Annotated in this window: 116 protein-coding genes and 2 pseudogenes (2 of these 118 cut by a window edge); 53 read left to right on the top strand and 65 right to left on the bottom strand. The window is 66.9% G+C overall.

The features are described 5' to 3' along the window. The 16 genes from ACFXKN_RS06425 to ACFXKN_RS06350 all read right to left on the bottom strand — a co-directional run. Positions 1-374 carry the 5' portion of an anti-sigma factor domain-containing protein gene (locus tag ACFXKN_RS06425; RefSeq protein ID WP_379432557.1) on the bottom strand. 361 nt of this gene lie to the left of the window's left edge, so only the first 374 of its 735 coding nucleotides appear in the window; its start codon is at positions 372-374; its stop codon lies beyond the left edge, outside the window. After that, positions 371-1,018: an ECF RNA polymerase sigma factor SigK gene (gene sigK, locus ACFXKN_RS06420; RefSeq protein WP_378950508.1), complete on the bottom strand. Its 648-nt coding sequence runs from the start codon at positions 1,016-1,018 to the stop codon at positions 371-373. Before sigK ends, ACFXKN_RS06425 begins: the two co-directional genes overlap by 4 nt. A gap of 122 nt (positions 1,019-1,140) precedes the next feature. Then, entirely contained in the window at positions 1,141-1,788 is a 648-nt protein-coding gene (locus tag ACFXKN_RS06415) for a fasciclin domain-containing protein (RefSeq protein ID WP_378950505.1), read from the bottom strand. 132 nt (positions 1,789-1,920) lie between these two features. Next, entirely contained in the window at positions 1,921-2,622 is a 702-nt protein-coding gene (locus tag ACFXKN_RS06410; protein WP_378950502.1) for a class I SAM-dependent methyltransferase, read from the bottom strand. Between the two features lie 127 nt (positions 2,623-2,749). After that, positions 2,750-4,006: a TetR/AcrR family transcriptional regulator gene (locus ACFXKN_RS06405; RefSeq protein ID WP_378950499.1), complete on the bottom strand. Its 1,257-nt coding sequence runs from the start codon at positions 4,004-4,006 to the stop codon at positions 2,750-2,752. A gap of 40 nt (positions 4,007-4,046) precedes the next feature. Then, positions 4,047-4,700, bottom strand: a complete 654-nt coding sequence (locus ACFXKN_RS06400) for a hypothetical protein (RefSeq protein WP_378950496.1) — start codon at positions 4,698-4,700, stop codon at positions 4,047-4,049. Positions 4,701-4,711: 11 nt separating this feature from the next. Beyond that, complete coding sequence (locus ACFXKN_RS06395; RefSeq protein WP_379432556.1) at positions 4,712-5,896, bottom strand: MCE family protein; 1,185 nt, start codon at positions 5,894-5,896, stop codon at positions 4,712-4,714. Beyond that, a complete protein-coding gene (locus ACFXKN_RS06390; RefSeq protein WP_378950490.1) occupies positions 5,893-7,005 on the bottom strand; it encodes an MCE family protein in 1,113 nt (370 codons plus the stop codon). The genes ACFXKN_RS06395 and ACFXKN_RS06390 overlap by 4 nt, the downstream gene beginning before the upstream one ends. Further along, positions 7,002-8,096 (bottom strand): MCE family protein, encoded by a 1,095-nt coding sequence (locus ACFXKN_RS06385; RefSeq protein WP_378950487.1) that lies wholly within the window; start codon positions 8,094-8,096, stop codon positions 7,002-7,004. The genes ACFXKN_RS06390 and ACFXKN_RS06385 overlap by 4 nt, the downstream gene beginning before the upstream one ends. Next, positions 8,096-9,103: an MCE family protein gene (locus ACFXKN_RS06380; protein ID WP_378950484.1), complete on the bottom strand. Its 1,008-nt coding sequence runs from the start codon at positions 9,101-9,103 to the stop codon at positions 8,096-8,098. Before ACFXKN_RS06380 ends, ACFXKN_RS06385 begins: the two co-directional genes overlap by 1 nt. Further along, on the bottom strand, positions 9,100-10,122 hold the full coding sequence (locus tag ACFXKN_RS06375) for an MlaD family protein (RefSeq protein WP_378950481.1): 1,023 nt from the start codon (positions 10,120-10,122) through the stop codon (positions 9,100-9,102). The genes ACFXKN_RS06380 and ACFXKN_RS06375 overlap by 4 nt, the downstream gene beginning before the upstream one ends. Continuing rightward, positions 10,119-11,549 carry an MCE family protein gene (locus tag ACFXKN_RS06370; RefSeq protein ID WP_378950478.1) on the bottom strand — a complete coding sequence of 477 codons (1,431 nt, stop codon included), beginning with the start codon at positions 11,547-11,549 and terminating at the stop codon, positions 10,119-10,121. Before ACFXKN_RS06370 ends, ACFXKN_RS06375 begins: the two co-directional genes overlap by 4 nt. Before the next feature lie 9 nt (positions 11,550-11,558). Then, the gene (locus ACFXKN_RS06365; RefSeq protein ID WP_378950475.1) at positions 11,559-12,422 is read right to left on the bottom strand and encodes an ABC transporter permease; all 864 of its coding nucleotides are present in this window, start codon (positions 12,420-12,422) and stop codon (positions 11,559-11,561) included. Position 12,423: 1 nt separating this feature from the next. Beyond that, complete coding sequence (locus ACFXKN_RS06360; protein WP_378950472.1) at positions 12,424-13,272, bottom strand: MlaE family ABC transporter permease; 849 nt, start codon at positions 13,270-13,272, stop codon at positions 12,424-12,426. Then, positions 13,269-13,451, bottom strand: a complete 183-nt coding sequence (locus ACFXKN_RS06355) for a hypothetical protein (protein WP_378950469.1) — start codon at positions 13,449-13,451, stop codon at positions 13,269-13,271. Before ACFXKN_RS06355 ends, ACFXKN_RS06360 begins: the two co-directional genes overlap by 4 nt. Next, entirely contained in the window at positions 13,451-13,675 is a 225-nt protein-coding gene (locus ACFXKN_RS06350) for a hypothetical protein (RefSeq protein ID WP_378950937.1), read from the bottom strand. The genes ACFXKN_RS06355 and ACFXKN_RS06350 overlap by 1 nt, the downstream gene beginning before the upstream one ends. A 275-nt stretch (positions 13,676-13,950) precedes the next feature. Here ACFXKN_RS06350 and ACFXKN_RS06345 point away from each other — a divergent pair, with 275 nt between their 5' ends. Together ACFXKN_RS06345 and ACFXKN_RS06340 are read left to right on the top strand one after the other, a co-directional pair. After that, positions 13,951-15,117: a thiolase family protein gene (locus tag ACFXKN_RS06345; RefSeq protein WP_378950466.1), complete on the top strand. Its 1,167-nt coding sequence runs from the start codon at positions 13,951-13,953 to the stop codon at positions 15,115-15,117. 5 nt (positions 15,118-15,122) lie between these two features. Continuing rightward, positions 15,123-16,019: an oxygenase MpaB family protein gene (locus ACFXKN_RS06340; RefSeq protein WP_378950463.1), complete on the top strand. Its 897-nt coding sequence runs from the start codon at positions 15,123-15,125 to the stop codon at positions 16,017-16,019. Here the strand turns inward: ACFXKN_RS06340 and ACFXKN_RS06335 are convergent. Beyond that, entirely contained in the window at positions 16,012-17,295 is a 1,284-nt protein-coding gene (locus ACFXKN_RS06335; protein WP_378950460.1) for an MFS transporter, read from the bottom strand. The genes ACFXKN_RS06340 and ACFXKN_RS06335 overlap by 8 nt on opposite strands. A gap of 112 nt (positions 17,296-17,407) precedes the next feature. Between ACFXKN_RS06335 and ACFXKN_RS06330 the strand changes: the two genes are divergently transcribed. Then, a complete protein-coding gene (locus ACFXKN_RS06330) occupies positions 17,408-17,818 on the top strand; it encodes a winged helix-turn-helix transcriptional regulator (RefSeq protein WP_378950456.1) in 411 nt (136 codons plus the stop codon). 168 nt (positions 17,819-17,986) lie between these two features. On the opposite strand, the gene rox is transcribed toward ACFXKN_RS06330, so the two are convergent. Continuing rightward, a complete protein-coding gene (gene rox / locus ACFXKN_RS06325) occupies positions 17,987-19,411 on the bottom strand; it encodes a rifampin monooxygenase (protein ID WP_378950453.1) in 1,425 nt (474 codons plus the stop codon). A gap of 323 nt (positions 19,412-19,734) precedes the next feature. On the opposite strand from rox, the gene ACFXKN_RS06320 reads away from it, so the two are divergent. Continuing rightward, on the top strand, positions 19,735-20,211 hold the full coding sequence (locus tag ACFXKN_RS06320; RefSeq protein ID WP_378950450.1) for a DUF1772 domain-containing protein: 477 nt from the start codon (positions 19,735-19,737) through the stop codon (positions 20,209-20,211). An 82-nt stretch (positions 20,212-20,293) separates the two neighbouring features. On the opposite strand, the gene ACFXKN_RS06315 is transcribed toward ACFXKN_RS06320, so the two are convergent. Further along, positions 20,294-20,734, bottom strand: coding sequence for an SMI1/KNR4 family protein (locus ACFXKN_RS06315; RefSeq protein WP_378950447.1), 441 nt, complete (start codon positions 20,732-20,734; stop codon positions 20,294-20,296). A gap of 200 nt (positions 20,735-20,934) precedes the next feature. Between ACFXKN_RS06315 and ACFXKN_RS06310 the strand changes: the two genes are divergently transcribed. Continuing rightward, on the top strand, positions 20,935-21,948 hold the full coding sequence (locus ACFXKN_RS06310; RefSeq protein WP_379432555.1) for an NADP-dependent oxidoreductase: 1,014 nt from the start codon (positions 20,935-20,937) through the stop codon (positions 21,946-21,948). Positions 21,949-22,015: 67 nt separating this feature from the next. Beyond that, entirely contained in the window at positions 22,016-22,711 is a 696-nt protein-coding gene (locus ACFXKN_RS06305; RefSeq protein WP_378950441.1) for a class I SAM-dependent methyltransferase, read from the top strand. A gap of 98 nt (positions 22,712-22,809) precedes the next feature. Here ACFXKN_RS06305 and ACFXKN_RS06300 read toward each other — a convergent pair whose 3' ends face one another. Continuing rightward, positions 22,810-23,439 (bottom strand): winged helix-turn-helix transcriptional regulator, encoded by a 630-nt coding sequence (locus ACFXKN_RS06300; protein ID WP_378950438.1) that lies wholly within the window; start codon positions 23,437-23,439, stop codon positions 22,810-22,812. 59 nt (positions 23,440-23,498) lie between these two features. Here ACFXKN_RS06300 and ACFXKN_RS06295 point away from each other — a divergent pair, with 59 nt between their 5' ends. After that, positions 23,499-24,443, top strand: a complete 945-nt coding sequence (locus tag ACFXKN_RS06295) for an alpha/beta fold hydrolase (RefSeq protein ID WP_379432554.1) — start codon at positions 23,499-23,501, stop codon at positions 24,441-24,443. Here the strand turns inward: ACFXKN_RS06295 and ACFXKN_RS06290 are convergent. Continuing rightward, complete coding sequence (locus ACFXKN_RS06290; protein WP_379432553.1) at positions 24,438-24,908, bottom strand: polyketide cyclase; 471 nt, start codon at positions 24,906-24,908, stop codon at positions 24,438-24,440. The two genes, ACFXKN_RS06295 and ACFXKN_RS06290, sit on opposite strands and share 6 nt — an antisense overlap. A 330-nt stretch (positions 24,909-25,238) precedes the next feature. Between ACFXKN_RS06290 and ACFXKN_RS06285 the strand changes: the two genes are divergently transcribed. The 3 genes from ACFXKN_RS06285 to ACFXKN_RS06275 all read left to right on the top strand — a co-directional run bounded on the left by ACFXKN_RS06285 (position 25,239) and on the right by ACFXKN_RS06275 (position 26,832). Continuing rightward, positions 25,239-25,436 carry a hypothetical protein gene (locus tag ACFXKN_RS06285; RefSeq protein WP_378950429.1) on the top strand — a complete coding sequence of 66 codons (198 nt, stop codon included), beginning with the start codon at positions 25,239-25,241 and terminating at the stop codon, positions 25,434-25,436. 170 nt (positions 25,437-25,606) lie between these two features. Then, positions 25,607-25,957 (top strand): HNH endonuclease, encoded by a 351-nt coding sequence (locus ACFXKN_RS06280; protein ID WP_378950426.1) that lies wholly within the window; start codon positions 25,607-25,609, stop codon positions 25,955-25,957. Between the two features lie 332 nt (positions 25,958-26,289). Then, positions 26,290-26,832: a nitroreductase family deazaflavin-dependent oxidoreductase gene (locus ACFXKN_RS06275; RefSeq protein WP_379432552.1), complete on the top strand. Its 543-nt coding sequence runs from the start codon at positions 26,290-26,292 to the stop codon at positions 26,830-26,832. 164 nt (positions 26,833-26,996) lie between these two features. Here ACFXKN_RS06275 and ACFXKN_RS06270 read toward each other — a convergent pair whose 3' ends face one another. Continuing rightward, complete coding sequence (locus ACFXKN_RS06270) at positions 26,997-27,479, bottom strand: NUDIX domain-containing protein (protein WP_379432551.1); 483 nt, start codon at positions 27,477-27,479, stop codon at positions 26,997-26,999. Between the two features lie 167 nt (positions 27,480-27,646). On the opposite strand from ACFXKN_RS06270, the gene ACFXKN_RS06265 reads away from it, so the two are divergent. The 3 genes from ACFXKN_RS06265 (at position 27,647) to ACFXKN_RS06255 (ending at position 29,764) form a co-directional block, all read left to right on the top strand. After that, positions 27,647-27,934 carry a hypothetical protein gene (locus tag ACFXKN_RS06265; protein ID WP_379432550.1) on the top strand — a complete coding sequence of 96 codons (288 nt, stop codon included), beginning with the start codon at positions 27,647-27,649 and terminating at the stop codon, positions 27,932-27,934. 355 nt (positions 27,935-28,289) lie between these two features. Next, entirely contained in the window at positions 28,290-29,057 is a 768-nt protein-coding gene (locus tag ACFXKN_RS06260; RefSeq protein WP_379432549.1) for a MerR family transcriptional regulator, read from the top strand. Positions 29,058-29,344: 287 nt separating this feature from the next. Continuing rightward, positions 29,345-29,764: a VOC family protein gene (locus tag ACFXKN_RS06255; RefSeq protein ID WP_378950410.1), complete on the top strand. Its 420-nt coding sequence runs from the start codon at positions 29,345-29,347 to the stop codon at positions 29,762-29,764. A gap of 176 nt (positions 29,765-29,940) precedes the next feature. Here ACFXKN_RS06255 and ACFXKN_RS06250 read toward each other — a convergent pair whose 3' ends face one another. The 3 genes from ACFXKN_RS06250 to ACFXKN_RS06240 all read right to left on the bottom strand — a co-directional run bounded on the left by ACFXKN_RS06250 (position 29,941) and on the right by ACFXKN_RS06240 (position 32,181). Then, a complete protein-coding gene (locus ACFXKN_RS06250; RefSeq protein ID WP_378950407.1) occupies positions 29,941-30,396 on the bottom strand; it encodes an ASCH domain-containing protein in 456 nt (151 codons plus the stop codon). A gap of 121 nt (positions 30,397-30,517) precedes the next feature. Further along, positions 30,518-31,570, bottom strand: coding sequence for a hypothetical protein (locus tag ACFXKN_RS06245; protein WP_379432548.1), 1,053 nt, complete (start codon positions 31,568-31,570; stop codon positions 30,518-30,520). 170 nt (positions 31,571-31,740) lie between these two features. Then, positions 31,741-32,181: a pyridoxamine 5'-phosphate oxidase family protein gene (locus tag ACFXKN_RS06240; RefSeq protein ID WP_379432547.1), complete on the bottom strand. Its 441-nt coding sequence runs from the start codon at positions 32,179-32,181 to the stop codon at positions 31,741-31,743. 199 nt (positions 32,182-32,380) lie between these two features. On the opposite strand from ACFXKN_RS06240, the gene ACFXKN_RS06235 reads away from it, so the two are divergent. Beyond that, on the top strand, positions 32,381-32,701 hold the full coding sequence (locus tag ACFXKN_RS06235) for a hypothetical protein (protein ID WP_378950396.1): 321 nt from the start codon (positions 32,381-32,383) through the stop codon (positions 32,699-32,701). A 113-nt stretch (positions 32,702-32,814) separates the two neighbouring features. On the opposite strand, the gene ACFXKN_RS06230 is transcribed toward ACFXKN_RS06235, so the two are convergent. Continuing rightward, a complete protein-coding gene (locus ACFXKN_RS06230) occupies positions 32,815-33,471 on the bottom strand; it encodes a TetR/AcrR family transcriptional regulator (RefSeq protein ID WP_379432546.1) in 657 nt (218 codons plus the stop codon). A 45-nt stretch (positions 33,472-33,516) separates the two neighbouring features. Between ACFXKN_RS06230 and ACFXKN_RS06225 the strand changes: the two genes are divergently transcribed. Continuing rightward, positions 33,517-34,326 carry a thioesterase family protein gene (locus ACFXKN_RS06225; RefSeq protein ID WP_379432545.1) on the top strand — a complete coding sequence of 270 codons (810 nt, stop codon included), beginning with the start codon at positions 33,517-33,519 and terminating at the stop codon, positions 34,324-34,326. A gap of 219 nt (positions 34,327-34,545) precedes the next feature. After that, a complete protein-coding gene (arfB, locus tag ACFXKN_RS06220) occupies positions 34,546-34,974 on the top strand; it encodes an alternative ribosome rescue aminoacyl-tRNA hydrolase ArfB (RefSeq protein WP_379432544.1) in 429 nt (142 codons plus the stop codon). 19 nt (positions 34,975-34,993) lie between these two features. Here the strand turns inward: arfB and ACFXKN_RS06215 are convergent, their stop codons facing one another. From ACFXKN_RS06215 to ACFXKN_RS06205, 3 genes are read right to left on the bottom strand one after another with little or no spacing between them, the layout of a single operon-like run. After that, entirely contained in the window at positions 34,994-36,022 is a 1,029-nt protein-coding gene (locus tag ACFXKN_RS06215) for an alpha/beta fold hydrolase (RefSeq protein WP_379432543.1), read from the bottom strand. 19 nt (positions 36,023-36,041) lie between these two features. Beyond that, positions 36,042-36,527, bottom strand: coding sequence for a DinB family protein (locus ACFXKN_RS06210; protein ID WP_379432542.1), 486 nt, complete (start codon positions 36,525-36,527; stop codon positions 36,042-36,044). 25 nt (positions 36,528-36,552) lie between these two features. Beyond that, entirely contained in the window at positions 36,553-37,179 is a 627-nt protein-coding gene (locus tag ACFXKN_RS06205) for a class I SAM-dependent methyltransferase (RefSeq protein ID WP_379432541.1), read from the bottom strand. Positions 37,180-37,266: 87 nt separating this feature from the next. Between ACFXKN_RS06205 and ACFXKN_RS06200 the strand changes: the two genes are divergently transcribed. Then, entirely contained in the window at positions 37,267-37,863 is a 597-nt protein-coding gene (locus tag ACFXKN_RS06200; protein WP_378950370.1) for a helix-turn-helix domain-containing protein, read from the top strand. A gap of 96 nt (positions 37,864-37,959) precedes the next feature. Here ACFXKN_RS06200 and ACFXKN_RS06195 read toward each other — a convergent pair whose 3' ends face one another. Together ACFXKN_RS06195 and ACFXKN_RS06190 are read right to left on the bottom strand one after the other, a co-directional pair. After that, positions 37,960-38,781: a CPBP family intramembrane glutamic endopeptidase gene (locus ACFXKN_RS06195; protein ID WP_379432540.1), complete on the bottom strand. Its 822-nt coding sequence runs from the start codon at positions 38,779-38,781 to the stop codon at positions 37,960-37,962. A gap of 214 nt (positions 38,782-38,995) precedes the next feature. After that, on the bottom strand, positions 38,996-40,021 hold the full coding sequence (locus ACFXKN_RS06190) for a helix-turn-helix transcriptional regulator (protein ID WP_379432539.1): 1,026 nt from the start codon (positions 40,019-40,021) through the stop codon (positions 38,996-38,998). Positions 40,022-40,125: 104 nt separating this feature from the next. Here ACFXKN_RS06190 and ACFXKN_RS06185 point away from each other — a divergent pair, with 104 nt between their 5' ends. After that, complete coding sequence (locus ACFXKN_RS06185; protein WP_378950359.1) at positions 40,126-40,500, top strand: VOC family protein; 375 nt, start codon at positions 40,126-40,128, stop codon at positions 40,498-40,500. Between the two features lie 232 nt (positions 40,501-40,732). Here the strand turns inward: ACFXKN_RS06185 and ACFXKN_RS06180 are convergent, their stop codons facing one another. Together ACFXKN_RS06180 and ACFXKN_RS06175 are read right to left on the bottom strand one after the other, a co-directional pair. Further along, positions 40,733-41,884 carry a hypothetical protein gene (locus ACFXKN_RS06180; RefSeq protein ID WP_379432538.1) on the bottom strand — a complete coding sequence of 384 codons (1,152 nt, stop codon included), beginning with the start codon at positions 41,882-41,884 and terminating at the stop codon, positions 40,733-40,735. 12 nt (positions 41,885-41,896) lie between these two features. Further along, positions 41,897-42,823 carry a metal-dependent hydrolase gene (locus ACFXKN_RS06175; RefSeq protein ID WP_378950353.1) on the bottom strand — a complete coding sequence of 309 codons (927 nt, stop codon included), beginning with the start codon at positions 42,821-42,823 and terminating at the stop codon, positions 41,897-41,899. A 120-nt stretch (positions 42,824-42,943) separates the two neighbouring features. On the opposite strand from ACFXKN_RS06175, the gene ACFXKN_RS06170 reads away from it, so the two are divergent. Then, a complete protein-coding gene (locus tag ACFXKN_RS06170; RefSeq protein ID WP_378950346.1) occupies positions 42,944-43,552 on the top strand; it encodes a TetR/AcrR family transcriptional regulator in 609 nt (202 codons plus the stop codon). Positions 43,553-43,706: 154 nt separating this feature from the next. Here the strand turns inward: ACFXKN_RS06170 and ACFXKN_RS06165 are convergent, their stop codons facing one another. Beyond that, positions 43,707-44,522 (bottom strand): SDR family oxidoreductase, encoded by an 816-nt coding sequence (locus ACFXKN_RS06165; protein WP_378950343.1) that lies wholly within the window; start codon positions 44,520-44,522, stop codon positions 43,707-43,709. 4 nt (positions 44,523-44,526) lie between these two features. Then, positions 44,527-45,306: a crotonase/enoyl-CoA hydratase family protein gene (locus tag ACFXKN_RS06160; protein WP_378950340.1), complete on the bottom strand. Its 780-nt coding sequence runs from the start codon at positions 45,304-45,306 to the stop codon at positions 44,527-44,529. 250 nt (positions 45,307-45,556) lie between these two features. On the opposite strand from ACFXKN_RS06160, the gene ACFXKN_RS06155 reads away from it, so the two are divergent. From ACFXKN_RS06155 to ACFXKN_RS06145, 3 genes are all read left to right on the top strand, one after another. Next, positions 45,557-45,976, top strand: coding sequence for a YciI family protein (locus tag ACFXKN_RS06155; RefSeq protein WP_378914396.1), 420 nt, complete (start codon positions 45,557-45,559; stop codon positions 45,974-45,976). Between the two features lie 6 nt (positions 45,977-45,982). Then, positions 45,983-47,260, top strand: a complete 1,278-nt coding sequence (locus ACFXKN_RS06150; RefSeq protein ID WP_378950337.1) for an RNA polymerase sigma factor — start codon at positions 45,983-45,985, stop codon at positions 47,258-47,260. Between the two features lie 251 nt (positions 47,261-47,511). Further along, positions 47,512-48,879, top strand: a complete 1,368-nt coding sequence (locus ACFXKN_RS06145; protein ID WP_378950334.1) for an MFS transporter — start codon at positions 47,512-47,514, stop codon at positions 48,877-48,879. 56 nt (positions 48,880-48,935) lie between these two features. On the opposite strand, the gene ACFXKN_RS06140 is transcribed toward ACFXKN_RS06145, so the two are convergent. The 6 genes from ACFXKN_RS06140 to ACFXKN_RS06115 all read right to left on the bottom strand — a co-directional run bounded on the left by ACFXKN_RS06140 (position 48,936) and on the right by ACFXKN_RS06115 (position 55,073). Beyond that, entirely contained in the window at positions 48,936-49,412 is a 477-nt protein-coding gene (locus tag ACFXKN_RS06140) for a nucleoside deaminase (protein ID WP_378950330.1), read from the bottom strand. Beyond that, positions 49,409-50,389 carry an ornithine cyclodeaminase family protein gene (locus tag ACFXKN_RS06135; protein WP_378950327.1) on the bottom strand — a complete coding sequence of 327 codons (981 nt, stop codon included), beginning with the start codon at positions 50,387-50,389 and terminating at the stop codon, positions 49,409-49,411. The genes ACFXKN_RS06140 and ACFXKN_RS06135 overlap by 4 nt, the downstream gene beginning before the upstream one ends. Positions 50,390-50,417: 28 nt before the next feature. Then, the gene (locus tag ACFXKN_RS06130) at positions 50,418-51,344 is read right to left on the bottom strand and encodes an ABC transporter permease (protein WP_378950324.1); all 927 of its coding nucleotides are present in this window, start codon (positions 51,342-51,344) and stop codon (positions 50,418-50,420) included. Continuing rightward, positions 51,341-52,402, bottom strand: coding sequence for an ABC transporter permease (locus ACFXKN_RS06125; RefSeq protein WP_378950934.1), 1,062 nt, complete (start codon positions 52,400-52,402; stop codon positions 51,341-51,343). The genes ACFXKN_RS06130 and ACFXKN_RS06125 overlap by 4 nt, the downstream gene beginning before the upstream one ends. A gap of 110 nt (positions 52,403-52,512) precedes the next feature. Beyond that, positions 52,513-54,075: an ABC transporter ATP-binding protein gene (locus tag ACFXKN_RS06120; protein ID WP_379432537.1), complete on the bottom strand. Its 1,563-nt coding sequence runs from the start codon at positions 54,073-54,075 to the stop codon at positions 52,513-52,515. A gap of 5 nt (positions 54,076-54,080) precedes the next feature. Then, positions 54,081-55,073, bottom strand: a complete 993-nt coding sequence (locus ACFXKN_RS06115) for a BMP family protein (RefSeq protein ID WP_378950318.1) — start codon at positions 55,071-55,073, stop codon at positions 54,081-54,083. A 135-nt stretch (positions 55,074-55,208) separates the two neighbouring features. Between ACFXKN_RS06115 and ACFXKN_RS06110 the strand changes: the two genes are divergently transcribed. After that, the gene (locus ACFXKN_RS06110; RefSeq protein WP_378950315.1) at positions 55,209-55,943 is read left to right on the top strand and encodes a GntR family transcriptional regulator; all 735 of its coding nucleotides are present in this window, start codon (positions 55,209-55,211) and stop codon (positions 55,941-55,943) included. A gap of 13 nt (positions 55,944-55,956) precedes the next feature. Here ACFXKN_RS06110 and ACFXKN_RS06105 read toward each other — a convergent pair whose 3' ends face one another. Beyond that, complete coding sequence (locus ACFXKN_RS06105; protein ID WP_379432536.1) at positions 55,957-57,102, bottom strand: LLM class flavin-dependent oxidoreductase; 1,146 nt, start codon at positions 57,100-57,102, stop codon at positions 55,957-55,959. 76 nt (positions 57,103-57,178) lie between these two features. Then, positions 57,179-58,051 (bottom strand): LysR family transcriptional regulator, encoded by an 873-nt coding sequence (locus ACFXKN_RS06100; protein ID WP_379432535.1) that lies wholly within the window; start codon positions 58,049-58,051, stop codon positions 57,179-57,181. 71 nt (positions 58,052-58,122) lie between these two features. Here ACFXKN_RS06100 and dapA point away from each other — a divergent pair, with 71 nt between their 5' ends. Together dapA and ACFXKN_RS06090 are read left to right on the top strand one after the other, a co-directional pair. Further along, a complete protein-coding gene (gene dapA, locus ACFXKN_RS06095; protein WP_379432534.1) occupies positions 58,123-59,013 on the top strand; it encodes a 4-hydroxy-tetrahydrodipicolinate synthase in 891 nt (296 codons plus the stop codon). An 86-nt stretch (positions 59,014-59,099) separates the two neighbouring features. Then, the gene (locus ACFXKN_RS06090) at positions 59,100-60,632 is read left to right on the top strand and encodes a DHA2 family efflux MFS transporter permease subunit (protein ID WP_378950307.1); all 1,533 of its coding nucleotides are present in this window, start codon (positions 59,100-59,102) and stop codon (positions 60,630-60,632) included. 65 nt (positions 60,633-60,697) lie between these two features. On the opposite strand, the gene ACFXKN_RS06085 is transcribed toward ACFXKN_RS06090, so the two are convergent. After that, entirely contained in the window at positions 60,698-61,129 is a 432-nt protein-coding gene (locus ACFXKN_RS06085) for an SRPBCC family protein (RefSeq protein WP_379432533.1), read from the bottom strand. Positions 61,130-61,426: 297 nt separating this feature from the next. On the opposite strand from ACFXKN_RS06085, the gene ACFXKN_RS06080 reads away from it, so the two are divergent. From ACFXKN_RS06080 to ACFXKN_RS06060, 5 genes are read left to right on the top strand one after another with little or no spacing between them, the layout of a single operon-like run. Further along, entirely contained in the window at positions 61,427-62,806 is a 1,380-nt protein-coding gene (locus ACFXKN_RS06080; protein WP_379432532.1) for a sensor histidine kinase, read from the top strand. Continuing rightward, on the top strand, positions 62,784-63,197 hold the full coding sequence (locus ACFXKN_RS06075) for a roadblock/LC7 domain-containing protein (RefSeq protein WP_378950301.1): 414 nt from the start codon (positions 62,784-62,786) through the stop codon (positions 63,195-63,197). Before ACFXKN_RS06080 ends, ACFXKN_RS06075 begins: the two co-directional genes overlap by 23 nt. Beyond that, entirely contained in the window at positions 63,194-63,544 is a 351-nt protein-coding gene (locus ACFXKN_RS06070; protein WP_194827562.1) for a DUF742 domain-containing protein, read from the top strand. Before ACFXKN_RS06075 ends, ACFXKN_RS06070 begins: the two co-directional genes overlap by 4 nt. Beyond that, on the top strand, positions 63,519-64,121 hold the full coding sequence (locus ACFXKN_RS06065; RefSeq protein WP_378950299.1) for an ATP/GTP-binding protein: 603 nt from the start codon (positions 63,519-63,521) through the stop codon (positions 64,119-64,121). The genes ACFXKN_RS06070 and ACFXKN_RS06065 overlap by 26 nt, the downstream gene beginning before the upstream one ends. Beyond that, the gene (locus ACFXKN_RS06060) at positions 64,118-65,323 is read left to right on the top strand and encodes a cytochrome P450 (RefSeq protein ID WP_378950297.1); all 1,206 of its coding nucleotides are present in this window, start codon (positions 64,118-64,120) and stop codon (positions 65,321-65,323) included. Before ACFXKN_RS06065 ends, ACFXKN_RS06060 begins: the two co-directional genes overlap by 4 nt. A 21-nt stretch (positions 65,324-65,344) precedes the next feature. On the opposite strand, the gene ACFXKN_RS06055 is transcribed toward ACFXKN_RS06060, so the two are convergent. After that, positions 65,345-65,740, bottom strand: coding sequence for a nuclear transport factor 2 family protein (locus ACFXKN_RS06055; protein ID WP_378950295.1), 396 nt, complete (start codon positions 65,738-65,740; stop codon positions 65,345-65,347). A 99-nt stretch (positions 65,741-65,839) separates the two neighbouring features. Here ACFXKN_RS06055 and ACFXKN_RS06050 point away from each other — a divergent pair, with 99 nt between their 5' ends. From ACFXKN_RS06050 to ACFXKN_RS06040, 3 genes are all read left to right on the top strand, one after another. Next, positions 65,840-66,718 carry a siderophore-interacting protein gene (locus tag ACFXKN_RS06050; protein WP_378950293.1) on the top strand — a complete coding sequence of 293 codons (879 nt, stop codon included), beginning with the start codon at positions 65,840-65,842 and terminating at the stop codon, positions 66,716-66,718. 97 nt (positions 66,719-66,815) lie between these two features. Further along, a complete protein-coding gene (locus ACFXKN_RS06045; protein ID WP_378950291.1) occupies positions 66,816-67,274 on the top strand; it encodes a MarR family winged helix-turn-helix transcriptional regulator in 459 nt (152 codons plus the stop codon). Beyond that, complete coding sequence (locus ACFXKN_RS06040) at positions 67,274-67,651, top strand: DUF5313 family protein (RefSeq protein WP_378950289.1); 378 nt, start codon at positions 67,274-67,276, stop codon at positions 67,649-67,651. The genes ACFXKN_RS06045 and ACFXKN_RS06040 overlap by 1 nt, the downstream gene beginning before the upstream one ends. A 36-nt stretch (positions 67,652-67,687) precedes the next feature. Here the strand turns inward: ACFXKN_RS06040 and ACFXKN_RS06035 are convergent, their stop codons facing one another. Continuing rightward, a complete protein-coding gene (locus tag ACFXKN_RS06035) occupies positions 67,688-68,242 on the bottom strand; it encodes a TetR/AcrR family transcriptional regulator (RefSeq protein ID WP_379432531.1) in 555 nt (184 codons plus the stop codon). 209 nt (positions 68,243-68,451) lie between these two features. On the opposite strand from ACFXKN_RS06035, the gene ACFXKN_RS06030 reads away from it, so the two are divergent. From ACFXKN_RS06030 to ACFXKN_RS06010, 5 genes are all read left to right on the top strand, one after another. Then, on the top strand, positions 68,452-69,690 hold the full coding sequence (locus tag ACFXKN_RS06030; protein ID WP_379432530.1) for a cytochrome P450: 1,239 nt from the start codon (positions 68,452-68,454) through the stop codon (positions 69,688-69,690). Positions 69,691-69,843: 153 nt separating this feature from the next. Then, on the top strand, positions 69,844-70,635 hold the full coding sequence (locus tag ACFXKN_RS06025; protein WP_379432529.1) for an N-acetylmuramoyl-L-alanine amidase: 792 nt from the start codon (positions 69,844-69,846) through the stop codon (positions 70,633-70,635). Between the two features lie 420 nt (positions 70,636-71,055). After that, the gene (locus ACFXKN_RS06020) at positions 71,056-71,883 is read left to right on the top strand and encodes a carbohydrate-binding protein (RefSeq protein ID WP_379432528.1); all 828 of its coding nucleotides are present in this window, start codon (positions 71,056-71,058) and stop codon (positions 71,881-71,883) included. Positions 71,884-72,008: 125 nt separating this feature from the next. Beyond that, on the top strand, positions 72,009-72,401 hold the full coding sequence (locus ACFXKN_RS06015; protein ID WP_378950278.1) for a hypothetical protein: 393 nt from the start codon (positions 72,009-72,011) through the stop codon (positions 72,399-72,401). Positions 72,402-72,658: 257 nt separating this feature from the next. Further along, positions 72,659-74,722 carry an AMP-binding protein gene (locus tag ACFXKN_RS06010; RefSeq protein WP_378950276.1) on the top strand — a complete coding sequence of 688 codons (2,064 nt, stop codon included), beginning with the start codon at positions 72,659-72,661 and terminating at the stop codon, positions 74,720-74,722. Here the strand turns inward: ACFXKN_RS06010 and ACFXKN_RS06005 are convergent. The 4 genes from ACFXKN_RS06005 to pruA all read right to left on the bottom strand — a co-directional run bounded on the left by ACFXKN_RS06005 (position 74,705) and on the right by pruA (position 79,526). Beyond that, positions 74,705-75,328: a TetR/AcrR family transcriptional regulator gene (locus ACFXKN_RS06005; protein WP_378950274.1), complete on the bottom strand. Its 624-nt coding sequence runs from the start codon at positions 75,326-75,328 to the stop codon at positions 74,705-74,707. The two genes, ACFXKN_RS06010 and ACFXKN_RS06005, sit on opposite strands and share 18 nt — an antisense overlap. 30 nt (positions 75,329-75,358) lie before the next feature. Continuing rightward, positions 75,359-76,786, bottom strand: a complete 1,428-nt coding sequence (locus tag ACFXKN_RS06000) for an amino acid permease (protein WP_378950272.1) — start codon at positions 76,784-76,786, stop codon at positions 75,359-75,361. Positions 76,787-76,914: 128 nt separating this feature from the next. After that, on the bottom strand, positions 76,915-77,880 hold the full coding sequence (locus tag ACFXKN_RS05995) for a proline dehydrogenase family protein (protein WP_379432527.1): 966 nt from the start codon (positions 77,878-77,880) through the stop codon (positions 76,915-76,917). Then, complete coding sequence (pruA, locus tag ACFXKN_RS05990; RefSeq protein ID WP_379432526.1) at positions 77,880-79,526, bottom strand: L-glutamate gamma-semialdehyde dehydrogenase; 1,647 nt, start codon at positions 79,524-79,526, stop codon at positions 77,880-77,882. The genes ACFXKN_RS05995 and pruA overlap by 1 nt, the downstream gene beginning before the upstream one ends. 132 nt (positions 79,527-79,658) lie before the next feature. Here pruA and ACFXKN_RS05985 point away from each other — a divergent pair, with 132 nt between their 5' ends. Together ACFXKN_RS05985 and ACFXKN_RS05980 are read left to right on the top strand one after the other, a co-directional pair. Next, positions 79,659-81,296: a PucR family transcriptional regulator gene (locus tag ACFXKN_RS05985; RefSeq protein ID WP_379432525.1), complete on the top strand. Its 1,638-nt coding sequence runs from the start codon at positions 79,659-79,661 to the stop codon at positions 81,294-81,296. A gap of 111 nt (positions 81,297-81,407) precedes the next feature. Continuing rightward, positions 81,408-83,402, top strand: coding sequence for an alkyl/aryl-sulfatase (locus tag ACFXKN_RS05980; protein WP_379432646.1), 1,995 nt, complete (start codon positions 81,408-81,410; stop codon positions 83,400-83,402). Positions 83,403-83,407: 5 nt separating this feature from the next. Here ACFXKN_RS05980 and ACFXKN_RS05975 read toward each other — a convergent pair whose 3' ends face one another. Beyond that, positions 83,408-84,211 carry a VOC family protein gene (locus ACFXKN_RS05975; protein ID WP_378950264.1) on the bottom strand — a complete coding sequence of 268 codons (804 nt, stop codon included), beginning with the start codon at positions 84,209-84,211 and terminating at the stop codon, positions 83,408-83,410. Between the two features lie 283 nt (positions 84,212-84,494). Here ACFXKN_RS05975 and ACFXKN_RS05970 point away from each other — a divergent pair, with 283 nt between their 5' ends. Then, the gene (locus ACFXKN_RS05970; protein WP_379432645.1) at positions 84,495-86,498 is read left to right on the top strand and encodes a CocE/NonD family hydrolase; all 2,004 of its coding nucleotides are present in this window, start codon (positions 84,495-84,497) and stop codon (positions 86,496-86,498) included. Between the two features lie 53 nt (positions 86,499-86,551). After that, positions 86,552-87,094 (top strand): gluconokinase, encoded by a 543-nt coding sequence (locus ACFXKN_RS05965; RefSeq protein ID WP_379432524.1) that lies wholly within the window; start codon positions 86,552-86,554, stop codon positions 87,092-87,094. On the opposite strand, the gene ACFXKN_RS05960 is transcribed toward ACFXKN_RS05965, so the two are convergent. Further along, positions 87,085-87,831: a M50 family metallopeptidase gene (locus ACFXKN_RS05960; RefSeq protein WP_378950260.1), complete on the bottom strand. Its 747-nt coding sequence runs from the start codon at positions 87,829-87,831 to the stop codon at positions 87,085-87,087. The genes ACFXKN_RS05965 and ACFXKN_RS05960 overlap by 10 nt on opposite strands. Positions 87,832-87,902: 71 nt before the next feature. Beyond that, positions 87,903-89,309, bottom strand: a pseudogene (locus ACFXKN_RS05955) (RNA-guided endonuclease InsQ/TnpB family protein); the annotation flags it as partial. Positions 89,310-89,606: 297 nt separating this feature from the next. On the opposite strand from ACFXKN_RS05955, the gene ACFXKN_RS05950 reads away from it, so the two are divergent. Continuing rightward, on the top strand, positions 89,607-90,605 hold the full coding sequence (locus tag ACFXKN_RS05950; protein ID WP_378950258.1) for an SMP-30/gluconolactonase/LRE family protein: 999 nt from the start codon (positions 89,607-89,609) through the stop codon (positions 90,603-90,605). A 2-nt stretch (positions 90,606-90,607) separates the two neighbouring features. On the opposite strand, the gene ACFXKN_RS05945 is transcribed toward ACFXKN_RS05950, so the two are convergent. After that, positions 90,608-91,186, bottom strand: a complete 579-nt coding sequence (locus ACFXKN_RS05945) for a pyridoxamine 5'-phosphate oxidase family protein (RefSeq protein ID WP_378950256.1) — start codon at positions 91,184-91,186, stop codon at positions 90,608-90,610. Positions 91,187-91,320: 134 nt separating this feature from the next. Between ACFXKN_RS05945 and ACFXKN_RS05940 the strand changes: the two genes are divergently transcribed. Then, a complete protein-coding gene (locus ACFXKN_RS05940; RefSeq protein ID WP_378950253.1) occupies positions 91,321-92,148 on the top strand; it encodes an NADPH-dependent oxidoreductase in 828 nt (275 codons plus the stop codon). Positions 92,149-92,162: 14 nt separating this feature from the next. Here the strand turns inward: ACFXKN_RS05940 and ACFXKN_RS05935 are convergent, their stop codons facing one another. Beyond that, positions 92,163-93,155 carry an LLM class flavin-dependent oxidoreductase gene (locus ACFXKN_RS05935; protein WP_378950251.1) on the bottom strand — a complete coding sequence of 331 codons (993 nt, stop codon included), beginning with the start codon at positions 93,153-93,155 and terminating at the stop codon, positions 92,163-92,165. 145 nt (positions 93,156-93,300) lie between these two features. Between ACFXKN_RS05935 and ACFXKN_RS05930 the strand changes: the two genes are divergently transcribed. Both ACFXKN_RS05930 and ACFXKN_RS05925 read left to right on the top strand, forming a co-directional pair. Beyond that, complete coding sequence (locus ACFXKN_RS05930; RefSeq protein ID WP_378950249.1) at positions 93,301-94,716, top strand: amino acid permease; 1,416 nt, start codon at positions 93,301-93,303, stop codon at positions 94,714-94,716. Between the two features lie 127 nt (positions 94,717-94,843). Continuing rightward, complete coding sequence (locus ACFXKN_RS05925; RefSeq protein WP_378950247.1) at positions 94,844-95,839, top strand: hypothetical protein; 996 nt, start codon at positions 94,844-94,846, stop codon at positions 95,837-95,839. A gap of 65 nt (positions 95,840-95,904) precedes the next feature. On the opposite strand, the gene ACFXKN_RS05920 is transcribed toward ACFXKN_RS05925, so the two are convergent. After that, complete coding sequence (locus ACFXKN_RS05920) at positions 95,905-96,255, bottom strand: hypothetical protein (protein WP_378950245.1); 351 nt, start codon at positions 96,253-96,255, stop codon at positions 95,905-95,907. A 100-nt stretch (positions 96,256-96,355) separates the two neighbouring features. Here ACFXKN_RS05920 and ACFXKN_RS05915 point away from each other — a divergent pair, with 100 nt between their 5' ends. Genes ACFXKN_RS05915 through ACFXKN_RS05905 form a run of 3 tightly spaced genes read left to right on the top strand, consistent with a single transcriptional unit; the run spans position 96,356 to position 98,963 of the window. Then, positions 96,356-97,414, top strand: a complete 1,059-nt coding sequence (locus tag ACFXKN_RS05915; RefSeq protein ID WP_378950243.1) for a TetR family transcriptional regulator — start codon at positions 96,356-96,358, stop codon at positions 97,412-97,414. A 12-nt stretch (positions 97,415-97,426) separates the two neighbouring features. Then, positions 97,427-98,284, top strand: coding sequence for a metal-dependent hydrolase (locus tag ACFXKN_RS05910; RefSeq protein WP_378950241.1), 858 nt, complete (start codon positions 97,427-97,429; stop codon positions 98,282-98,284). A gap of 55 nt (positions 98,285-98,339) precedes the next feature. Next, positions 98,340-98,963 carry a hypothetical protein gene (locus tag ACFXKN_RS05905; protein WP_378950239.1) on the top strand — a complete coding sequence of 208 codons (624 nt, stop codon included), beginning with the start codon at positions 98,340-98,342 and terminating at the stop codon, positions 98,961-98,963. A gap of 9 nt (positions 98,964-98,972) precedes the next feature. On the opposite strand, the gene ACFXKN_RS05900 is transcribed toward ACFXKN_RS05905, so the two are convergent. Continuing rightward, positions 98,973-100,397: an MDR family MFS transporter gene (locus ACFXKN_RS05900; RefSeq protein ID WP_378950237.1), complete on the bottom strand. Its 1,425-nt coding sequence runs from the start codon at positions 100,395-100,397 to the stop codon at positions 98,973-98,975. 209 nt (positions 100,398-100,606) lie between these two features. Beyond that, positions 100,607-101,155 (bottom strand): hypothetical protein, encoded by a 549-nt coding sequence (locus ACFXKN_RS05895; RefSeq protein WP_378950234.1) that lies wholly within the window; start codon positions 101,153-101,155, stop codon positions 100,607-100,609. 108 nt (positions 101,156-101,263) lie between these two features. On the opposite strand from ACFXKN_RS05895, the gene ACFXKN_RS05890 reads away from it, so the two are divergent. Continuing rightward, complete coding sequence (locus tag ACFXKN_RS05890) at positions 101,264-102,412, top strand: sensor histidine kinase (protein WP_378950232.1); 1,149 nt, start codon at positions 101,264-101,266, stop codon at positions 102,410-102,412. After that, a complete protein-coding gene (locus ACFXKN_RS05885; protein ID WP_378950230.1) occupies positions 102,409-103,053 on the top strand; it encodes a response regulator in 645 nt (214 codons plus the stop codon). The genes ACFXKN_RS05890 and ACFXKN_RS05885 overlap by 4 nt, the downstream gene beginning before the upstream one ends. Positions 103,054-103,125: 72 nt before the next feature. On the opposite strand, the gene ACFXKN_RS05880 is transcribed toward ACFXKN_RS05885, so the two are convergent. Continuing rightward, positions 103,126-103,272: a hypothetical protein gene (locus ACFXKN_RS05880; RefSeq protein WP_378950228.1), complete on the bottom strand. Its 147-nt coding sequence runs from the start codon at positions 103,270-103,272 to the stop codon at positions 103,126-103,128. Between the two features lie 280 nt (positions 103,273-103,552). Here ACFXKN_RS05880 and ACFXKN_RS05875 point away from each other — a divergent pair, with 280 nt between their 5' ends. Next, positions 103,553-103,843: a hypothetical protein gene (locus tag ACFXKN_RS05875; protein ID WP_174555379.1), complete on the top strand. Its 291-nt coding sequence runs from the start codon at positions 103,553-103,555 to the stop codon at positions 103,841-103,843. Further along, a pseudogene (locus ACFXKN_RS05870) lies at positions 103,735-104,028 on the top strand (hypothetical protein); the annotation flags it as partial. The gene ACFXKN_RS05875 and the pseudogene ACFXKN_RS05870, both read left to right, overlap by 109 nt. A gap of 101 nt (positions 104,029-104,129) precedes the next feature. Here the strand turns inward: ACFXKN_RS05870 and ACFXKN_RS05865 are convergent. The 6 genes in view from ACFXKN_RS05865 to ACFXKN_RS05840 are tightly spaced (at most 47 nt apart) and all read right to left on the bottom strand, a layout consistent with a single transcriptional unit that may run on beyond the window. Further along, positions 104,130-105,380, bottom strand: coding sequence for a serine hydrolase (locus tag ACFXKN_RS05865; protein WP_378950226.1), 1,251 nt, complete (start codon positions 105,378-105,380; stop codon positions 104,130-104,132). A 47-nt stretch (positions 105,381-105,427) separates the two neighbouring features. Further along, positions 105,428-108,166: a fumarate reductase/succinate dehydrogenase flavoprotein subunit gene (locus ACFXKN_RS05860; RefSeq protein WP_378950224.1), complete on the bottom strand. Its 2,739-nt coding sequence runs from the start codon at positions 108,164-108,166 to the stop codon at positions 105,428-105,430. Further along, entirely contained in the window at positions 108,163-108,906 is a 744-nt protein-coding gene (locus tag ACFXKN_RS05855; protein ID WP_378950222.1) for an ABC transporter ATP-binding protein, read from the bottom strand. Before ACFXKN_RS05855 ends, ACFXKN_RS05860 begins: the two co-directional genes overlap by 4 nt. Beyond that, positions 108,903-109,838: an ABC transporter permease gene (locus tag ACFXKN_RS05850; protein WP_378950220.1), complete on the bottom strand. Its 936-nt coding sequence runs from the start codon at positions 109,836-109,838 to the stop codon at positions 108,903-108,905. The genes ACFXKN_RS05855 and ACFXKN_RS05850 overlap by 4 nt, the downstream gene beginning before the upstream one ends. After that, positions 109,835-111,265, bottom strand: coding sequence for an ABC transporter substrate-binding protein (locus ACFXKN_RS05845; RefSeq protein WP_379432523.1), 1,431 nt, complete (start codon positions 111,263-111,265; stop codon positions 109,835-109,837). Before ACFXKN_RS05845 ends, ACFXKN_RS05850 begins: the two co-directional genes overlap by 4 nt. Positions 111,266-111,282: 17 nt before the next feature. Then, positions 111,283-111,350, bottom strand: the final stretch of a protein-coding gene (locus tag ACFXKN_RS05840; RefSeq protein ID WP_378950215.1) for a ferredoxin family protein. Its footprint extends 160 nt past the window's final position; the window shows 68 of its 228 coding nt (coding positions 161-228); its start codon lies off the right edge, out of view; the stop codon is at positions 111,283-111,285.

Genomic DNA, 111,350 nt, shown 5'->3' with positions numbered 1-111,350 from the left:
ACCGCCGCGATGCCGACCCCGGCGCCGACAGCCACGATCGCCGCCGCCGCGACGGTCAACCACCGCACATGCCAGCTCCGGCCGAGAGCGCCGCGGCGCGCGAGTGGATGCCTGCGCGAATCGTGTTGATCCAAGGCCAGCATCAGCGCGGATTCCAGTCGCGCGGGTGGTGGCACCGAGTCGAACACGGTCAGCGCCGCGATGGTCTCCTGAATGCGGCGCACGGCGGCGTGGAACTCCTCCGCGTGGTCGGGTCCGGCCGCGACGAGCCATTCGTCGAGAGCGTGCCGCTGCTGTTGGTCCAGCGCGTCCAGTGCGTACGGGTAGGCCTCATCCATCCATGACCAAGGGGTCCGCCGATCTGTCTCGCTCATCGGAAATTCCCTCCGGTCAAACAATTTTCGAGTCTCTTCAAGCCGTCTCTGATCCGGCTCTTCACCGTCGGCAACGGCACTGCCAAGGTCTCGGAGACCTCGACATAGGTGCGCCCGCTGTAGTAAGCCAGCGCCACCGCCTCGCGTTGCAGTTCGGTCATGGTCTCCAGGCAATCCAGCACCGACTGTTCGTCGAGGCGCTGGATCACCTCCTCGGACACGATGTCGTGGTCGCAGCCGAGGTGAGCATGGCCGAAGACGAGGTCGCGGCTGGTGGCCGATTGCTCGGCTCGCACCCGGTCGACCGCGCGCCGATGGGTCAGCATCAGCAGCCAGCCGATCGGGCTGGCCTTGGTGGCGTCGTAGTCCGGCGCCAGCGACCAGACCTGCAGGAACACCTCTTGGGCGATGTCCTCGGCGGCGCCGTGGTTGCGCACCACCCGCAGCGCGAGACCGAACACCCGGGGGCTGGTGGCACGGTAGAACTCGGCGAACGCCGCACGATCACCGGCCGCGACGTCGCCGAGCAGTGTTACCAGCCGGGCCTGGGCGGCATGGTCGGGCTTGGCACCCGCCGGGCAAGCGGTCGCCGGATCGGCGACCGCTCGCAGGCGGATCGGTGAGGAGCCCGGCCGGTTCGTCATCGTGTGCTTCCTGCTCGCATCGGCATGAGAAGGACTTCGGCCAGCCCATACGTTCGGATGGGCGCCGCCGAGATATTTCTCGTCCGATCCTACGAGCCTCAGCGGCGCCATCATCGCCGACATCAGGCTGCAGGCGGCATGAGCACGCTGTCGATCATGTACACGGTGGCATTGGCCGTGCCGACGCCACCACAGATCACGTTCGCGTCGCCGACCTTGATGCTGTTGCCCGCACCGCTGACCGTGACATCAGCGCCTTCGACTGTCTTGTGCGTGCCCGCGATGGACTGCGGGGCGATCTGGCCGGGAACCACGTGGTAGGTGAGGATCTTGGTCAGCGTGGCGGAGTCGGTCTTCAGCGACTCGATGGTGGCCGGATCGATTTTCGCGAAGGCGGAGTCGACGGGCGCGAAGACGGTGAACTGGCCGCCGTTGAGGGTGTCGACCAGGTTGACCTGGGGGTTGAGCTTGCCCGAGACCGCCGCCACGAGGGTGGTGAGCATCGGGTTGTTGGACGCGGCGGTGGCCACCGGGTCCTGTGCCATTCCGCTGACCGAGCCGGGACCGCTGGGAACCTGGGCGGCGTATTCCGCGCACCCCGGACCGACCAGGCCCGAAGCGGCGGCAGCGCCGGAGGTGGTGGGCGCCGAGGTCATCGGCGCGGAGGAGGTGGGTGCGGTGGTGCTCGAGTCGTCGTCGGAACAGGCAGAGGCGCCGAGCACCGAGCCGAGGAGTACTGCCGCCATGAGGGCACTGCGCATCGATCGCATGGTCTTTCGTCACTTCCGTCGAGGCGGCACGGACGCCGCACTGGTTTGGACGCAACGGAGTTCGGCTGGCTCACCTCCTCGGATGGCTGCCGATCTGATCGGATTTGCGCGCGGCCTCCTCGGCCCGAGGAGTCAGGACTTCGTGGCGACGACGAGAATGTTCTTACCGAAGACCTTGCCGGTGACGACCTGCATGACCTTGCTGAGCGGGAACAGGACTCGATCGTAGAATTTCAGCGCTCGGGTGTTGATCGTGCCGTCGTCGCTGCCGATGATCTTGTAGGCCAAGGTGGCGAAGAAGCCGATCGGGTCGCAGTAGCGCGACTCCACGATCTCCAGCCCGGCATTGCGCAGAATGCGCTCGAGCTGGGTCCGGCGGTAACGCCGGTAGTGCCCGACCTTCGTGTCCATCGACGTGAACAGCATCTCGAGCGCGGGCACATAGATCACCAGCGTCCCGCCCGGCCGCAACAGTGAGGTGAGGTGTTCCGAGGCTTCCTGGTCGTTCTTGATGTGCTCGAAAACGTTGAAAGAATATATGAGACTGTACATTTCGGAATCGGAGGGCTCGGCGTCGCAATCGACGACCTTGTAGCCCTTCGACAGCAGCAATTTCTGCAACTCGGCGTCGGGTTCGAGACAATCCGGGACGATCCGCCGCTCGGCCAACATGTCGGCATAGGTGCCCCGACCAGCACCGAAGTCGAGGATGCGCAGGTCCGGCGACGCGACATGTTTATCCACGCAGTCGATCAGAAACTTGTTGTAATTGACCGCTTCGGTCATCGCCTCCAGGTTGTCGCACCCGGTGTACGCGAATTCGCTGCTGGTCACGCTTGATCCCCTCAATTCATCGATGGGCGGCAATGGCGGCCAGCGTAGTCCGACTACATTGCGGTGCCACGACATCGGGAATAATGACCGCGCCGCGCGCGCCGATCCAGTACGGACCGTGCGCGCGTCAGCAGGGCAGCGGACGACCGAGGGTGATGGTCTGCAGCAGCCGGATCACGGTGTCCTGCGGGCAGATTCCGTCATCGCCGAAGGTCCGGCCGAGGTCGACCACCAGGCTGAACGCCGCGTGCACGAGGATTCTGGCCTCGCCGATCGACAGCTCCGGCCTGGCCTGCGCCACGAGTTTGGCCCATTCGGTGATGATCAACTGCTGCAGGTGGCGCAGGGTTACCTGATCGGCGGGGTCGACATGGGTGAATTCGGCGTAGTAGACGAAGGTCAGCGCCCGCTCGTCGAAGGACCCGGTGACATAGAGGTCGATCAGTGTCCCCAGCGCCTCGGCGGGGGTATCGGCGGCGGTCACCGCGGGGGTGATCGCCCCGGACACCCGGTCGGCCGCGCGCCGGAACGCCGCGGCGAGCAGGTCGCTCTTGCTGCGGTAGTAGCGATATACAGCCGAGGCAGCCGACAAGTCCGCCGCGACGGCGATGTCTTCCATACTGACGTTCGGATAGCCACGCTCGTGGAACAGCTCCACCGCCTTGCGCAGCAAGAGTTCATGTTTGAACGGCTCCGGCCGCTCGGTGGCCCGCCGAACCAGCGCGGCACTTCGCTCACCCGACAGATCGGCGTCGATCAATGCCCAGGCGGTCGCTTTGAGCAGCGGGGCAAGCGCTTTCGCTGAGACGGTCGCGTGATGGTCGCCGATGCTGCTGATCACCGCGTACAGCGAAACGGTGCGGACCACGCGGTCGTAGCCGTCGAGTTCGGGGTGCACGTCATGGATGAGGCCACGCACCGCGGCGATCGCGGTGGTGAACTGTGCGGTGAACTCGGTGAAGTCGGCGGGCTCGAGGTAGCGGCGCTCCCACCGGGCCAGCGCGACGGTCGGGCGGTTGGCGATGGTGAGCGCGATGATCGCGTCCAGAACGTGATCGAGGCGCTGGCGCGGTGACCAGTCGGCAGCGTCGTCGGGGAGTTCGACGGCACTGCGCGCCAGCCCCGACAACCGCAGTAGTTCCTCCCGGAACAGCGCGTATTTGCTCGGAAAATGGCGGTAGAGGGCGGTGGAACTGATCTCGAGCCTGCGGGCGATGTCGTCCATGCTGACGCCGTGGTAGCCGTGCGCGCCGAACGCGGCCGCCGATTCCGCCGCGATCTGCGCACGCCGGTTCTTCGGCCTGCGCTTGACCACCCGTGGTGGCGCGTCCGCCGTCGATTGTGCCGCGTGTTCGTTCGTCGTCCTGCCCATCTCGTCTGTCATGTTATCGCCCGGTAACCGCGGGCTAGCTCACCGGATTCGCTCACTGGGCAGGCGCGGTCGGCGTCGGGGAATTCACCTTCTCGACGAGCCACCGGCCGTTGTCGGCGCGCAGGCTCAGCACCATCGACAGCTGGCCGGGCTTGGGTTTGTGCTGGGTTCCCAGGCTGGTGATGGTCTGGCGGATCACCACGATCGCCTCGGCCGAGTCCGCGTCGGCGGTGCGGATCGCGCACTGGGTGTCGGTGACCTCCGAGGTGACTTCGCCCTGGGTGAGCACCTCGCGCAACTCGGTGCTGGTCGACTCGAACTGCTTCTTCCAGTCGCCGGTCGAGCCGTCGAGCACCGCTGCGAAGTACTCGTCGAGCTGCAAGCTGTCGTAGTCGGCCAGCACCGGCCCGTAGTGGCAGGCGGCCTCGCGTGCCTGTTCCTGGGCTCGCAGGAGGTCCTTGTTCTGCTGGTTCTGCACGAAGAAGACGACCGAGGTTGCCAGCGAGGCGCACAGGACCACAGCCACACCGACGCACGCGACGACAGCGGCCGTGCGTCCCCGCAACCACGACTCCTCGCGGTCGGCGGTCGCAGCCGATTCCGTAGCCGGTGGTTCGGCGGTCGGCGTCGTCTCGGGAGCCGGGTCCGCCGTGGTCGCGCCGGAATCGGTGATCGGTTCGTTCGAGTCTTTGTCGTCGCTGGTCATGCTGGAACTCCTCAACGTGGTGCGGGGACGGCGGGCTGGGACAGTTCGTTGCCGGTGACGCCGGGGGGCGGCCCCGCGCCGTTGTCGGGCCCCGGCGGCCTCGGCGCATTGGCCGAACCACGCACCTGCAGGGCCGGATTGGCGGTGACGCAATAGTTGTAGAGACGCACCCTGGTGTCGGTGGTCTCGGTCGTCGGCACCACCGGGACGGTGTCGTATTCACACGTCGGCCGTGGCCACGGGTCGATGAGGGTGAAGAAGCCGCCGTCGTGTGCCGGAACGCCGATCGCATCGGCGAAGCGGCTCAGCGACGGGAACAGCGCCTCGAGTGCCGGTTGCCGGAGTTTGGCGGCCTTGGTGATGGCGACGAAGTTCGTCACCAGATCGGTGATCGGATCGTGGGTGCGCGAGACGAACCCGCCCAACGTCGCCAACTGACCCGGGCCCTGTTCCAGGAGGTGCCGTACCTCGGCGTCGGCGGCGGTGAACTGCCGGAACAGGGCTGTGCCCGACGCGGTGAGCGTGCTGAGGTCCGGTTGCGCGTGCGAGGTCGTTTCCGCGATGACCTCGAGATTGCGCAGCAACTGCTGAGTCTGTGGCAGTAGCTCGGTGAGCCCGGCCATCGCCCTGCTGATCCCGGAGATCATGTTGCGCAACCGATCCGGGCCCCCGGCGAGCGCCTTGTCGAGTTCGTCGACGATCACCGTGAGCCGTTCGGGATTCATGCCGCCGACCAGACCGCTCATGTTCGCCAGCACCGATTGCATCGGCACCGGCACCGAGGTCTGCGCGCGCTCGACGACCGAACCGTCGCGCAGATAGGGCCCGCTCTCGGAGACGGGACGGAAGTCCAGGTACTGCTCGCCCGCCGCGGACAACCGGTTGACGGCGACCGTGCCACCGACCGGAATCCTTGTGCCCCCGTCGATCTCGGCCACCGCCGCGACGCCGTCACCGGACACGCGAACCGCGCCGACCCGGCCGACCCGCCAGCCACGGAAGGTGACATCGCTGCCGGCGGTCAATCCGCCGGAGGTAGCCAGCTCCACGGTCACCACATAGTGCGAACGGCTCGGATCGATCCGCAGCACCGCGCCGCCCAGATAGAGGCTGCCGAGGACGAGCACGACCACGAGCCCGGCATTGGCGACGGCGACCCGCCTGCGCACCAGCCATTGCCACAGCGGTGAATTCATCGCGGACCCTCCTGCGGTGCGGGTTGCGGGATGCTGGTCACGCGACCGAACACCTTCGCGAGAACCTCGGCGAGACTGCCGATGAACGCGGGCACATCGCCCGCTTCGGGCCAGCGGCTGCCCGACGGGTCGGTGAGTGCGCCGATGTCGAGATAGGACACCGTCGCCGCGACCGCCAGCGTCGGGCCCTGCAGGCTGGCCATCAGCGAGGGATAGAGCGTGTGCAGACCATCGAGGGTGCCGGTGAGGTCGTCGCCCATCAGGGTGAATCCCGACATCAGGTTCTGCACGCTCTGGAACAGGCTCACGAACTGCGGCCCATTGCTGGTGCTGAAGTCGCCGAGCGCGTCCATGGTGACCGCTACTTTGCCGATCAGGTCGACGATCGACTGGTTGTTCTCCGCGACCAGGCCGATCAGCTGCGGAAAGCTGTCGGCGACGGCGCCGAGTTCGGCCTTGCGGCCCGCGAGCTCGGCGGTGAGCACCTGCAAGCCGTGCAGGGTGGCGTCGAGGTCGCCGGTGCGCTGGTTGAGCGCACCGATGACGTCGGTCATCTCGGTGATCAGGTGACGCAGGTGCGGTGCGTGCCCGGCGAAGATCGAATCCAGTTCGGAGGTGATCCGCGCGGCCTGGTTGATGCCGCCACCGTTGATCAGCATCGAGATCGACATCATCAGCTGTTCCACCGAGGCTGCCGAGCCGGTGTGCTCGATGCCGATCGTCTCGCCCGCGCGCAGCGGGGCGCCCGCGTCCGCGTCGGTGGGCAGGGTCATCGCGACGAAGATGTCGCCGAGTGGGGTGGCCTGACGCAGTTCGGCGGTGGTACCGCGCGGCAGCTGGATGTCCTCGCGGATCAGCATTTCGATGTCGGCCAGGAACGACGTGGTCGAAATATCGGTCACGACACCGATATCGGTGCCGCCGATCTTCACCTGGGCGCGGTCGGGCAGGTTCAGTGCGTCGCGGAAAGCGGCGTGCAGGGTATAGCCGGGGCCACCGATACCGGGTTCGGGCATCGGCAGCTCGCGCACGGTGAGCGAGCACGCGGTGCTCGCCGACACGACAACCGCGGCGCAGGCAGCGGCGGAAACGGCTGTGCGCAGGTTCATTTCGTGATTCCCAACAGTGCGGCGGTGAGCCCGAAGTCCGGGCCGAAGTCGGCGATCTTGCCGGTGCGGCAGCCGTCGAGGCGCATCTGGACGCGTTCGCAGAACAGCGACAGTGCCTCGCCGTCGAGCACCGCCTTGTCGAGTAGTCCGTGCAGGCGCAGCGCTTGGCGTTCCCTGCTCATCGCGTTGTCGATGTTGTCGAAGAACATCGGTCCGATGTCGATGATCTCGGTGAGTCCGCGTGCGTTGGCCCGCATCTGGGCGGCGATGGCGACGAACTTGCTGAGCGCGCCCGCCAGCTGATCCTGATTCTGGCCGACTACCGAGGAGGTGTTGGTGACGAAGTCGTCGAGCTGGGTCAGCACGGCCTGCAAACCGGGCGCCTGCGCGCCGAGCAGGGCCAGCAGTTCGGTGATCCGGCCGCTGAAATCGCGGACGGTCTGGTCGTTCTCGGCGATGATCTGGGTGATTTCGTTGAGCCGGATGACCGTGTTCGAGATCTGGTCGGAATTGGCGAAGGTCACCTCGAAGGCCGACGACAGTGCCTCTAGGGTTTCGCGGAGCCGGTCGCCGTTGCCGTCGAGCAGCGGGAACAGCACCCGGCTGGCCATCGGGCCCGCCTCGCTGTCGCCTTTCAGGGCGGCGCCGAGTTGGTCGAAATTCTCCAGGATGCGGTCGAGTTCGACGGGAGTTCTGGTGCGGGACAGGGGAAGATGCGCACCGTCGGCCAGTTCGGGGCCGGACCCGGTATAGGCGGGCGCCAGTTCCACATGCCGGTTGGTGATCAGCTGCGGCGAGATCAGCGCGGCCATCGCGTCGGCCGGGATCCGCACATCGCTGTTCACCGACATCACCACCTCGACGTAGCTGCCACGCGGCGTCACCGATTCCACGACCCCGACCGGAACGCCGAGTACCGACACCTCGTTGCCCACGTAGAGCCCGGCCACGCTCTCGAAATCGGCGCTGATGCGCTTGTTCTCGCCGAAGTACCGGTCGCCGAGACTCGACACACTGCTGGGTAGCAGCGAACAACCCGAGGCGACAACAGCGGCCACGCACAGCGCCGCCAGTTTGATTCTGCTTCTCATCAGTTGCACCCCTGTACGGCCTGCGCGAAGCACAGCCAGTTGTCGGGAAAGACCCACGGTGCCCAGACCTCGCCGTAGGGGCCGTTGCCGACCACGTTGTTGAACTGGCGCAGGGTGACCGGGGCGATCTCGTAGATCCGGTCCAGGTTCTCCTTGTTCTTGGTCAGGCCGTCGGCCATGGTGTCGAGGTTGGCGATCAGCGGACCGAGCTCGCCGTTGTTCTCGATACCCATGTCCTGCAACAGCTTCGACAGCGCCGCGACATTGTCGAGGAGCTGGGTGAGCAGCGTCTGTCTGGTCTGGACCGCGGCGCCGATCGCCTCACCGCGGGTGAGCAGCACGAGCACGCTGTTGCGGTTGTCGGACACGAGCTGGGAAACCTGGTCCATGCTTTTCAGCAGCAGGTCGACTTCGTCACGGCGGGCGTTGATCACCTGGGCGAGTGCGCCGATGCTGTCCAGTGCCTGCACGGCCATCGCGGGGGAGTCACCCATCTGCTTGTCGAGCAGGTCGAGCGCGGTCCGCAGCTTGCTCGGGTCGAGGCGCTCGATCCGTTCGAACGAGGACGTGTACTGCGGGTCCTGGATCACCTTGCTCAGGTTGTAGGGCACCGAGGTGTTCTCGACGGTGATCCGGTTGCCGCTCAGCGGGGTGCCCTTGCCCGGCTTCAGGTCGATGTGGAGCCTGCCGAGAATGGTCGACATCTTGATCGCCGCCTTGGCGTCGGCGCCCAGTCGCAGGTCACGGCGCACGGCAAGGGTCACGTCGACCCGATCGTTGACGAGCTCGACCGCGCGCACCGCCCCGACCTCGATACCGGAGATATCGACGGTGGCACCCGGCCGTAACCCGGCGGCCTGGGCGAACTCCGCGTGAATCGTCTTGTCGCCCAGGCGGAGCTGGGCGAGCAGGCTGGACCCGCCGAGCAGCACCGCCACCGCGAGCACCGCGGCCAGACCGAGGCGCAGGTTGCGGTTGTCGCGCAGGAACGCGAGCTTGCCGATCATCGGCACACCCCCGACTGCGATTCGCCGCCGATCTGGGAGAACAACCCCGGCGGCAATACCACGTTCCACAGCGAGACGTCGAGTCGGCAGATGTAGGCGTTGCCGTAGGCGCCGTAGCTGGTGAACCGGGCGACACCGTTGAGGAAGTCGGGAAGTTCCACGGCGGCGCGGTCGAGCGCGGCACCGTTGTAGAGCAGCATCATCACGCCCTCGGTGGCGGTGCGCTGCGCCTCGCCCATGCCTGGTTTCACCTGGCCGATGAGCGTGACCAGGGAGTCGGTGGCGCCTGCCACCCGGTCGACGGAGCTCTTCAACGTCTGTCCTTCCGCGTAGAGCCCGTCCATCAGGCTGCGGGTCTGGGTGATCAGGGTTTCCAGTTCGCCGCTGCGGTTGGCCAGACCCGACATCACCGCGCTGAGGTTGCCGAGCACGTCGCCGAGGATCTCGTCGCGCTGGCCGAAGGTGTTCGCCAGTTCGGCGGCCTGGGTGATCAAGGCGGACAGGGAAACCTCATTGCCCTGTAGTGCCTGGATGAGGGTTTCCGACAGCGAATTGATCTGGTCGGGTTGCAGCACACTGAACAGCGGTTCGAATCCCGACAGCAATGAGGACACGTCGAAGGACGGCTCGGTGCGGGTGAGCGGAATCTGTGCCCCCGGCGGCACGGTCACGCCGGCGTCCTTGCCCGCGGCCAGGGCGACATAGCGCTGGCCGATCAGATTCTGGTAGCGGACAAGCGCTTTCGTCGTATCGGTGAGGTGCTGGCGCGCCTCGATCCGGAAGTCGACGCGGGCGGTGTAGTCGTCGGTGAAATCGATCTTGTCGATGCGGCCGACCCGGACACCGGCCATCCGGACGTCATCACCCACGCGCAGCCCGAGCACATCGGTGAACAGTGCCGAGTAGCTGTGGGTACTGCCCGGCACGCTGCGCTGCAGTGTCGACCAGACGGTATAGGTGAGTGTGACCGTGAGGGCGACGAACAAGCTGAACCCGATGAGCGCTTTCGTCGATTTCATTGCGCGGCACTTTCGGTGTCGGGGACGAGGGGGACGTTGCCCAGGATCGAACCGAGCAGCAGCAGCTGGGTCACCGTGGGCCGCCCGCCGACCAGTGCCGCCACCGCGTCATATCCCCGCAGTGAGATCGGTGTCGCCGCACCGGCATTCGGCAGCGGTGCGGCGGCCGGTGCGGTGATTCCGGGGATGGCGGGCAGCCCGGGAATCGACGGTAGTCCCGGAATCGCGGGCAGGCCGGGGATCGTGGGTGCGATGGGTAGGCCGCCGCCGATGCCGGGAATTTCCACCGTCGGTGCGGGACCGGCCGCCTCGACGCGTCGCGGGAGCTGCTGGGCCGGATACTCCTGTGGCGGTGCGACGTCCGGCACTGTCGGCCCACCGCAGCGCGGCCCGGACATGTCGCCGTAGCGCGGACAATCCGCCGCGGTGTACTGCTGGAACGGAGTGAACGAGACGTCCATCTTCCACACCATCTGCTTGCGCGGCCCGAAGTGGAACACCTGCTGCAGCTTGTGCAGCGAGACATTGAGATTAGCCGCGGCCGACTGCAGGGCGGCGGGATCCTTGGCCAACGCGCCGAACACCGTGTCGAGCCCTGCCGCCAGGTCCTTGCCCGAATTCGGGTTGGCGGCGAACAAGCTGTTCACCGCTTCGACGGTGGAGTTGCCCTCGGTGAGCAGCGCGACCAGCTGGGTGCGGTGCTCGTTGAGGGTGTTCGCGGCGGTCAGCGAATCGCCGAGCATGCCGACCAGCTCGGGCGCGGACTGGCTCAACGCCATCGACGCACGGCCGAGATTGCCGAGCAGACCGCCGATCTCGGGAATCCGGTGCACCTCGGTGAGCCAGGTATCGAGGCGCTCGATGGTGGAGCCGGGCACGCGCGCGCCACCGTCGAGCGCGGCGGCCAGCGTCGCCAGCACCCGGCCGAGTTTCTCCGGCTGGATGGTGGTGAGCACGTCGCGCAGGGTGTTGAGCGTGGTTTGCAACTGAATGGTCGCCGAGCTGGTGTCCTCGCGGATGGTGGCGCCCGCACGCAGCGTGGCGGCGGCCGCGCCGTTGTCGACCAGCTGGATCGAGGTGACACCGAAGATGTTGTCGGGGATCACCCGCGCGGTGACGGTATCCGGAATCGTCGCGGCGATACCGGGTTTCAGCTCGAGGGTGGCGTGCTGGAGCCTGCCCTTGGCGACCATGTCGACAGCTGAGACCGCTCCCACGATCATTCCCCGGTACTTGACGTCGGCGCGCTGGGGTAGGCCGTCGCCGGTGCTGGTCAGTTCGGCGCCGACCACCACCGTGTTTTCGAACTCGCCGTTGTAGCGCAGCGCGAGCAGGTACAGCGCGACCGCGAAAGTGAGGGCCACGGCCAGGCCCGCGAGGGTGAGCTGGAGCGGTTTGGGCCCGCGGCCACTGGGATCGAGCATCATCGAGGCGACCTATCCCGAGATCCGGAATCCGGGGTCGATGCCCCAGATAGCAAGGGTGAGAAAGAGATTGGTGAACACCATCACGACGATGACCATCTTGATCGCACGTCCGGCCGCCACTCCGACACCTTCGGGACCGCCGGAGGCGGTGTACCCGTAGTAGCACTGGATGAAAGTGGCGATCAGCACGAAGATCACGACCTTGAGCACCGAGAAGAACACGTCGCCGCCCAGCAGGAACTGGAAGAAGTAGTGGTCGTAGGTGCCCGCGGTGGTACCGCCGAGGAACAGCACCGACAGCTTGGTCGCCACATAGGCGACCGCGAGGCCGAGGGTGTAGAGAGGGACGATGGTCAGCGTGGCCGCGATCATCCGGGTGGTGACCAGGTAGGGCAGCGGGCGGATCGCGATGGATTCGAGCGCGTCGATCTCCTCCGAGATCCGCATCGAGCCGAGCTGGGCGGTGAACCGGCAGCCGGACTGGATGGCGAACGCCAGGGTGCCCAGGATCGGCGCGATTTCGCGGGTGGTGGCGAAACCGGAGATGGCGCCGGTGAGTGGGCCCATGGTCAACAGGTTGAGCGCGGTATAGGACTCCACGCCGACGGTGATGCCGCCGAACGCGCACAGCACCACTACGACACCGACGGTGCCGCCGCCCACGATCAGCGAGCCGTTGCCCCACCCGACATCGGCGACCAGGCGCGCGACTTCCTTGCGGTAGTGCCGCAGCGCGAACGGAATCGCGAACAGCGCCTGGAAGAACACGATGGCCTGATGTCCGACCCGTTGGTTGACTCGCACAGGCGCTTTCGCCGCCGCACCGACCACGCGCACCGGCCGCAGCACGGGCGGGATGTATTCGGCTGCCATCTCAGACCACCTTCGACGGGAAGAAGGTGTTGTACAGCTGGGTGACGATGATGTTGGTGGCGAACAGCATCAGCGCCGAGGACACCACCGCCGAATTGACCGAGTTCGCGACCCCGCCCGGTCCGCCTTTGGTGTGTAATCCGATGTCGCAGGCGATGATCGCGGTGAGCACGCCGAAGATGGCCGCCTTGACCAGCGCGACGATCAGGTCGTTGGCTACCGCGAACGAGGCGAACGAGCCGATGAACGACCCCGGTGTGCCGTGCTGGGCGTAGACGTTGAACAAGTACGCGGTCGCGAAGCCGACGAACACGATGAACCCACACAGCAGCATGCTGACCAGCACGGCGGCGGCCAGTCGCGGCGCGACGAGCCTGCGCACCGGATCCACCCCCATCACCCGCATCGCGTCGATCTCCTCCCGGATGGTGCGCGAACCCAGGTCGGCGCAGATGGCCGAACCCACCGCGCCCGCGATCATCAGCGAGGTGACCAGTGGCGCACCCTGGCGGATGATGCCGAGCCCGGCCACCGCGCCGATGAAGGTGGTGGCACCGACCTGATTCACCAGGGCGCCGACCTGGATCGAGACCACTACCGCGACCGGGATCGCGACGAAGACGGTCGGCAGGGCCGAGACGTTCGCCATGAACGCGCACTGCTTGATGAACTCCTGGAACGGGAATCGCCGTTGCGCGATGGAGAGGAACAGCTGCGCGATCGTGGCCCTGGCGAGCAGAACCTGCCTGCCCAGTGTCTCGATCGACTGCTGCGGGTGCCGTCGCCAGAGCCCGGTGGCACTGTCGACAATCTTGTCGAGTTCCGACGGTTCGGTAGCGGGTCGCGTCATACGCTCAGCCAATGTTCGAGTAGGACCAGGAGTGCGCCGACCGCGGCCACGCCGAGGACGAGCACGCAGAGCAGCGCGATCCACATGCCCACGCGGAGAACGGGATTGACCTGTGTCCGCCCGCCCAGGATCTTGACGACGATCACCACGATGTCGATGAACCAGACCAGCGCCATCATCAGGTCATCGTCACGTTCGCGAAGGTGAGCACCGGCCAGCACACGATGGACCCGAGGAACGATATGACCAGGTCGACGCCGTGAAGGTCGCGGAGGTGACCGGTATGGGTGAGTGTCCAGACGACCCCGACGAGACCGTAGGGGATGCCGATGATGATGAGCGTGCCGAGGTATTCCGACACCTTCATCTCGTAACTGAGAAACCTGTCCAGCCGTCGCAACATGGCGATACCGGTGTTCCTTCCTTCACGAACCGGTCGGTGACGATGGCTGGTGGCCGATGTCGTTGACGGTCCGATGATGTTGCCGACAATTCTTGTCTGATCTGATGATGTTTCCGACAATTCTTCAAAGATGAGCGATGAGGCGACTGTGATCAGCGGATAGCCACCCTGCATGCCAGTGATAAGTTACTACCAATTCTCCCCGATGAGTCAAGAATGGTGATTAACATAGTCTCGGAAGGGGCGCCGACGGTCGGCGACTGTGCAGGAGGTTCGTGATGTCCGCGGTCATCGTTGATGTGGTTCGTACGCCGTCGGGCCGGGGCAAGCCCGGCGGTGGGCTGTCATCCGTGCACCCGGCCACGCTGCTGGCAGGCGTGCTGGCGGAACTGGTCGTGCGCACCGGGATCGATCCGGTCCTCGTCGACGACGTGATCGGCGGCTGCGTCACCCAGAGCGGGGAACAGGCCAACAACATCAGCAGGACCGCTGTACTGGCTGCCGGATTCCCGGAATCGGTCCCGGCCACCACGGTTGACCGGCAGTGCGGGTCGAGCCAGCAGGCCGTGCATTTCGCCGCCCAGGGCGTGCTCGCGGGCGCCTATGACGTGGCGATCGCCTGTGGGGTCGAGTCGATGAGCCGTGCGCCGATGTTCTCCAACACCCAGGGCAAGGACTCGCTGCGCGGTCCGCTCGCCGCCCGCTATCCGGCCGGGCTGATCGGGCAGGGGATCGCCGCGGAAATCCTCGCTGCCCGATGGAAATTGGATCGCACGGCGCTGGACGAGTTCGCCGCGCGATCGCACCGGCTCGCGGCGGCCACCGCGGCCGTGGGCGGGTTCGACGCCGAGTTGATGGCGTCCGGTGAACTCACCGCCGACGAGACGATCCGCGCCGCTACCACCGTCGACGGATTGGCCGGCCTGCGTCCGGCCTTCACCGATCCCGCTGTGCTGGACAGGTTTCCGGAGATCGACTGGTCGGTCACCGCGGGCAATTCCTCACCGCTGACCGACGGCGCGTCGGCGGCACTCATCATGAGCGAAGCCATGGCGGCGAAGCTGGGGCTCACCCCCCGCGCCCGCTTCCACTCCTTCGCCGTCGTCGGCGACGATCCCACGCTCATGCTCACCGCTGTCATCCCGGCGACCCGCAAGGCGCTCGAGCGGGTCTCGCTCACGGTCGACGACATCGACACCTTCGAGGTGAACGAGGCTTTCGCCCCCGTTCCCCTCGTCTGGCAACACGAACTCCACGCCGACCCGGCCCGGGTCAATCCGCGCGGCGGCGCGATCGCACTGGGTCACCCGCTCGGTGCTTCCGGCACTCGACTGCTCGCCACGATGGTCAACCACCTCGAACAAACCGGTGGTCGCTACGGGCTGCAAACGATGTGCGAGGCAGGCGGATTGGCGAACGCGACAATCATCGAACGGATGTGAGCACGATGACCATGGACTCCGTGGCGCCCGATCACGCGCTGACCCTCGACCGCGTGCGCCTCCACATTCCCGACACCTACCGATCCCCCCGCAAACGCCCCGCCCAACTCGCCGACGCCTTGGACTTCTGGATGTTCGCCGGTGCGGCCGCGAACGTCGCGATGCAATTCGCGCACCAGGGTGTCGCGGCCGGGGTGATGGAGAGCAAGGTGGAATCCGGTGCGCTGATGGTGCATCCGTGGAAGCGGCTGCGCACCACCTCCGCCTACCTCGCGGTCGCCGTGCTCGGCACCGACGAGGACAAATTGGCGATGCGGGAGGCGGTGAACGTCGCGCACCGCCAGGTCAGGTCAGGGCCGGACTCGAAAGTGAAGTACAACGCCTTCGACCGGAACCTGCAGATGTATGTGGCGGCGGCGATCTACATCGGTTTCGAGGACACCCATCAGCTGCTGCACGGCAAGATGACCCCCGACGAGCTCGAGGCGTTCTTCCAGGGCGCGGACACTTTCGGCACCACCCTCCAGGTCCACCCCGACATGTGGCCGAAGACGCGCGCGGAATTCGACGAGTACTGGCTCGGGGCCTGCGAACACGTCGTGTGCGATGACGAATTCCGCGCCTACATCGACGATCTGCTCCACTTGCGGATGATCCACTGGTCGGTGCGCGTGACGTTCGGCAGCCTCCTGCAGTTCCTGACCGCCGGCTTTCTCCCGCCGCATTTCCGCGACCAGATGGCGATCGAATGGACCGATTCCGACCAGCGCCGCTTCGAGCACCTGTTCCTGTTCGTCGGCTTCGTCAACCGCTTCATCCCGAAGTTCATCAGGTTCGCGGGCACCAATGCGATGATCCGCGATGTGCGTCGCCGAATCCGGAAACAGAAGGCGCTCATCTGATTCGGGAGCCGGTGGTGCCGAGCGCGGCGGCGGTGAGGCAAGCGAGGGCGGCGGTGATCCAGAGGGGAGTGTAGGAGCCGTTGATGTCGCGGATCAGGCCGCCGGTGAGAGCCATCGCGCCCGCGCCGAGTTGGTGGAAGACGCTGATCCAGCCGAAGGTGAGCGCGCTGTCGGTGCCGAAGTAGTGGCGGCACAGGGTCAGTGTCGGTGGCACTGTTGCGACGTCGAGGATGCCGAACACCACGGCGAAGACGACGAGGTCGGGGGACCATCCGCTGGTGAACAAGACCGGAAGGACGGCGAGCGAGAGGCCCCGGCCGAGGAAGAACACGGCAAGGAGCAGCCGTGGTTCGATCCGGTCGGTGAGCCAACCCGCGGAGACGGTGCCGAGAATGTTGGTGACGCCGATGATGGCCAGCAGGCCCGACGCGGCGGTGGCGGCCATCCCGTGATCGTGCGCGGCGGGTGTGAAGTGGCTCCACATCAGGCCGTTCGTGGTCGCCCCGCACAGCGCGAACATCGTGGCCAGGACCCAGAATCGGGTGTCGCGCAAGGCGCGCAGCAGAGCGGTGATCGTGCGGGCGAACGGATTGATCCGGCGATCGGTGTCGACCGGTTCGGCGTCCGGATCCGCGCCGTAGCGGATGGTGCCGACCGCGGCGGGGCTTTCGCGCAGGAAAAGCAGAACGCCGAGCAGCGCCACCGTGGCCAGGGCGCCGCACGCGAGCACGGGTGCGCGCCAGTCGGCCCGTTCGAGCAGCACCGACAGCAGGGGCAGCATCGCGAACTGTCCGAATACGCTTGCCGCGGTGAGTAATCCGGTGGCGAGACCGATCTTGCGGTAGAACCACCGGTTCGCCACGGTCGCGGCGAACACCGTGGTGATCGACCCGGTCCCGACACCGATGGCGAGGCCGAACCACAGCACGAACCAGAACACCGACGGGGTGACGAGCGCGGTGAGAACCGAACTCGCGATCAGCGCGATCAGCGCGTACGAGGTGACACGGCGGATGCCGTAGCGGTCCATCATGGCCGCCGCGAACGGCCCGACCACCCCGTAGAGCACCATGTTCACCGCCACCGCGGCACCGATGCCGGTGCGACTCCACCCCTTCGTCTCGACCAGCGGTTCGGTGATCAGGCCCGCGATCGTGGCGAAGCTTCCCGCCGCGATGAGCGCGAGGGCGGCCACGGCCACGATCGTCCACGCCGGATGAAAACGGGGCACCCGCCGGATCACGCGCTGCTCGATATCGACTTCGGAAATACTCACCGGAATCCTTCGCGTTGCTCGACGTCCTTATCCTCGTTTCTATCAACCACCGGTCAGGATCAACAGTATGCACAATCTTGTCCATATGGACGAAGCGGATACCATCGAGCGTATGGCTACCGAGGACGAAGTCCGTGCACCGATCGTGCGAGCGATGCGAAGCTGCCCCGTCGAAGTGAGCATCGCCGTGCTCGGCGGCGCCTGGAAGATGACAATCGTCAAATACCTCCTCGACGAGCCCCTGCGCTACGGCGAATTGCGCCGCAAGGTCGGCGAGGTGACTCCCCGCGTACTCACCCGCCAGTTGCGCGAGCTGGAACAAGACGGCATCGTCAGCAGACACGCCTTCCCCGAAGTCCCACCACGCGTGGAGTATTCGCTCACCTCGACCGGGAAAGCATTGCGCGGCTTCGTCACCGAGTTGAACCAGTGGGGTGCGGAATACGTCGAGAGTCTGGCCGAATCCTTGCCTACTCCGAGCCGCGGATCCGCTTCAACCGAATCAGCGTCACCGGGCACATGAACCTCGCCGCGGGGACAGTTCGGTATCAACAGCGGGCGGCCGAGGGTGCCTTGGGGTTCGTGGTGGTGAACGGTGAGGGTACGGCGGCGGACATGGTTGATCGTGCGAAGCCAGTGTTCGGAATCGCGCTGAGCGCGGTCAGCGTTCGTGTCGGATGCTCGGGTGAAATCAGGTGGTGGGCTTGCCGAACCAGTGGGAGAGGTGGGTGTTCAGGTCTTGTTGGTGCTCGCCGATCCAGGCGACGTGGCCGTCGGGGCGAAGCAGGAGCGCTGGAATATCCAGTGCCACAGTGGGATCGGTGATGAGGTCGACTCGGTCGGACCAGCCTTCGACGGTCAGGTGTTCGGTGCGGTCGAGTACCAGGCCGCGGCCCTGATGTAGCCGGTCGTAGAGGCGGCCCTGTTTCAGGTCGAGGTCGGGCAGACGGCGGCCGAGTAGGTCGGGGCCCGCGCCGAAGTCGTAGCGGATGTCGATCGCGGTGATCTTCTCGATCAGGTAGCGGGCCACCTCGTCGAAGTCCATCAGTTCGGTGAGCAGTCTGCGCGCGGCCTGCGGGCCCGGTTCGGTGGAGGTCAGTTCCACCTGGGCGCGGGTGTTGTCCAGGACATCCGCGGCCACCGGATGACGTTCGGTCTGGTAGGTGTCCAGTAATGTTTCCGGTGCCCAGCCATGGATCTGTGCGGCCAGTTTCCAGCCGAGGTTGACTGCGTCCTGAACGCCGAGATTCATTCCCTGACCGCCGGCGGGCGGGTGGATGTGCGCCGCATCGCCGGCCAGTAGCACCCGATCGACCCGATATCGCTCCGCCAGCCGGGTGGCATCGCCGAAGCGGGACAGCCAGCGGGGGGAGTGCACGCCGAAATCGGTTCCGGCGATGGCGCGCAACTGTTGTTCGAAATCCTCGAGAGTGGGTGGTTCCGAGCGATCATCGCTGACTCCCGCGGCGGGGATCACAACGCTATAGACCCCTGCGCCGAAGGGCCTGAGGCTGAATCGCTTATCGCCGATTTCGGTCACGATGGCAGTGACCTCCTCCTGCGACACACCCACTTCCATCTCGCCCATCAGCGTCTCGGTCCGTGAGGGCTCGCCGGGGAAGCCGACGCCGAGCAGCTTGCGCACCGTACTGCGCGCGCCGTCACAACCGACGAGATACCGCGACCGCAGCCGCTCGCCGTCCGCCAGCTCGACGGTCACCCCCTCGTCGTCCTGCTCGAAACCGGCTACCGCACAACCGCTCCGGACCTGCGCACCCAGTTCGATCGCATGTTCTTCGAGGAGATGATTGATGATCGGCTGCGGGATGCCCAGCTGATAGGCGTACGCCGAATCCAAGCCCTCGGGCGTAGGTTTGGCGATCGCGGCGAAGACACCGCCGACGGGACGCTGTCGTCCGCGTTCGAGAATACGATCCAGCAGTCCGCGCATCGCCATCAGCTCGAGGCTGCGAATATGCAGGCTGACTATGCGGACGAACGACGCCACAGGCTCGGGTTCCTTCTCCAGAACAAGCACCCGCACATCGTGCAGCCGCAGTTCGGCGGCCAGCATCGCGCCGGTCGGCCCACGCCCGGCAATGATCACATCGAACATGAACCACCCATTCGCCCAATCTCGCCCACCCAGTAGCCGCGCATCCCCGTCCGCAGGCGCCGCGCGTGCACGCATCTCGCAGATTCCGGATTTCCGCAGGTCCTGGCCTCGGCCGCCCATTGTGCGGCACTCCTGAGTCTTGCCGCAAGCAGATTTTTGCGCGCTCGCGTCGCGCTTCGGCCGGAACGGCATGTGCAGCTTGCTGATCCGAGTGGATCGTGCGGCCGCGATCTGAAATCTAGCAGCGCTAGACAGGCTGGCGGACGGGTGTTACCGTTGCTCCAGTATCTAGCGATGCTAGAAAGTTGGAAAGGAAGCCGAAAATGCTCATTGTCACCGGCCAGCTCATCGCCGCCGTCGCCGTTCTCGCCAACGCCATCGTCTATGGCACCGATGTCTGCGGGGCCGTGATCATGCGGTCCGTGTACCGCAAGCTCGATGACGCGACGGTGACCGTGAGTGCGGGCTGGGGTCACTACTACGGCGACAAGCGCATGCCGGTCTTCGGGGTGGGCGGTGTGGTCACCGCGGTGCTCACACTGGTGATCGCGCTGGCGGCCGGCCGGATCGGCGCCGCTGTCGCAGCGGGGATCACGGTGGCGGCGCTGCTCACCTGGCTCGCCTTCTACGTCCGCATCGCCAAACCGATCAATACCCGGCAGACCGCCGCTGCCATGAGCGGCATCATCCCGGCCGATGCCCGTGCGCTGCAAGACAAGTGGGACAGCATTCTGAAGTACCGGGTCACCCTGCAGTTCACCGCCATTGCCGGATTGTGCGCCGCGCTCATCCTGTTCTGAGCTCAGCCCCCACGGTGCGGGCACACCTGAAATCGAATTCACCGAGGAGTATTTGACATGATCTCGAGGGGCAGTGGCGCGGTCACCTGTACCAGCTGTCACCCTCGGCGCCTGCTCGCCGTTGCAAGTAGTCGGTCAACGAACCGGCAACCCACTTGCGGTCATCGGTTTCGTGATCCCAGACATACACGCCGGTGTTATGTCCCGATGGCAGCCGGACGTAGGCGAACTGGTCACCACCGCCGTTGTCACCGAAAAACATCAACTGGTCGAAGGACATGTACAGCTCCGCGAATTCGGCATCATGGCGGAACTGGGTGTTCTGATCGATGATCTCCTCGACCGACCACACGAGACCGGACCCCCACTCGGCGAGCACACCGTTAGTGTGCCGCAGCAGATCTCGCAACTCGTTCGGAACGGCCTGGCCCAAATGGCTCTCGACTTGGTCTACCTCCGTGCCGGAAGCTTCAGGTGCGAATTCCGCATCCGCATAGAGTTCTCGGATCAGGTCCTTCCACATTCGCCGATCTTGCCATGCGATGAACATCGTTGAACCCGTGTCTCTTACGACGAAATCTTGCCGTTCGATCGGAGTCGTCGAGACGTTCCGCAATAGGCCATATCGCGTGGGAGAGAGCCCGTGATCGCAGGCTGAGTCTCCGGTGCGGAACCAGGAAACTCGGATGACAGTGATCGGATCGGTAGGTTAGCGTCGATGGGATGAATCGCCAGTGGATTCTTGTCCAACGACCTGCGGGCATGGTTGACGACAGTAGCTTCGAGCTCAGGATCGGCCCGGTCCCGACCGCTGGGCCGGATGAGGCACTCGTCAGGGTGGTCTGGCTGGCTTTCGATCCGACTCAGCGAGGCTGGCTCAATGACGGCCCGAACTACCTGGATCCGGTGCCACTCGGTGCGGTGATGCGGGCAGGTGGTGTCGGTCAGGTAGTGGCATCCCGCAACGCCGAGTATGCAGTGGGGGAGTGGGTTTGTGGGATGGTCGGATGGCAGGACTACGCGATCGCATCGGGCCAGGGGCTGCTGGGACTCAATATCGTTCCCCCGGGTATCGACCCCAAGATGATGCTCGGCATCTTCGGGGCGACCGGCCTGACCGCCTACTTCGGCATGATCGATATCGGTAGGCCCTCGGCCGGGGATACCGTGCTGGTGTGCGGAGCCGCCGGCGCGACCGGTTCCATCGCAGGCCAGATCGCGAAAGCCCTGGGATGCAGGGTGATCGGGATCGCGGGCGGTAGCGCCAAGTGCGCCTGGGTCACCGAGGTCGCCCGGTTCGACGAGTGCATCGACTACAAGGCCGATGACGTCGAAGCGAGGCTTCGCGAATTGGCTCCCGATGGTATTGATGTGTTCTTCGACAACGTCGGCGGCGCCATCCTGGATGCCGGACTGGCGAATATCGCCGAGCGAGCCCGAATCGTGGTCTGCGGCGGCATCTCTTCCGGATACGAAGCGGGTGAACCGCCTCCTGGACCACGCAACTACCTGCAACTCGGGCTCAAACGGGCACGGATGGAGGGATTCATCTTTCTGGACTACCTCGACCGATTCCCCGAGGCATTCGCCCGGTTGCACGAATGGATGACCCAAGGCCACATCGTGTACGCCGAAGATGTCGCCGAGGGTTTCGAACTAGCGCCGGCCACGTTGCGCGGCCTCTTCGAAGGGCGCAACCTCGGCAAGCAACTGCTCCGCATCGCACCCGAGCCCTGACCTTGCTCGAACGGTTGGTCGCCGGAATCGATGGGGTTTTCTCTAGTAGACGGGCAGGCTTGCGCGTATGAGCTGGAACGAGGCATTCGCGGATCACTATGACGAATGGTCGGCCGATATGACGGCGGATATCGCCTTCTATGTCGAGCTTGCCGGTCGCGCCGACGGGCCGTTGGTCGAACTCGCGATCGGCAACGGCCGGGTGGCCATCCCGGTTGCCCGAGCCACCGGGCAGCCCGTGATCGGCATCGACACGTCTCCTCGAATGCTCGAGCAGGCCATGATCCGGGCCGATGAGGCCGGTGTGCGGCTCGAATTGCGCGAGGCCGACATGCGCGATCTGCGTCTCGATCAGCCGGCCGCATTGATCTACTGTCCATTCCGCGCGCTACTGCACCTGAACACCTGGGCCGACCGCCGCCGCGTCTTCGAACGGGTAGCCGCCTCCCTGCGGCCCGGCGGACGATTCGCGTGGAACGCGTTCGCCTTCGATCACCACACCGCGGCCCGCCTGGACGGCACCCGCCAGCTCGGACCGATCCCGCACACAATCCGGTATGCGGTGGGCGACAACCGAATTGACCTCGTCCGCGACGATGGCGCGGTGAGCTCCCTGTGGTGGGCGACGAAGAACGAGTGGCTCGGACTCCTCGACGTGGCGGGGCTGGAACTCGAGGCACTCCATGGCGGGTTCGCGGGCGAACCGTTCAGCGAGGACAGTCGCGAATATGTCTTCGTAGCCCGACGCCCGGATGGTGCGTAGTACAGCCACTTACCGGTGTATGCGGCCGTTCGCAGGCGTCGGACGGCGCGGTACGTCCAGGAGATGCTGCCGCCGTGCGCCTGCCGGATCGGCCACTGTCAGGCGGCGAAGACGGTGCGGACGACGGACTCGTCGCCGTCGATCTCCACCAGTCCGAGGGCGAGGGCGTCGCTGAGGGTGAGGGCGCCTGCGGCCAAGCCGAGAATGTAAGCAGGGTCGGCGCGGACGGTCGCGTCGAGGTCGCGGTCATCGTGTTGGCCGACTTCGAAGCCGGAGTGCGTCGCGCGGAGCTGGAGCAGGGGACCGCCGATCTCGAGCCCGACCGTCGCCGACGGGCGGACCTCGACCCGGGTGTCGAGCAGGGCGGGGACGGCGAGGGCGAGCCAGCCGGGGCGGAAGGAATCACCGTCGGCGGGGCCGTGGACCATCAACGGGGTGGACCAGCGGATCAGGCTTTCGATCGGCTGGCGCAGCTCGGCGCCCCACGGCGTGAGGGCGTACTCGACGATGCTTCCCTCGCCGGCCAGCCGCCGCTCGACCACGCCGGCGGCCTCGAGGTCACGGAGCCGATCGGCGAGCAAGTTGGTCGCGATGCCGGGAAGGCCGTCGATCAGGTCGCGGTAGCGGGCGGGGGCGATCAGGAGCTGGCGGACGATCAGCAGGTTCCACCGGTCGCCGACGACTTCGAGGGACCGGGCGAGCCCGCAGTACTGGCCGTAGCTACGCATTATTCCCTACAATCGCTTGAAATTCTCAAGTGCACGTGACATGCTCAAGCATACCGTTGATGCCGAGCCCGGAGGGGGCCGCCATGGCCGATATCACCAAGAGCGTGCGGCCCGGTTGGGTCGACGACGATCTGTTCCCGTTCGAGAGCCGGTTCATCGACATCGACGGGCACACCGTGCACTACGTCGACGAGGGGTCAGGTCCCACACTCCTGCTCCTGCACGGCAATCCGACCTGGTCATTCCTCTGGCGCGACGTGATCCGCGCACTGCGCGATGACTTCCGGTGCATAGCCCTCGACTACCCGGGCTTCGGACTGTCGACGGCGAAGCCCGGCTACCGCTACCTGCCCGAGGAACACGCGGACGTGGTCACCGGGTTCGTCGACGCGCTCGGCCTCGATCGGGTCACTGTGGTCGGGCAGGACTGGGGCGGAATGGTCGGCTTGGCGGTCGTGCAGCGGCGCTCGGCCGTCTTCGATCGGCTGGTGCTCGCCAACACCTGGGCCTGGCCGGTCAACGGGATATTCCATTTCGAGTGGTTCGGTCGCGTCATCGGCGGACTCCCGTTCCGCTTCCTGGTCCGGCGGTTCAACCTCCTGGTCAAAGCCTTCATCCCCACCTGCCACCGAAGGCGGAAGCCGACCGCTGCCGAAATGGCCCACTACAGCCAGGCGCTGAACACCCCGGAGCGGCGCCAGGCTTCCGCCGTGCTCCCCGGCCGGGTCCTCGCCAGTCGGGACTTCTTCGCCGCGGTCGAAGCCGGGCTTGCCGACATCGCGCACCTGCCGACACTGATCGTGTGGGGTGACGCCGACATCGCCTTCCGCCCCCAGGAGCGCGAGCGCCTGGAAGCGACGTTCACCGACCACAAGACCGTGATCGTCGAAGGCGCAGGCACCTACGTGGAATCCGACGCGCCCGAGGAGTTCGTCGCCGCGATCCGCGACTGGACAGCGACGCAGCGTCGAGACGCGACCCGGGCGGGTGAGGCAGACCTATAGGCCGCTCTGGACGGTGCGGGCGAGAATGCCGAGGGTGGCGCGCAGTGCCGACTCGGGAATGATCGGGAAGATGGCCGCCTCGCGATAGCGGGGCGCGATCTTGCTCCAGTCGTAGTACGAGGTAACCAGTGTGCCGGTCTCGTCGGCCTCCAGGCGATAGCCGTACCGGTGCTCGATCGGCGGCTTGATCGTGCCCGCGATCGTCCATTCGAGCTGGGTGTCCTGCTCGAATTCGGTGATGATCACCGTCACGTCGTATTTGCCCATCGGCAGGTCGTTGAGCGACTCGCGGTCCATGTGCACGATGAACTCATCCCCGACGCCCGTGACGGGTTTCCCTTCCGCCGATTGCAGCATGCCCGAACTGTCGATGGCTACGTGCCCTTCGGGGGAGCACAGCAGTGTGAAGATCTCCGAAGGCGACGCGGTGACATGCCGCTGGACCTCGAACCGTTCTACCGTCATGCCACTACCCTCGCATACTCGTCGTCGACGCAGGACTGGGTGTGAGCCGCCGGAGCTGGGGTGACGAGGCGACCGTGATCAGTTGCGATTGGCGGGTATTCGGTCGTGGTGAAAACTGCGGCCGTTGTCGAGACCACTTTCACGTCAGTCGAGGGTCACCAGCACTCTCGGATGTTCTGAGCCGCCAGGGGGTACGAACTGCCGGGCAGTGCCCCCGGATCCGTGGGCCACGGAACCGGGGTCTAGTGGCTGAGCTGATGCCCCAATAGCGTGATCTTCGCCGCTCGGGCAGTTGGACAGTTCGAAAACGCAGAGCAGTAAGGAATTTCGATGAAACGATCACTCGCTGCGGCCACACTGGCCGGTGCACTGATGCTGGCCCCGATGGCTACCGCCCAAGCCGCCACCGAACAGGTCGCCCCCGTCGCAGGGTGCGTCGAGTTCCCCATCGGCGCGCCGGGCGGGTGCGACTTCTTGCAGAACATCCTGCAACTGCTGAGCGCCGGCTCGTCCAGCCTCAGCGGGTAGCCCGCAGCATCCTGAACTGAATATTGCGAGCGACCCGGTCACCTCGAATGGGCGACCGGGTCGCTTCGCGCGGTCAGCAATGCCGTTCCACGGTCTGCGCCTGGTCTCGTCGAACCATTCACGCCAGTCCTGCTGCTCGGCCGGCACCGTGACGCGTAGTGTCACCCCTCGTGCCGACTGGTGGTAGCAAACAGGTTCGCGCCGCGCGTAAGCGTAAGAAGCGGATGGCGCAGGTCACCCACGACCTCACCGACGCGCAATGGGACGCGCTCAAGGTGTCCTGGGGCGGGTGTGCTTACTGTGGTTCCCCTGTCACCTCGCTGCAGAAGGACTGTGTGCAGGCAATCTCGCGCGGCGGCCGCTACACGCTCGGCAATGTCGTGCCCGCGTGCGGGTCGTGCAACGCCAGCAAGTGCAACGCCGAGGTGACCGGCTGGCTGCGGCGCAAGAAGCTCGACGAACGCTCGTTCCTCGTGCGCCACTACGAGATCGCGACCGAGCTCACTACCCGGTTCGCCTAGTGACGTAAATCGGTGATGGAAGTTCTCCAGTAGTCTCGGGGGACACATCCTATTCGGCTACTCCCGCGTTTTCCGATGTCGGCCGGCCAACCAAATCGCGCGCACCATGCGCCGCCGTGCTGGTGAGGGTGCAATCTAAGCCGTCGCAACGCGCCACTCCGACTCGCCCACTCCCGAGCCGGCAAAAGCTGACCCTCCGCACCGCCGGTGGTTCCGCCGACAGAGCCCCCGATGCTGGAATGCGAACAGTCACAAGCTATTCAGCTGCAAGTGAGTAACAGTCGAGGTCCGTGGAGCGACACCATCCTCGGCGGATAGAGCGCCATCACCGAATGGTGCCGGCGACGTTGTTCGCGTTCGGCCTACCGATCAGCCGAGGTGAGCAGTCCAGACGAGAAGGTCTGGCGGGGAGGAAGATAATCATGGCTCAAACCGCGGAGCAATTTCGCCGCAAGGTCGAGAAGTTCAACAAGGTGATCATCAGACTGCAGAAGATGGGAATCGCCCTCGGACCCCACTACCTGATCACCACGACCGGGCGCCGAACCGGCCAGCCACGGATCGCGGCGATCGGGGTAATTCCCATTGCAGGGCAACGCTACATCTTCCAGGCATACCCGAAAGCCGCCTGGGTCGCCAACGTTCGCGCAGCGCAGACGGTCACCCTCTCGCGGGGCCGTCGATCCTCGGTCGTGAAGTTGGTAGAACTATCCGTCGAGGAACGTCGACCGATACTGCGCGACCACATCGAGAACAGCCATGCACGGGTCGGCAAGTTGTTCGTCACGACCGGCTTGGTCGAGGATCCGACCCCGCAGGCTATTGCTGAGGCCGCCGATCGGATTGCAGTATTCCGCATCGACGCCCACTCCTAGCTCGCGCTCGAATGGCACGGCGGGGCCACCAACAACACCGCTCGGCCGACTCGCTGGCCGGGCGGTGGTCGATTCGTGACCAGAATCCAGCTGCAAGCCGCCCGACTGATGCCCAGACTGCGCGACCAACCGACACCAGACTTCACGACCAAAGCCACGCTTGATCACGCAATGACAAAGCCATCCTCGAGATAGGCGACGCCACCATCCCGGCGGAGTGAGCGCGCGGCGGCCACGCGGCGAGCCAGCACCGCCGGCAGCCGCTCCGAGACCTCCGGCTCATCACACCAGGCCCAACTGACAAGCTCTTGCGCTTGCAAGGCTATTGCCGCAGTCTGATCGGCTGTGAGCTGTCCGCCGTCATAAAGGAACATCACCCCGTCGCTGGGATATAGACCTGGCGGAACCCAATCCACCACCAGTAACCGGCCCATCGACACCGTCAGGCCGAGCTCCTCATCGATCTCCCGAACAACCGCGGCAAGGGGCGACTCGTTGGCTTCGACGACGCCTCCCGGTAATTCCCAGTAGTCCTTGTACGTCGGCTCGACCAGCAATACGCGGTCACACTCATCGACAAACAAGGCACCCGCTCCCATCCGCTTCCGCGGCAGCTCGGAAACGTCTTCGACTAGTTCAGACCCCATGGGGCACAACACTATCCAGCCCGACCGTCAGACGTTGCGCAGCAGCTCAGGTGGCCGCGGGAGGCGGTATGTGCAGACACGCCTAGGCTCGCTGAGTGCATCTGAAGCTGGTTAGTCAGGTTCGGTGATCAACGGAAAGTCGGCCCCTCATCGGTACGCTCGTGGACATGGGCGGGGACTTGTTACTGCTGATCGCGACCATCGGCCCGTTGGCACTGTTCGGATGGGCGGCTGTTCGGGCGAAGCACCGCGGTCTCGGCGGGTCGTTCGTCGGGCCGTTTCAGGAGATGTTCGATCCCGGCGCGGCGCGCGCACAGATCGTCATCGAGGAGATCGCGGAACTGCCGGATCCTGCGGACTCCGGCGACCCGGACAACGACGACGATGCGCCGAACACCGTGGTGTACAAGGATATTCGACTCTACATCAACCCCGATAAGGCTCGGCGGCGGTGAGGTGACGAGACCACCAGCGGGCTGGGTGAGCACTCGGCTGGCCAACGCCGAGATGACTGGCTGGCTGCGGCGGATGCACACGAGACGAACAGTTTTCGAACAGCCGTACTGGTGAGAACGCCAGGCGCTGTGACTAGCAGCGGTAAGTGGCGGTGTTTTCGCGCCATCTGATGGCCTCTGCGGCGGCCAGGGCGGACAGGTCCCGCAACGTACTCTGCGCGGTACCGATGGCAGCAGTCGTCCCCACGGCACTGGCGTGGAGGTCTCGGGCGCGCGGGTCTTGAGGTTTACGTTGCGTGCATGTTTAGCGTCGAGGTGCCGGATCGGCCGGCGGAGTTCGAGCAGGAGGATGGGTGTGTTCTGGTCTGTTGCCGAGATTGCCCGCATGTCGGGCGTGACGCCGCGCACGCTGCGGTACTACGACGAGATCGGGCTGCTATCGCCCGCCGGTATTCGCAGCAACGGCTACCGCGTCTACGAGCAGGAGCAACTGCTGCGGTTGCAGCAGATTCTCGTGTTGCGGGAGTTCGATATGCCGCTCGATGCCATCGCGGCGATTCTCGACGGCCAGACCGACCACGTGCAGGCGCTGCGCGAGCACCACGCGAGCGTGACCGACAAGCGTGATCGTCTCACTCGGGTGGCACACACGCTTGCCCGCACCATCGAGGAACTCGAGAGCCAGAAGGGCACAGGAGCTGTGACCGAAATCAATAGGCCGGAAAACCTTTTCGAAGGTTTCGATCCGAACTTGTACGAGGCGGTAAAAGGCGTCGATTGGCCGGATCAAGACCAGGCCCGGCAGCGATCGCAACAGTTCATCGACTCGCTCAGCGTCGAGGACCTCGAGCGAATGCAGCGAGAAACGACCGCAGCGATGATTCGGATGGCCGAATTCATGGCATCCGAGACCGCGGTAAGTGACCCGTCCGTACAGGCGGAGATCGAGACGGCGTACCAGCTCGTGCGCACGAGCTGGGACCCGGACGCTCGTGAGTTCAAGGCACTGGCTCGTACATATGATGAGCCGGCCTACGCCGAGAATTTCGACCGTATCGCTGCGGGGCTTGCGACGTACTACCGCGACGCGATGGTGGTCTTCGCCGACACCCGGCTCACCTGATGTAGGCGGCAGCCGCAGGGTCGGGTCGGCCGACCTTGGACGCGCAGCTTCAGGTAGCTGACGAGCACCCTGTATTCGGCAGAAGCGGACGTTCCAGAGACTCTGGCGGCCAACAGCTCTGGGCGGCTGTCCAACGCGCGCTCCGCCGCAAAAGCGGGCATTCCACGCTGGCGCAGCCGTACTCGAGTTCTACAAGCAATCACGACAGAAGGTGTCGTGATTGCTTGACAGGCTGACTTGGCGACCGGCGGACGGCCCGATCGGTCACGCGTCAAAAGGAGCGTCGAGTGAGTTCTGGAGTCAACCCGTGCATCGTGTTCAACGGCAACGCGCGGCAAGCAATGGAGTTCTATCAGGAGGTCTTCGGGGGCGAATTGGAGCTCGGAACGGTCGCGGACTTCGGCTCACCGGAAGCGCCCAACGCTGAAAATGTCATGCATGCCCGGCTCGACACACCGGCGGGCTACACGCTGATGGGTTGGGACTTCCCGTACGACCGGCCCGGGCACCCGCCCTACCAGCCGGGAAACAACGTTGCGGTCTTCGTCGGCGGCGACGACGAACTCCGCGGATACTTCGAGAAGCTTTCGGTCGGCGGCACCGTAACGCTGCTACTCGAAGAGCAGGTGTGGGGCGACGAGGCGGGCTCGCTCGTGGACAAGTTCGGGATCAGCTGGATGTTCAATATCACGGCAGTGCAGCACTGATCGAGCACCAAGAAGTTGCATTGAACGACGACTGAACCCCAGACACCCCTGGCCGGGCAAACATCTGGCTGCTTGTCCCCGGTGCGGCGGAGCAAGGGTAGAAGCACACTGTATTCGGCAGATGCGGACATTCACGGCCGCGGTATGCGGCATTACCGGGCGTTGTTCACCTGCCTTCAATCATCGGGGTGAACGTCGGTGATGAGGTGGAAGCGTTCAAGTACCACTAGTGTCGCATCGTCCACAGTGAACACTGGGTCGTCTAACGCTGCGCGGAACTGGCTACTGTGCCAAAACAACTCATGGTCTGCCCGCCACTCCGCGACGCTAGCGTGGCCCTCACCCTCATCCACCACGTGCGCGAGCTCCACCTGCGCAAGTGGGACGACACGCACGTCAGCGACCTCGATCACCGCGACCGGAAAGTCGTTCGAATCGATAACCACCGAATGACTCCCGGCCTCCGGCAGAGCCGCTCCCTCATGCTCGTACTCGACGACGAGCCCCGTCGTGGAGGTTTTGGAACCGTCGAGGATCGCTGCCACCAGCTTGTCCCGCAACGGACCGGGGAAGGCGAACTCGGCCCTGGGCATTCTCGCGAGGTCCACCGGCGAGGGTGCGTCGTTCGTCATGCAGTCACCTCACCATGAAGAACGGGCGCTCTCATAGTCGGATGCGTCCGTTCGCGACCACGCGATAGGCGGCATGTGCGGATGTTCAGGGCTGGGATCGAGTTTGCGGCAGTTGGCAAAGTCAGTAGTTGAAGTCTGGCGCGTCGATGGGAACGACGGGGGGCCAGGGGTTGTGGTGTAGGTCGCGTTCTGGAATGGGTGTCCCGTGGAACCATCCGTGGGTGCGGTCTGTGGGAGTGGTCTCGTGGGCGTCGATGTAGTCCAGATGTAGCCAGGACCATTGCTGGTGGGCTGGGCAGGGGCTGGTGCGTATGCGGGGGTCGGTGACTACGTCGGATTCGACCAGGACGTCGAGGTGGTAGGCCGCGGAGAACCACTGTGCGGTGTCACGTTCGGCGGGTCGGGGGTCGCGGTGCCAGGTGGTACTGAGTGCGCGGTCGTCACCGAGGCCGCCGGCGCCGATCGAGCGGGCGGCCAGTCGGTGGACAACGGGAGCGGATTCGGTCAGGTCTGCGCACAAGCCTTGGGCGACAAGGGAATTAGCGTAGTGCCCAGGCCCGTTCACCGAAATCATTACGCCGCCGGGTATTCGGCGGTCGTGATGTCGCCGTAGATGGGCACCGGTGTGGAATAGCTGCACACTGCCTTTGAACAACCGCAGCACCCCGTCGCGCCCACGCAGCGGGAGGGCCTCGGTGTAGATCACGTCCGGGTGGATTGGAGCCAGTTCGGAGAGATACAGGGAGGCCAGATCGGTGCATAGCCGGGCGAATTCGGGGCCGGGGCGGGCATGGGCGAGGCGGCGACTGTTGAAAATCACGAGGAAGGCACTGCTTTCACCGCGTGCAGCGCGTTCCTTCCAGATCTGTCGGTCCCCGGCGATGGCTGCGGCGACCGCGTGAGGCCCGGCAGTGAGCATCTGCTCATCGATCCAGCACAGGTTCATCGCCAAACCGTGGGCGGGTGTGCCGGACTTGGTGGCCATCCGGCCGAAGATGCACGGCTGGTGTCGTGCGACCCATGCGAGGAACGCCTCTCGCTTCGCGTCCGCACCGGCGTCGGACAGCAGAATCTCATGGGCAGTGTCGATGTCGGGGCCGAACGATGTCCCGGCTGGGTATTGAGGGAGGTCGGACAGTGCGTCGAGCGAGATACCGGCCGGAATCGGTGTCATCGTTGCCTCGGTGTCGGGGGCGATGGAGCTCTGGACCGCGCAAGTCTGCCCTGCGATCTCGCCGATCGCCCGCCGCCACTCCGGGCGCGCGGACGGTGGTAATGCGCTGTTCGCATAACGATGAAGGCGTTATCTCCGAGGGAAAATCGGCCGGAGGCATAGATGGCCGATCAGTTTCTCCGGGTGACCCTTACGCCGCTGCCGGGCTGCCAGTGCTGAATTATCAGCAACTCTGCGGCCGCGTCGACGTAGGTGAGAACTGCGCCGGTGAGATCGAGGCGGAAGTCGTGGACACCCGGTGGCGATCCGAAGGCTGCCTTTGCCGGTCCGGTGATTTCGACCGCGACACCCATAACCTTGGCGTCACCGTCGCCGGGATGGGCGTGGATGGCACACCTCCCGTCGCGCCGCAGGTCGGCTGCCTTCATCGCGTCGGGCATGGAACCGAACATCAGGTCTGGTCCGATGAACTCCACCTCCGATCCGCTCACTCGCGGGGTGCCGTCCCGGCGCAGTGTGGCCAGCACATGTGTCTTGTGCGCATCGAACCGTGATCTCACGTGGGCAGCCAACTCGGGTGCCTCGCTCGCAAACTGCTGCCATGTCGCCATGGAAGACAGGATGTCACCGCCCGCTGACAGCTCTTGTCAGGTTTTCCAGATCTCGACGCGTTCTTCCTTACGGGAGCTGTTTCGAGCCCTCGACGGTGTCCGCGAAGTAGGCGATCTCCAGGGTTGCGGCTGCGTGGCCTGAGTAACATTTTCGATCACCCAGCGATCTTCCAGACAACATCGATTCAGGAGGTTCTCAATGCTTTCTGCGAAAAGGCTTGCTGCAAGTGCCGTTGTTGTTACCGCCAGTGCTGCCGCAACGCTCGTCGGTGTCGGCGGTGTAGCCCAGGCCGACGTTCCGGTGTGGCAGGCCAACTGCCACGTGTACAACATCTTCAACACCGGCGGGATGGCCAATTGCGAGCTGCCGACCTGGCATCAAGTGAAGCTCACTTGCGTGGCGTGGCCCGTCCCGTTCGTCTACTGGAAGTACGGCCCTGCGCAGTACGGGCAGAACCAGTCTTGGGCCAGCTGCGACTCGCTCAACGCAATGGTGGGGATCGAGGTTATCCAGGCGTAGCCAGCCCTGACAACCGCACGGTATGCGGCATCGTGGGATCGGCCGGCGGAGAGGCTGGCGGAATGGTTCTCGGCAGGTCGGCTATCGCCGCCGGACCGCCGACCTCTCCGGGATCAGGGCGAGTGCAGCCTATCCAGGGCGGTAGCGAGTTCGGGGCTGGTTCGCACCTCGGGCAGGCGCGCTTGGAGGGCGACGCCGAAACCTGCCATGCGGATCGTGTTGTCGATGAAGTCGTCCAGGTCTTCGGGCCATGGCAGGTGCGGTTGGGTGATGAGCAGTGAGACGCAGCCGTGCGCAGCCGACCAGAGATGCAGCGCCAGTGTTCCTGGATCGCCGTGCATCAGGCCGGTGGCGACACAGGTGGTGATCGCGTCGGTCATCAACCGGAAACAGGTTGTCGCGGCAGGATTTTCGGAACTGGACGTGCGCATCAGCAGGACCCGGTACTGCACAGGGTGCTCGAGTGCGAACTTGACGTAGGCGCGACCGAACCGCCCCAGCGAATGGAAGGGGTCCGCTACCTGGCAGCGGTGGAACAAATCTTCCAGTTGACCCCAGACCCGGATGCAGACCGCTTCGAGCAGGGCTTCCCGGTCGGTGAAATGTAGATAGACCGACGGAGTGGAAACTCCGGCGGCCGAGGCGACGGCGCGCACCGTGAGCGCGTCCTCGGTACCGGCGGTTTCGAGCAACTGCTCGGCGGCCGCCAGGATCTCTTCCCGCAGCCGCCCGCCCTGTCCCGGATTGGCTCGCACCCTTCTGTCCGTCACCTCATCACATTGACATTGTCAACCTGACGGTGTCAACCTGACTGTATGCAGACCTTCGCCGACGCCACGGCGGTAATCCCCAGTAGCGACGCTTTCGCAGCAGACCTCGACCCGCAATGGGCCGTGGGCGACAAGCTGCACGGCGGCTACCTCCTGGCTGTGCTGGCCCGCGCGGCCGCTGCTCGTTCCGATCACCCGCACCTGACCACGATCAGCGCCACGTTCCTGGCGCCCCCGTCGCCTGGTGCGGCGACGGTGACCGTCGAAGTCCTGCGCGCCGGCCGCGCCTCGACGCAGCTGCGTGCGCGGCTGGAGCAGAACGGCCGATCCTGCACCGAAGCCCTGATCACACTCGGCTTGCTCGAGGATTCCGACCCGTGGTGGACGACCTCGACAGCCCCGGCCATCCCGGCCGAACACGACTGCTTCCATTCCCCCTCGAACCCGCCGGGCGCCCCATTTCCCGTGCCGCTGCTCGAGGTCGTCGAGCATCGCCTCGACCCCTCGACCCTGGGCTTCGTCGTCGGCAAGCCGTCCATGGACGGTCGTATCGCCGCCTGGCTACGCCTGGCGGATGGCTCCGACTGGGATTCCTTCTCCCTGCTGATCGCCTTGGACCCGATACCCCCGGCTTCCCTGACCTTGGGCATGCCCGGCTGGGCGCCCACCATCAGCTTCACCGCCTATCTGCGCCGCCGCCCCGCCCCGGGCCCCCTCCACGTCACCATGCAGGCCACCGACGTCACCGCAGGTCGAATGCACGAGACAGCCGAAACCTGGGACAGCAAAGGCAATCTCGTCGCCCGCGCCACCCAACTCGCCGCTGTCCGCATGCCTGCTGAACGCGCACGGTAGTCGCGTGTGAGTCCGCTCGGTAACGCAATACCAGCATACCCAGGGGAGGTGTACAGGCGGCTGCCCGCCGACCTGGTCGACGACACCGGATCGAGGTTGGCCGGCCTTGTTATACGTCGACAAGGTCATCGCTATCATTCATGACAAGGTCAGCATTCAGTCGGAACTAGACCGACGTGGCCGAGTTGACTCGCGGATCGGAAAGAGCGGCGTCGGATCATGGCGGAGGACCTGACCGTGACTCGGGTGCTGGTGATACCCGCGTCCGAGTTGCGCGAGCGGTTCTCACGGTCGTCCGGTCCGGGAGGACAGCACGTCAACACCACCGACAGCCGGGTAGAGCTGTCGTTCGACCTCGCGAACTCGCCCTCGGTGCCGGAGTGGCTGCGCACCCGGATGCTCGACCGGCTGGCCACCCGACTGGTCAACGGGGTACTCACGATCGCCGCATCGGAGCAACGCGCACAGCTGCAGAACCGCGCGGCCGCCCGCGAACGCCTGGTCTCGTTACTGCGTGACGCCGCTGCCGCCCCGCCACCTGTTCGCCGCGCCACCAAACCCTCGCGCGGAGCGAAGGAACGTCGCATCTCCGCGAAGAAGCGGCGCGGCGTCACCAAACGCAACCGCCGCGCCTCCCCGGACGATTAGTGCCACCCTGCTCTCGAACTCATCCGTCGAGGAAGCGCAGCAGTTCTGAGGTGACGAACTGCGGGTTCTCCTCGACGAGCCAGTGTCCTGCGTTCGGTACGTCCACTGCCTGCACGATATTGGTCATCCGTGGGGCCGCGGTCGCCCGGACCGGGTCGAGCTGCCCCTGGGCGGTCATCAACAGCGTGGGCACCTGTGTCGGTGCTGCTGCCACGGCATCGCGGACGTCCTGGTCGAGAGCGCGGTAGAGCTCGAAGCCGCCTGCCAGCGTTTCGGGTCGGCGGTAGGTCCGTGCGTACTCGTCGATCTCGGCGTCGGTGAACGGGGATCGGTCCGACGTGCCACCGAAGGCAGATCCGCCGAAGGAGACCTGCGGATAGAACAGCGCCAGGTACTCGCGGACATCGTCGCCGACCACTGCCTCGGGGACCCGCCGCTGGGAGTGGAAGGCGATATGCCAGCTCATCGAACGGTAGGTGGGCGCATCGATCCCCGGCCCGGGTAGCGGCAGATCGAGGTAGCCGAGGCGTGCGGTGTCGGCGGGGAACTGGGTGGCGTATTGGAAGGCCACCGCGGCGCCGAAATCGTGCCCGACGATGCGGGCGTCACGCACCCCGAGCCGATCGGCGATCAGGGTGTGCACGTAGCGGGCCAGGGTGGCTTTGTCGTAGCCACTCGGTGAGCCGGTGCTGTCACCCAGTCCGGGAAGGTCGATGGCGTAGACGGTGTGTTTCTCTGCGAGGTCTGGCATGATCGGCCACCAGCCGAACCAGGTCTGTGGCCAACCGTGTATCAGCACCAGTGGCGTGCCGCTGCCACCGGTCACGTAGTGCATCCGGACCCCGTCGATATCGGCGAACTCGTGCCGGAAAGTATTGTCGAACTCCGGGTCATTGTGGGTGGCAACGGCGTACGGGGGAACGTCGGCGGGGGTCGGCGTGGTGCACGCTGCGGTGCCGACCGTGAGCAGGAGAGCTAGCGTAACGGTCGCCATCGCGCGTACGGATCGGCGGAAGCGGCGCGGCGACGGCCGGGTTGCGGTGATCATGTGTTCCTGTCCTGGGAAGTCAGCGCCCGGTGGCGCCGTCGATCAATTCGCGGAGAATGTCGGCGTGGCCCGCGTGGCGGCCGGTCTCCTCGATCATGTGGACGAGTGCCCAGCGGACGCTGGGAGTGGGACGCGTCGACTGCGGCACGGGTCCGCCGAGATCGGTGCACCCATCGAGAACTTCGTTCGCGCGCTCGACCGTCTCGCGGTAGCGGGCGACGACATCGGCCACGCTGTCAGCCGGTGCGGCTCGGAATGTCGCCTGCCAGTCGGTCACGTCGGCCCCGAGGAATATCGAGTGTTCGACGAACGTCAGGTGATTCAGCAGTCCGAGCAGGTTCGTGCCCGACGGCACCGCCGCTGTTCGCACCTGCGGTTCGGGGGCGCCGTCGACCTTCGCGGCAATCGAGGCCCGCAGGTAGTCGAGAAATGCGCGCAGAGTCGCGGTTTCGCTGCTCCCGGTCCGGGGCGGCGGGGCATCGCGGCGCCGGTTGGTGGTGGGCACGGCGGTCTCCTTCGTCGGTGGCGGATCAGACAGTGCGGCGGATCAGCAGGACGTGGTCGGTGACCTCGGCGGTGCGGCCATCCGGTCCCGTCGCGATCCGGCGGGGTGCGTCGGCCCGCTCGACGAGCCACGTCGCCGGATCTAGATCGATACCCGCCGCGACTTCCCGCGGGCTCGGGTAGCGGAGGTCGGGGTCCTGATTCCACGACCATGGCGCAGTCGAGCCGTGGTCGACGACCAGCAGTCGCCCGCCCGGGCACAGCGCGTGCGCGGCCGCGCGCAGGACGGTGGCCCGGTCCAGGCCGAAGGGGGTGTGTAGGTAGTGGGCCGAGATCAGGTCGAATCGGCCCTGCGGGAAGGACTTCCGCAGATCATGCTGCTCGGTAGTGACGCGGCTACCCAGGCCGTGTGAGCTGGTGAGGTCGGTGAGCCGCGCGAGCGCCACGGCCGAGATGTCGACGGCGGTGACGTGCCAACCCCGGTCGGCGAGCCAGAGCGTGTCGCCGCCGTCGCCACATCCGAGATCCAACGCGTCCGCGGGTGAGAGATCCGAAACCACCTCGGTGAGAAGGTCGTTCGGCTGAGGGTCGGTTGCTGGCGAACGGGCGGCGTAGACGCCGTTCCAGAAGGTGACCGCATCGGTAGCGCTCATCAAGACTCCTTTGATCGGGACACTCTCAGTGTTTCCGGACCCAGCACGATCTGGCACGCAATCTTGCTGTTCCGGCAAGATGAACTCATGGATACGGAAGACGTGCTCGACATGGTCGGCCCGCGGCTGCGTGCGCTGCGTCGCGACCGCGGCATCACCCTCGCTGACTTGTCGGCGCGGACGGGGGTATCGGAGAGCACCTTGTCTCGACTGGAGAGCGGGCAGCGCCGGGCGACCCTGGAGTTGCTGCTGCCCCTCGCGCGCACCTACGACGTTCCGCTGGACGATCTCGTCGGTGCCCCGCGCACCGGCGACCCTCGAATCCACCTGAAGCCGATCCGGCGGTTCGGGCTGATCTTCGTGCCGCTGTCGCGGCGGCCGGGTGGGGTGCAGGCGTTCAAGATGATCATTCCCGCGGTGCCCGAACCGCTCGAACCGACACCGCAGACACATGACGGTTTCGAATGGCTGTACGTGCTCAACGGTCGCCTGCGGCTGGTGCTCGGCGAGCGCGAACTGACATTGTCGGCGGGTGAGGCCGCCGAGTTCGACACATCCTTGCCGCACTGGCTCGGCAGCGCCGACGGCGGTGCGGTCGAACTACTGATCCTGTTCGGCGTGCAAGGGATGCGTGCGCACGTGCGCGCCGACGCAACTGGGTCATCGCACGGCGAGGGCCATTGATGCGTGACCATCTGTTCGCCACCGAACGCTCATCTGCGACCGGGCCCGGCGACGCGTGGTGCACCGGCGATTTCGGGAGGTCCGGAGGTGAAGTGGTCAACGCCGGGTGACGAGCTTCGCACTGCGGAGCAGCCACACCGCCGGGACCAGGCAGCACAGCAGCGCGAAGAGGCTCGCTTCTGGACCGAATGTCCCCCCGGTAAGCACCTCCGGTCCGGAAAGGACGGTGCGCAGCAGGCCGGGTTCGCCGTCAGCGCCGGATACCGCAGTGCCGAACACGCCGGACTCCGTGAAGTTCCAGGCGAAATGCAGGCCGATCGGCAACCACAGCGACCGAGTGGCGGTGTAGGCGATGGCCAGCAGCGCGCCACCTTCGACCGCGATGGCCAGGGTGCCCCATAGCGTGGCGTTGCTGTTGACCAAGTGTGTCAGACCGAAGATCAGTGACGAGACCGCGATCGCGACGATGCTGCCGGTCCGTTCCTCCAGGATGCGGTGCACCACGCCACGGAACAGCAGTTCCTCGGTGACCGCCACTGAGGCCATCGAGCCGGCCACGCCCAGGCAGGCCCCGAATGAGCCACTGGTGACGTCGGCGTCGGTGAACAGGACCGCAAGCAGCATCGTCGCGAGGAAAGCCCCGGCGCCGATGAGCGCACCGTGCCCGAGCCCGCTCCACCGCCCCGCGGCGGCCAGTTCCGTGACCTCCACCCGGTTCTCGACACGGCGGGAGAGCCACGTATAGGCGAAGACCGCCCCGGCGGCCGCGCCGATCCCGAGGGAGAACCGCAACACAGGCACACCCGAAACGAGCGCGTCCACCCCCCGGGCGGCGATCAGCAACACGACCGTCCCGACGAGCAGAACCGGCACCCGGAACCGCTGCAGCGGCGTTTTCCGCTCGGTAAGGATCGCCATCAAATGTCCTCTCGCCGTTTGTGCAGTCCGGCGAGATTACGAACGCGTCGCGCCGCGCCACATCACTCCGTGGGAGAGTTCCTCAGTAGTACTCGAGAGTGAGACCGTACTGTCCGCCCGCACTCGCTGCTCGCCCGGATGGGCGTAGGGCATCTTGCCGACCAGTACGTTGCTCGGTGAATACCAAGCCGCGACAGCTGCACGGTCATCGGAACTATCGGATGTGTTCTGAGCCGCGACGGCTCGGCCCGCCGACACCCACAACGGTGGGTTTCGGATCTGACGTCGCCGCTGCCGTAAGTCGGCGGCCCAGGGCGCGCACGGCGTCGGTGAGGGCATCGGGGTGTTCGATGATGAACGGGCGGTCGAGGCCGGCGAGGACGGGGGGAATCCAGTCGAGTTGTTCGGCTCGGATCAGGACCCGGACCCACGGGGCGGTGTCGGGGGGTGTGGAGATCTCGTGCACCGTCGCGATCGTCGCGGGGAGGAGCGAGCGGACTTGCGTGAGGGTGCCCTGGACTCGGATCGATGCCTCGTGCTGATAGCCCGCGGTGGCAAGTGCGGACAGCAGATGGGCGGTCGGCTCGAATTCGATGGGGGGAGCGAAGGTTTCGGAGAGAATGGTCACCTCGGTGATCCGGTCCAGCCGGAACTGGCGTAGGTCGGCACTGTTGCTGTCCAACCCTGTCAGGTACCAGCGGCCGGAGTGGGCGACGAGCCCGTACGGGTGCACGGTCCGCGCACTGCGTTGTCCGTTCCGGTCGGTGTAGCCGATCGCGACCGGTCGGTGCTCGCGGGTGGCCTCCGCGATCGTCAGGAGGACAGCGGTCTCGACAGCGACTGCTGGGCGGGGGTCGGTGGTGAATTCGGCGGTGTTCATCAGTGCGTCCAGCCGGGCGGTCAGACGCTGAGGCAGCACGCGGCGGAGTTTGGCCGTAGCACTGTCGGCGGCGTGGGCGGCCGTTGTCGACCGGCTGGTGAGGAGTCCGAGCAACACGGCCACCGCCTCGTCGTCGGTCAGCATCAGCGGCGGCATCCGGTACCCGGGAGCGAGCCGGTAGCCCCCGTAGCGGCCACGGACCGATCGGATCGGGATATCCAGGTCGGTGAGATGGGTGACGTAACGCCGGACGGTGCGTTCATCGACACCGAGCCGTCGGGCGAGTTCGCCGACGGTGTGGGTGCCGCCGGCCTGCAACAGCTCGAGCATGGCCAGCACTCGGGTGGTGGGGCGCGTCATCGGGAAATTCTCGCATCGATACCGGGCGGGAACTGTCCGGTATCAGCTCTACCGTGGCGTGCGGCGGTGGAAACCTCCGCCCCATCCGACAGCAGGAGCGCGCAATGAACCTCGTCTCGATCCGCCTGATCACCGACGACATCGAACAACTGGTCGGCTTCTATCAGCGCGTGACCGGCATCGAAGCCAGGTGGGCTACACCGGATTTCGCCGAGATCGTCACCCCGGTCGGCACGCTCGCGATCGGCAGCGTCCGTACCGTGGCGCTGTTCGGAGCGGGCAGCGCGCGCCCGGCGGACAACCACACCGCGATCATCGAGTTCATGGTCCCCGACGTCGACGCCGACTACCGGAGGTTGCGCGACGCTGTCGACGATTTCGTCAACGAGCCGACGACGATGCCGTGGGGCAACCGGTCGCTGCTGCTTCGCGACCCCGATGGGAACCTGATCAACCTCTTCACCCCGATCGCCACGTAGGCCGTGCACGCGAACCCATTCGGCAGCGTTGCCCGCGCGAGATTCGCCGACCGGTGCATCGGAGCGACGAGCCCGAGGGAGAGCATCTTGCTATGCTATCGCACGGTCTCCGACCAGCTGTAGAGACAAAGATGTCGGCGCCTGCCCGGTGCGGCGCCGACATCATCCGCTCCTGGTGTCAGTCCGCCCACGTCGTGGGTGAACGCGGCGGCAACACTGGTGCGCAGCTGGATCAGCTGGACACCTCCGAAGCCGCCGAAGCGGGGGCGTCCGGGGTCGTCTGGGGGCGTGGCACGGTGAAGGTAGCCAGGACCGAGCCGATGGCGATGGCGAAGCAAGCCGCTGTGTACCAGAGGTTTCCGATGGGGTCGCCGTTGCTCGTCTGACCGTCGACGGCGTCGAAGAAGGCGGGCAGTGACGCGATCCAGAGGACGGCGAAGACAGCGAGGTAGAGGGCGCTGAATCGTTGCACGAACGGGTCTATGTACTGCGGATCTGCCGCGGATCCTCGGCGGAGCTCGGACCATTGGCGAACCATCACGACCCCGGCGACCACCGCGAGGACGGCCAGTTCGAGTGCGTAGACGATGCCGCGGACGGTGGTGTTGCTCATGCCGATGACGGTCGCGGGGAGCGGGAGCAGGAAGGTGCCGACCGAGGCGAGCAGGCCGATGACGACTGTGCGCCAGGTCAATTCGATACCGGAGAAGGCTCTGCCGTCATCGACGTGGCGGCCGACGAAATACTGCACGCAGAAGGCCAGCGACATCGGCCACAATGCCGCGAAGACGACGACGCTGCCCATCGGGACCGAATCGAACATCGGCTGGTTGATCGGGTTGTCCACCGACCATTCCCACCACCGCAGCTGCGGTCCGAGGTGATCGAAGATCTCGTAGAACGCGTGGTGCACGAAACCCACGCAGGTGGCGCCGATCAGAACGCCGTATCGACGGAAGATACCGAGCATCCGGACGATGCCGAACGCCATTGTCGCCATCAGTGGATAGATCGCGATGATGTAGATGGGCAGTCGGCCCCAGAGGAAGTCGACAGTGAACACGTTGTGCGCGAACATCGTGTCGACGTGGTCCTCGATGCCGAACGCGGCCGGGAAGTACAGCGGCGGTTCGATGACGAACAGGTAGGCGGTGGCGCCGAACCACAGGACCAGGTTGGTGGGGTCGCCGTGGCGGCGCAGGCGCACGATCGCGTACCAGAGCGCGAGAATCGCGCCGATGACGATGGTGAGTTCGAGGACCGGCAGGGTCCAGTTCTCCAGGGCGAACGGGCTGCGGAACTCGACGAGTCCGCCTGCTTCCTCGCAGGAGAAGCCGAGCTCGGTGGCGAGCTCGGCGAAGGTGTTCGAGCAATGGTCGGACATCAGGGTTACCTTCTACGAGCTGACGGAATCGGCGGTGTACCAACGGGTTACGTCGTAGCCCTCGTCGTAGCGGCGGAACCAATCGCCGGCGAGCGCGGGGAGCTGCTCGTGCTCCGGATTGTGCCGCGGCATCTGACTGCGGATGATGCCGCCCAGTGCGACGAGCTGTTCGCGCAGCCCGAGATCGTCGAACGCGCGCGGCATCGTCCCGTTGTCGGCCGGCTGCAGGAACGGCAGCCACCGGCGCAGCGTCTGGCCCCTGCGGTAGTTGGCGAACATCGACAGCGCGTCGACTTCCCGATCCTCCAGCGGCACATGCTCGTTGAAGCCCGCGCACGCCACCCGGATCACCTGCAGCACGTGCCGGAAGATCGACGCCGCCACCCGCATCCGGTACAGCTCACTGTCGACCACCGAATTGAAGATGATCAGCGCCGAGCTGCGATGCTCGACTTCCTCGACGAAATGCCAGATGAACAGGGAGGCGACGCGATCGTCGCCGGGGGCGAACAGATTCTTGTCGTTGTCGAGCATCAGCTTGAACACCGGCGTGAACGTCGCCTCGAGGTCGGCGGTGTAGGCGAGGCGGTACTTCACCGAGGTCTCGGCGGTGAGCTTGTCGAACTCGCCGATCACCGCGTCCAGGGTCTGTTGCAGACCAGGGTAGCGGCGGATCAGCGCCTTCACGTGCTGGCGGTGGGCGGTGGAATGCTGACCCTCCTGACGCATGAACGCGTCGGCCTCCGAGGCCACCTCGGGGTCGGTGATCTGCGGTTTCGCCTGCGTGATCAGCTGCACGATCATCTTCTCGAAGCCGATCGCCAGGAACGAGACGGCATTGGCCATCGACGAGAACGCCGGGTTCTGCGGGTTCCACAGGAAGGGCACGTCGTAGTCGGAGAACGCGAAATCCATTTTGCGGACGTGAAGTTCGGTCACGGTGGGGCTACCTCGTTGTCGGCCACGGTTGATTAAAAGCAATCATACGATTAAGCCGTCGAGTGTATGATCACTTTCGAGGAATTCGCCCTGACCTGGGGTTGTGCTAGCGTCCACCTGGTGGCGCGTAGACGTGGGTGGGGCGGCAGTCCGCCGGGTGACGATGCGGAGGCGACGCGCCGGATCATCGCTGCCGCAGTCGAACTCATCGGCCGGACCGGTGCGGAGATCAGCATCGCCGACGTGGCGGAATCGCTCGGCGTCATCCGTCAGACGGTCTATCGGTATTTCCCCAGCGCCGACGCGCTCATGACCGCCTCGGCTATCGCCTCGGTCGACGATTTCCTCGATCGACTCACCCGTCAGGTCAGCGGCCTCGGCGACCCTGTCGAAGCGATGACAGAGGCCGTCGTCTTCACCCTCACCGACGTCCGCCGCACACCCCACCTGGGCATTCTGCTGTCGAGCTCGTATTCCAACGCCCACCCGGCGGACATGACCTCCGACGAGGCTCAAGCCTTCGGTATGACGATGATCCGCCGCTTCGACGTCGACTGGACCGCCCACGGCTACGACGACCCCGCCCTGCGCGAACTCGTCGAATACGTGCTTCGCACGATGCAGTCGTTCTTCCTGTCGCCGGGCAACCCGGCACGCTCCGATGACGAATTGCGTCGTTACCTGCACCGATGGATGGGATCCGCGATCGGCGCGCAGCAGAAGGGCTGAACGCCGAGCGTGCCCGCCCGGAATTCCGGCCGGGTCCTCGGCGGTGGAATCGGCCGCGCCCGTTGACATCGCGCGTTCGACGAGTTCGAAGAAGTGATCGAGCACGGCGACGAAACGCGCTTGGTCAGGTGAGTGACTGTGCACTCACTCTCAGTCAATGCGGATGGCGGAGTTCGTCGAGTGCGGTATCGACGTCCGGGCCGGTCAGTTTGTGCCGATTGCTCCGCATGACCAGGCGCAATGGTCGCGGGCAGTCCTGGACGGTGGAGTAGCGATCGGTCGCCACGATGCGTGCCGGTGCGGCGAGGCGGTCGCGGACCCGGGTCATGAGTTGATAGCGGCTCAGTGTTTCCGCGCCCGCGATGTGCACGACGCCCGATTCGTCCGCGAGCTGCTCGAGCGCCGGCGCCAGGCTGGGTAGATACAGCGGATTGCAGACGATATCGGTGCGCGCCTGGATCTCGGGTGCGGCGAAGCGGGCCAGGAATTTATTCGACAGTGGGCTGCGCCCATAGACGAGCGGAAGGCGGACAACCAGGTGGCGGTCGTGTTCGAGGACCAGGTCCTCGGCGGCGACCTTGGTCTCGCCGTAGACGTTGATCGGTGTGCGCGTTGCGCTTTCGTCGTAGTTCTCGGCCGTGCCGTCGAAGACATTGTCGGTCGACAGGTAGATGAGTTTCGCGCCCGTGCTCGCGATGGCATCGAGAAGTGGCACCATCGGTGCGACGTTCGCCGCGTAGGCCGCGGCGCGATCACGTTGCGCGGCACCGAGATCCACGACACCGGCGGTATGGACCACCAGGTCGAACCCCTGCCCGACGAGTGCCCGCACCGCGCCGGTGTCGGCGAGATCCACCGGGACGAGCCCATGCCCGCCCCGGCTGGTCCCGACGACCTCGTGGTTCTCGGCGAACTGCGCGTGCAGTGCGCTGCCGACGAAACCGGAGGCGCCGAGGATCAGGATCCGCATCGTGTCAGCGCGCCTGCCACTTCGGCTTGCGCTTCTGCGCGAAAGCGATGGCGCCTTCTCGCATATCGTCGGTCGCCGCGACTGCCATGATCTCGCGGTTGGTCTGGTCCCAGGCGGCGTCATCGGCGAGCTTGCCGTCGATCATGCCCAGTGCCACCCGCTTGCTCGCCTGCACCGCCAGCGGTGCGTTCTCGGCGACCCGGCCGGCCAGTGCCAGCGCCGCATCGAGAACCTCGGCGGCGGGAACGACCCGGTTGATCAGGCCGAGTTCCAGCGCGCGGGCCGCGGTGATCGGCTCGCCGGTGAGGATCATCTCCATCGCGACCTTGCGTGGCAGCTGCTCGGGCAGGCGGAACGCGCCACCGGCCGCGGCGAACAGGCCGCGGGCGACCTCGGGCAAGCCGAACGTGGCGGTCTCGGCGGCGACGGCGAGATCGCTGGCCAGGACGAGTTCGGTGCCACCGCCGAGCGCGAAACCGTTCACCGCCGCGATGGTCGGCTTGCTGATCGGGTGCCGGACGTACCCGGCCAGGTTCCAATCCTCATGTCCCGGGGCGAGAATCGACTCACCGCGACTGAGCGCCTTCAGATCCGCGCCCGCGCAGAACGCCCGCTCGCCTGCTCCGGTGAGTACCACCGCGCGGATCTGCGGGTCGGCCTCGGCTCGCTCGAGCGCCTCGCCGACCCCCGCGCTCACTTCGGCGTTGACCGAGTTCATGGCCTCGGGCCGATTCAGCACGATGACGAGCACATGCTCGCGTTGCTCGACGAGAACTGCGCTCACGAGTGACTCCTTCAGTTGGTGTCTGCCTGCATGACAAACCTCTTCGATCTGTATCACGTCGGATGATCTTGAATACCCGAATCGGGAATTCGTGTCCGTCACCGGCGCGCACACCCCAGTCGTCGTAGGCTGCCGAACACTCGCGAAAAGAAATTTCGGCCGGGTGTCGATCCGCAGGGGTGCCCGTTCGACCTAGGGATGAACACAGGGCCCGGCAGACGGGTCCACACCGATCCGAGGAGACGAAATCATGAAGTACATGCTGATCATGCGCGCTACCGACGAAGCCTGGGCCGCGGCCGCCGATATCGACTTCAACGAGATGCTCGAGACCATGGGCAAGTTCAACGACGAGTTGATCAGCGCCGGGGTGCTGGTCGCCGCCGAGGGGCTCGACGACGCGGCCCAGAGCGTCGTCGTCGACTACTCGTCGGAGACTCCGGTCGTCACCGACGGGCCCTACGGGGAGACGAAGGAACTGTTCGGCGGGTTCTACATTCTCAACGTGGCCTCCAAGGAGGAGGCGATCGAGTGGGCCAAGCGCATGCCGGTCGTCGTACCGGGCACCAAGACCGAGATCCGGCGGGTCCCGAGCATCGATGAATTCCCGCAGGACAATGTCTGGGTCGTGAAGGAGCGCGCGTGGCGTGAGGCCACCGGCCAGATCTGAATCACGATGAGCGACCACACCGGCCGCGAGGCCGTCGCCGCCGTGTGGCGGATCGAATCGGCCCGCATCGTCGGTGCGCTCGCGCGCTACACCCGCGACTTCGCGATGGCCGAGGACCTCGCCCAGGAGGCCCTGGCCGAGGCGCTGGTGACGTGGCCGCGCGAAGGCGTGCCACGTCAGCCGGCCGGGTGGTTGCTCACCGTCGGCAGGCGCAGGGCGATCGACGCGTTCCGGCGCCGCGCCGCCCTCGATGACCGCTACACCGCCCTCGCCGCCGACCTCGGCGAGGGCGATGCGCTCACCGGCGGCGACCCCGTGCGGGCGGCGCAGGACGTGCTGTGGGATCCCGATCAGATCGACGACGACGTGCTCGCGCTGATGTTCATCTCGTGTCACCCGGTGCTGTCGCGGGAGGCACGGTTGGCCTTGACGCTGCGCGTCGTCGGCGGTCTGACCAGCGACGAGATCGCCAAGGCGTGCCTGGTGCCCACCGCGACCGTGCAGGCCAGGATCACCAGGGCGAAGAAGACGCTCGGCGCGGCCGAGGTCGCTTTCGAGGTGCCGCCAGCCACCGAGCGCCGGGCTCGGCTGGGATCGGTGCTCGGCGTCATCTACCTGATCTTCACCGAGGGATCGTCGGCCAGCACCGGCGGTGACCTCATCCGCTTCGATCTCGCCGGGGAAGCGCAGCGGCTTGCCCGCGTGTTGTCGCGGCTGATGCCCGCCGAACCCGAGGTCTACGGCCTGCTCGCGCTGCTGGAGCTGACCGCGGCGCGGTTTCCCGCCCGTACCGGTCCCGACGGTGCGCCGGTGTTGCTCGAACAGCAGGATCGCCGCCGCTGGGACCGCTCGGCGATCCGGCGTGGCCGTGCCGCGCTGGTGAAAGCCGGCGAAGTCGGGCGCGGACTCGGCGCCTACGGTTTGCAGGCCGCGATCGCCGAATGCCATGCGGTCGCGCCCTCGGTCGAGCGGACCGATTGGGAACGGGTGGTGGTGCTGTACGAGGCGCTGGGCAGGCTCGCGCCCTCGCCGGTGGTCGACCTCAATCGTGCGGTGGCGGTGTCGATGGCGAACGGGCCCGCCGCGGCCTTGCCGATCGTCGACGAGATCGCCGCATCCGGCGCCCTGTCCGCCTCGCACCTGCTGCCCAGCGTGCGCGGCGAACTGCTCACCCGGCTCGGCCGCACCACCGAAGCTCGCGAAGAGCTCACCGACGCCATCCGCCGGTGCGGCAACGAACGCGAAAAAGCCGTCCTCGCAAACAAACTCGCTGCCCTCGCCTGACGGATCGTCGCCGGGATCGGCGTTCGGCCACCAGCGGCACAGGGAAAGCCGGTATCCCGTGGTCCGCGCTCGACCGCGGTCTCGGCAGGCACTGGCGAGTCGGCCGGTTCGATAACGGTGGCGGATATACCCTGTGACGCAGGACCATATTCACAGTTCAGAGGCTATAAAGGCCGGTCTTCGCGCGCTCGTAACGTTTGCTCACACAGAGGCGGGGTATTCGTGAAAGGCGACGACGAGAGGTGTTGTGGATGTCAAGGGAGTCAAAGGAATCGAAGTCGGTGCTGCACCGGGCTATCGGTGCTTCGGCGATCGGTAATGCGGTCGAATGGTTCGACTACGGTGTCTATGCCTACTTGGCGACATATATCGCGAAGTCGTTGTTCCCCGGCGACGGCGAGTCCGGAATGGTTTACACGCTGCTCGGGTTCGCCGTATCGTTCCTGATCAGGCCGGTGGGTGGCATGATCTGGGGTCCGCTGGGCGACCGCATCGGGCGAAAGCGTGTGCTCGCCACCACGATTATTCTGATGGCCGGATCGACGCTCGCCGTCGGCCTTATCCCGAGCTTCGAGATGATCGGCATCGGCGCCCCGATTCTGCTGTACCTGTTGCGCATGATCCAGGGACTTTCCGCCGGTGGCGAATACGGTGGTGCCGCGACATTCATGGCCGAATACGCGCCCGATCGCAAGCGCGGATTCTATGGCAGTTTCCTCGAGGTCGGTACGCTCGCCGGTTTCACCCTCGGTAATCTGGTCGCCCTGCTGCTGGTGAATGTGCTCGACGACGCGTCGATGAATTCGTGGGGCTGGCGCATCCCGTTCATGATCGCCGGTCCGCTCGGCCTGATCGGCATGTACCTGCGCAGCCGGGTGGAGGACACGCCGGTGTTCCGCGAGGTCGAGCGCAAGGACGAGACCGAGGAAGTCTCCGGCGTCTACCGCGATCTGGTGACGAAGTACCTGCGTCCGGTGCTGACCCTGTTCGGCCTGGTGATCGCACTGAACGTCGTCAACTACTCGTTGCTCAGCTACACCCCGACCTACCTCGGTTCTACCCTCGGCATGGAGGAATCCGATGCGTTGCTCGTGCCGTTGATCGGCCAGGTCGCGATGCTGTGCACCTTGCCGTTCCTGGGTGCACTGTCCGACCGGATCGGGCGCAAACCCATGTGGATGTTCTCGTGCGCGGCGATGATGATCGCGGTGATCCCGGTCTACCACCTGATCGGTTCCTCGCTCGCCGGCGCGATCGCGGGCTTCGCGATCCTCGGGCTGCTCTACGCACCACAGTTGGCGACGATCTCGGCCACGTTCCCCGCGATGTTCCCCACGATCGTGCGTTTCGCCGGTGTGGCGATCGGCTACAACGTCGCCACCTCGATGTTCGGTGGTACCGCGCCGGTGATCAACGAGGCGATCATCAGCGCGACCGGCAACAACATGATTCCGGCGTACTACATGTTCGGCGCGTGCGCGGTCGGCCTGATCGCGTCGTTCTTCCTCATCGAGACCAAGGGTGTCTCGCTGCGCGGCACCCAGGTGCCGGGCACTCCCGAGGCGATCGAGGAACAGCGTGACCTGGGCGAGCCCGAAGAGGTCGTCGCGGTGAAGTGAACCGCACACGGAGGGCGCGGCGTCGAGACGGCGCCGCGCCCTCGGTGTGTCCGGGACTAGCTCTGCGCGGCCGCGCGGAACACGGCGAGAGCTTCCTCGCCGAGGTGCGGTCCGCTGATCTCGACCGGGACGTTCGAGCTCGCGACAACCTCGGCGCAGGTGAGCTCGAAGCTGGTCCCAGGGGGCAGGATCGGCCCGAATTCGGCTGCGGCCGCGGCGAAGACGATGCGGCCGACCCCCGCCCACACCATCGCGGCGGCGCACATCGGGCACGGTTCGCCGCTGGCGTACACGGTGGCGCCACGCAGGTGCGCGGCGCGGCCCGCCGCGGTCGCGAGGGTGATCGCGACCAGTTCGGCGTGGGTGGTGACGTCGCCGGTGGTGTTCACCGCGTTGACGCCCTCGGCCAGAACAGCACCGTCGTCGGCGACCGCGACCGCGCCGAAAGGCCGGTCGCCGAGCGCGGCGGCGTGCCCGGCGAGGTCGATGGCGCGGCGCAGGTGGGTGATGTCGATATCGGTCAGCTCGCTCATGAGGTGAGATCCACTTCCGTTCCGATGCCGTTGGCGCGGGCCTTGTCGATGAGCAGGCGGGCGGCGGCCAGGTCCTGCAGGCCGATGCCCACCGAGTTGAACAGGGTGATGTCGCGATCGCCGCGACGGCCGGGGGCCCGGCCCGCGATCACCTCGCCCAGCTCGGTGCCCACCGCGTCCTGGGTGATCGCGCCTTCGGCGATGGCCACCAGGGTGTCCCCGGACTTGGTGAGCGTGGTGCCGATCGAGTCTACGACGACCATGGACCGGCGCATGGCTTCGCCGTCCACCTCGCGGTGATCCGCACGCGGCGGCGCACCGACGGCATTGATGTGCAGGCCGTCACCGAACCAGGCGCCGCGGACGATCGGTTCACGTGACGGAGTGAGGGTGCACAGCACGTCGGCGGCGCGGGTGACAGCCTCCGGGCTGTCGAGGGCGCGCACCTCGAGTCCGAGATCGGCTATCGCACTGCGGAATCGGTCGACCGTGGCCGCGGTGCGCGACCAGACCAGCACGGTCTCGAGTTCACGCACTGTCGCGATCGCACGGGTGTGCTCGACGGCCAGATTGCCCGCGCCGATCACGCCGAGAACTGAACTGTCTTGTCGCGAAAGGTATTTCGTCGCCACGGCGCTGGCGGCGGCGGTGCGTACGGCAGTGACGAGGCGTCCGTCGATCAGCGCCTCGCACGCACCGTCGGCCGCCGAGGTCACCACGATCACCGACCGCTGGACCGGCAGTCCACGCTCGCGGTTGGCGGGCAGGTCGGCGAGCAGTTTCACGGCGGCCGCTCCGGCGGATTCGGCGGCGGCGACCATCGGCACGAAGGCCGCGCCGCCCAGCGCCATCGCCGGTGGGGCGGGCACGAACGCGGTGCCGAGCGCGAGGTCGGCGTGCGCGCGCTCGACGGCGGTGAGCACCTCGCCGCGATCGAGTACGGCGGTCACATCGGAGTGCGACAGGATCAGAGTCAACGGTGGCTCCTACGAAAGTAGTGGCAGGTCAAGAAGTTCGGGCGAAGGCGACGGTGAGGTCGCGCGGCGAGCGGCTGTTGCCGACCAGGCCGCTGACGGCGACGATCGCGATCAGGTAGGGCAGCATCACCAGCAGCGCGAACGGCACATCGACACCGAGTGCGGGCAACGCGAACTGCAGTGCCTGGGCGATGCCGAAGAACACCGATGCCCAGATCACCCCGAGCGCGCGCCAGCGGCCCGCGATCACCGCGACCACGGCGAGATAGCCGATGCCGCCGGTCATGTTGTCGCTGAACGAATGCACTTCCGAGAGCGCGAGTTGCGCACCGCCGAGGCCCGCGGCGAACGCGGCCAGCAGCACGCAGCCGTAGCGGACGGTCCGCACGGACAGACCGGTGCGGTCGGCGGCGACGGCGTCCTCGCCGATCGCGTCGATCACCAGGCCCAGCTTGGTGCGGCGGGAGAAGACGAACGCCAGGACGGCGACGACCGCGATGCACACATAGCCGAGTGCGGTCTGCCCGAACAGGGCAGGTCCGATGACCGGGATGCGGTGCAGCAGAGGGATTTGCAGCGGGTCGAAGCCCGGCACGCTGTGTCCTTTGCCGTCGGCGAGCAGGAGCCGCGCACCATAGGTGGTGGCGCCGAGCGCCAGCGCGTTACTGGCGATGCCGACGACGATCTGGTCGGCGCGCAAGCCGATACTCCAGATCGCTTGCAGCGCACCGAAGAGCAGCGCGGCGATCACCGCGGTGGCGGCACCGAGGACCGGCGAACCGGTGGTGACGGCGCCGAGCACACCCGCGAACGCGCCGGTCAGCATCATCGCTTCGAGGCTCAGATTGAGCACGCCCGCGCGCTCGCTCACCAACTCGCCGCTCGCGGCCACCAGGATGGGCAGGGTGAAACCGATTCCGCTGGTGGCGATGTCGGTGACCGTGTCGAGGCTCATCGCGGCGCTCCTGCCAGATCGGTGGTGTCCACGGAGGGAACCGGTTGTGGTGCAGCGGGTTCGGACTTGCGGACGCTTCTGGTCCAGATGGCGGCGCCTGCGATGAACACGATCATCAGCGACTCCACGACGGCGATGGTCGAGGCGGGCACGTTGGCCGCCAGTTGCAGGTTGATCCCGCCGGAAACGAGGAAGCCGAGCAACAGCGAGACGGCGACGACCGCCGACAACGAGCCGCGAGCGAGCAGGCCGACGACAAGCCCGGAGAAGCCGTAGCCGGAGGAGAATCCTTCGGCGAGCACGAAAGGCGCTGTCGCCACCAGCAATCCGCCCGCCACACCGGCGAACGCGCCCGCGCTCGACAGGCTCAGGAAACGCAACCGCTGGACGGGGAGCCCGAGCCGCGCGGCCGCGTCGGGATTGAGCCCGACCGCGCGCAGGCGGGTGCCGAGTGCGGTGTGGCGCACCAGGATCGCGGTACCGAGTGCCGCGATCACCGCGATCCACAAGGCGATGGTCGCGGGGGAGCGTTCGATGCCGAGCAACGGTAGATGCGCTGCCTCGGTGAGCTGCTCGGATTGGGGGAGCGTCTCCGAGGAGGTCACCGGCTGACGCAGCAGCGCTGGCTCGTGCACGACGAGCAGCACCAGTGCCAAGCCGACGAAGTTGAGCAGCAGCGTGGTGATGATCTCGCTGGTACCGCGTCGGACCCGTAGATACGCCGCGATCGCGGCCCACAGCCAGCCCGCGGCCGCGGCGCCGATCAGGACGGCGGGCAGGGTGATCGCCGTCGGTGCGCCGGTCAGTGTGGTGCCGATCGCGGTGGCCGCGATGCCGCCGGCGCAGATCTGGCCCTCGCCACCGACATTGACCAGCCCGGCGCGGTGCGCGATGGTGAAACCGACCGCGACCAGCATCAGGGTGGCCGCGACATTGAGCGAGGCGCCGATGGCGTAGTCGCTGCCGAACATCCCCTCCCACAGCGCGGTCATCGTCGCGCCCGGCGCGGCGCCGGCCACGGCGGCCAGGATCAGACCGATCACGCCTGCGGCGACCATGGCCGCGGCGGCGACGACGATCGGCTGATGCGCCCACTGCCGCAGGTCGATCCGGCCGAGTCCGGCCGTGATGGCCGGTCGCCGCGCGGGGCGGTTCTCGTTCGCCGCGGTCATGCCGATACTCCCATCATCATTTCGCTGATCTGTTGTGCCGCCGCTGGGTCGGAGGTTTCCACCGGTCCCGCGAGTGCACCGCGATAGGCGACGAACACGCGGTCACACAGGGCGAGCAGCTCGGGCACTTCGCTCGAAACCACCAGCACGCCGCAGCCGTCGGCAGCCGCGCGGCGCAGCTGAGTCAGCACGAAATCGACGGCGCCGATATCCAATCCGCGCGTCGGCTGGGCGGCGACGAGGCAGCGCAGGTTCGCGGCGGACAGTTCGCGGGCCAGCACCATCTTCTGCTGGTTGCCGCCCGAGAGCGAGCCCATCCGCACCCACGGTCCCGCCGCTCGCACATCGAACCTGTCGAGTTCGGTCTGTGCCGCGCGGCCGATGGCCCGTTTGTCGAGCAGGCCGAAACGCCGGAATCGGCCGAGTCGGCCGAGGAAGAGGTTCTCGGCGATGGTCATGTCGGCGACCATCGCGTCGCGATGGCGGTCCTCCGGGACGACACCGAGTCCGAGTTCGGTGCGGGTGGCGGGGCGCGCGGCGGTGATGTCGGTGCCGTCGAGGGTGACGGTGCCGCCGGACGCGGGAGTGCTGCCCGCCAGGACCGCGACGAGTTCGCTCTGGCCGTTGCCCTCCACGCCGGCGATGCCGACGATCTCACCGGGGCGCACCAGCAGGCGCACTTCATCGAGTGCGGTACTGCCGTCGGCACGTCGCGCGCTGAGTCCGTCGACCGCGAGCACGGGCGTCGACTCGAGTGAACTCGGCTCTCTCGCTGCCGGTTTCGGTGCCGACGACGCAGCGTCGATACCCAGGGTGGCGGCGACCGTGGGGTCGAGGTCGGCAGCGGTGCGCCCCACCATGGCGGTGAGCAGCCCGGCGATGCTGGTGTTCGACATCCGCCCACCACCGGCGACCGTGCCGCGCCGCAGCACCGTCGCGGCGTCGGCGACCCGGGCCACCTCGCCCAGTTTGTGCGTCACCAGGACCACCGCTTTGCCGTCGGCGGCGATGGCGCGGCAGGTGTCGATCAACGCGTCGATCTCGGCCGGATCGAGCACTCCCGTCGGTTCGTCGAGCAGGATCAGGGCCGGATCGCGCAGCAACGCCTTGACGATCTCGACCTTCTGCCGTGCGCCGACCGGCATCGTCGCGACCTGCTGGTCGAGATCGATCCGCAGGCGGTAGCGCTGCGCGATCTCGTCGAGCCGGTCGGTCAGGTCCTTGCGACGCATCCGGAGTCCGTGCTGGGTGAGCAGCAGGTTCTCCGCGACGGTCATGGTGGTGACCAGGCTGAAGTGCTGGTGCACCATGGCGACCCCGGAGGCCATCGCGGCGGCGGGGGAGTCGGGCCGGAAAGTTTTGTCGCCCAGTCGCATTCGGCCGGAGTCGGGGCGGTAGCCGCCGAACACGAGATTGCACAGCGTCGACTTGCCCGCGCCGTTCTCGCCGAGAATGCAATGGACAGTGCCGGATTCGACGGTGACGTCCACATCGTGCAGTGCCTGCACGTCACCGAAGCGCTTACCGACCCCCTGCAGGGTCAATGCGGGAGTGCTCATGGTGCTCAGTACGGCTTGACGGCGCCGGTGGACAGGGCCGTTTTCGCCTTCGCGAGTGCGTCTACGACCCCGGAATCCTTGCTGCACAACACGAAATCGGTGCCGTCGTTGGGCGAGGTGAGCCCGAATCGCACGTTCTCGGCCTTCCACGAGTTGTCGAGCGCGGCGTTCACCGCGAACTCGACCTCGGCGCCGATATCGGTGTGCACGTAGCCCAGGTACACGGGGTTGGTGCAGTCACCGGGGATCGGGCCGCCGACCATCGTGGCACCGGACTGGGCCGCGGCCTGCTCCATGCCCGCCTTGCCCAGGTTCACGATCTGGCCGAGCGTGCCCGCGCCCGCGCCGTAGTCGGCCAGTGCGGCCTGCTTGGCCTTGGCGGGGTCGTTGAAGTCGCCGACATACTGCGGGGTGAGGACCTTGACGTCCGGTTCGGCGAAGCGGGCGCCGTTGCTGAAAGCGTTGGCGGCGTTGACGATCGCGGGCAGCTCGACACCGCCGACGAAGGCCACCGCACCGGACTTGGAGCCCGCCGCCGACACCGCGCCGCTGAGGAATTCGGCTTCGGCCTGCTGCGGGTCGTAGTAGGCGAGATTGGCCAGGGGCTTCGCGTCGGCCGGGCCGCCGATCTCGACGAACTTCACGTTCGGGAACTGTGGCGCCACCTTGCGCACGTCGGCGTCGGTCTGGCCGCCGAGCGAGATCACCAGGTCGTTGGTGGAGGCGAAGCGGACCAGCGCCTGCTGGTAGTCGCTGGCCGCGACCTGCTCGACCTTGCTGAGTTCCACCTTGTCGCCCAGCGTGTCGGCGATGCGCTGGTACCCGAGATACCCCGACTGCATGAAGCCGGTGTCCGAGAGCGAGCCGGGGAAGAACACACCGACCTTCAGCTTGCCCCCCGATGCCGAGGTGTCGGCGGAACCGCAGGCCGACAGGAGGGCAGCGGCGGCAAGGGCGGCCGAGCCGAAGGCGATCGCGCGCCGAGTGGACTTGTGCACGGGGTACTCCTTGTTCGAACGAACCGCTCACTTAGCGGTATACCGTTAAGTGTCAGCCTGGGGCTCGTAGATGACAGGCGGATTACGGAAAAGTAAGAAACGGTCGCACGCCGCGAGCGGGCTACCGTTGTGGGCGTGCAGGAGCAGAAGGATGATGCGGTGGCAGACGAACCGGCGAAGAAGTCGCTGCGGGATCAGGCCTACGAGGAGCTGCGTGACCGGATCATCGATCTGCGCTTGAGCCCCGGTCAGCGGCTGGTGGAACGCGACCTCGCCACCGAGTTGGCCATCTCGCGGATCCCGCTGCGCGAGGCCCTGCAGATGCTCGAACGAGAAGGTCTGGTGGTGATCGTGCCGCGGCAGGGCGCGATCGTCGCCCCGTTCACGGTGACCGATGTGCGCGACCTTTTCGATGTTCGCGAGAGCCTCGAGGTCCTCGCGGCCCGCCTCGCCGCCGAACGCGCCGAACCGGCCGACCTCGCCGCTCTCCGTGCACAACTGACCGCGGCCCGTCAGGCAACCGCCCGTGGCGACCAAGCCGCGATCGCCGCCGCGAACGCCGGCTTCCACGCGGTCATCGTCGAAGTCTCCGGCAACCCGCTGTTGCACTCGTTATTGCGCCCCTTGGAATCCCGAGTCCGCTGGCTGTTCCACCTGACGAAGGAACGCGACCCCGGCACCCAATGCGACGAACACGAAGCCCTCTACGCCGCCATCGCCGCCAACGACCCCGACTCGGCGGCCGAAATCGCCTATCGCCATGTGGCTTCCGGTCGTGAACCCAGTCTTGCCCTGTCGGCGCAATGGTCGATGCCCGCCATCGACCCTGTGTCGGCTACCCGCACCCGTCAGCGCGGCAAGAGCGCCTGAGGTATCTGATCGGTCATAGTCGGCGGATTCCGCGCGCGACCTTGGCAAACGATGACCCGGTTCCGAGTCCTGTACGCAGTTTCGGATGGCATGCGCCGAGGTCGACCATCACGGCGTAGGTCAGGCCGTGGTCGCGTCGTTCGGCGAACTGGTCGATCACCTCGTCGGGTGTGCCGACCTGGAAGACTTCCCTGATCAACGACAGAGGTGCGCGACGACCGTACTCCAGCGCGGTGGCCTCGTCGATGGTCTGCGGGAGAATGTCCTGTGCACCGGAGAACGTGGGGCCTAACGGATGCTCGACACCGTGGCGTGCCCAGGCCTGCGCGGACGCGGCGAGCGCGTAGGCGCGGATCACGGCCGAGTCGAGGATCTCGTCGACAATCGTCTGCGACTTCGCGGTAATGACCCAATGCCATCCCGCGGCTCGGACCGCGGCGGGGTCGCGCCCCGCATCCGAGGCCGCGGCCCGGATGGTGTCGAGCTTGTCGCAGTATTCGGCCGGACTGCTCGGAAAGGCAGGCAGCCACGCGTCGGCGAATCGACCGGTCAACCTGAGCATGCGCGGCCCGTGCGCTCCCATCCAGAGCTCCGGTCGGGTGCCGCGGTGCGGCGGCAGCGCGAAGACCGCGTCGCGCAAAGGGAAGAATTCCGAATCCCGGGAGATCGGCTCACCGTTGGATTCCCACAATGCCCGAATCGTCGCGACAGCTTCCTCGAAGCGCGCCACCGGGCGTTGCCAATCGACACCGTAGGGCTCATTGTTCTCGCGTTCCCCGGGACCGATCCCGAGAATAGCTCGCCCGCCGCTGAGTAGATGCAAGGTCGCGGCGGCCTGTGCGGTTACCGCCGGATGCCTGCGACCGGCGTCGGTGACGCCAACCCCGAGCCGCAGCCGACTCCACCGATTCCGTGCCGCCGCGCGCCCGAGCAGGGTCCACGGTTCGTAGAACGCGTCCGCGGCGGGGGCGATCCGCGCGCCGCCGACATGGCTCGGCTTCCATACCGACGAGGGAAACAGCCCGATCAAATGGTCGATCACCCACAGCGAGTCGGCGCCGGTCGTCGCGGCGACGAACTTCGCCGTGCGCTGGGTGAAATCCGGCGCATAACGGGAATGAAGGCCTGGATCGACAATTCCGGTCTTGACTCGTGCCATGGGTTTCTCCCACTACTCGATGCCGCTTCGCCGGTCTCCACGCGACCACCTCGATTGTCCCACCGGTCGGCGGTCGCTATCCCGCGGCGTGCAGGGCGACGCGGGCGGCGTGGATGGCGGGATGCAGGCCGGTGCCGTTTCGGTAGACCAGTTGGGTGTGGCGGCGGATCGGCAGGGGGGTGAGCGTGATGTGTTCGGGGGGTGCGTAGAGGGCTAGAGCGGGGACTATCGCGGTGCCCGCGCCCGCGGCGACGAGGGTGAGAACGGTGTCGAAGTCGTCGGCGTGGTGGCGGATATGGGGGGTGAATCCTGTTGCCTGGCAGGCTCGGATCGTCAAGGTGTGGCACAGGGTGCCGGGAGTTCCCGCGATCCAGGCGGATCGGCGGTGCGCGGCCAGCGGATCCTGGGTGGGCACGGGGGTGCGCGTGGCGAGGTACACGGTTTCGGTGTGCAGGGGTTCGGTGTGTAAGGAGGCGTCGGCGTCGGCGGGGACCAGGTCGTAGTCGTGGGTGAGCGCGATGTCCAATGTGCCCGCGCGCAAGGCGTTCGGGATGTCGGCCGGGTCGATTTCGGTGACGGTGAGTTCCAGGCGCGGATGATCGGTGCTCAGGGTGACCAGGGCGGGGGACAGCAGGGTACGCGCCGCGGTAGGGAAGGTACCGATGCGCAGGGTTCCCGCCAGTTCGTCACGGGTGCAGGACAATTCGGCGTCGGCGTGTTCGAGGGCCGCCAGGATGGTCTCGGTGTGGCCGACCAAGAGATGGGCGGCGGGTGTGAGGGTGACGCGGCGGCCCGAGCGTTCGAGCAGCGGGACGCCCGCTTCGCGTTCGAGGGCGGTGAGCTGCTGGGACACCGCCGAGGGCGTATAGCTGAGCGCCTCGGCGACCGCGGCGACGGTGCCGCGGTGGGCGAGTTCACGGAGCAGGCGAAGTTTGCGGACATCGAGCATCAGTTCAGCTTACGGTCGGCGTTATGAATGTGAACTGGACCTGATGATAGGTCCGGCTCGATGATGGAGCCATGACATCGCTACACGGCCTCTTCGTCCCCCTGATCACGCCGTTCACCGCTGACGGGGCACTCGATCCCGCCGGACTCGAACGCCACGCGCACGCCGTCCTCGACGGGGGCGCGACCGGCCTCGTCGCGCTCGGCACCACCGGGGAACCCTCCGCGCTCACCGGTGCTGAACGCTCCCGAGTCCTCGACATCTGTGCGAGTGTCTGTGCCGACCGCAGCGCACCACTGATCGCCGGTGCGGGGGGCAACGCCACCGCTGAATCGGTCCGAGCGATCGCCGAACTCGCGCGGCCCGTCGCGGCCGTGCTGGCGGTGGTGCCGTACTACGTGCGACCCAGCGAAGAAGGTGTGATCGCGCACTTCACGCAGCTGGCGGCGATCAGCCCGGCTCCGCTGCTGGTCTACGACGTGCCGCACCGCACAGGGCGCCCACTGAGCGGTAGCACACTGATTCGTCTCGCCAACACCCCCAATATCGTCGGCTTCAAACACGCCGTCGGCGGAATCGACGCGGCCAGTGTCGAATTGATGGCCGCACAGACCCCGGCGACCGTGCTCAGCGGCGACGACCGATTCGCCTCCGCCCTGCTCGCCCTCGGCGCGCACGGCGCGATCCCGGCCGCGGCCAACATCGCGCCCCGCGCATACGCCGATCTCATCGAGGCCTGGCACGCCGGTGACGTCACCCGGGCCCGCGCCATCGGCAACAGCCTCGACGCACTCGCCGCGGCCCTGTTCGCCGAGCCCAACCCCACCGTCATCAAGGCGGTACTCGCCGAGCGTGGCCAGATCTCCAGCGCGGCCGTTCGGCTGCCGATGCTGCCCGCCTCGCGTGCCGCGACCGAGGCGGCGCTGGTGGCGAGCGAGGCGGCGACGATCACGCGGGTGTGACACCGAGGTCTCGGTATCGACGGCGCCGGGATTACGAACAGTAGATTTCACTGGTCTTCGGCACCGAAAAGTGCTTGGGTTAACCGGTGACGAAACCTCCGGATATCGGTGCCGCCGCGCCCGATCGCACTCCCGACAAGTTGGATGCCGCCGTGCTGAAGGTGGCGGGCGTAGTCGTTCTCGGTGCGGTGATGTCGATTCTCGACATCACCGTGGTCACCGTGGCGATCCCGACCTTCATGCAGGACTTCAATGCCTCCGTCGAGGTCGTCGCGTGGACCATGACCGGCTACACCTTGGCGCTGGCCTCGGTCATCCCGATGACCGGCTGGGCCGCGGACCGCTTCGGTACCAAACGCCTCTATATGGCGGCGCTGACCTTCTTCATCATCGGATCGGTGCTGTGTTCGATGGCGTGGAGTATCGAGTCGCTGGTGGCGTTCCGCGTCATCCAGGGCATCGGCGGCGGCATGCTGATGCCACTGGGCATGACGATCATGACCCACGCCGCGGGTCCGCAGCGGATCGGTCGCGTGATGGCGGTGCTCGGTGTGCCCATGCTGCTCGGCCCGATCTGCGGCCCGATTCTCGGTGGTTGGCTCATCGACGCCTTCAGCTGGCATTGGATCTTCCTGATCAATCTGCCGCTCGGCATCATCGCGCTGGTCCTGGCCTATGTCGTGTTCGCTCCCGACAAGCCCAAGCCGTCGGAGTCGTTCGACTTCCTCGGCATGCTGCTGGCCTCGCCGGGCTTGGCGCTGTTCCTGTTCGGTGTCTCCTCCATTCCGGAGAAGGGCACCGTGATGGCCGCGCGTGTGCTGATTCCGGTGATCATCGGCGCGGCGCTGTTGGTGGCGTTCGTTTTCCACGCGCTGCGCACCGAGCATCCGCTGATCGATCTGCGGCTTTTCGCCAACCCGTCACTGCGCTACTCCGTGCTGACCATGTCGCTGTTCGCGACAGCGTTCTTCGGCGCCGGTTTCCTGCTGCCGAACTACCTGCAGCAGGTACGCGGTGAAACGGCGTTCGACTCCGGCTTGCTGATGGCGCCACAGGGCATCGGCGCCATGTTGACGATGCCGATCGCGGGATTCCTGGTCGACAAGATCGGCCCAGGCAAGATCGTCATGTTCGGCATCACCTTCATCACCATCGGCCTCGCCGGGTTCACGCAACTGGGCGCCGACACCTCATACCTGCTGATCGGTGGCGCGCTGTTCGTGATGGGTCTCGGGATGGGCTGCACCATGATGCCGGTGATGACCGCCGCCATCCAGACGCTCTCGCACGCACAGGTCGCGCGCGGTTCGACGTTGATGAACATCGTCAACCAGACCGCGGCCTCGATCGGCACGGCGACGATGTCGGTCGTGCTCGCCGCCCAGCTCAACGATCATCTGGAGGCCAAGGCGGCCATCGGCGCCAACGCCAGGCCAGATCTCGCCGCCCAGATTCCGCCGTCGGTGATCGAGCAGGGGCTGGAGCTGGCAGCGACAGCGTTCAGCAACACCTACTGGGTCACCGTGGTGCTCGCGGTGCTCACCCTGGTCCCGGCGTTCTTCCTGCCGCGGACCAAGCCGAAGGTGCCGGTCGACGCCGAAGCGGTAGCGCTGGCCTGATCCGCCATCATGCCGAAAGCCCGGGCGCAACATCGTGTTCCGTCCGGGCTCTCGTCGTCGAACACTCAGCTGTAGAGCTTGACGAACGTCTCGAGCGAGCGTTCGATATCGCCGCGCAAGGCCTTGGCGATGGTCGAGCCGATCGGGCCGAACAGCGGTGCGCCGCCCAGTTCGATGTCGAGGCTCACCTTGGAACCGCTGCCGCTCGGTTCGACGCGCAGGCTGAGGCCGAACTTGGTGCCACCCATGCCCTTGCCGCTGAGGGCGAGCTCGCGCGGCGGCTCGGCGGTGCGCACGGTCCAGGTGACTTTGTTGCGGAAGCCCTTCACGCTGGCGATGCCGACGAGAACGGTGCCCGGCGTCAACTCCTCGGGCAGCGTGCCGCGCCACGCCTCGTGAATGGTCAGCCAATCTCCGAGGTGCGGAAGGTCGGACGCGTGCGCCCAGGCCTGGTCCGGCGGGACGGGGACATCGACGGAGAGCTTCAGTTTCGCCACGGCGGGGATGTTATCCGGTACCCGGGGTTCCGTAAGCAGCGGCTCGAGACATAGCAAACCAGAATAGATCAATTGTCCAGTAGTGCGGACCGTTTTGTGCGGGAATTATGATGTCTGACAGCATGATCCGTGTCGCGATCGTTATGCGTGCTGCTAATGTGTGCGAGTCGCTGGAAACGGGGCGTGTGAATCGGGTATTCGAAATCACACCGCGATCGACGGCGAATGCCTTGTCGGGACGGCCGACGAGGGCCAGGCGGCAACAGCGTCGTGTGGTCGAGAACGACGAAAGATCTGATGAACTCAGGAATCGCGGTGCTGTTGCTTGTCATCGGTGCGCCGCTGTTACTGCTCGCGATCGCGGTCAGTGTGTTGGCCATGCGGAACGAGCGCCGACAGCGGCAGCGGGCCGATGCCGCCATCCGTGAGCGCCTCGCCTGCGAGAACGCCCTGATGCAGCTGGCGCATTCCACGCTGCCCGCGATCACCGCCGCCGTGCGCCGGCACGAGATCCCGGCGGTCGCCGTGGATCTGCCGGTGGAACTGGGTGATTCGCAGTTCGGCCAGGCGCTGCAGTGGATCGCCACGGGCCATGCCGAAGATCTGCGCGTGGTCACCGAGGAGACCAGGGCGATGGTCGAACGCTATGTGGAGCAACGCCGCGTGAGCGAGATACAGGCCGCGCAGGAGCAGACCCGCGGCGAGCTCTCGGCGTCGTCGCGGGCGGCCACCAGCGCCGCGGTGCGCTCCTTCGGTACCTCGGTGGTGAGCCTCGGCACCGACCTCGGCCAGGTCGTCAGTGCGGCGCTGCGCGAACATCGCGACGACGCGATCTACGAAACGCTCACCCGGATCGACCACACCGTGCAGCAGATGATCCGGCAGGCGCAGTCCTATGTGATCGTCTCCGGCGGTCTGCCCGGTCGTCGGTGGCCACAACAGTCGCTCACCGATGTGGCGGGCGGCGCCACCGGGCGGGTCAGGGAATTCCTGCGCGTGCGGACGACGCAGTCCGACCGGATCGTGATCAGCCGCGCGGTCGAACCGCTCGTGCACACCATGGCGACCCTGCTGGACAACGCGCTGCGCTACTCACCGCCGTCGTCGTTCGTCGAGATCGGTTTCCAGGAGGGCCATCACGGCGTCACCGTGATCATCGACGACGCGGGCATGCGGATGAGCCCCGAGCAGCTCGAGGACGCGCGCCTGGTGCTCAGCGGCGAACGCCCGGTCGACATCCACGATCTCGGTCCCGCGCCGAAGGTCGGCTTCCCCGGCATCGCGGCACTGGCCCGGCGCTACGGATTCTCCGTGCACGTCGACGGACCCAACATCTTCGGTGGCATGCGGGCCATGGTGTACGTACCGTCGGCGCTGCTGGTGAGCGGGGACGCACCGCGGCTGCCCGAGCCCGAACTCGCCGCGCCCGCCCATATTCCCGTTCCGGTCGCCGAGGTCGAATCGCCCGGCGCCGATGTCCACGAGATCACCAGCGGCGGGCTGCCCAAGCGCCGCCGCAGACCGGTTGCCCCGGATTCGGCGGGGGTAACGACCGAGTCGGGGCAGGGGCGCCCCGACCTCGCCGCTGCCTGGCGCAGCGGATCCCGCAGCGGTCGTGCCGCTGCGGCCGAGCGAACCACGGAAGGAACAGCCGATGAGCACACCGGTAGCCGATAGCACCAACCGATTGGCGTGGCTGCTCGAGGATCTCGAGATCCCCGGCGTCCGCTTCGCGGTCCTGCTGTCCGAGGACGGACTGCGCATCGCCCACTCCCGTGGCGTGGTCAAAGACGACGCCGAACGGTTCGCCGCGGCCGCCTCCGGCCTGCGCTCGCTCGGCAAGGCGCTCGGCGAGTTCTGTGGCGGCACGTCGAATACGGTGCGCCAGAACATGACCGAGTACGACGAGGGCATGATCATGATCACCGCCGCGGGCGCGGGCGCCCTGCTCGGGGTCGCCACCACCCCCGATGTCGATGTGGCACTGGTGGCGCATCGGATGAACGAACTGGCTTCGCGCGTCGGTCACGAGATCGGTAGCGCACCCCGACTAGGCGGGAGGAATTGAGCCGCGGCAGGCGCGATCCCGACCTGGTGCGGTCCTATGTGCGCACCGGCGGGCGGGTGCGTGCCGCGCATGACCTGGATCTGGTGACACTGGTCCGTGCCGTCGACGACGCGCGCCCCGATCACCGCCCCGATGAGCGCCGCCTGCTGGCACTCACGAGCCGCCGCGGCGCACTGTCGATCGCCGAATTGTCGGCCTATCTCGACCTGCCCGCCTCCGTCGTGAAGATCATCGTGTCCGATCTGCTCGACAGCGGCCACCTGCACTGCCCCACCCCGGCGCAGGTGAAGCCGGAACTCGCACTGATCAAGGAGGTGTTGCATGGCCTCCGCGCCATTGCGGGATGAGGTCGACTACGTCGCGGAAACCGTGACACGGTCGGTGAAGATCCTGGTCGCAGGCAATTTCGGCGTCGGAAAAACCACCTTCGTGTGCGGGGTGTCCGAGATCAGGCCACTGCGCACCGAAGAGACGATCACCGAGGCCAGCATCGGGGTCGACGACATGGCCGGGCTGGGCAGCAAGGTGTCGACCACTGTCGCACTGGATTTCGGCCGCATCACCCTGAATCCCCAACTGGCGCTGTACCTTTTCGGCACCCCGGGCCAGGAGCGGTTCGCCCCGCTGTGGGAGGAACTGGCACGCGGCGCCCTCGGCGCGCTGGTGCTCGTCGACACCCGGCGCATCGAGAAGGCCGACGACGTGCTCTCGGCGCTGGAACAGCGTGGCGTGCCGTATGCGGTGGCGGTGAACGAATTCGAGGGCTTCCGGCGCTATCCACTCGAGGAGGTGCGCGAGGCACTCGACCTCGCCCCCGGTACCCCGGTGATCGCGCTCGACGCACGTCGACGTGATCAGGGTCTGCGCGCGCTGATCACGTTGGCGGAGTATCTCTTTCGCAGACAGGAAGCGACAGCGTCATGAGGGTGGATATCGCCGCCGACGAGCGGGTGGCGATGTGGGCACCCGAGTTCGCCGCCGATCCGCAGGCGGCCTACCAGCGGATGCGCAGCCGGTTCGGCTCGGTGGTGCCGGTGGAGTTGTCGCCGGGCATCCGGGCCACGCTGGTGATCGGCTATCACACCGCCGTGCGCATCCTCAACGATCCGGAGCACTTCCCGGCCGACCCGCGCATGTGGGAACGCGACATCCCACTGGACTGCCCGGTGCTGCCGATGCTGCAATTCCGGCCTGCCGCGCTGCGCACCACCGGCGCCGAGCACACCCGGTACCGGCAGGCCAATGTCGCCGGCATCGCCGGGGTCGATCTGTACGCGATGCACAGCACCGTCGAACAGTTCGCCATCCCGCTGATCAACAGCTTCTGCGTGACCGGATCCGCGGACCTGTTGAGCCAGTACGCGTTTCCGCTGGTGTTCCAGGCGCTGAACTCGATGCTCGGGTGCACCCCCGAGATCGGGCAGCAGGTCGCCACCGGGATGGCGCAGATCTTCGAAGGTGACGACGCCGAGGCGGGCAACAACCTGCTCGCCACGGCATTGGCGGATCTGGTCGGCCTGCGTCAGCGCGAACCCGGTGACGATGTCGCGACCCGCCTGCTCCAGCACCGGGCAGCCCTGACCGACGAGGAGATGGTGCACCAGTTGCTGGTGCTCTACGGCGCGGGCATCGAGCCCATGCTGAACCTGGTGGTCAACACCTTGCGGCTGATGCTCACCGACGACCGGTTCGCGGGCAATGTGCTCGGCGGCAGCCTGTCCACCCGCGACGCGCTCGACGAAGTGCTGTTCACCGACCCGCCATTGGCCAACTTCTGCATGACCTACCCGCGTCAGCCGATCCTGGTCGACAACACCTGGCTGCCCGCGCACGAACCGGTCGTCATCAGCATGTCGGCATGCAACAACGATCCGGCGATCGCCGGGCGTGATGTCGTCGACAATCGGGCGCACCTGGCGTGGAGTGCGGGTCCGCATGGTTGTCCGGCCAAGCCGGTGGCGTACCTGATCGTGCAGGACGCCATCGACCAATTGCTCGATGCGCTCCCGGAATTGGCCCTCGCCGTGCCCGTCGAGGACCTGGTGTGGCGGCCCGGCCCGTTCCATCGGTCGCTCGCGGCGTTGCCGGTGATATTCCCGAAGACACCGCCACTGCCGATGCCCTGACACCGGCGAACGCGTGGTGGCTCAGGCGATCTCGGAGGGCGCGCTCAGCGCGGCCTGCATGGCGACACCGTCGACGTAGGTGTGCTTCTCCTTGACCGCGCCGTCCTCGACAGTCACCATGTCCGCGATATCCACATCGACGGTGCGGCCGGTGACGGAGGTGCCGGACAGCTTCCATCGCACCACCCAGAAGTCGTCGCCGACGCGCAGGTCGACCTGGGTGAAGGTCAGGTCGGGGACGAGCGCGAAGTTCGCGGCCGCGGCGGTCCGGATCTCGGCCCGCCCCTGCGCGGGTGCGCCCCCGGAGTGCAGGTGGAAGACCGAATCTGGCGTGTGTAGCGCGGCGATGCGGTCGGGGTCGCGCTCGGCCCAGCAGGCGTGATAGCGCTCGAACAGATCCTTGGTGACATCGGACATGGTCGTATGTTCCCGAATCGGGAGTGGCTGGTCTAGGGGCGAAGGGCCTCGCTGTCGACTGGCGCAGTGAGGCTTGCTGAAATAGGTTAGCCTTGCCTAATGACGACTGAGACTGTGAATCGACCGGCCATGGTCTACGCGCCGGCGACGGTTCGTCGCGCGGTACGGCTGACGCCGCGCATGGTGCGGGTTACCCTCGGCTGTCAGAACTCGGCCGCCCTCGCCGACATCGGGCCCGATCAATACACGAAGCTCTTCTTCCCGCTCCCGGGCAAGCCGCGTCCCGTGGTGCCGCCGCCGCTGGACGACTCGGGCAGCGTAATGAGTTGGTACCAGCGGTATCTCGCGATGCCCGACGAGGTTCGCCCGCCGATGCGCACCTACACGATCCGCGCGCAGCGGCCCGAACTCGGCGAGCTCGACATCGACTTCGCCTTGCATGCCGAGCATGCGGGCCCCGCCTCGGACTGGGCTTCGACCGCCGCGCCGGGCGACGAGCTCGGCCTGCTCTGCCCGCCGCACGCGCTGTACACACCGTCCGGTGATTCCGGCTGGCAGTTGCTCGTCGGTGACGAGACCGCCGTTCCGGCAATCGGCGCGATCATCGAACGCCTTGACGTGGGTGTGCCGGTGCGAGCGTTCATCGAGGTCGACGGTCCCGCTGACGAGCAGCGGTTCGAGACCCGCGGCGACGTGGGGGTCGAGTGGGTGCATCGCGGCGATCGCTCGCACGGCGACGCGGTGGTCGACGCGGTGCGCGCCGCCGCGCTCCCCGCGGGCGCGCCCTACGCGTGGATCTCCGGTGAGGCCGAGTTGGTGAAGCTCGCCCGGCGTAATCTCGTCCGCGACCGTGGCGTCGACAAGCGCGCGATCACCTTCACGGGCTACTGGCGTCAGAACCGTACCGAGGAGGACAACGGCCGCGAGAAGGTGCGCCGCGCCGCCGCCGGTGAGCCGCTGGTCCTCGACGAGGACTGATGCGCATCGACCTTCCGACCGTCTGTGACGCCGCTAATAGTTATTGCACTAATTATTAGTGGCGTAATAGTGTGTGGGCTAAGGAAGGTGGTGGACGATGCAGGAGCTCGACGACCCGTTGCGGCTCGATCGGCAGGTGTGCTTCGCGCTGGCGGTGGCCAATCGATCAGTACTGGCGGTCTACCGGCCGCTGCTCGAACCGCTCGGCCTGACACATCCGCAGTATCTGGTGATGCTCGCCCTGTGGGGTGAGGCGCCGATGTCGGTGAAGGCCGTCGCCGAGGCGATCCAGCTCGACTCCGCGACATTGTCACCGCTGCTCAAGCGGCTCGAATCCGCCGGTCTCATCACCCGCCGCCGCGATCCGCACGACGAGCGCACGCTGCACATCGACCTCACCGAGGTGGGCCGTGACCTGCGTCAACAGGCCGAGCAGATCCCGCCCGCCGTCGTGGCACGCCTCGGCGTGAGCCTGGCGGATCTGGAAGAACTGCGCGATGTCCTCGGCCGGGTCAACGCGGCCGCGCGACGCGCATCCGACGTGAGGGAGCAGTAGTGAGCAACTCGACCCCGAATCTCTGGCAGCGCGTTCGCTACATCACCGGCGGCACCCTGCCGGCCTCGATGGCGGACTGGGTGCTGGCCGACCTCACCGGCCCCGGCGCGACCCGCCGATACCTGATGCGCTTCCTGCTGCCCGTGCTTCCGATGCTGTGCCTGTTCTTACTGGTGCCGGGCCCGCTGTGGATCGGGCTGTCGATGATCGCGCTGCTGTACCTGCCGCTGCTCTACTTCACCGTGGCGTTGGTGTACGTGTACCGCCGGCACCGCCTGGTCAGCCATGGCTTCGATCCCGAGTTGGCGAACGAGGCCGAACGCCGTCGGGCCGAAGTCGAACGCGTTGCCTACGAGAGTCGCCACCACCGCGGCTGAGCCGCAGGCAACGGGTCGAGGTCGAGAACGGGGGAGTCAGCCCGCACGCAGAGTGGGCCCGACGAATCGTTCGACCATACGACGTTCCGCCGTGGCGTCGGGCAGCGGCCAGGTGAGCAGCGACAAGACGACGCGCACGACCCAGCCCGCGGCCTCGTCGTCGGGGGCGATTCTGGTCAGCGCGGTCGCGATGTTACCGAGTTCCGGTGCGCCGGCGAGGAATTCGTCGGTTTCGGGGGAGCGGTGCCGGATCAGCCACTGCCGCAGCACCGGGTCGGCGCGGATCGCGGCGACGGCGGCCAGGATCGCCTCCACGGGGCGTCGGCCGGGCGGGGCCGAGTCGAGGACCGCCTCGACGCGCGCGACGACGGATCCGGCGGCCCTGACCATCACCGCGCTCACCAATTGCGGTTTGCCGCCGACGTAGCGATACAGCGTCGCGCGTGAGCAGCCCGCGGCCGCGGCGATGTCCTCGGCGGTGACGTTGTCGATGCCGTATTCGAGGAACAGTGCGAGGGCGGCGCGTTCGATGCGGTCGACCGCGATGGTGCGTCGGTCACCACCGGTTAGCCAGTCCACTCGGTCGGTCATCGGCGAACCTCCAATGTCTCACAGTGAGACGTGCATCGGAATCTGTCTAGCCAGAACTTACCGGGCAGGGACTTGTTTCGATGAAATACGCGACAGGTTCCAACGACAACGATATCGCTGTGCTGTCTCACTCTGAGACGGTCGTTGACCGTATGCCTCTCGTCGTTGCACGGTGAGCGCCGACAGCCTGACCAGGAAAGGCGGCGGCCATGACCACGGACCTCGAAGCGATCGACCTGTTCGACGCGGCGGTGCTCGACGATCCCTACCCGATGTATCGCACTCTGCGCGAGCAAGCGCCCGTCTACCGGGTTCCCGGCACGAACTTCTACCTCGTCGCCTCGTGGGCCGCGGTCGCCGAGGCGACCCGGCGCCCGGCGGAGTTCTCCTCGCATCTGACCGGCGTGCTCGTCGCCCAGCCGGGTGCGGCGCCGACGACCTTCGACCTCGACGCGACAGGACAGGGCATCCACGTGCTCGCCACGGCCGACGGCGACATTCATGCCGCCCATCGCGGCGTCGTCGGACCGGCGCTGGCCAAACGGGTTCGCACCCTCGGCCCGTTCGTCACCGCACTGACCGAACAGCTGTGGGCGGCGGAGCTCGACGGCGATCGGATCGACTGGGCCACCGGGGTCGCCGATCGATTGCCGCTGGCGCTGATCGCCGAACTCGTCGGACTGCCAGGCGCCGATGTGCCGACACTGCTCTCGTTGGCCTACGACTCCACCGAAATGCTGGGCGGTGTCGTCGCCGACGGCCGGATGACCGCGCTGATCACCTCGGCGGCCGAGCTCGCCCACTACGCGTACCTGGCGATCAGCGGCGCGAAAGAGCGAGTGGCCGATCGAGATTCGCCGCGAACGATGCTCGAGGTACTCGTCGCGGCGATGTTGGCGGGCACGATCGACGAGCAGCAGGCGGTACTGATCGTGGTGCAGCTGATCGGAGCGGGCGGGGAGTCGACCGCGGGTCTGATCGCCTCGGCGGCACGACTGCTCGCCACCGACCTCGCCCTGCAGGCCAGTCTGCGCGAACGGCCCGAGCTCATCCCCGCGTTCCTCGAGGAGGCGCTGCGGCTGGAGTCACCTTTTCGCGGCCACCACCGCCACGTCGTGTCGGATACTCAGCTGGGTGGCGTCGACCTGCCAGCGGGGAGTCACCTGCTGTTGCTGTGGGGATCCGCCAACCGCGATCGGGCCGCCTACCCGGATCCGGACGTCGTCGATCTTGGCCGGCCGCGTGGACGTGCGCACGCGGCGTTCGGTGCGGGCGCCCACTTCTGCATCGGGTCCGCCCTGGCCAGGCTGGAAGCAACCGCCGCGATCACCCTGCTCCTCGAACGCACCGAGCGGTTCGGTCTCATCGATGAGGAGCCGCCACGGTGGGTGCCCAGCCTGTTCGTGCGCCGCCACGCGACTCTTCCGCTCCGCGTTACGCGCGCCTGAGGACGGTTCTGGTCCCGCGGCTCGGGTTCTCATGGGGCGATAGCGCTTCCACCGGTGGCAAGTTCGGGCCTGAGCCGGATCGGGCTCGGGTCGGCTGGATCGCGGTCGGCGCGGGCGGAGTTGCCTCCTGGCGGGGTGTGGCACGGTGTCGGGGTGCGCCCCCGTCTGTTCCTGCCCGCCTGCCTGCTCGCGGCGACAGCGCTGTTCGCCGGATGCGCGTCCACGGACGCGACCCCGGCAATGTCGACCGCGACGGCCGTTTCCTCGGAGAGTGCCGTGCCGCCTACTTCCCCCGTCGTGAACCGCACGGTGGTCCTCGATCCCGGTCACAACGGTGGCAATGCCACCCACCTCGCGCAGATCAACGCGCCGGTGCCCGACGGACGCGGCGGGACGAAGGCCTGCAACACCACCGGGACCTCGGCCGACAGCGGCTACACCGAGCACGAGTTCACCTGGGATGTCACCGTGCGCGTGCGAGACCTGCTCGCCGCGCACGGTGTTCGGGTGATCCTCACGCGCTCCGACGACACCGGCGTCGGACCGTGCGTCGACCAGCGCGCCGCCATCGCGAATCAGGCGGGCGCCGACGCGGTGGTCTCGATCCACGCCGACGGCAATACCGGCGCGGGCGCGCACGGATTCCACATCGCCTATGCCGAACCCCCGCTGAACCCGGTGCAGGCCGAGGCGGGAACGCGGCTGGCCACTGCGCTGCGCGATGCCATGGTCGCCGGTGGCGCGGTGCCGTCGACCTATGTGGGGTCGGCCGGCCTGGATCCGAGGGCGGATCTGGCCGGGCTCAATCTGGCCGAGCGGCCGAGCGCCCTGGTCGAATGCGGGAACATGCGCTCGGCGACCGATGCCGCGCTGATCGAGACTCCGGCGGGGCGGGCCCGCTGTGCCGAGCTCATCACCGCCGGAATTCTCGCGTTCCTCGGCTGATTCGCCGACTGCCTCCGCCTGATTTTGGAGGAGTCGCGCAAAGTTCGCCAGGCCTGCTTCGGCCGTGCCCGCGCTCGAACAGTAAGGCGGCTTGTTGCCAACATGGCTACCTATCGTCGACGGCTGGCAAATCTGTACACCCGCGATAGCTGGTCAATTAACTCGCCGGTTGCTCCGAGTGGGAACCGGTTGGTCTGAAACGTGTTCATTCGCTGAATTCGCACTCCTGCCAAAAGGTTCGCGAATACCGGCCGGTAGCAGTATTTTTCGCTATCAGGACGGTTGACGGTTGATCTTCGCCGCCTTAATGTCCCTGTCACAGTTCGATATCGAAGTGTTCAGTGTCATCGCTCGAAATGTTTCCCGGACGGCAAGCCGGCCCCTGCCGTCCTCCGCGTGCGTTTCCAAGGAGTATTGATAGTGAGAAGCCGAATTCTGTTCTTCGCCGGAGCAATGGCATTGGCGCCCATCGTCACCGCGTTGGTCCCGGCCGGGAGCGCTACTGCGCACGGCTGGATCACCGGGCCCGCGAGCAGGCAGGAACAATGCGCCCGTGGCCTCGTGCCCTGCGGCGCGGTGAAATACGAACCGCAGAGTGTGGAGGGTCCGAAGGGGCTCACCAACTGCAGTGCGAACAAATACCCCGAGCTCGATGACGACAGCCTCGGCTGGGTGCCGCAAAAGGTTTCCGGCAGTGCGAGTTTCACGTGGAAGAACACCGCGAACCATCGCACGCTGAATTGGGAATACTTCATCGGAAATACCAGGGTCGCCGTGTTCGACGGTCGAAACGAACAGCCGTCCATGGAGGTGACCCATACCGTCGATTTGACGAAATATTCCGGTCGGCAGAAATTGCGGGCAGTATGGAATATCGGTGATACCGCAGCGGCGTTCTACAGTTGCGTCGATCTCGAGATAGGCGGCACACCCGGGGCTACGACCACCCCGAAGCCGACCACTTCCCGGCCGACCACCAGCACTCCTGCCCCCACCACCACGCCGCCCGCGACCACCACGAAACCTCCTGCCACGACCACGAAACCGCCGGTGACAACCACTCCCGGGCACGAGCACCCGACGACAACGGCTGCCCCCACCGGATCGGCCTGGCGTCAGGGTGCCACCTATGCCATCGGCGACAAGGTCACCTACCAGGGCGCCACCTATAGCTGCAGGCAGGCGCACACGGTGCACGACCCGAACTGGACACCGCCGAACACTCCCGCACTCTGGTCCCGGGTGTAGCCGGCACGACGAGGCAGGCGAAACGGTTCGTGTGTTCTCCCACCATCGGTCCCACGATGGGGTGAGGATGGGGACCGACTCGCCGGCCTCGCGTTCGGTCGGCCCGCAGCACAAGGACGTGAGATATGAGTGACAGGAAATTCGCCATCGCCGTCGCGGCCATCGGGACGGCAATGCTGGCCACGACCCTCGGCGCTCCCACCGCCTCGGCCGGTGTTTCGCACTTGACCGTGAAACCCAACCTCAGCGTCGGCTCGGCAACCGACTACGGCACCGGATGCACCCATCAGCTGCTGGCCAGGCTCAGCGTCGGCATCGTTCCTGTTGCCTTCTACGACAACGGCGCGCTCCTGGCCGTGGTCGCCCCGACCGACGGCGTCGCCATGTTCAACTGGGTGCCGTCCTACACCGGTGCCCACGCGCTGACCGCCGTCCAGGACGGTATCGCCAGTAGCGCGAATGTGACGGTCGGCCGGGGCTTCCGCTTCGGGGAATCCTGTGTGGTCACCGGCGGCTGACCTGCCAGCAATACTTCGGCATCCGCGGGAAGCGTGCAAGCGATTGGATAGTTTCACATCGGCGATGTCGGCAGGTGTGGCCGACAAACCAAAATCCGGCCGAAACGGTCCCGAACTACCGGTTTTGTCTGATTCTTGTTGAAGGGGCGCCGCGGCCGGGTAGCGTGGCGACCCGCGAGGTGGTAATGACCGCAGCGCCCATTTTTGCCCGCCGACCAGCTGGGTCGAAAAGGCCGACGGGAAGTAGAGCACGGAGTTTGGTCACCGACGTCATCGATGTGAGCGCGGATTTCACCATCGCGCGACAAGCGTTGTGGGATGTGCTGCTCGATCCTCAGAGTTATCCACGGATGTTCACCGGCATCGGCAGTTGTGAACCGGTGGAACGTCCCGACGGTGCGGTCCACTGGCAGGTGCGGATCGGATCTGCGAGCGGCGGGATCAGGACGCACGAGTTCATCCTGGTCATCGGCCGTTGGTACGAGAGTTTCGAACTGCGCAGCCCGGTGCTCGGCAGCTTCGCCGCGATCCGCTTGCGCGGCGATCAGGAGCGGACCCGACTCGACATCACCCTGTTCGCGGCCGCGCGTGTCCATCCGCTGATCGAGCAGGGCGGCAACTCACTGGTCACCGACTGGGTGAAGGCGGGGCTGCGCCGTACCGCCGACGCGATCGCGGGCACCCGTTCCTCGGTGGTGATCAATGCCGAGCGTTCGATGGTGCGCCGCAATGCCGGGGTGGCGCGCAGTATCGCGGCCACCGGGCTGATGCGGCCCGAGCCGAGGTCGATCGTGAGACAGCTTCGCTCCCTGTCGAAGTGGGGTTTCAACCTGGCAGGTGGTTACGCGGCGGGCGCGGCCTACGCACCTGATCGGCTCGCGCTGATCGACGCGGGCGGGCACCGCACCTTCGCCGAGGTCGACTCCAGATCCACCGCGCTGGCCGCGGCGATGTACTCGATCGGTCTGCGCAAGGGTGACGCCATCGGCCTGCTGGCGCGCAATCACGCGGGCATGGTCGAAACCATGGTCGCCGCGGGCAAACTCGGCGTCGACGTGGCGTTGCTCAATGCGGGATTGTCGGGGCGGCGGATCGAGGAGATCGTACAGCGGCACCGGTTGAGCGCGGTCTTCGTCGACGGTGCGCTGGAAACGCTGATCCGCTACCTGCACAGCGAGGTCCCCCGCTACACCACCGACGACTGTCCGCCGGACCCGGAGCGCACGACGGTCGACGACCTGATCGCCCAGGCGCACAACGACTTCCCGGTTCCCGCTCATCCCGGCAGGCTGATCGTGCTCACCTCCGGCACCAGCGGTTCGCCGAAGGGTGCGCGCCGCCCGCACGCCAAGGGTTTCGGCACCATCGCCGCGCTGCTCTCGCGGATCCCGCTGCGCGTGGAGGAGGTCCTGCTCATCCCCGCGCCGCTGTTCCATACCTGGGGCCTGGCCGGGTTGCAGCTCAGCACGGCATTGCGGGCGACCGTGGTGTTGTCGGACGGTTTCGATGCGATGGACTGCCTGCGCGCGGTAGCCGAGCACCGGATCACCACGTTGATCGTGGTTCCGACCATGGTGGAACGCCTGCTCGAGGTGCCCGACGAGGTCCGGGCCGGCTTGGATCTGTCGAGCCTGCGGTTCGTGGTGAGCTGTGGTGCGCCGCTGGCCGGGGCCACCGTGCTGCGATTCCTGGACAGCTACGGCGACCTGCTCTACAACGTGTACGGCTCGACCGAGGTGTCATGGGCCAGCGTCGCCACCCCCGACGACCTACGGGTATCGCCCACGACCGCGGGCCGCCCGCCACTGGGCACCCGGGTCGCGGTGCTCGGTCCCGACCTGCGTCCGGTGCCGGTGGGCTCCACCGGGCACATCTTCGTCGCCAACCACATGCTCTTCGATGGCTACGTCAACTCCGCGCCGCCGGAGGAGGCCGACGGCATGCTCGATACCGGCGACCTCGGCTACCTCGATGCCGCGGGGCGGCTGTTCGTGGCGGGCCGCGACGACGAGATGATCATCTCCGGTGGTGAGAACGTCTTCCCGCGACCGGTCGAGGAGGCGCTCGCCCACCTTCCCCAGATCAGCGAAGTGGCGGTCGTCGGCGTTCCCGACCGGGAGTTCGGTCAGCGGCTGGCCGCCTTCGTGGTGAAACGTGAAGGGGCCGGGCTGGATTCGGACATGGTGCGGACCTACATCCGCAACCGTCTGAGCCGATTCTCGGTCCCGCGTGATGTCACGTTCCTGAGCGCGCTGCCACGTGGGGAGACCGGCAAGATCCTCAAGCGGGTGCTCGTGCCGGGGTCAGCGCTGAGCGAGTAGCAACCCCACCGCGCGCTCGATCGTCGCCGACGCCTGCTCGCCCGACAGTCCGCGCCGGTCCTGTAGATGGTGGCGCGTCGGCCAGGCCAGGGCGCCGTCGACCAGATCGAGCAGCCTGCCGTCGAGCTCACCGTCCGGCCGGGACAGTTCGGGTGCGAACAGCGCGGCCAGCACGGCGCGGATGCGTTCGTCGGTGCGCCGCATCCGTTCGTCGATCGCGGCGATCGATCGAGATTCCTGCAGACCGGGCAGCCGGGGCACGCGCTGCAGATCGAAGATCGCGGCGCTCTGGCGCACCGCGACCGTGATCCGCTCGGCCAGGGCAGTCGAGGGATCCGGGACGACCAGGCACGCCTCGACCATCTCGGACTGGCGTTCCGTCGCGGCCACCAGCAACGCTTCCCGATCGGGAAAGTGCACGAAGACACTGCGTTCGGAGGTGCCCGCTCTGGCGGCGATCTCGCGCGCGGTCGGTGCGAAATCGCCCGCGGTCACCGCGGCGAGCAGTCCGTCGATGATCGCTTCGCGCGTTTTCGCCGGATCTCGCCGCCGCCGCGGCGCGCGCGCCTGCCTCGCGCCCGCCGCGGCGTCCTGCTCCGATCTCATCGACCCATCACAGCACAGTCCGCCGCCGACCTACTTGCTCGGCTCCGGCGCGGCCCGGTTCATCAGCGAGTGCTTGCGCGAATAGGCGAAGTACACGATCAGGCCGACTGCAAGCCAACCGGCGAACCGCACCCAGGTCTCCCACGGCAGCGACCAGATCAGGTAGGCCGAGAAGCCGATCCCGACCAGCGGGATCACCGGCATCAACGGCAGCCGGAACGAACGCGGGGCGTCGGGCCTGGTGCGCCGCAACACGATCACCGAGATGCACACCACGATGAAGGCCATCAGAATGCCGATATTAGTGAGCTCGGCGACGGTGTTGATCGGCAGCACACCGGCCAGGATCGCCGCGCCGAAGCCGACGATCCAGGTGACCCTGGTCGGTACCTTGCGGGTGGGGTGGGTCTTGGCGAACCAGATGGGCAGCAGCCCGTCGCGGCTCATCGCGAACCACACCCGGGTGACGCCGAGCATGAAGGTGAGCACGACGGTGATGATGCCGACGATCGCGCCGACCGCGATGATATTGGCGACGCCCGGCATCCCGACCGATTCGAACGCGGTGGAGAAACCGCTGGTCGGGCTGATTTCGGTGTACTTCTGCATGCCGGTGAGCACGAGCGTGGCCAGCACGTAGAGCACCATCGCGATGGCAAGGGAGTAGATGATCGCCTTGGGCAGGTGCTTGCGCCCGTCGATGGATTCCTCGGCCGCGGTACTCATCGCGTCATAACCGAACACCGCGAAGAACACCGTCGCCGCGCCCGTCCACACCGCGCCCGTGCCGAAGGGGAAGTACGGGTCGTAGTTGGCGCTGTCGATGTGGAACACCCCGAGCACCACGATGAGCATGACCAGTGCGACCTTGATGCCGACCGCGACCGTCTCGAACCGGCCGACGCTGCCGATACCGCGTGAGAGAACCCACGCGGTGCCCAGACAGAACAGCACCGCGAACAGGTCGATCACCCGGCCCTCGCCGGTATCGGGCGCGCCGAGCATCCACTCCGGCAGGGTCAGGCCGACCTGATCGAGCAGGAACCCGAAGTACCCGGACACGCCGATCGCGACCACCGCCGCCACCGCGATGTATTCGAGCAGCAGGTCCCAGCCGATGAACCAGCCCGCGAGCTCGCCGAGCGAGACGTAGCCGTAGGTGTAGGCCGAGCCGGCTTTCGGGACCATGCCCGCGAATTCGGCGTAGCACAGTGCTGCCGCGGCACTGGCGACACCGGCGATCAGGAACGAGATCAGTACCGCCGGACCGGTGACCGAGTGCGCGACCGAGCCCGCCAGGGTGAAGATGCCCGCGCCGATGATGCCGCCGACGCCGATGGCGGTGAGCTGCCAGAGCCCGAGTGATTTGGCCAGGCGCTCGTCACTGGGGATGTCGTCGTCGACCTCTATCAGTGGTTTGCGGCGCAACATCTGGGTGCGCAACTCTGCGAAAGACATTCGCGTTTCCTTCCATCGGCGCACACCGTCGCGTCACGGTGGGCTCATCCGAGTACACCGCCACGCGCGAGGAGCGGGCGTCGAGAGTGAATAATGTTCAGCGGCAATGATTGTTCGGCCGAAGCCGGTTATCGCCCGCGCACGCCGACCAGTGCGCGCAGGAAGAACCCGAGGTTGGCGGGCCTTTCGGCCAGCCTGCGCATGAAGTACCCGTACCACTGGTCACCGTAGGGGACATACACGCGAACATGGTTGCCCGCGGCGGCGAGTCGCTGCTGTTCGTCGGCGCGAATGCCGAACAGCATCTGGTACTCGTACTCCTCGGTCTTGCGCTGCGCCGACTGTATGCCCACGCCGGCCGCGGTGATCACCGCCGGGTCGTGTGAGGCGATCATCGGATAGCCCGCGCCCGCGGTGAGCACGCCGAGGCACCGCAGATACGACGCGTCGACCTCGGCCTTGTCGCGGAAGGCGACCGACTCCGGTTCGTCATAGGCGCCTTTGCACAGCCTGATTCGCGACCCCGGACCCGCCATGGCGCGGCAGTCGTCCTCGGTGCGGCGCAGATACGCCTGCAACACCGCGCCCAGCCACGGGTAGTCCGCGCGCAGTTCGCGCACGATCGACAGCGTCGAGTCGGTGGTGGTGTGGTCTTCGGCGTCGACGGTGACCCAGATCCCCGCGGCCTCGGCGGCGGCACAGATCTGGCGGGCGTGCTCGCGGGCGATGGCGTGACCGTCGCTCGGCAGGGCCTGTCCGAGTGCGGAGAGTTTCACCGAAACCTCCAGTGGCCGAACAGCTCCCGTCGCCACCGAGGACTGGGGGAGTTTGCCGAGAGCGGCTATCAAGGCCCGGTATTGCGCGACGGTCGCCTCGGCGCTCGCCAGATCGGTGGTGTCCTCACCCAGATAGTCGATGCTGACGAAACGCCCTGAGCACAACAGGGTTTCGGTGGCCAGCACGGCCTGCTCGGTGGTGGTGCCCGCGACGAAGCGGGCCACCACCGCCCGACTGACCGGCAGTCGGGTGATGGCGCGTTCCAGCCGGGGTGAGCGTGCGGCGGCGAGCATGGTCGAACGCAGCAGAGCCGACATCAGCCGACCTCCGGTGCCTGGTGGGGGTAGCCGTGCTCGGTCGGCGGGACGAAGGTTTCCTTGATCGTGCGTGCGGAGGTCCAGCGCAGTAGGTTCTGGGGGGAACCTGCCTTGTCGTTGGTGCCGGACGCGCGTCCGCCGCCGAACGGCTGCTGGCCGACGACGGCGCCGGACGGTTTGTCGTTGATGTAGAAGTTGCCCGCGGCGAAGGTGAGCCGCTCGGTCGCCGCGGAGATCGCGGTGCGGTCCTGCGCGATGACCGAGCCGGTGAGGCCGTAGGGGCTGCCGCTGTCGACGAGGTCCATGGCGTCGGCGAAGGCGGTCGGGGTGCTGTCGTCGTAGACGTGCACCGCCAGGATCGGGCCGAAGTATTCGGTGCGGAAGATCTCGTCGGCCGGATCGTCACCGACCACGATGGTCGGGTCGACGAACCAGCCGACGCTGTCATCGCTGTGTCCGCCCGCCACCACGGTCAGGCCCGGTGTCGCCTTGGCCCGCTCGAGTGCGGCGGCATTGCGGTCGAAGGCGGGTCGATCGATCAGGGCCCCACCGAAATTCGTGAAGTCGGTGACATCGCCGTAGCGCAGGTTCGATGTCCGTTCGATCAGGTCCTCCGACATCGCCGCCCATACCGAACGCGGGACGAACGCGCGGGAGGCGGCCGAACACTTCTGGCCCTGATAGTCGAACGCGCCACGCACCAGTGCGGTGGTGAGCACCGCCGGATCGGCTGACGGGTGTGCGAGCACGAAGTCCTTGCCACCGGTTTCGCCGACCAGCCGCGGATATGTGCGGTACCCGTCCAGGCGCTGCGCCACCTCGCGCCACAGGTGCTGGAACGTGGCCGTCGACCCGGTGAAATGCACGCCGGCCAGCCGTGAGTCGGCCAGCACGACATCGGAGATCACCGGGCCGGCCCCGTTGACCAGGTTGATCACCCCGGGCGGCAGTCCGGCGGCTTCGAGCAGCCGCATCGTCAGGTAGGCCGCTACGGACTGGCTCCTGGCGGGCTTCCACACCACTGTGTTGCCCATCAGCGCGGGCGCGGTGGGCAGGTTGCCCGCGATCGCGCTGAAGTTGAACGGTGTCACCGCGTAGACGAACCCCTCGAGCGAGCGGTACTGCATCCGATTCCACACACCCGGCGAGGAGAGCGGCTGCCCGGCGAGGATCTCGCGGGCGAACGAGACATTGAACCGCCAGAAGTCGATCAGTTCGCACGGCGCGTCGATCTCGGCCTGATAGGCGGATTTGGATTGCCCGAGCATCGTCGCGGCCGCGATCTTCGAACGCCACGGCCCGGAAAGGAGGTCGGCGGCGCGCAGGAAGATCGCGGCTCGATCGTCGAACGGCATCGCCTGCCAGGCGGGCGCCGCGGCACAGGCGGCCTCGACCGCGGCGGCGGTGTCGGTGGTACTCGCGTCACGCAGGGTGCCGAGGACGGCGGCGTGGCGATGCGGTTGAACCACGTCGTAGGCAGGGCCGTCGCCGGGCAGATGGCGGCCGCCGATCACGTGGGCGATCTCGGTGGGGGAGGCGGACAACTCGGCGAGCGCGGTCTGGAGGCGACTGCGTTCCGGGCTTCCCGGAGCGAAGGTGCCGACGGGTTCGTTGACCGGTGGCGGGGTGGTCGCGATGGCGTCCATGAGTGCGGCTCCTGCGTCGTGGCGGATAGCGGGATGTGACGTAGTCAACACCGATCGACGGCAGGCATAATCGTCTGATCGGATGAAGATCTGCCCTCGCATTTGTCCGATCGACCAAGATGGAGGTGCTCGATGTCCGACGGGGCCACAACGCTGCGCGAGCTGCTCGCCGCCCTCGACCACACCGTCGCCACCCTCGTCGACGCGCCCGCGGGCGATGAGGTCGCGGTGCGAACCGTTGCGCTGGCCGAGCCTGCCGACCTGCCCGAACACCTCGACGATGAGGGTGCGTTGCCCGAGGTGTATCTACTCGTCGGCGTCGATGCCGCCGCGACCGCGCGCTGGTTGCGCGAGGTCGTCGACCGCGACCCCGCTGCACGGCCGCGAGTGCTGATGACCAAGAGCGCCAACGACTCGCCCGCGGTGCGCGCCGCTGCCCATGCCGCGGGTATCGCGCTCGTGCACGTCCACCGGCAGGCGCGCTGGGACCAGGTGTTCTCGCTGATCCGCCGGATGCTGGCCCGCTCACCCGGTCAGCGCGCCGCGTCCGACGAGCACGACCTGCTCGCCCCCGACACCGACCTGTTCGGATTGGCCCAGGTGCTCGCCAGGGAAACCGGCGGCATGGTCTCGATCGAAGACCCCCAGTCGCATGTCCTGGCCTACTCGGCCTCGGACGCGTCGGCTGACCAGCTGCGCATCCAGTCCATCCTCGGCCGGGAAGGTCCGAGCGATTACCTGCGGATCCTGCGTGAGTGGGGTGTGTTCGACCGGGTGCGGCGCGGTGACGAGGTCGTCGACGTGCCGGAACATCCCGAGCTCGATATTCGCCGCAGACTCGTCGTCGGCATTCGGCGTGGGGAAGGCGCGCAATCCAGAATGCTCGGAACCATCTGGTTGCAGCAGGGTGCGGGAGCGCTGCGCCCCGACGCGGCGCAGGTGTTGCGTGGCGCGTCGGCGGTGGCGGCCAGGATCATCGCGCGGCGGCTGGACGCGCCCTCGACCGAGGCATTGCTGATCCGCAGATTGTTCGGCGCGCACGGTGACGGTGTCGACGTGCCATCGGTCGCCGCCGCGCTGAACCTGCCGACGACCGGTCCCGCTGCGGTGATCGGCTTCGCGCCGGTGGGTCCCGCCGCGGGACTGGCCGCGTCGAGTGGCTTGATCCGGTTGCACGCCAGTGCTTTCCGCGATGATTCGGTCACCGAGTCGATCGGTGAGCGGGTCTATGTCCTGCTGCCCGCCTACCATTCCGAGCGCAGCGTCGGCTCGTGGGTGCGCAAGCTGGTCGCCCAGCTCGAGCAGACGCGCGAACTGATCGTGCGGGCCGCGATCGCCGCACCGGTCGCCGGTCTCACCGCGGTCTCGGGCGCGCGCGCCGAGGTCGACCGGGTGCTGGACAGCCCGGTCGCCGACCCCTCGGGCAGCCGGGTCGCCACGCTGGCCGACGCCAGGACCGCGGTGCTGCTCGCCGAGATCATGGAGCTGATCCGCGAGCGCCCGCGCCTGCACGATCCGCGCCTGGCCGCCCTCGACGCCTACGACCGAACTCACGCCGCCGACCTGCGCGTATCGGTGCAGGCGTATCTGCGCGCGCACGGGGAGGTGCGCGTCGCCGCGGCCACGTTGCGCGTGCATCCGAACACGCTGCGCTATCGGCTGCGGCGGGTGGAGACCGTCCTCGGCATCGACCTGACCGATCCCGAGGATCGGCTTCTGCTCGATATCCAGCTGGCGGCGCTGCCGACAATTCCGATTGCTCAGAGGTAACACAGGTATTGCAGTTAGTCTGCAATAGTGGTCCGGTTCGGACTGTCGTGGAACGAAGGAGTAGCGGTGAACAGTGCACACAGGGGTCGCGGCGAGCTGTCGCGGCGCGGGATGCTGGGTGTCGGAGTCGGCGCGGCCGCCGCGGTCGCGGTCGGCGCGACCGTCACCGGATGTGGTGACCAGCCGAGCGGAGTCACGCCGTCGAGCGCCCAGACCGAGCCGACCGAGGCCATCCTGGATGCCAACCGCGCGCTGGCCGACACGCTGCCCTTCGGCGACACCGCCGACTTCGCCGATGCCGACCGCGGCTGGATCGCCTCTCTCGAACCTGGCAAGGTGGCCGATCAGTCAGGGAAAGTGTTGTGGGACAACGACTCCTACGACTTCCTCGCCGGGTCCTGTCCGCAGTCGGTGAACCCGAGCCTGTGGCGCCAGTCCCAGCTCACCGTCAAGCAGGGCCTCTACGAGATCGCGCCGGGCTTCTATCAGATCCGTGGTCTCGACCTGTCGAACATGACGTTGATCGAAGGCGAGACCGGCGTGGTCGTCATCGATCCGCTGGTCTCCGCGGAGACCGCGGCCGCCGGACTCGCGCTCTATCGCGAACATCGCGGTGACCGGCCGGTCACCGGCCTGATCTACTCCCACTCCCATGTCGACCACTTCGGCGGCAGCTACGGCGTCATCACCCCGCAGGACGTCGCGGCCGGACGCTGCCCGGTGATCGCGCCCTCGGGGTTCATGGAGCACGCCGTCGCCGAGAACATCTACACGGGCACGGCGATGGCCCGTCGTGCCGCCTACATGTACGGCGCCGCCTTGCCCCGCGGCCCGAAGGGGCAGGTGGGATCCGGTCTGGGACAGACCACTTCGGTCGGCACGATCAGCCTGATCCCGCCCACCGTGCACGTCACCCGCACCGACCAGGAAGAGACGGTCGACGGTGTGCGGATGGTCTTCCAGCTGACGCCGGGCACCGAAGCGCCCTCGGAGATGAACTTCTACTTCCCCGACCGGCGCATCCTGTGTATGTCCGAGAACGCCACCCACACCCTGCACAACATCGTCACCCTGCGCGGCGCGCTGGTCCGCGACCCGCATGTCTGGTCGAAATATCTCACCGATTCGATCAACCGCTACGGGCGCCGGTCCGATCTGGTGTTCTCCTCGCATCACTGGCCTGTCTGGGGTACCGATCGGATCGTGGAGTTCCTGTCGCTGCAGCGCGACATGTACGGCTACCTCAACGATCAGACGCTGCGACTGCTGAACCAGGGGTATGTCGGCGCCGAGATCGCCGAAATGCTGCGGATGCCGCCCGTGCTCACCGCGTCGTGGTCGACGCACGGGTACTACGGCTCGGTGAGCCACAACGTCAAGGCGGTGTACCAGCGGTACATGGGCTGGTTCGACGGCAATCCGGCACACCTGTGGGAACACCCGCCGGTGGAGAATGCCCGACGCCACGTCGAGGCGATGGGCGGTGCCCACGCGGCACTGCGGACCGCCCAGAAGGCCTACGACGCCGCCGACTTCCGCTGGGTCGTGCAGCTGGTGAACTACGTGATCTTCGCCGATCCGGCCAACAAGACGGCAAAGGACTTGCAGGCCAGTGCCTTCGAGCAACTCGCCTATGGCGCGGAGAACGCCACCTGGCGCAACTTCTATCTCAGCGGCGCCCACGAACTGCGCCATGGTTCCTTCGGCACGCCGACCACGGCCAACTCCGCGGCGATGGCCGCCGCGCTGAGCGTGGAGCAGGTGTTCGACGCCGTGTCGTTGCGCATCGACGGCCCGAAGGCCTGGGATGTTCGAATGGCCACGGACTGGCGGATCAGCGACGAGGACAACCGCGTTCACCGCGTGGAACTGCGCAACGGCGTGCTCGTGCACCACGACCGATTCCCCGGTGACGCGCTGCCCGCGCCCGACGCGACGATCACCCTCACCCGCCGGACCCTGATCGCCACCCTGGTCGGCGGCGCCGACCTGCGCAAGGGTGTCGCGAGCGGTGACATCGCCATCGATGGCGACGTCACCGCCCTGGCGACGCTGCCCGGCCTGATCGACAAGCCGGACCCGAACTTCGCCATCGTCACCCCGTGACGATGTCAGGACCCGGTGGGTACCTCGCCTACCGCCTTGGCCGGATCGATCACGCCGAACACCTCGCCCTGCGGCGCGGCTAGGATGCCCATCCGGCCGAACGGGCTGTCGTCGGGGCCCATGATCACCGAGGCGCCCAGCTCGGTGGCCCTGGCCAGGGATCCGTCGGCGTCGTCGACCTGGATCCAGGTGAGCCAGTAGGGCGGGGTGCTCAGCGCTGAGGCGTCCATCATGCCGCCGACTTCGCGGCTGTCACCGGGCAGTGCGAAGGTGGAATAGGTGAAGGTCTCCCCGTCGCCGATTTCGTTGTACTGCCAGCCGAACACCTTGTTGTAGAACTCGTGCGCCTGCTCGTAGGCAGGAGTGTGCAGTTCGTTCCAGCAATAGGCACCGTTCTGGTTGAATATGCCGGAACCGTTGTGCGCCTTGGCTTCCCACACGCCGAATACGCCGCCTGCCGGGTCGGCGGCGATGAACATGCGTCCCACGTCGAGCACATCGAACGGTGGCATGAACACCTGCCCGCCCGAGGAGCTCACGCGTTCGGCGATCTCGTCGGCGCGCTGCGCGGCGAAGTAGGTGGTCCACACCGACGGCATCGCCGCCATGTTCTGCGGTTTCGGGCCGATGCCCGCCGCAGGGCGGCCGTCGAGCGTGGCCATGAGATAGCCACCGGCTTCGGCGGGACTGTCCTGGACCTCCCAGCCGAACAGGGTGCTGTAGAAATCGCGGGCGGCGGTGGTGTCGTCCACCTGACAGTCGATCCAGCAGGGAGTTCCCTGCGGCCAGGCTTCGTCGCGTGTCGGCATGTCGAACGTCCTCCTCGGCGATGGATGAAGGCCGGCCCGAATCGCACCGGCACGAGGCAAGTCAACCACCGGACACCGACAAGAAGGAGGAGCCCGGAGCCGCGCTGAACTGGAACAACGCGTGTTCACAGCGACAGCCCGAGCGGGCCGAGGATCGCCTGACCAGCTCGTTACCGCTGTTACAGTTTCCGCGCCGATCGTGCGGTGGCTTGGTCAACGTTGGAGACGAACCGGTCGGGAGCGATGCATGGTGAGTAAAGGTTCGGAACGCGGGTTGGTCCGGATGCTGTCGACCATCCTCGCGGTGGTCGTCGTGCTCGGCTGCGGCGGTGGTCCCGCCGGTGGGCAGCCCCCGGACGCGCCGGCCGCGAAGTGGACCGCCCTGCACGACGGGCCGGGCGCCTACCCCGAGGTGCGGGTGGAGCGCGGCGTCCAGATCACGATGAGCGACGGCGTGGTGCTCAAGGCCGACGTCTACCGCCCCGCCGACGCCGCCGGCGTGATCGAGCAGAAGCCGCTGCCGGCAATCGTCAGCCTGACCCCCTATTCGAAACTCATGACCGGGCTGATCGAATCGGCCGCCGCGATTCCGGGCCTGCAGTCCACCGCCGTCGACATCGTGCGCAGGCTGAACCTGTCCGCCACCCCGATCAGTGGTTTCGGTGACCTCATGCAGGCACTGGACGGCGGCATGATCCAGACCATGCTCGGCGTCGACCGCAAACTCGTCAGAGCCGGATACACCGTCGTCGTGGCCGACGTACGCGGAACCGGGCTGTCCCAGGGTAAATGGGACACCCTCGGTACGCGCGAACAGCTCGACACCCTCGAAGTGATCGACTGGGCGGCCACGCAGCCGTGGTCGAACGGCCGCATCGGGATGAGCGGCGGCTCCTACTCCGGCATCAACCAGTTGCGTGCCGCCGAGAACGCACCGCCCGCGCTGCAGGCGATCTTCCCGGTCGAGCCGGGCAGCGACCTCATGCGTGACGTGGTCGCCCCGGGTGGCGGCGTGGGCACCACCTTCCTGCCGCTGTGGCTGAACTCGGTCAACCAGCTCAAACTCGTCCCCGACGTGGCCTCCATGGTCGACGGCAGCTTCGACTGGACCTGGTTCAACGACCGCATCGCCGATCCGACCACCAATTTCGACCTGCTCGCCCAGTCGCTGCTCACGCCGTCGCTGTCGAACATGCCGCCCGCGCTCGACGGCGCGCTCGACGACACCTCGGACTTCCGCGAGGCGATCATGGGCCACCCCGAGAACGTCACGGTGCCGACCTTTGTCTACGGCGGCTGGCACGACATCTTCGCCAACAGCGCGACCAAACTCTACGAACAGATCCCGCTGCCCGCCGGACGCAAGCAGCTCATCGTCGGCGACACCTATCACGCCAATCCCGGTGCAGGCACCGGTGTTCCCGGCGCGCCTCCGCGCCTGGACGTGCTGCAGCGGGCCTGGTTCGACAAGTGGCTCAAGGACATCGACAGCGGCATCGAAGAATTCGGGCCCGTCACGGTGAAACAGCAAGGCGGTAGCTGGGTTACGCTGCAGGAGTTCCCGCAGCCCGGTGTCACGCATCGCCGCGTCTACCTGTCCGCCGCGCCCAGCGGCAGCACCGAGGACAGTCTGCACGATGGATCGCTCAGCGCCACCGGGCCGGCCAGTACCGAAACACTCACCGTCGCACCAGGTTTGAATCAAGTCTGCTCGCGCGACGCGGCGCAGGGCTCGGCGGGCATGACGGCCGCCTTCGATACCTGCGCGAAGGACTCCCGCATCGCCGAACGCAACGGCCTCACCTTCACCAGCGCCCCGCTGACCGAACAGACGGTCATCTCGGGCCCGATCAACGTGCGGCTCAACACGATCCACGACGCCACCGACGGATTCTGGAACGTCACCGTCAACGATGTGGCACCCGACGGGACCTCGACCGTGCTCACCACCGGCCAGCTCACCTCGTCGATGCGGGCCGTCGACGAACGACGCAGCGCACGCTCGATCAACGGCGACTTCACCGCGCCTTTCAACCCGCTCACCGTCGACCGGCTGCTCCCGGTGGTACCCGGCGCACCCACCGCGATCGACATCGCCGTCATCCCGACCCAGGCGGTACTGGCACCGGGGCACCGGCTGCGCATCGACGTCTTCGCGGGCAACGCGCCCAAGGCCTTACCGTTCCGGCCGATGCTGAACGCCAGCGGCCTCGAGCCCCAGCACGTTCGCCTCGACCCCGCGGCGCCCAGTTTCGTCAACCTGCCCACCGACCGCCCGATTCCCTGACCGACCCTGGGGAATCGCCGCCGACTACCCTCGATCGAGCAGGATGCGTAGGCATGCTGTGCCGAGTTCTCTTCGACGAGGAGGTCGCTGTGGTCGAACCTGTCATCGTGGTGATGGGGGTGTCGGGATGCGGGAAGACGACGGTCGGCGCGCTGACCGCCGACCGTCTCGAGGTCCCGTACGCCGAAGGTGACGACTTCCATCCGCAGGCCAATATCGAGAAGATGGCCGCGGGCATTCCGCTCACCGACGAGGACCGGCTGCCCTGGCTCGACACCGTCGCAGACTGGCTCGCCGAACACCAGCAAACCGGTGGAGTAGCGACCTGCTCTGCGTTGCGGCGGATCTACCGTGACCGCCTGCGCGCGAAGGCACCGCAGACCTATTTCGTGCACCTGGCCGCCACCCGCGAGGAACTGCTGCGGCGGATGACCGGCCGACTCGGCCATTTCATGCCGACGATCCTGCTGGATTCCCAGCTCGACACCCTCGAACCGCTGCAATCCGACGAAGTGGGCGTCACCCTCAACGCGCTACAGCCGCCGAGCGCGCTCGTCTCCGAGGCCGTCGACGCCTGGATCGCCGCTCACCGCTGAAGCAGCGGATGCAGCTCTTCGACCGGCGCGAGCATCAGCAGCGCGCCCACGACCAGCGCCGCCAGACAGACGGCGGTGAAGAACAACACCCACAGCAGCGCGGGTAGGTGCGTCAACCGAGCCAACTGGTCCGCATCGGAATCCGAGCGACCAGGCTGCCTGCGTCGGCTCCGTTGTAGTTCGAAGACCGGCCGCACCGCGGCGGCCAGCAGGAACCACGCCGCCAGATACGCGAACGCGGCCTGCAGCAGATCGCTGCCGAACCAGGACACCCCGAACACCAGCGCACCGAGCACCACCACCGTGAGCAGCCCGTACATATTGCGCACCTTGATCAGCACCGCGGCCAGCATCACCAGCGTCGCCCACAGCATCACCGTGACCCGGCCCGTCCCGAGCAGCGCCGCATAGCCCAGCCCGAGCAGCGCGGGCGCCGGGTACCCGGCCGCCGCGGTGAGGATCATTCCGGGGCCACTCGGTTTGCCGCTCGATACCGTCAGCCCCGAAGTATCGGTGTGCAGGGTGATCGCGTGCAGCCTGCGTCCGGTGAGCAGCGCGACCAACGCGTGGCCACCCTCATGCGCCACCGTCACCGCGGCCCTGGTCAGCCGCCACAGCGGTCGGTATCCGACCAGGATCAGCGCCACCGCGGCGGTGGCGAGCACCAGCCACCACGCGGGCGCGGGTTGGGGTGCGAGGAGACGGTCGAGCAGTGAGCTGGCGGATCCGGTGTTCACCGCCGCACTTTACAGCGTGTCTGGAAAACCTCGATGGTTTCCAGACACCGCCCTTCTCGGGCGTTGTCGGTTCACGCCACAAGCGTGGCGTGAACCTCGGTTCCCGCGTCAACCGGGACGGTTTCACCGACACCCACAAGGTGTCGGTCAGTGCCTTCCCGTCGGCGGACTTTGGTAACCCGGCCTCCTGCTCGGGGGTCCGGGGATCGTGAAAAGTCTTGTTCCATCGTCGGCCATTGGGCGAGGTTGATCGCCGCGTTACGGTCACGGTCGGCACGAAACCCACACCCGCAGACGAATACTCGATCAGACAACGACAAGGCAGGGTTGACCGTGCCGCAAGCCGAGCAGCGTTTACTCGACGGATACCAACGATCCGCGACGGTGACCGTGCCACCACGCCATGCCTGTTTGTAGACCAACAGCCGAGCGAAGTCAGCCCAGCCGACATCGCTGATCGCGCGAGCCAGACAACGATTGCCGATCATCCCCGCCACGTTCAAGTCTTCGACAACGAGCCGGTCGTGAGTCTTGACCAGCTTGTTGGTGACCTGATGAGCGAAATGACGACGAATATTGGCGACCCTGTGATGGTGGCGGGCCAGCCGGGCGACCGCCTTCCGATGGTTGTGGGATCCTCTCTGTTTCCGAGCCGCTGACTTCGCCAGGTGTCGTTGCCGATCCAGTCCGGCGGCCAGTGGTTTGGGAGCGGTGTCGATGCGAGCGACCTCGGTTCCGTCGGCGGATGCGGCGACCGCGAAAGCGGTCAACCCGCAGTCTACCCCTACCCAACCACCATCATCGTCGTGTTCGCGTGGCCGGTGGTGGTGTGCCGGGTGCAGTTCGGATGCTTCGGTAGCCAGGCTGATCCACCAGCGTCGTGCACGAAAGGAGATCGTGGCGTAGAGGATCTTCGCCCGTTGCTTGCCGAGCATCCGCCGCAACCGGCGGGTGTCGTCACGCACTCTGATCGCGCCGATCCCCGGCAACGTCACCGCTCGAGCGATCTGGTCGTCGCCGATCCGGATCGCGGCCCGCCCAACCTTGCTGTTTTTGTTGCGGATCCGAAACGCCGGGACGGTTTTGTCCTTCTTCTTGAATCGGGGAAACCCGACCCGTTTACCCGCGCTTTTGCCGGTCCGGGAGTCCGAGAACGCGGCCAGGGCCCGACCGCAGTCAACCGCGGCTTCCTCGAAAACTTGCTGACACACCTGCGTACGCCACGCCAACCCGGTCACCTGTACTTCGGTGACCCCGTCCGCGCCAACCGCGAATACCCGGCCTGCGGCCTCGGTCTTCTTCCAGGTGTTGAACTCGTTGATCAGATCGAACCGGGTCCACGGGACCGGATATTCTGGGCAGGTTTTACGGTGGGTGAGTGCGGTTTTCACGAAACGCAGGCTTTGGTTGAACGCGAACCGAGCCGCACCGGCATGTCGGGCAAGTACGTCGGACTGCTCGACCGTGGGGTCGAGGCAGTACCGGAGTCGTGTGGCGGCTCATCATCGACGAGTGTGACACAAGCCACCGACACTGATTCGCGAGCCGACAGGTGTAGACGCCGTCAGCCCCCTCATAGGGGATGGTCCACCTTGCCGTGATCGCTGTCGTGTCATACCGCCGAGGACTCCGATGACCGAAGTTCTCAGACACGCTCTCAGACACCCTCTTACGGGCATATCCATTGTACGAGTAGCTGTTCGAGGTAATGCCGGTACCGGACGTGCAATTCGCGCACCGGCCCCGTGACGGTCCCCGTCGTGATAGCAATGGGCATGCAGATGCGCCCTCTCCGCTGGACTCCGCCGCGCCCCACCGCTCGTGCGCACCAGACCCACAGCGATCCGCCGATGCCGCCGACCCGGCTGTTGCCGCTGCCGGGAAGTGGCCCGGAGGACGTCGTGGTGCTGCCCGACGGCCGGCTCGTCACCGGGACCGACGACGGCGCGATCTGGCGGGTCGATCCGGCGAGTGGCACGGTCGAGCGGATCGCGGACGCCGGTGGCCGGCCACTGGGCATGCACGCCGACGCCGACGGCTCACTGCTGATCTGCGTCGCGGGCCGGGGCATCCTTGGCCTGGCCGAGGCGGGCGCCGAACTGGAAGTCGTCGTCGGTGAGCTCGACGGTGTCCCGATCGCGTTCCCCAGCAATGTGATTCGCGACGACGACGGCACGATCTACTTCACGATCTCGTCGCGGCGGTGGCCGTTCGAGGAGTGGATGACCGACATTCTGGAACATTCCGGCAGTGGACAGCTGGTCCGCCGCGATCCCGACGGACGTCTGGAGGTACTCGTCGACGGTCTCCAGTTCGCCAATGGCCTGGTACTCGCCCCGGACCGATCCTGTGTGCTGGTCGCCGAGACCGGGTCCTACCGGATCACGCGATACTGGCTGACGGGTCCGCGCGCAGGCACCACGGACTACGTCGCCGAGAACCTGCCCGGCTCACCCGACAACATGCTGATCGGCAGTGACGGACTGGTCTGGGTCGGCATCGTCTCGCCACGTAACCCGTTGCTGGACAAGCTCTTCCCGCTCCCCGGCATCGTGCGCCGAATCGTCGACGCGCTGCCGGATCGGCTGACACCCGCCCCTGTCCGATCGGTCTGGGTGCTCGCGCTCGACTTCGACGGCACCATCGTGCACGACCTGCAGCGCGACGGCGCCGACTACGCGTTGGTCACCGCGGTGGCCGAACACAACGGCACCCTCTACCTGGGCAGCCTGTCCGAACCCGCGATCGCGGTGACCTCGGTACCGGCGACCTGACCTCAGCGGCGAACGCTGGACGGCACCGGATGGTCCGGCTCGAGCGCGGGCAGCCCGTCGATGCTGGTGGCGTTGTCACCGGCGATGCGCCGGGCGAAATCGGCGTCGGTGCGGCGGGTGTGGGCCTCGTCGAGGATGAAGCGCTCCTCGACGAGGTCCAATTTGGGCACCGACCAGCCACACGAGTCGGCGATCCGGTCGACCGAGATCTTCACCACCGACCGGATGCCGGTGTGGCCGGTGCCGAAATATTCACGCAGCGTGTCGAATTCGTCGGAGTCGGGGCGAACGACGCGGCCTGCGCCGAAGAGCCGGAGGATGCGGGCGGTGCGGGTGAACGAGCAGAACATCACGGTGATCCGGCCGTTGTCGCGCAGGTGGGCGATCGTTTCCGAACCGCTGCCGAACAGATCCAGGTAGGCGACGGTGTGGTCGTCGATCACGGCGAAGGTATCGCGATAACCCTTGGGGGAGACGTTGACGTGGCCGCCGACGGAGGGAGCGGTGCCGATGAAGAACATCGGCTGTTCGGTGATGAATGCCCGCAGCTTGTCGTCGATCCGATCGAACACCTTGCCCATTGCACACTCTCTTGTCCCACCAGTCGGTGAGCTCCCCGCGTCCACTGTATCGACCCATCGAATTGGGACGGCCGTTCGGTTCACGGTGAGGGTTACCGCAGACGCCGACCGCGCGGTGTCCGACGATGTCTCCTATGACGCAGACCGCACCGAGCCCCGCCCACCCCGTCCAGCAACGCTACGCGGACCAGGCCACCGAGATTCCCGCCCAATGGAATCCGGTGCTCGAGGTCCTGCACGCGCACAAGTCGGTGCGCCGCTATCTCCCGGATGCCGTGTCGCCGGAGACGATTCGGCTGTTGGTGTCGGCCGCGCAATCCGCGGCCACCTCGTCGAACCTGCAGGTGTGGAGCGTCATCGAGGTGCGTGATCCGGCGCGCCGGGCCAGGCTGGCCGCGATAGCGGGTGGTCAGGCTCATATCGAGCAGGCGCCGGTGCTACTGGTGTGGACCGCCGACTTCGCCCGGCTACGTCAGCTCGCCGACGATCACGGCGCTCCGCTGGAAGGCGCCGACTACCTCGAATCCAGCTACGTCGGTTTCGTCGACGCCGCGCTCGCCGCGCAGAACGCGGTGGTGGCCGCCGAATCCCTCGGCCTGGGCACGGTCTACATCGGCGCGCTGCGCAACGACCCGGAAGCGGTCGCGGCCGAGCTGAATCTGCCCGATCACGTCTTCGCGGTCTTCGGCCTGGTTGTCGGCCACCCGGACCCGGCGGAGGGCACCAGGGTCAAGCCGCGCCTATCGCAGGCGGCGGTGCTGCACCACGAGACCTACGACCTCCTCGCCCAGCGTGCGCCGGTCGCCGAGTACGAACAGCGGATCGGCGAGATCTACACCGATCAGGGCCTGCCGTTCTCGTGGACCGAGCGCACCCTGGCCCGCTTGGCCTCGGCGGCATCCCTCAACGGCCGTCACCGTCTACGGGAGTCCTTGGCCGCCAGGGGATTCCGGCTGCGCTGAGCGGGCAGGACCGCTCAGCCGTCGATCGCCTTCTTCGTCAGGTCGAGCGAGCGGATGCGGGCGTCGAGGTCGTAGACGAGGGTGTTGAGCATGAGCTCGTCGGGGGAGGTGGCGTCGAGCAGCTGCGCCGCCTGGGCACGTACCGTCTCCGGCGAACCCTGCAACTGCCCGGCCCCGCGCTGCGCGGCGAAGTGGCGTTCGGCGTCGTTGCCGGGGAAGCCCGCTGCCTGCTCCGGCGTGGCCAGTGCCTGCGGACGACCCGAGCGCAAGTTGGCGAAGGCGAGATCACGGGGTGCGGCGAGGCGGTCGGCCTCGGCGTCGGTGTCGGCGCAGATCGCGGAGGCGGCCACGATCGTGTACGGCTCGCTCAGGGTCTGCGACGGCCGGAAGTTGTCGCGGTAGAGCGTCAGCGCGGCGACGGTGTTGTCCGGCGCGATGTGGTGGGCGAACGCGAACGGCAGACCCAGCACCGCGGCGACCTGTGCGCTGTAGCCACTCGAACCGAGCAACCACACCTCCGGTTCCGCGCCGAGTCCAGGGCTTGCCACGATCCCGTTCGGATCGGCGCCACGGAAGAAGCCGATCAGCGCGGTGAGCTCCTGGGGAAACGCGTCACCGCCGAGCCCTTCGGCACTGCGGCGCAGTGCGCGCGCGGTCACTGGATCGGTGCCGGGTGCGCGTCCGATCCCGAGATCGATCCGTCCGGGATGCAGCGACTCGAGGGTGCCGAACTGTTCGGCGACCACCAGCGGCGGATGATTCGGCAGCATCACCCCGCCCGAACCGACCCTGATCCGCGAGGTGGAAGCGGCCAGATGCGCCAGCACCACCGCGGGCGCCGCACTCGCGATGCCGGGCATGTTGTGATGCTCGGCCACCCAGAACCGGCGAAAGCCCTGCTCTTCGGCGTGCTGTGCGAAGCGCGTCGTCGCGTGCAACGCCGCACCCGCCGTCGCATCGGACTGCACCGGTGCCAGATCCAGAACCGACAGCGTGACGGCGCTCATGAGCCTCCTCGAGTGTGTATCAACCCCTATGGAAGCCAACCCGCGCCGGGCCGCCGGTATTTCCGCGCACCGGTGGCGGTGACACCGGCCACGGTAGCCGGGCGGTAGCGTGCACGACTGACCGATGCGACGGAAGGACTGTTCGATGTCAGCTGACGGCTCCGGCCTATCCACGGATGCCGCCGAGGCGCCCGCCCAGACGGCCGGATCGGAGGGATACGAGCGCGGCCTGAACCCGCGCACCATCCAGATGATCGCCATCGGCGGTGCGATCGGCACCGGCCTGTTCTACGGCTCCGGCGCGGCGATCGAACAGGCAGGTCCGTCGCTGATCCTGGCCTACCTCGCTGCCGGTCTGGCGATCTTCGTCATCATGCGCGCGCTCGGCGAGCTGCTGACCTACCGCCCCGTGTCGGGCAGTTTCGCCGAGTACGCGCACGAGTTCCTCGGTCGTTTCGCCGGTTTCGCGACCGGCTGGTCGTACTGGGCGGTGTGGGTGTCCACCTGCATGGCCGAGATCACCGTGGCCGGTCACTACGTCCAGTACTGGTTCGACATCCCGCAGTGGGTGACCGCGCTGGTAGTGCTCGCGGTGCTGTTCGCCGCGAACCTGATCTCGGTGCGGTTCTTCGGCGAGGGCGAGTTCTGGTTCTCCGCCATCAAGATCACCGCCATCCTCGCGATGATCCTGATCGGCATCGGTGTCCTGGTTTTCGGTTTCGGTCATGCCGCCGACCCGACGGTGACCAATCTGTGGGCCGACGGCGGGATGTTCCCGCACGGCTTCGGCCAGACCCTGCTGGTCTTGCAGATCGTCGTGTTCGCCTATGTCGGTGTCGAACTGGTCGGTGTGACGGCGGGGGAGGCCCGCGACCCGAAGACCACCCTGCGCAAGGCGATCAACACCCTGCCGTTCCGCATCGGGCTGTTCTATGTCGGTGCGCTCGTGGTGATCATGTCGGTGGCGAGCTGGCGCAGCTTCCACGCGGGCCGCAGCCCGTTCGTCGAGGTGTTCGAGCAGATCGGTATCCCCGCCGCGGCGGGCATCATCAACTTCGTGCTGCTCACCGCGGCGCTTTCCTCATGCAACTCCGGCATCTACTCCACCGGCCGGATGCTGCGCAGCCTGGCTCTGCGCGACGAAGCGCCCGCGAAATTCGCGACGCTGAGCAAGCAGTCGGTGCCGTTCACCGGCATCTGCGCCTCGGCGGGCGCGATGGTGATCGGGGTGCTGGTGAACCTGATCTCGCCGGACAAGGCCTTCGCCTACATCACCTCGGTGAGCACCGTCGGCATCATCGTCGTGTGGAGCGTGATTCTGGTGTGCCACAGCAAGTATCGCGCCAAGGTGCGGGCGGGCGAACTGCCCGGTAGCGACTACCGGCTGCCTGGTGCGCCCGTAACCACCTGGGCCGCACTGGGTTTCCTCGGCTTGGTCGTGGTTCTGTTGCTGTGGACCGATGGTGGACGCACCGCGCTGGTCGTCGGCGCGGTCTGGGCGGCACTGGTATGCGCGGGCTATTACGCCTTCGGCCGCCGCGAGGCCGTGCACACCCGATAGCCCCGTTTGCTGGAAAGCCGCTGGCAGAGAGCCGTTTTCTGTCATACCCCCCCGGTATCGTCGAAGTGTCACACAACCAGCCCGGACGCGAGTGTGGCCGGGCGGTGCGAGAACGGGGGCACACGAGATGAGTGACGAGAACAGCGGCGATCTGCGGCCGCCACGCCAGCACGGAACCACCTGGCGGGAATCGGAATACCGGATACTGGCCGACGATCTGCGCGCGGGTGCCGATCTCGCCCGCACGGCGATCACGGTGGGGCGCACCGAATCGGCGGTGCGCACCGCACTGCGGAATTTCGTGCCACCAGAGGAACGGGTAGCGACCGCCGAACGGGAGCGCTGGATCCGCACACGCCTTGTCGCCGAGCCGGAGTGGGACTGGTGGGCGGTAGTGATCGACCACCACCGCCGCTCCCGCAGCGGCCTGTGGTTCACCCGGCACGAGCACTGCGCCCGCATCGGCTGGCGCAGACGCACTCCCATGCCCGCACTCGCCCAGGAACTGGCCACCTCGGAACTGTCGGTCGCCGAGCTGCTGCGCGCGCTGGGGTTGGTCGAGAGCATCGAGGAAGCCGCCGACCGCCTCGGTGCCACCCCGGGTCTCGCCCTGGCCAAACGAGTCACCGCCCGCCGCGACGACGCCGTCGGCGCGCGCTGGATCCTGGTCGTCGACGGTGCCGCGGGCACCACCCGTCCCCGCAACGCCCCGGTTCGCCGTCAGCTGTCCCTGCACGAAACCCGCGCCGCCGCCGAAGCCGAACGCGACCGAATCCTGTCCTGGCACCGGCGCATCGGATCCGAGGAACCCGAGGCGGTCGTCTGGTGGACCATCGCCGAACGCGGGCTCGGCGCCACCGTCGGCCACACCCGGTGTGGCACCCTCGACCCGGCTGCCACCGGCGGCCAACTCCGCGCCGAAGCCCTTGCGGTCGGTGACATCATCCGCGTTCCCGTCCCCGACGGGGGCCACCTCCAAGACCGCATCACCGCGATAGCCCACTATGCCCCGACCGGTCCGATCACCGTCGACCTCGCCCCGGTAGCCAACTCGCGCGTCCGCCGCGTCGTCGAGTTCGCTCCCGACGAGCTGGTCGATGTGGTTCACAAACAGCAGGACTGACCGCGATCCGCCGCACCCGCCCGGTGCGGCGGATCGCCCGACCTCGGTCGGCGATCCCGGAGTTTCTACGCGGTGGCTTCGGGTCCCCGGTTGAGCGGAAACAGGATCGGGCTGAGCAGATTCTCGGACCGACCCGGCGTCGCCGCGTTGTCGAACTGCGGTGCGATCGCGGCGCGCAGGCCGGTGATCAGCTGCGCGAGTTCGTCGGGGTCGAGCCACAGCGAGTGCTGTCGAAAACCGACGAGGTCGTCCACCGGATCGGCGCGGTCATCGGTGATATAGGCGTCGAATTCGGCGAGCAGCGTGGCCATCGCGGCGACGAAGATCTGGCGCTGGTCCGTCGGGGTCACGGCGGCGCCGTCGATGCGCGCGCGTTCGCGGCGCAGCCGGTAGCGCCGTTCGACCGCCCCGCGCACGGGCCCGCACCCGGCGGTCGTCCTCCTGTCCGGTGGCGGCGCGTTCGACCGTGATGGAACGATCGGCCCGAACCAGATCTACCGCGACCTCGCGTGGGGATTGGCCTGCCGCGGCATCGCGGTCCTGCGCTTCGACAAGGTCACCCTCACCCATGCCGACACGGTCGCGGCCACAGCGGAGTTCACCCTGCGTGAGGAATACCTTCCCCATGCCCTTGCTGCGATCGAAATCCTCAGCGCGGCGACGGATGTCGATGCGAGGCGAATCCATCTGGTCGGCCACAGCATGGGCGGCAGGATCGCGCCGCGCGTGGCGGAGGCCGCCGGCTCGGTCGCCGGGATCGTGGCGCTGGCCGGTGACACGGAGCCGATGTGGTGGTCGATGGTGCGAGTTCTGCGCCACCTCGCGGAGATAGATCCGGCTGCCGTCGCGGCATTTCCGCCGGTCGAGACGGTCATCGGGCGGCCCGGCATCGCCGGGGTTAACTTAGAAGAAACCGTGTCTGTTTACGGTTTATTGTGCGATGCTGATGTCATGTCGACACAGCGAATCCGGCGAACGCAGGCCGAACGACGGAGTGAGACGCGCCGCGTCGTCCTCGACGCGGCGTTCGACGCGTTGGTGGAGTTCGGCTTTCGTGGGACGACGACCAGTGAGGTCGCTCATCGCGCAGGGGTGTCGATGGGCGCCCTGCTGCACCATTTTCCCGCCAAATCCGAACTGCTCACCGCGGCGGTCGGCCACGCGTTCGACCGTCGGATCGAGGAGTATCAGGAGTCCATGGCGCGTCGGGACCCCACCGCCGACCCCATCGACAGTGCCCTGGACATGTTGTGGGCGATGTATTCGCGACCCACTTTTCTCGCCTGGAACGAATTGTGGACCGCGGCCCGCACCGATCCCGAGCTGGCTACCGCCGTCGCGGCGATGGACCGCCACTTCCTTGCCGCGAGCGAGCACGTCTACGCCGCGCTGTTCCCCGACATCGAATTCGATCCGAGAACCACGCTGCACCTGGTGTATTCGCTGATGACAGGGCTGGCCGTCGCCGATTCACTGCCCGGTCACCAGCCCTACGACGCCGCGGCGGTCCTCGACCTGTTCAAGACGATGGTGCGCGCCCAGCTCGCCGACGATCCAGCACCGGCAGACGCCTGAAACGGAGTTCCCATGGCACACGAACCGACCGCCGGAAAACGCCTGCCCCGAGTCCGTCGCATCCGCTTCGACTATCCCAGTGGATCATTGGATCGCCACTACGTCGACGGTGACCTGGTCTCGAGCCATCTGATCGCCTACCTGTCCGCGACGTTTCCCGAAGGCGAGGAGTTCTTCGTCCGCTCGGTGCGCACGTTCGCGGACGAGATCACCGATCCGGGCCTCCTGCGTGAGGTTCGCGGTTTCGTCGGACAGGAAGTGACCCACGGTCGCGAGCACCGCGTGCTCAACGAGCGGCTCGCGCAGATGGGCTACCCGACCCGATGGGAGGACCGCACCACACATCGGATCCTCGCCACCTACGAACGGGTCTTCTCGCCGTTGACGTGCCTGGCGATGACGGTCGCACTGGAGCATTTCACCGCGGTGCTCGCCGAAACCCTGCTCACCGACGAACGCGCCCGCCAGCTGCTGGGCTCGACCGAGGTCCGGTCCATGCTGCTGTGGCACGCCGTCGAGGAATCCGAACACCGTGCCGTCGCCTTCGATGTCTATCGCAGTGTCGGTGGTGGCGAACGACGGCGAATCATCGTGATGGGAGCGATCATCGCCCTGTTCGGTGCCGGCATCGCCGCGCACACCGCGGTGTCACTGCTGGGTGACCGCACGGCCTATCACCCGCTCGTGCTCGGCAAGAGTCTGGCGAAGCTTCGGCATTCCCCGTTCGTCGCGCGGTCGGTCCGCCGCCGCGTGCGCGACTACCTCCGGCCGGGATTCCATCCCGACGATGTCGACAACGCCGCCGTCCTCGAACGGTGGACCACCGAACTGTTCGGCACCGATGGCTCCCTGACCGACCATCTCCACTGACGCGTAGCGACCCGCGGGTAGCGAATGGTGGTGGTAGGCAGGAAGAATCGCCGGTATGGATTGGACCAATGTGTCAGTCGCCGCGATCACTGTGGTCGGCACGCTCGGTGGCGGAATCGTCACGCAGGTGTTCGCGATTCGCAGCAAGCGGATCGACGCGCAGATGCAGCGTGTCTATCGAACAGAGGAACTGCGCGAGCTCGGTCGCAAAGAGGCGACCGATGAGAAGCGAGTGATCTACGCGGCTCTCAACACCGCGGCTCATTCCCTGCGTGCCGCGGCACGCAGCTACCTCGATGAGAAGCGCGATGGGCGTAATCCTGACCTCGCCGGACTGGAGGGGGCGTGGGATACCCTGCGCGAGAGCTATTCACGTGCGCAGATGGTGTTGTCGGATCGGGCGATCGACTTCGCGTCCGAGGCGAATCGTTGCCTCGGCATCGGCCATCGAGCGGTGCTCGAAGTGGACGCGAGCGATCCCGCGGCGGTCGCGGCGGTGGATTTCTACGTGAACGACACTCTGGGATTCGCCGTGCGCCTGCTACGTAGCGGGATTCGAGAGGATCTCGGGCTCGAATCAGCCGCCGATATCGATCTGAACGAACGGCTCGCAACCCTCAAAGAGACGCGCAAGGAGTTCGATCGTCGCGACACCCCGCAACCGGATCCGCACGGCTGAGCGCCGACGCTAGGTGACCGGGGCGCGGCCACCGGATGCGCGGCCCGGCATGGTCGCGGCGGCGATGAGCATGATCACAGCCATGGCCAGCATGGCGACGAACACCAGGTGGATGCCGTGGGCGAGTTCGCTGGATGCCGGGTGGTCGGGGTCGCGGATGCCCGCGTTGACGATGGCGCCGAACACCGCCACGCCCAGCGCGCTACCGAGGGAGCGGGCGAACATATTGGCGGAGGTGACGACGCCACGTTCGTGCCATTGCGCGCTGGCCTGTGCCGCAATGAGGGTGGGGGAGGCGACCAGGCCCATGCCGCTGCCGATCAGGAAACACGAGGCCGCGATCTGCCAGGGGCTCGCCTGGGGGCCAACGAGTAGCGTGGTCGCGCAGCCGAGCACGGCGATCGTGCTGCCGATCACGCCGCTGATGCGAAAGCCCCAGCGCAGGTACAGCTTTCCGGACAGGGTGGCGGCGAGCGGCCAGCCGAGGGTGAGTCCACCGACGGTGAGACCGGCCACCAGCGCGCTCGTCCCGAGCACGCCCTGGGCGAACGTCGGCACATACGAGGTCAATCCGAGCACGACGGCGCCGACCAGCAGGGAGACCGTGCTGCTCGCGATCACCACCCGCCGGGTGAAGATCCACAGCGGCAGAATCGGATTCGCTGTCCGCAACTCGACGACCGCGAACAGTACGAGCACCGCCACGCTGCCCACGAACAGGGTCAGGGAGATCGGCGAGGTCCACTGCCACGCCTGCCCACCTTCGAGCAAGGCCAGGATCAAGGCACCCGCCCCGACGGTGAGCAGGATCGCGCCGAGGTAGTCGATTCGCTGGGTGCTGCGCACCGCCGATTCGGTGAAGTGGCGCACCAACATCCAGCCCGCGACCGCGCACAGCGGCAGGTTGATCAGGAAGATCCACCGCCAGCTCAGATGGTCGGCGAACAGACCGCCGAGCAGCGGCCCGAGCACGGCCGAGCTCGCCCACACCCCGGCCAGATAACCCTGGACCTTGGCGCGTTCGGCCAGCGTGTACAGGTCACCGGCGATCACCATGGTCATCGGCTGGATCGCACCCGCCCCGATGCCCTGGATCGCCCGAAAAGCGATGAGCGCCACCATGCTCGTGGCCAGTCCGCACAGCAGTGACCCCACCGCGAACGCCACGATCCCGAACAGGATGACCGGCTTGCGCCCCACCATATCGGCGAGCTTGCCGTAGATCGGCACCGTAACAGCCTGCGCGAGAAGGTAGATGGAGAACAACCACGGGAACATCGCGAACCCGCCGAGGGTGTCGGTGATGGTGAGGACCGCGGTCGCGATGATGGTCGAGTCGAGGGCGACCAGCCCGGTGGAGAGCATGAGCGAGGCGAGAATCGCACCTCGTTCCGAACGCAGGCCGACGGCCGGGCTCACGGTATCGGTCGCCACCGAGGTCCTCTCATTGCTCTGACTAACCACTCGGTTCAAGGTATCGGCCGCATGGTTGTTCCCGCGCGCCATTTTCCCAGGGTGTGACGCGATCGGCGGCCGGCGCGGTCTCAGTCCTCGGCGAACCTCGCCGAGCGAGGACGGCACCGGACGCGGGGCGGGCTGGGAGGCGGCGCTCTGCGGTTCCCGATCGCCACCCTGCACCGGCCTCAGCCGTTACGCGACCCCGTGACCCATACCGGCCCGGTGACCAGCCAGATCACGGTGATCACACCGAGGCTGCCGAATACCCCCATCAACTGCTCGCGCTGCTCGGCATCGGCGACCGTATAGCTCAGCACCAAGGTGAGCGCGCCGGCGATGGCAGCCGCACCGAGCCAACGGGAGAAGTCGGCCCACTCCTTGCGGGTGCGCTCAGGCCCGTATTTCGGGACTTTCGCCGGAACCGGCCCACTGGCGAACCGGTGGGCGAACCGCTCATCGGCCCATCGGATCATCCGGCCACCGAACATCACCGTGCAGCCGAGATAGATCCCGGCGACCCGATGGGCGAAGGTCACCTCACCGCCACGATGCAGGTCGATCGCCACCGCGACCACCAGCACCACATCCAGGACCGGCACCAGCGCCAGCGTGACCGCGCTCGCGCGCGGCAGCCGGATCGCGTAGCGCAGCAGCAAACCGCCCACCACCAGCACCCAGAAACCGACTTCGCACGCGGCGATCGTCAGCAATACGGGGTTCCTCAGTTCGTCCATTCCCTCACTGTGCCGGGGACACCGCAGGACCGTCGTCCCGCTTCGGGTCGTTGGCCGGTCCGCCTTTCGGGGGACCCGCGGCGTCACGGCTGTGTGCTGAAATGGGGCATGCCCGCACCCCGCACGCCCCTGAGCCGGCTCGCGGAAGTCTTCGACAGCGCGACCTCCGCCGCCGTCGGGGTGTTTCTGGTGGGGCTGCTGCTGTGGGCCGCGGGTGGCTGGGCGGTCGTGGTGGACCGCGACCTGTATCCGCCGCCGGCGAAATTGGCGCTGCTCGGCGCGGCGTTCGTGATCCAGATGACCGCGCAACGCAGGCCTGCCCTCGGCTTCGTCCTGATGGTCGCGCTGCTGGCCGGTGACTTCGTGCTCGGTCCGTCGCTGCCGCTGTGGATCGCGCTGACCGACGTGATCTACCTGGCCGTCAGCACCGGATCGGACCGGCTGGGCGCGGTGGTCGCCTGGTTCTCGCTGACGGTCACCGTGGGCGGTTCGTTGCTCGCGCTGAGCGTGTTCGGCGTCAGAGCGGCGTTGTACACCGGCCTGATCGGCGTCGCACTCACCTGGTCACCGCTCGGATACGCCCGCGCGGTACGAGCCTCCCGCCGCACGGTCGACGCCGAACGCGACGCTGCCCGTGCCGAGCTCACCGCGCGCGACGCCGAACGGTCCGCCGCGATCGGCGAGGAGCGCAGGCGATTGGCCCGAGACCTGCACGACGCGGTGGCGGGCCACGTCTCCGCCGTCGCGATCCTGGCCGAAGTGGCGCAGAAGGATCCCGGCAATATGGCGGTCCTGCGGACGATCCGCTCGGGCAGTCTGGCCGCGCTGGAGGAGATGCGAACGACCATCGAGTTGCTGACCGCACCCGACGACACCGCGGTGACCACGCGACTGTCCTCCCTGGACGGCCTGATCGACGCGGCCGAGGCAGCGGGCGGCTCGGTGACGATGCGACGGCCCGCCGATCTCGAACTGCCCATCGCGGTCGAAGCGGTCGTCACCCGGATCCTGAGCGAGACCCTGACGAACGCGACCAAACACGCGCCCGGCGCACCCCTCGACATCGAGTTGAGCCGCGATGCGACACGATTGGTGATGACCGCGACGAATTCGGTCCCACCGGGAGCGGCTCAGGGCGAGGGAAACGGATTGCGCAACATGATGTTTCGCGCGGAATCGGTCGACGGCACGATCACCGCGGGCCCACACGAGGGCAACTGGCGCGTGTGCGCGCGAATTCCACTGGGGGACAAGTGACAGTGACCGTGCTGGTGGCCGACGATCACGCCACCATCCGAGCGGGACTGAAGATGCTGCTCGAGGTTTCCGGCGAAGTGCGGGTGATCGGGGAAGCGGCCGACGGTGCTGCCGCGGTGCGGCAAGCCCGTGCGCTGAGTCCCGATGTGGTGCTGATGGATGTGCGCATGCCGCGCGTCGACGGGCTGGAGGCCACCGCCGCCGTCGTCGCCGAGACCAGCGCGAAAGTACTGGTACTCACCACCTTCGCCATCGACGAATACGTCCTCGGCGCGCTCTCGGCCGGTGCGAGCGGATTCCTGCTCAAATCCGTCGGCGGCGACGACCTGGTCAGCGCCGTGCTGGCCGTGGCCGAAGGCGATGCGGTCCTCGACCCGAAGGTGACGCGCGCGGTGATCGCCGCGCTGCCCCGCGTGGCAGACACCGCGCCTGCGCCGGACCTGTCCGCGCTCACCGACCGCGAACGGCAGGTACTCGCCGGTCTCGGTGCCGGCCTGTCCAATATTCAGATCGGCACGCGCCTGCGCATCGGCGAGGCCACGGTCAAAACGCACGTCTCCCGGGTGCTGAGCAAGCTCGGCGTGCAGTCGCGCGTGCAGGCCGCCGTGATCGCATCGCAGTCCGGTCTCGATCTGCCCTGAGCACGATCGGGAGCGAAACCGACGATGTCCCGGTACCGCGCGGGATACCGGGACACCAGGTCGGAACGGGGCTCAGCGTGCAGGTTGCGGGTCGGACTGTTCCGGACGGATCCGGCGTGATTCAAACCAATAGGTCAGGGAAACCGTGGCGTAGGAAGCCACTACCACTGCTGCGGTTACCAGAAGAAACGCGAAGAACAAGGGAATCAGGAAAGCCATCGTGCCCTCCTCGCGGTACGGTAGTCGTGCGATGAAGGTGGTGGTCAGCGCCTCGTCGCGCCGAATCTGAACAAGCCCCGCACGTTCGATAGTAGGGGCACGGCGCGACGCGGGCACGGATCCGCGCGTGTGACGGCAGTCATGGTTTGCGCGGAGTGTCGCCCACGTCACCGAAACGCCCATGAGGTTGAATGTTCAACATATCTGGGTTCTACCGCGTCACGAGTTCTCGACATCGGCTTCACCACGAACAACCGACGAAGGAGCACCGATCGTGAGCATGATCCTGGCCGCAGTGCACGACACCTATGGCATCGTTGTCGCCCAGGTGGGCAATCCCACGCCGGAGGCACCGCCGATGGCCGACAAAGTGATGCAGCTGGGCCGGTATTTCACCTGGATGATCCTGTTATCCGGCGTCACCGCCATCACCTACGGCGGTGGCCGCTTCGCCTGGGAGAAGTGGAACGGCGGCGGCCTGCAATCGCCGAAGATGATCGCCAGCGCGATGGCGGGCGGCGCGGTCGCCACCAGCGCGGGCACGATCATGAACGCGGTCATCGGGGCCTGAATACCGCCCCCGCTACTGTCGGGGGCGTGCGTATCTTTCGCGCGGGCGCCACCGGCGTCATCGGATCACGGTTGCTGCCATTGCTGGTCGGCGCCGGTCACGAGGTGGCCGGCCTGACCCGTTCCGCCGGTAAAGCGGCTGCCGTCCGCGCGAGCGGAGCCGACGCGGTGGTCCACGACGTCTACGACGCCGACGGGCTCACCACCGCGGTAATGGACTTCGCTCCGGAACTGGTCATGCACCAGCTCACCGACCTCCCCGACGATGTGCCCTTCTGCTGGTCCGATCAGGGACGAAAGAGCCGATCGGCAGGGGACAGCGGGCGCAGGGTATCGGAAATCTGGGCGACCAGCCGCCATGGTCTATCGAGATCGGTGGTCGCCTTGCCGTTGGTCAGAATGGCACCCGACAGGCCCCGGTCGGGGTCGGCCCAGCCGTACTGGGTGGTGAGGCCGCTGCGGCCGAAGTGCGATCCGGTGTCGCGGCCGAATTTCGAGCGGCGCGCGCCGAGCTCGAATCCGGCGCGGCTGACGCGACCGGCCAGGCCGGGCAGGCGATCGGCGGGGGCGATCGCATCGCGCAGCGTGCCGGGACCGATGATTCTTCTTCCGTCCAATTCGCCACCGCGCGCGAGTATTTCGTAGAAGCGCGACAGTTCGTAGGCGGTGGTGACCAGGTTGCCGGAGGGGAGTTCGGCGGCGAGGAAGGCGTCGTTGGTCGCCTTCGATGCCTTGTCCATATGGCCGCCGAGGGCCTTGTTGGCCAGGAATCGGGCGAGGCGGGGCTGGCGCGGACCGGTCTTCACACTGGGCACGACCTTGTCGACATCGCTGGGATCGACGCCGAAGTTGGTCCAGCGGAAGCCGAACGGTGTCAGCACCTGTTCGGTGAGGTGCTCGCGCATTCGCTTGCCGGTCGCTCGCTGGACGAGCAGTCGCTGGATCAGTCCGCTGGTCAACGCGTGGTACACGCGGAAACGGCCGGGCGGCCAGCTCGGTACCAGATCGGTGAGGGCGGTGAGGGCCAGTTCCTCGTCGAGGACCGCGGCGGTTCCGCTGTGCGGTGCGGTGATGAACGGAATGCCCGCCGAATGCGACAGCACATCGCCGATGGTGATCACGCCTTTTCGGTGGGCCGCGAACTCGGGAATATAGTCGGCCACCGGGTCTTTCAGCGCGAATGCGCCCTGCTCGATGAGCATGAACATCAGTGTGGCGGCGACGCCCTTCGCGGTGGAGAACCCGCAGAACGGTGTCTGCGGTGTCGCCGGAATCCGCTCGGCGTCCGGACCGTCGCTCGGTGCGTTGCCCCAGCCGTGACCGATGGTCCGGTTCAGGACGATCCCGCCGTTGCGCCGCAGACAGACCTGGATGGCCGGGGTCGTGCCCATCGCGTACCACGCGCACACCGACGCCCAGATCGCCTCGACGTCGGCACGTGAGGACCCGGCATCGGCCGGATCGTCCTCGTGGCCGATCGTGGTCACCGCGTCGAGGTCCTCGGTAACCCTCACCAACGTGGCTGGAAGTGCACTCATCGGGCCAGCCTACCGACGGCGAGCTGTGATAATCCTGAGCGTGACGGTCATGCCCCGGCCTCGGTCAGCGTCGCGTCGACGCGAACAGCGTCGCCCGGCACACGACCCGCGGCGGTCACCGCGCGGCGGGCATAGGCGCGGACGTCGGCATCGGGATCGGCGATCGTCGACTCCAGTGCGTCGAGGGCGGCAGGGCTACTCGGCCAGGTGGACAGGGCGAGCACCGCTGCCTTGCGCACGTCGAGGTGACGGTCGGTGAGTGCCTCGCTCAACGGCACCACGCCAGCCTCCGGGGTCGAACCCGCCAGCCCACGCGCCGCACCGACACGCACCTGCCATGCGGAATGGTTGAGTGCCGCAGCGAGTTCGGCGATATCTGCCTCGTCGGTGCCCAGTGCGGCATACGCGGTGAGCGCGGCGGCGCGGACCAGCGGATCGGGGTCGCCCGCGAGCACCCGGATCACCTCGACACCGCCGTCACCGATCGAGGCGAGCCCGTGCGCGACCGCGATGCGCACCTCACGGTTGGTATCGCCCGCGATCGAGGACACCGCATCGGCGTCGTCGAGCGAGACCAGTGCGCGCACCGCTTCGATCCTGACTCGATGGTCGGTATCACCCAGTGCCACACGGTAATCCGGTGCCGATCCGGCTCGCAGCGCACGCAGCAGATCGACGACGGTCGCGCGGACCAGGGGATCGGGGGAGCCGAGATGCTCGCTCAGCGCACCGGCACCCGCGAGCACCTCGACCAGTTCCCGCAGACTCTCGGTGGCTGCTCGACGCACCGAGGCCGCCTCATCGCCCAGTGCCCGGATCAGCTCATCGGCGAATCCGTCGGGGGTGTTCTCGGTGAGTACCGACAGCGCCGCGACCCGTACCACCGGATCGGCGTCGGCGAGGTAGCTCGAAAGATCCTGGACCGCAGGTGAATCCAGTGCGAGCAGGGTGACCAGCCGAGGCGAGGACGGCGACACCGGCGCGGCCTCGGTGCGGACGGGGGCCGCGCGCTGTGGCGCCCGCGTCCCCACCAGCTCGGGCTGCGCGATCACTTCGACGATCGGCTCGGCCGAGGGCACATCGTCGAGGCCGGGCACCGGAACCAGGTAGGGCGCCACCGAACGCTTCACGAATTCCATCGCCCCGCCGACCGTCTTGCGTAGGTTCAGATGGAAATTCCACGACTCGTCGTCGCGCTCGGGCAGATCGGCGCGATCGTGATAGAGACCCCACCGCGACTCGGTGCGGGTCAGCGAACTGCGCGAAGCCATTTCGGCGCAATCGCGGATGAACTGCACTTCGACGGCGCGCATGAGTTCGTGCGGCGTCTGCGCGCCGATGCCGTCGACCTCGGTGCGCATCCGTTCGAAGGTCTCGACGGCGATCGAGAGCTTGGCCGCCGTTTTCGGTGGCGCCACATAGTCGTTCACGAACCGGCGCAGCTTGTATTCGACCTGTGGCTGCGGCGGGCCCTCCGGCTGGCGCAGCGGCCGGTAGATCAGGTCGTGGGCGTCGGCGAGCTGGTCTTCGGGCAGGTCGGCCGGTGCGTCGATCCCGGCCAGTGTCGATGCCGCGTGCGCGCCCGCCAGATCGCCGTAGACGAACGCGCCGATCATGTAGTTGTGTGGCACGCACGCCAGGTCACCCGCCGCGTACAGGCCGGGCACCGTGGTTCGCGCGTTCTCGTCCACCCACACGCCGGACGCGGAATGTCCACCGCACAAACCGATCTCGGAGATGTGCATCTCGATATCGTGCGTGCGGTAGTCGTGTCCGCGATTGGCGTGGAAGGTTCCCCGGGTGGGGCGCTCGGTGGTGTGCAGGATCGATTCGAGCGTCGACAGCGTCTCGTCCGGCAGGTGCGACACCTTGAGATAGATGGGCCCACGCGCGGATTCGATCTCCTGCTTCACCTCGGCCATCATCTGCCCCGACCAGTAATCGGAGTCGACGAACCGTTCACCCTCGGCGTTGACCTGATAGCCACCGAACGGGTTGGCCACATACGCGCAGGCCGGGCCGTTGTAGTCCTTGATCAGCGGGTTGATCTGGAAGCATTCGATACCGGAGAGTTCCGCACCGGCGTGGTAGGCCATCGAGTAGCCGTCACCGGCGTTGGTGGGATTCTCGTAGGTGCCGTACAGATAGCCCGACGCGGGCAGTCCGAGCCGACCGCAGGGGCCCGTCGCCAGAATCACCGCTTTCGCGGCCACCTCGACGAATTCGCCGGTGCGCGTGTTCAACGCGGCCGCCCCCACCGCGCGACCGCCAGCGGTGAGCACCCGCACCGGCATCAGCCGGTTCTCGATGCGGATCCTCTCGCGCATCTTCCGTTGCCGCAGCACGCGGTAGAGCGCCTTCTTCACATCCTTGCCCTCTGGCATCGGCAGTACATATGACCCCGACCGGTGCACCCGGCGCACCGCGTATTCGCCGTATTCGTCCTTCTCGAACTTCACCCCGTAGCGCTCGAGCCGCTGCACCATCGCGAAACCCCGTGTCGCCGTTTGATACACGGTGCGCTGGTCGACGATGCCGTCGTTGGCGCGAGTGATCTCGGCGACGTAGTCCTCCGGTTCCGCCTTACCCGGGATGACGGCGTTGTTCACGCCGTCCATGCCCATGGCCAGCGCACCGGAATGGCGCACATGTGCCTTCTCGAGCAGTAGCACGTTCGCGCCGGACTCGGCGGCGGTGAGTGCGGCCATGGTGCCCGCGGTGCCGCCACCGATGACGAGCACATCGCAGTCGAGACGGATGCGGTCCGATAGTTCGGGAATGTTCACAGAGCCTCCAGGATTCGGGCCCGCAGGGCGCTGCGGTCCACCGGTTCGCGCGCGTCGGGCACCTCGACGACCGCGCGCAGCGAACCGGCGCCGAGTACGGCGATCCGGTCGCCGAGCAGCAGGGCCTCGTCGAGGTCGTGGGTGACGAAAACGATCGTGGTCGGGTGCGCGCGCCAGGTGTCGACGAGCAGGCGCTGCATCTCCGCACGGGTCTGGCTGTCGAGCGCGCCGAACGGCTCGTCCATGAGCACCGCGCGCGGCGAGCCGGCCAGGCTGCGGGCGAGCTGAACGCGTTGGCGCATCCCCCCGGACAGATCGCGCGGTAGGTACTCGGCGTAGCCGCTGAGCCCGACCTCGTCGAGCCAGCGTTGCGAACGCGCCGCACGCTCGGTCCGCGACACTCCACGAAGGCGCAGCGCCAGATCGATATTGGCGCGAGCGGTGCGCCTCGGGAGCAGCGCGTCGTCCTGGAACACCAGTGCGCGATCGGCCGAGGGTCCGGTAACGGTGTCCTCATCGGCGCGGATCACCCCGGCGGCGGGTTTGCGCAGCCCGGCGATGGCGCGCAACAACGTCGACTTGCCGCAGCCGGATTTGCCGACCAGGACCAGGATCTCCCCGGCCGCGACCGTCAGATCCAGGTCGTGCACCACGGTTGTGCGGCCGTAACTGATCCGCACGGACTCGAGGTCCAATCGCATGCCGACGGAGACGGCGGGCGCGGCGGTGGTCGTGGTCATGTGGCAACCTCTCGCGGCAGCCAGCGGGTCACCCGACGGCCTGCCAGTTCGACGATTCCGGAGGTGAGGAAACCGAGAACACCGATGGTGATCATCCCGACGAACACGGCCGGGTAGTCGACGATGGTGTAGGACTGCCAGGTGCGGTAGCCGATGCCGAGGCGTCCAGAGATCATCTCGGCGGAGATCAGGCAGATCCAGGCCACGCCCATGCCCACCGACAGCCCGCTGAACACACCGGGCAGGATGCCGGGCACGACGACACGGGTCAGCACCTCCCGCCGCGAGGCGCCCAGCGTGCGGATGGCGTCCTCCCAGATGGTCGGCAGCGCCCGCGTCGCGTGCCTGGTGCTCACCAGCACTGGGAACAGCGACGCGGTGAAAGTGATGAACACGATGCCGGATTCGTCGCTGGGGAACAGCAGGATCGCCACCGGCACCAGGGCGATCGCCGGAATCGGCCGGATCAGCTCGGCCAGCGAACCGAACACATCGGCCAGCAGCCGCGACCGGCCGAGCCCGATCCCCGCCAGCACACCGACGACCGCGGCCAGACCGAATCCGGTGACGATCCGGATCAGCGACTGCGCCACATCGAGGTAATACTGGCCGGTCCCGAGATGTTCACCGAACTCGGCGACGATCTCGGTCACCGTCGGCAAGATGTCGAACCGGAGGCCCGCGCGGACATCGCCTGCGGTGAGCAACTGCCACAGGCCGATCGCCGCCGCCACCGAAGCGACCCTGATCGTTCTCGATATCCAGACCGACCTGACGGGCACGATGTCTTCGTGAAGGTCAGCGGCATCGGCAGGCTCGCTGCCCGCGGCGCCAGGTCTGCTGACCGCGGCGTTCGCCGAACCAGCAGTGGCAGTGCGTAATTCGGTCGCGTCAGCGGCAGTTCGGCCGACCTGCCCGGAAACCGTGCTCATCCGCGAACTTCCGTCACGGCCTGGTCATAGGAGACCGGTGCGGCGGCGGGATGGGTGGCGCGGTAGCGGTCGGCTGCTGCCTGTGTGGTGAACGGCAGGTACTGCGCGCCCTCACGCAACCAGATGGCCTTGTCCGCGAACCAGCGAGTACCCAGCTCGGCATCCGGGACATACACCGCACGAATCGTCTTGCGCTGCGCATTGGCTGCCTGCACCGCCCGCAACAAGCAACCGGGGTTCGCGGCGGGTTGGGGCTTGTCGGCGCCGTCGACCCAGACCTCGCCAGCCAGTGCCGGATCACTCACGGGCACAGCGCATATCGGATCGGAACCGGTCACCTTGCTCGGGTTGACCCCCGACGCCAGCGCGGTGTCATAGTCCCCACGACCGGTCTCCGCGAAGGCCTTGCGCAGCGGGCCGTCCTGGACGAAGGCATCGATGTCGAGATCGGCGAAATCGCCGATCGACTTCAGATAGTTCACGTCGTCCTTGAACGCAGCGATCAGGTTCGCCTTGAGCGTGGTATCGAAACTCGTGCCACCAGGCCCGTTGTAGAGATAGACCACCTCTTGCGGCAGGCCGGATCCCTTCGCCACGAGATCCGCTGCCTCGAACGGCTTCTCGTTGAGGAACGCGGTCGCATCCAACTGCGCGGCGAGGAATGCCTGCAACACCTCCGGATGATCGGCCGCGTAGGCACGGCGAGCGACGACCCCGTGGAAAGTCGGCACATTCAGCTCCGCACCGTCGTAGAGCAGCTTGGCCTTGTTCTGCTGCACCAGCAGACCGGGCCACGCCACGAACTGCGACAGGGCGCTCACCTGATGCGATTCCAGCGCGGTCGCCCCGACCTGCGGCTGCTGGTTGAGCACCTCCACACCCTTGGCCGGGTCGATCCCGGCCCGGCTCAGCGCCTGCACCAAGGTGCCGTGGCCCGCCGAACCCACGCTGGCCGAGATCTTCTGCCCGGCCAGATCGGTCAGCGAGCGCGCCGGTGAATCATTGGGCACCACCACCATATTCAGAGCGCCCTTGGGGTTGTAGCCGGTGATCGATACCAGCTCGGTTCGTGCGCGATCATTGGCCTGCGTGCGAGATCCGTTGATCAGCAACGGATAGTCGCCCATCGAGCCGATGTCGATCTTCTCGGCCACCATCTGAGCGGTGATCGGCGCGCCGGTGTCGTAGTCCTGCCACTCCACCTGATACTTCGCGCCACCACCGTCGGTGATCTGCTGTAGCCGCTGCTCCAGGTAGCCCTGCGCTTTCAGCAGCGTGCCCGCGGTGACGGTATTGATGGTCTTGGACTGGTAGCCGACGACGACCTTGACGGTGCCCGCCGATGCGGCGTCGGTGCTCTCGAGCGAGCAGCCCGCCGCGGTGAGCGCGAGAGCCAGTGCGACAGGGGCGAATCGAGTGATCTTCATGCGTGGGATTCCCGGGTTCAGCGGAGCAGATAGGGCATGTTGACGGTGACGGCGCCGGTGGGGCAGCGCGCCGCGCACGGCCCGC

It is taken from the genome of Nocardia sp. NPDC059195, assembly GCF_042754695.1.
GTDB lineage: Bacteria > Actinomycetota > Actinomycetes > Mycobacteriales > Mycobacteriaceae > Nocardia.
The sequence above is the reverse complement of the archived record's forward strand: the minus strand, read 5'-3'. Positions and strand labels throughout refer to the sequence as shown.

Coding starts and splice junctions, on each gene's coding strand:
- ACFXKN_RS06350 (WP_378950937.1), bottom strand. CDS start 13,675: ATGTTGCGACGGCTGGACAGGTTTCTCAGTTACGAGATGAAGGTGTCG.
- ACFXKN_RS06190 (WP_379432539.1), bottom strand. CDS start 40,021: ATGACGCGCCCCACCACCCGAGTGCTGGCCATGCTCGAGCTGTTGCAG.
- ACFXKN_RS06315 (WP_378950447.1), bottom strand. CDS start 20,734: ATGTGGAAGGACCTGATCCGAGAACTCTATGCGGATGCGGAATTCGCA.
- ACFXKN_RS06385 (WP_378950487.1), bottom strand. CDS start 8,096: ATGAGAAGCAGAATCAAACTGGCGGCGCTGTGCGTGGCCGCTGTTGTC.
- ACFXKN_RS06130 (WP_378950324.1), bottom strand. CDS start 51,344: ATGAGCCTCGACACGGTCACCGACATCGCCACCAGCGGAATCGGTTTC.
- ACFXKN_RS05905 (WP_378950239.1), top strand. CDS start 98,340: ATGGATTGGACCAATGTGTCAGTCGCCGCGATCACTGTGGTCGGCACG.
- ACFXKN_RS06270 (WP_379432551.1), bottom strand. CDS start 27,479: ATGGGGTCTGAACTAGTCGAAGACGTTTCCGAGCTGCCGCGGAAGCGG.
- ACFXKN_RS06150 (WP_378950337.1), top strand. CDS start 45,983: ATGAGCGACCACACCGGCCGCGAGGCCGTCGCCGCCGTGTGGCGGATC.
- ACFXKN_RS06005 (WP_378950274.1), bottom strand. CDS start 75,328: ATGAGATCGGAGCAGGACGCCGCGGCGGGCGCGAGGCAGGCGCGCGCG.
- ACFXKN_RS06300 (WP_378950438.1), bottom strand. CDS start 23,439: ATGCGTAGCTACGGCCAGTACTGCGGGCTCGCCCGGTCCCTCGAAGTC.
- ACFXKN_RS05985 (WP_379432525.1), top strand. CDS start 79,659: ATGTCCGACGGGGCCACAACGCTGCGCGAGCTGCTCGCCGCCCTCGAC.
- ACFXKN_RS05970 (WP_379432645.1), top strand. CDS start 84,495: ATGCTGTCGACCATCCTCGCGGTGGTCGTCGTGCTCGGCTGCGGCGGT.
- ACFXKN_RS05875 (WP_174555379.1), top strand. CDS start 103,553: ATGATCCTGGCCGCAGTGCACGACACCTATGGCATCGTTGTCGCCCAG.
- ACFXKN_RS05880 (WP_378950228.1), bottom strand. CDS start 103,272: ATGGCTTTCCTGATTCCCTTGTTCTTCGCGTTTCTTCTGGTAACCGCA.
- ACFXKN_RS06080 (WP_379432532.1), top strand. CDS start 61,427: ATGAACTCAGGAATCGCGGTGCTGTTGCTTGTCATCGGTGCGCCGCTG.
- ACFXKN_RS06340 (WP_378950463.1), top strand. CDS start 15,123: ATGACCATGGACTCCGTGGCGCCCGATCACGCGCTGACCCTCGACCGC.
- ACFXKN_RS06045 (WP_378950291.1), top strand. CDS start 66,816: ATGCAGGAGCTCGACGACCCGTTGCGGCTCGATCGGCAGGTGTGCTTC.
- ACFXKN_RS05855 (WP_378950222.1), bottom strand. CDS start 108,906: ATGACCACGACCACCGCCGCGCCCGCCGTCTCCGTCGGCATGCGATTG.
- ACFXKN_RS06375 (WP_378950481.1), bottom strand. CDS start 10,122: ATGAAATCGACGAAAGCGCTCATCGGGTTCAGCTTGTTCGTCGCCCTC.
- ACFXKN_RS06140 (WP_378950330.1), bottom strand. CDS start 49,412: ATGAGCGAGCTGACCGATATCGACATCACCCACCTGCGCCGCGCCATC.
- ACFXKN_RS06295 (WP_379432554.1), top strand. CDS start 23,499: ATGCCGAGCCCGGAGGGGGCCGCCATGGCCGATATCACCAAGAGCGTG.
- pruA (WP_379432526.1), bottom strand. CDS start 79,526: ATGGACGCCATCGCGACCACCCCGCCACCGGTCAACGAACCCGTCGGC.
- ACFXKN_RS06100 (WP_379432535.1), bottom strand. CDS start 58,051: ATGCTCGATGTCCGCAAACTTCGCCTGCTCCGTGAACTCGCCCACCGC.
- ACFXKN_RS06370 (WP_378950478.1), bottom strand. CDS start 11,549: ATGATGCTCGATCCCAGTGGCCGCGGGCCCAAACCGCTCCAGCTCACC.
- ACFXKN_RS05925 (WP_378950247.1), top strand. CDS start 94,844: ATGAGTGACGAGAACAGCGGCGATCTGCGGCCGCCACGCCAGCACGGA.
- ACFXKN_RS06015 (WP_378950278.1), top strand. CDS start 72,009: ATGAGTGACAGGAAATTCGCCATCGCCGTCGCGGCCATCGGGACGGCA.
- ACFXKN_RS06365 (WP_378950475.1), bottom strand. CDS start 12,422: ATGGCAGCCGAATACATCCCGCCCGTGCTGCGGCCGGTGCGCGTGGTC.
- ACFXKN_RS06240 (WP_379432547.1), bottom strand. CDS start 32,181: ATGGCGACATGGCAGCAGTTTGCGAGCGAGGCACCCGAGTTGGCTGCC.
- dapA (WP_379432534.1), top strand. CDS start 58,123: ATGACATCGCTACACGGCCTCTTCGTCCCCCTGATCACGCCGTTCACC.
- ACFXKN_RS06405 (WP_378950499.1), bottom strand. CDS start 4,006: ATGACAGACGAGATGGGCAGGACGACGAACGAACACGCGGCACAATCG.
- ACFXKN_RS06035 (WP_379432531.1), bottom strand. CDS start 68,242: ATGACCGACCGAGTGGACTGGCTAACCGGTGGTGACCGACGCACCATC.
- ACFXKN_RS06145 (WP_378950334.1), top strand. CDS start 47,512: ATGTCAAGGGAGTCAAAGGAATCGAAGTCGGTGCTGCACCGGGCTATC.
- ACFXKN_RS06180 (WP_379432538.1), bottom strand. CDS start 41,884: ATGTCCGACCATTGCTCGAACACCTTCGCCGAGCTCGCCACCGAGCTC.
- ACFXKN_RS05945 (WP_378950256.1), bottom strand. CDS start 91,186: ATGGGCAAGGTGTTCGATCGGATCGACGACAAGCTGCGGGCATTCATC.
- ACFXKN_RS06360 (WP_378950472.1), bottom strand. CDS start 13,272: ATGACGCGACCCGCTACCGAACCGTCGGAACTCGACAAGATTGTCGAC.
- ACFXKN_RS06355 (WP_378950469.1), bottom strand. CDS start 13,451: ATGATGGCGCTGGTCTGGTTCATCGACATCGTGGTGATCGTCGTCAAG.
- ACFXKN_RS06000 (WP_378950272.1), bottom strand. CDS start 76,786: ATGTCTTTCGCAGAGTTGCGCACCCAGATGTTGCGCCGCAAACCACTG.
- ACFXKN_RS06390 (WP_378950490.1), bottom strand. CDS start 7,005: ATGAACCTGCGCACAGCCGTTTCCGCCGCTGCCTGCGCCGCGGTTGTC.
- ACFXKN_RS06290 (WP_379432553.1), bottom strand. CDS start 24,908: ATGACGGTAGAACGGTTCGAGGTCCAGCGGCATGTCACCGCGTCGCCT.
- ACFXKN_RS05975 (WP_378950264.1), bottom strand. CDS start 84,211: ATGCCGACACGCGACGAAGCCTGGCCGCAGGGAACTCCCTGCTGGATC.
- ACFXKN_RS06320 (WP_378950450.1), top strand. CDS start 19,735: ATGCTCATTGTCACCGGCCAGCTCATCGCCGCCGTCGCCGTTCTCGCC.
- ACFXKN_RS06105 (WP_379432536.1), bottom strand. CDS start 57,102: ATGGCACGAGTCAAGACCGGAATTGTCGATCCAGGCCTTCATTCCCGT.
- ACFXKN_RS05910 (WP_378950241.1), top strand. CDS start 97,427: ATGGCACACGAACCGACCGCCGGAAAACGCCTGCCCCGAGTCCGTCGC.
- ACFXKN_RS05940 (WP_378950253.1), top strand. CDS start 91,321: ATGACGCAGACCGCACCGAGCCCCGCCCACCCCGTCCAGCAACGCTAC.
- ACFXKN_RS06250 (WP_378950407.1), bottom strand. CDS start 30,396: ATGACGAACGACGCACCCTCGCCGGTGGACCTCGCGAGAATGCCCAGG.
- arfB (WP_379432544.1), top strand. CDS start 34,546: ATGGCGGAGGACCTGACCGTGACTCGGGTGCTGGTGATACCCGCGTCC.
- ACFXKN_RS05865 (WP_378950226.1), bottom strand. CDS start 105,380: ATGAGTGCACTTCCAGCCACGTTGGTGAGGGTTACCGAGGACCTCGAC.
- ACFXKN_RS06075 (WP_378950301.1), top strand. CDS start 62,784: ATGAGCACACCGGTAGCCGATAGCACCAACCGATTGGCGTGGCTGCTC.
- ACFXKN_RS06400 (WP_378950496.1), bottom strand. CDS start 4,700: ATGACCAGCGACGACAAAGACTCGAACGAACCGATCACCGATTCCGGC.
- ACFXKN_RS06065 (WP_378950299.1), top strand. CDS start 63,519: ATGGCCTCCGCGCCATTGCGGGATGAGGTCGACTACGTCGCGGAAACC.
- ACFXKN_RS06225 (WP_379432545.1), top strand. CDS start 33,517: ATGCAGACCTTCGCCGACGCCACGGCGGTAATCCCCAGTAGCGACGCT.
- ACFXKN_RS06030 (WP_379432530.1), top strand. CDS start 68,452: ATGACCACGGACCTCGAAGCGATCGACCTGTTCGACGCGGCGGTGCTC.
- ACFXKN_RS06285 (WP_378950429.1), top strand. CDS start 25,239: ATGAAACGATCACTCGCTGCGGCCACACTGGCCGGTGCACTGATGCTG.
- ACFXKN_RS06205 (WP_379432541.1), bottom strand. CDS start 37,179: ATGAGCGCTACCGATGCGGTCACCTTCTGGAACGGCGTCTACGCCGCC.
- ACFXKN_RS05850 (WP_378950220.1), bottom strand. CDS start 109,838: ATGAGCACGGTTTCCGGGCAGGTCGGCCGAACTGCCGCTGACGCGACC.
- ACFXKN_RS05950 (WP_378950258.1), top strand. CDS start 89,607: ATGCAGATGCGCCCTCTCCGCTGGACTCCGCCGCGCCCCACCGCTCGT.
- ACFXKN_RS06275 (WP_379432552.1), top strand. CDS start 26,290: ATGGTGCCGGCGACGTTGTTCGCGTTCGGCCTACCGATCAGCCGAGGT.
- ACFXKN_RS06125 (WP_378950934.1), bottom strand. CDS start 52,402: ATGGTCGCCGCAGGCGTGATCGGTCTGATCCTGGCCGCCGTGGCCGGC.
- ACFXKN_RS05930 (WP_378950249.1), top strand. CDS start 93,301: ATGTCAGCTGACGGCTCCGGCCTATCCACGGATGCCGCCGAGGCGCCC.
- sigK (WP_378950508.1), bottom strand. CDS start 1,018: ATGACGAACCGGCCGGGCTCCTCACCGATCCGCCTGCGAGCGGTCGCC.
- ACFXKN_RS05995 (WP_379432527.1), bottom strand. CDS start 77,880: ATGTCGGCTCTGCTGCGTTCGACCATGCTCGCCGCCGCACGCTCACCC.
- ACFXKN_RS05980 (WP_379432646.1), top strand. CDS start 81,408: ATGCTGGGTGTCGGAGTCGGCGCGGCCGCCGCGGTCGCGGTCGGCGCG.
- ACFXKN_RS06310 (WP_379432555.1), top strand. CDS start 20,935: ATGAATCGCCAGTGGATTCTTGTCCAACGACCTGCGGGCATGGTTGAC.
- ACFXKN_RS06330 (WP_378950456.1), top strand. CDS start 17,408: ATGGCTACCGAGGACGAAGTCCGTGCACCGATCGTGCGAGCGATGCGA.
- ACFXKN_RS05935 (WP_378950251.1), bottom strand. CDS start 93,155: ATGAGCGCCGTCACGCTGTCGGTTCTGGATCTGGCACCGGTGCAGTCC.
- ACFXKN_RS06235 (WP_378950396.1), top strand. CDS start 32,381: ATGCTTTCTGCGAAAAGGCTTGCTGCAAGTGCCGTTGTTGTTACCGCC.
- ACFXKN_RS06215 (WP_379432543.1), bottom strand. CDS start 36,022: ATGATCACCGCAACCCGGCCGTCGCCGCGCCGCTTCCGCCGATCCGTA.
- ACFXKN_RS06415 (WP_378950505.1), bottom strand. CDS start 1,788: ATGCGATCGATGCGCAGTGCCCTCATGGCGGCAGTACTCCTCGGCTCG.
- ACFXKN_RS06305 (WP_378950441.1), top strand. CDS start 22,016: ATGAGCTGGAACGAGGCATTCGCGGATCACTATGACGAATGGTCGGCC.
- ACFXKN_RS06055 (WP_378950295.1), bottom strand. CDS start 65,740: ATGTCCGATGTCACCAAGGATCTGTTCGAGCGCTATCACGCCTGCTGG.
- ACFXKN_RS06265 (WP_379432550.1), top strand. CDS start 27,647: ATGGGCGGGGACTTGTTACTGCTGATCGCGACCATCGGCCCGTTGGCA.
- ACFXKN_RS06185 (WP_378950359.1), top strand. CDS start 40,126: ATGAACCTCGTCTCGATCCGCCTGATCACCGACGACATCGAACAACTG.
- ACFXKN_RS06165 (WP_378950343.1), bottom strand. CDS start 44,522: ATGCGGATCCTGATCCTCGGCGCCTCCGGTTTCGTCGGCAGCGCACTG.
- ACFXKN_RS06155 (WP_378914396.1), top strand. CDS start 45,557: ATGAAGTACATGCTGATCATGCGCGCTACCGACGAAGCCTGGGCCGCG.
- ACFXKN_RS06050 (WP_378950293.1), top strand. CDS start 65,840: ATGACGACTGAGACTGTGAATCGACCGGCCATGGTCTACGCGCCGGCG.
- ACFXKN_RS06120 (WP_379432537.1), bottom strand. CDS start 54,075: ATGAGCACTCCCGCATTGACCCTGCAGGGGGTCGGTAAGCGCTTCGGT.
- ACFXKN_RS05895 (WP_378950234.1), bottom strand. CDS start 101,155: ATGGACGAACTGAGGAACCCCGTATTGCTGACGATCGCCGCGTGCGAA.
- ACFXKN_RS06395 (WP_379432556.1), bottom strand. CDS start 5,896: ATGAATTCACCGCTGTGGCAATGGCTGGTGCGCAGGCGGGTCGCCGTC.
- rox (WP_378950453.1), bottom strand. CDS start 19,411: ATGTTCGATGTGATCATTGCCGGGCGTGGGCCGACCGGCGCGATGCTG.
- ACFXKN_RS06245 (WP_379432548.1), bottom strand. CDS start 31,570: ATGACACCGATTCCGGCCGGTATCTCGCTCGACGCACTGTCCGACCTC.
- ACFXKN_RS06195 (WP_379432540.1), bottom strand. CDS start 38,781: ATGGCGATCCTTACCGAGCGGAAAACGCCGCTGCAGCGGTTCCGGGTG.
- ACFXKN_RS05890 (WP_378950232.1), top strand. CDS start 101,264: ATGCCCGCACCCCGCACGCCCCTGAGCCGGCTCGCGGAAGTCTTCGAC.
- ACFXKN_RS06380 (WP_378950484.1), bottom strand. CDS start 9,103: ATGATCGGCAAGCTCGCGTTCCTGCGCGACAACCGCAACCTGCGCCTC.
- ACFXKN_RS05845 (WP_379432523.1), bottom strand. CDS start 111,265: ATGAAGATCACTCGATTCGCCCCTGTCGCACTGGCTCTCGCGCTCACC.
- ACFXKN_RS06060 (WP_378950297.1), top strand. CDS start 64,118: ATGAGGGTGGATATCGCCGCCGACGAGCGGGTGGCGATGTGGGCACCC.
- ACFXKN_RS05965 (WP_379432524.1), top strand. CDS start 86,552: ATGCTGTGCCGAGTTCTCTTCGACGAGGAGGTCGCTGTGGTCGAACCT.
- ACFXKN_RS06200 (WP_378950370.1), top strand. CDS start 37,267: ATGGATACGGAAGACGTGCTCGACATGGTCGGCCCGCGGCTGCGTGCG.